This window comes from Chryseotalea sp. (assembly GCF_057350905.1).
On the sequence record NZ_JBMRCF010000019.1, the window covers coordinates 57,672 to 159,713 of the forward strand.

Annotated in this window: 106 protein-coding genes (1 of these 106 cut by a window edge); 70 read left to right on the plus strand and 36 right to left on the minus strand. The window is 41.1% G+C overall.

Annotated elements, in window-relative coordinates:
* A protein-coding gene (locus tag ACO1XM_RS18535) for an isopenicillin N synthase family dioxygenase (RefSeq protein ID WP_486231779.1) crosses the window boundary here: on the plus strand, positions 1-117 show its 3' end. Its footprint begins 858 nt before the window's first position; 117 of the gene's 975 nt are visible here — the last part of the coding sequence; its start codon lies beyond the left edge, outside the window; it ends in the stop codon at positions 115-117.
* Positions 118-127: 10 nt separating this feature from the next.
* Positions 128-1,309 (plus strand): chromate efflux transporter, encoded by a 1,182-nt coding sequence (gene chrA, locus ACO1XM_RS18540; protein WP_486231781.1) that lies wholly within the window; start codon positions 128-130, stop codon positions 1,307-1,309.
* Between the two features lie 529 nt (positions 1,310-1,838).
* Here the strand turns inward: chrA and ACO1XM_RS18545 are convergent.
* Positions 1,839-2,516, minus strand: a complete 678-nt coding sequence (locus tag ACO1XM_RS18545; protein ID WP_486231783.1) for an energy transducer TonB — start codon at positions 2,514-2,516, stop codon at positions 1,839-1,841.
* Positions 2,517-2,591: 75 nt separating this feature from the next.
* Complete coding sequence (locus ACO1XM_RS18550) at positions 2,592-3,308, minus strand: hypothetical protein (RefSeq protein ID WP_486231785.1); 717 nt, start codon at positions 3,306-3,308, stop codon at positions 2,592-2,594.
* Positions 3,309-3,370: 62 nt separating this feature from the next.
* Between ACO1XM_RS18550 and ACO1XM_RS18555 the strand changes: the two genes are divergently transcribed.
* Entirely contained in the window at positions 3,371-3,775 is a 405-nt protein-coding gene (locus ACO1XM_RS18555; RefSeq protein WP_486231787.1) for an OsmC family protein, read from the plus strand.
* On the opposite strand, the gene ytxJ is transcribed toward ACO1XM_RS18555, so the two are convergent.
* The 10 genes from ytxJ to ACO1XM_RS18605 all read right to left on the minus strand — a co-directional run bounded on the left by ytxJ (position 3,765) and on the right by ACO1XM_RS18605 (position 14,732).
* Complete coding sequence (gene ytxJ, locus ACO1XM_RS18560; RefSeq protein WP_486231789.1) at positions 3,765-4,106, minus strand: bacillithiol system redox-active protein YtxJ; 342 nt, start codon at positions 4,104-4,106, stop codon at positions 3,765-3,767. The genes ACO1XM_RS18555 and ytxJ overlap by 11 nt on opposite strands.
* Before the next feature lie 50 nt (positions 4,107-4,156).
* Positions 4,157-5,251, minus strand: coding sequence for a DUF4837 family protein (locus ACO1XM_RS18565; protein ID WP_486231790.1), 1,095 nt, complete (start codon positions 5,249-5,251; stop codon positions 4,157-4,159).
* Positions 5,252-5,323: 72 nt separating this feature from the next.
* Positions 5,324-6,769, minus strand: a complete 1,446-nt coding sequence (locus ACO1XM_RS18570; protein WP_486231792.1) for a lytic transglycosylase domain-containing protein — start codon at positions 6,767-6,769, stop codon at positions 5,324-5,326.
* Complete coding sequence (gene gatA, locus ACO1XM_RS18575) at positions 6,762-8,195, minus strand: Asp-tRNA(Asn)/Glu-tRNA(Gln) amidotransferase subunit GatA (protein ID WP_486231794.1); 1,434 nt, start codon at positions 8,193-8,195, stop codon at positions 6,762-6,764. The genes ACO1XM_RS18570 and gatA overlap by 8 nt, the downstream gene beginning before the upstream one ends.
* A gap of 19 nt (positions 8,196-8,214) precedes the next feature.
* The gene (locus tag ACO1XM_RS18580; protein WP_486231796.1) at positions 8,215-8,454 is read right to left on the minus strand and encodes a Sec-independent protein translocase subunit TatA/TatB; all 240 of its coding nucleotides are present in this window, start codon (positions 8,452-8,454) and stop codon (positions 8,215-8,217) included.
* 116 nt (positions 8,455-8,570) lie between these two features.
* Positions 8,571-9,788, minus strand: a complete 1,218-nt coding sequence (locus ACO1XM_RS18585) for a murein hydrolase activator EnvC family protein (protein ID WP_486231798.1) — start codon at positions 9,786-9,788, stop codon at positions 8,571-8,573.
* Entirely contained in the window at positions 9,775-10,527 is a 753-nt protein-coding gene (lolB1, locus tag ACO1XM_RS18590) for a lipoprotein insertase outer membrane protein LolB1 (protein WP_486231800.1), read from the minus strand. Before lolB1 ends, ACO1XM_RS18585 begins: the two co-directional genes overlap by 14 nt.
* Complete coding sequence (locus ACO1XM_RS18595) at positions 10,520-12,283, minus strand: tetratricopeptide repeat protein (RefSeq protein WP_486231802.1); 1,764 nt, start codon at positions 12,281-12,283, stop codon at positions 10,520-10,522. The genes lolB1 and ACO1XM_RS18595 overlap by 8 nt, the downstream gene beginning before the upstream one ends.
* A gap of 99 nt (positions 12,284-12,382) precedes the next feature.
* Entirely contained in the window at positions 12,383-13,822 is a 1,440-nt protein-coding gene (locus ACO1XM_RS18600; RefSeq protein ID WP_486231804.1) for a lipopolysaccharide biosynthesis protein, read from the minus strand.
* 136 nt (positions 13,823-13,958) lie between these two features.
* The gene (locus ACO1XM_RS18605) at positions 13,959-14,732 is read right to left on the minus strand and encodes an enoyl-CoA hydratase/isomerase family protein (RefSeq protein WP_486231806.1); all 774 of its coding nucleotides are present in this window, start codon (positions 14,730-14,732) and stop codon (positions 13,959-13,961) included.
* A gap of 39 nt (positions 14,733-14,771) precedes the next feature.
* On the opposite strand from ACO1XM_RS18605, the gene ACO1XM_RS18610 reads away from it, so the two are divergent.
* Positions 14,772-16,100 (plus strand): T9SS type A sorting domain-containing protein, encoded by a 1,329-nt coding sequence (locus tag ACO1XM_RS18610; RefSeq protein ID WP_486231808.1) that lies wholly within the window; start codon positions 14,772-14,774, stop codon positions 16,098-16,100.
* Positions 16,101-16,283: 183 nt separating this feature from the next.
* Positions 16,284-17,360 carry a T9SS type A sorting domain-containing protein gene (locus tag ACO1XM_RS18615; RefSeq protein WP_486231810.1) on the plus strand — a complete coding sequence of 359 codons (1,077 nt, stop codon included), beginning with the start codon at positions 16,284-16,286 and terminating at the stop codon, positions 17,358-17,360.
* A gap of 79 nt (positions 17,361-17,439) precedes the next feature.
* On the opposite strand, the gene ACO1XM_RS18620 is transcribed toward ACO1XM_RS18615, so the two are convergent.
* Positions 17,440-18,387 (minus strand): L-threonine 3-dehydrogenase, encoded by a 948-nt coding sequence (locus tag ACO1XM_RS18620; protein WP_486231812.1) that lies wholly within the window; start codon positions 18,385-18,387, stop codon positions 17,440-17,442.
* A 70-nt stretch (positions 18,388-18,457) separates the two neighbouring features.
* On the opposite strand from ACO1XM_RS18620, the gene ACO1XM_RS18625 reads away from it, so the two are divergent.
* Together ACO1XM_RS18625 and kbl are read left to right on the plus strand one after the other, a co-directional pair.
* Positions 18,458-18,730, plus strand: coding sequence for a hypothetical protein (locus ACO1XM_RS18625; protein WP_486231813.1), 273 nt, complete (start codon positions 18,458-18,460; stop codon positions 18,728-18,730).
* A 5-nt stretch (positions 18,731-18,735) separates the two neighbouring features.
* A complete protein-coding gene (gene kbl / locus ACO1XM_RS18630) occupies positions 18,736-19,932 on the plus strand; it encodes a glycine C-acetyltransferase (RefSeq protein ID WP_486231815.1) in 1,197 nt (398 codons plus the stop codon).
* A gap of 189 nt (positions 19,933-20,121) precedes the next feature.
* Here kbl and bshA read toward each other — a convergent pair whose 3' ends face one another.
* Both bshA and ACO1XM_RS18640 read right to left on the minus strand, forming a co-directional pair.
* A complete protein-coding gene (gene bshA, locus ACO1XM_RS18635) occupies positions 20,122-21,264 on the minus strand; it encodes an N-acetyl-alpha-D-glucosaminyl L-malate synthase BshA (RefSeq protein WP_486231972.1) in 1,143 nt (380 codons plus the stop codon).
* A gap of 52 nt (positions 21,265-21,316) precedes the next feature.
* Positions 21,317-24,190: a serine hydrolase gene (locus ACO1XM_RS18640; RefSeq protein WP_486231817.1), complete on the minus strand. Its 2,874-nt coding sequence runs from the start codon at positions 24,188-24,190 to the stop codon at positions 21,317-21,319.
* 90 nt (positions 24,191-24,280) lie between these two features.
* On the opposite strand from ACO1XM_RS18640, the gene ACO1XM_RS18645 reads away from it, so the two are divergent.
* The 4 genes from ACO1XM_RS18645 (at position 24,281) to ACO1XM_RS18660 (ending at position 28,263) form a co-directional block, all read left to right on the plus strand.
* Positions 24,281-24,661 (plus strand): hypothetical protein, encoded by a 381-nt coding sequence (locus ACO1XM_RS18645; protein WP_486231819.1) that lies wholly within the window; start codon positions 24,281-24,283, stop codon positions 24,659-24,661.
* Between the two features lie 21 nt (positions 24,662-24,682).
* The gene (gene mutL, locus ACO1XM_RS18650; protein ID WP_486231821.1) at positions 24,683-26,497 is read left to right on the plus strand and encodes a DNA mismatch repair endonuclease MutL; all 1,815 of its coding nucleotides are present in this window, start codon (positions 24,683-24,685) and stop codon (positions 26,495-26,497) included.
* 100 nt (positions 26,498-26,597) lie between these two features.
* The gene (locus tag ACO1XM_RS18655) at positions 26,598-27,197 is read left to right on the plus strand and encodes a rhomboid family intramembrane serine protease (RefSeq protein ID WP_486231823.1); all 600 of its coding nucleotides are present in this window, start codon (positions 26,598-26,600) and stop codon (positions 27,195-27,197) included.
* A 148-nt stretch (positions 27,198-27,345) separates the two neighbouring features.
* The gene (locus ACO1XM_RS18660) at positions 27,346-28,263 is read left to right on the plus strand and encodes a rhomboid family intramembrane serine protease (RefSeq protein WP_486231825.1); all 918 of its coding nucleotides are present in this window, start codon (positions 27,346-27,348) and stop codon (positions 28,261-28,263) included.
* Between the two features lie 79 nt (positions 28,264-28,342).
* Here the strand turns inward: ACO1XM_RS18660 and ACO1XM_RS18665 are convergent, their stop codons facing one another.
* From ACO1XM_RS18665 to ACO1XM_RS18675, 3 genes are all read right to left on the minus strand, one after another.
* On the minus strand, positions 28,343-29,005 hold the full coding sequence (locus ACO1XM_RS18665) for a carboxypeptidase-like regulatory domain-containing protein (protein ID WP_486231827.1): 663 nt from the start codon (positions 29,003-29,005) through the stop codon (positions 28,343-28,345).
* A gap of 102 nt (positions 29,006-29,107) precedes the next feature.
* Positions 29,108-30,148, minus strand: a complete 1,041-nt coding sequence (gene rlmN, locus ACO1XM_RS18670) for a dual-specificity RNA methyltransferase RlmN (protein WP_486231829.1) — start codon at positions 30,146-30,148, stop codon at positions 29,108-29,110.
* Between the two features lie 149 nt (positions 30,149-30,297).
* Entirely contained in the window at positions 30,298-30,726 is a 429-nt protein-coding gene (locus tag ACO1XM_RS18675) for a hypothetical protein (RefSeq protein ID WP_486231831.1), read from the minus strand.
* Between the two features lie 58 nt (positions 30,727-30,784).
* Between ACO1XM_RS18675 and ACO1XM_RS18680 the strand changes: the two genes are divergently transcribed.
* Genes ACO1XM_RS18680 through ACO1XM_RS18690 form a run of 3 tightly spaced genes read left to right on the plus strand, consistent with a single transcriptional unit; the run spans position 30,785 to position 34,230 of the window.
* Entirely contained in the window at positions 30,785-32,041 is a 1,257-nt protein-coding gene (locus ACO1XM_RS18680; protein ID WP_486231833.1) for a serine hydrolase, read from the plus strand.
* 21 nt (positions 32,042-32,062) lie between these two features.
* On the plus strand, positions 32,063-33,133 hold the full coding sequence (locus ACO1XM_RS18685) for an N-acetyltransferase DgcN family protein (RefSeq protein WP_486231835.1): 1,071 nt from the start codon (positions 32,063-32,065) through the stop codon (positions 33,131-33,133).
* A 23-nt stretch (positions 33,134-33,156) separates the two neighbouring features.
* Positions 33,157-34,230: a mandelate racemase/muconate lactonizing enzyme family protein gene (locus ACO1XM_RS18690; protein WP_486231837.1), complete on the plus strand. Its 1,074-nt coding sequence runs from the start codon at positions 33,157-33,159 to the stop codon at positions 34,228-34,230.
* 173 nt (positions 34,231-34,403) lie between these two features.
* Here the strand turns inward: ACO1XM_RS18690 and ACO1XM_RS18695 are convergent, their stop codons facing one another.
* Positions 34,404-35,747, minus strand: a complete 1,344-nt coding sequence (locus ACO1XM_RS18695; protein ID WP_486231839.1) for a hypothetical protein — start codon at positions 35,745-35,747, stop codon at positions 34,404-34,406.
* 303 nt (positions 35,748-36,050) lie between these two features.
* Complete coding sequence (locus ACO1XM_RS18700; RefSeq protein WP_486231841.1) at positions 36,051-37,562, minus strand: MFS transporter; 1,512 nt, start codon at positions 37,560-37,562, stop codon at positions 36,051-36,053.
* Positions 37,563-37,880: 318 nt separating this feature from the next.
* Here ACO1XM_RS18700 and ACO1XM_RS18705 point away from each other — a divergent pair, with 318 nt between their 5' ends.
* Complete coding sequence (locus ACO1XM_RS18705; RefSeq protein WP_486231843.1) at positions 37,881-38,636, plus strand: hypothetical protein; 756 nt, start codon at positions 37,881-37,883, stop codon at positions 38,634-38,636.
* Between the two features lie 91 nt (positions 38,637-38,727).
* On the opposite strand, the gene ACO1XM_RS18710 is transcribed toward ACO1XM_RS18705, so the two are convergent.
* Together ACO1XM_RS18710 and ACO1XM_RS18715 are read right to left on the minus strand one after the other, a co-directional pair.
* Entirely contained in the window at positions 38,728-39,687 is a 960-nt protein-coding gene (locus tag ACO1XM_RS18710; RefSeq protein ID WP_486231845.1) for an ABC transporter ATP-binding protein, read from the minus strand.
* On the minus strand, positions 39,680-40,699 hold the full coding sequence (locus ACO1XM_RS18715) for an iron chelate uptake ABC transporter family permease subunit (protein ID WP_486231847.1): 1,020 nt from the start codon (positions 40,697-40,699) through the stop codon (positions 39,680-39,682). The genes ACO1XM_RS18710 and ACO1XM_RS18715 overlap by 8 nt, the downstream gene beginning before the upstream one ends.
* A gap of 232 nt (positions 40,700-40,931) precedes the next feature.
* Here ACO1XM_RS18715 and rplC point away from each other — a divergent pair, with 232 nt between their 5' ends.
* The 33 genes from rplC to ACO1XM_RS18880 all read left to right on the plus strand — a co-directional run bounded on the left by rplC (position 40,932) and on the right by ACO1XM_RS18880 (position 60,162).
* Complete coding sequence (gene rplC, locus ACO1XM_RS18720; protein WP_486231849.1) at positions 40,932-41,564, plus strand: 50S ribosomal protein L3; 633 nt, start codon at positions 40,932-40,934, stop codon at positions 41,562-41,564.
* Positions 41,564-42,199 carry a 50S ribosomal protein L4 gene (rplD, locus tag ACO1XM_RS18725; RefSeq protein WP_486231851.1) on the plus strand — a complete coding sequence of 212 codons (636 nt, stop codon included), beginning with the start codon at positions 41,564-41,566 and terminating at the stop codon, positions 42,197-42,199. Before rplC ends, rplD begins: the two co-directional genes overlap by 1 nt.
* Positions 42,196-42,483 (plus strand): 50S ribosomal protein L23, encoded by a 288-nt coding sequence (rplW, locus tag ACO1XM_RS18730; protein ID WP_127124220.1) that lies wholly within the window; start codon positions 42,196-42,198, stop codon positions 42,481-42,483. The genes rplD and rplW overlap by 4 nt, the downstream gene beginning before the upstream one ends.
* A gap of 10 nt (positions 42,484-42,493) precedes the next feature.
* Positions 42,494-43,318 carry a 50S ribosomal protein L2 gene (gene rplB, locus ACO1XM_RS18735; protein WP_486231854.1) on the plus strand — a complete coding sequence of 275 codons (825 nt, stop codon included), beginning with the start codon at positions 42,494-42,496 and terminating at the stop codon, positions 43,316-43,318.
* On the plus strand, positions 43,318-43,587 hold the full coding sequence (gene rpsS, locus ACO1XM_RS18740; RefSeq protein WP_127124218.1) for a 30S ribosomal protein S19: 270 nt from the start codon (positions 43,318-43,320) through the stop codon (positions 43,585-43,587). Before rplB ends, rpsS begins: the two co-directional genes overlap by 1 nt.
* 6 nt (positions 43,588-43,593) lie before the next feature.
* Entirely contained in the window at positions 43,594-44,052 is a 459-nt protein-coding gene (gene rplV, locus ACO1XM_RS18745; protein ID WP_486231856.1) for a 50S ribosomal protein L22, read from the plus strand.
* A 2-nt stretch (positions 44,053-44,054) separates the two neighbouring features.
* On the plus strand, positions 44,055-44,885 hold the full coding sequence (gene rpsC, locus ACO1XM_RS18750) for a 30S ribosomal protein S3 (protein ID WP_486231858.1): 831 nt from the start codon (positions 44,055-44,057) through the stop codon (positions 44,883-44,885).
* A 25-nt stretch (positions 44,886-44,910) separates the two neighbouring features.
* A complete protein-coding gene (gene rplP, locus ACO1XM_RS18755; RefSeq protein ID WP_486231860.1) occupies positions 44,911-45,345 on the plus strand; it encodes a 50S ribosomal protein L16 in 435 nt (144 codons plus the stop codon).
* Positions 45,345-45,539, plus strand: a complete 195-nt coding sequence (rpmC, locus tag ACO1XM_RS18760; RefSeq protein ID WP_486231862.1) for a 50S ribosomal protein L29 — start codon at positions 45,345-45,347, stop codon at positions 45,537-45,539. Before rplP ends, rpmC begins: the two co-directional genes overlap by 1 nt.
* 5 nt (positions 45,540-45,544) lie before the next feature.
* Positions 45,545-45,808, plus strand: a complete 264-nt coding sequence (gene rpsQ, locus ACO1XM_RS18765) for a 30S ribosomal protein S17 (RefSeq protein ID WP_486231864.1) — start codon at positions 45,545-45,547, stop codon at positions 45,806-45,808.
* Positions 45,809-45,810: 2 nt separating this feature from the next.
* Positions 45,811-46,179: a 50S ribosomal protein L14 gene (gene rplN / locus ACO1XM_RS18770; protein ID WP_486231866.1), complete on the plus strand. Its 369-nt coding sequence runs from the start codon at positions 45,811-45,813 to the stop codon at positions 46,177-46,179.
* 3 nt (positions 46,180-46,182) lie between these two features.
* Positions 46,183-46,524, plus strand: coding sequence for a 50S ribosomal protein L24 (gene rplX, locus ACO1XM_RS18775; protein WP_486231868.1), 342 nt, complete (start codon positions 46,183-46,185; stop codon positions 46,522-46,524).
* A complete protein-coding gene (gene rplE, locus ACO1XM_RS18780) occupies positions 46,524-47,078 on the plus strand; it encodes a 50S ribosomal protein L5 (RefSeq protein WP_486231870.1) in 555 nt (184 codons plus the stop codon). Before rplX ends, rplE begins: the two co-directional genes overlap by 1 nt.
* Position 47,079: 1 nt before the next feature.
* Positions 47,080-47,349, plus strand: a complete 270-nt coding sequence (rpsN, locus tag ACO1XM_RS18785; RefSeq protein WP_127124209.1) for a 30S ribosomal protein S14 — start codon at positions 47,080-47,082, stop codon at positions 47,347-47,349.
* A 202-nt stretch (positions 47,350-47,551) separates the two neighbouring features.
* Positions 47,552-47,950, plus strand: a complete 399-nt coding sequence (rpsH, locus tag ACO1XM_RS18790; RefSeq protein WP_127124208.1) for a 30S ribosomal protein S8 — start codon at positions 47,552-47,554, stop codon at positions 47,948-47,950.
* Positions 47,951-47,962: 12 nt separating this feature from the next.
* Positions 47,963-48,514: a 50S ribosomal protein L6 gene (rplF, locus tag ACO1XM_RS18795; protein WP_486231873.1), complete on the plus strand. Its 552-nt coding sequence runs from the start codon at positions 47,963-47,965 to the stop codon at positions 48,512-48,514.
* 31 nt (positions 48,515-48,545) lie between these two features.
* Positions 48,546-48,893: a 50S ribosomal protein L18 gene (rplR, locus tag ACO1XM_RS18800; RefSeq protein ID WP_486231875.1), complete on the plus strand. Its 348-nt coding sequence runs from the start codon at positions 48,546-48,548 to the stop codon at positions 48,891-48,893.
* Between the two features lie 9 nt (positions 48,894-48,902).
* Positions 48,903-49,421: a 30S ribosomal protein S5 gene (gene rpsE / locus ACO1XM_RS18805; RefSeq protein ID WP_486231877.1), complete on the plus strand. Its 519-nt coding sequence runs from the start codon at positions 48,903-48,905 to the stop codon at positions 49,419-49,421.
* Between the two features lie 12 nt (positions 49,422-49,433).
* Positions 49,434-49,616 (plus strand): 50S ribosomal protein L30, encoded by a 183-nt coding sequence (gene rpmD / locus ACO1XM_RS18810; protein WP_127124204.1) that lies wholly within the window; start codon positions 49,434-49,436, stop codon positions 49,614-49,616.
* Positions 49,616-50,059, plus strand: a complete 444-nt coding sequence (rplO, locus tag ACO1XM_RS18815; protein WP_486231879.1) for a 50S ribosomal protein L15 — start codon at positions 49,616-49,618, stop codon at positions 50,057-50,059. Before rpmD ends, rplO begins: the two co-directional genes overlap by 1 nt.
* The gene (gene secY / locus ACO1XM_RS18820; RefSeq protein WP_486231881.1) at positions 50,059-51,375 is read left to right on the plus strand and encodes a preprotein translocase subunit SecY; all 1,317 of its coding nucleotides are present in this window, start codon (positions 50,059-50,061) and stop codon (positions 51,373-51,375) included. Before rplO ends, secY begins: the two co-directional genes overlap by 1 nt.
* A 7-nt stretch (positions 51,376-51,382) precedes the next feature.
* Positions 51,383-52,180, plus strand: coding sequence for a type I methionyl aminopeptidase (gene map / locus ACO1XM_RS18825; RefSeq protein ID WP_486231883.1), 798 nt, complete (start codon positions 51,383-51,385; stop codon positions 52,178-52,180).
* Complete coding sequence (gene infA, locus ACO1XM_RS18830) at positions 52,159-52,377, plus strand: translation initiation factor IF-1 (protein WP_127124200.1); 219 nt, start codon at positions 52,159-52,161, stop codon at positions 52,375-52,377. Before map ends, infA begins: the two co-directional genes overlap by 22 nt.
* A gap of 11 nt (positions 52,378-52,388) precedes the next feature.
* Positions 52,389-52,505, plus strand: coding sequence for a type B 50S ribosomal protein L36 (gene ykgO, locus ACO1XM_RS18835; RefSeq protein ID WP_073141609.1), 117 nt, complete (start codon positions 52,389-52,391; stop codon positions 52,503-52,505).
* 46 nt (positions 52,506-52,551) lie between these two features.
* On the plus strand, positions 52,552-52,932 hold the full coding sequence (gene rpsM / locus ACO1XM_RS18840) for a 30S ribosomal protein S13 (RefSeq protein WP_127124199.1): 381 nt from the start codon (positions 52,552-52,554) through the stop codon (positions 52,930-52,932).
* A gap of 22 nt (positions 52,933-52,954) precedes the next feature.
* Positions 52,955-53,353, plus strand: a complete 399-nt coding sequence (gene rpsK / locus ACO1XM_RS18845) for a 30S ribosomal protein S11 (protein WP_127124198.1) — start codon at positions 52,955-52,957, stop codon at positions 53,351-53,353.
* Between the two features lie 58 nt (positions 53,354-53,411).
* Entirely contained in the window at positions 53,412-54,017 is a 606-nt protein-coding gene (rpsD, locus tag ACO1XM_RS18850; RefSeq protein WP_486231886.1) for a 30S ribosomal protein S4, read from the plus strand.
* 24 nt (positions 54,018-54,041) lie between these two features.
* The gene (locus ACO1XM_RS18855) at positions 54,042-55,031 is read left to right on the plus strand and encodes a DNA-directed RNA polymerase subunit alpha (RefSeq protein WP_486231888.1); all 990 of its coding nucleotides are present in this window, start codon (positions 54,042-54,044) and stop codon (positions 55,029-55,031) included.
* Between the two features lie 15 nt (positions 55,032-55,046).
* Positions 55,047-55,559: a 50S ribosomal protein L17 gene (gene rplQ, locus ACO1XM_RS18860; protein WP_486231890.1), complete on the plus strand. Its 513-nt coding sequence runs from the start codon at positions 55,047-55,049 to the stop codon at positions 55,557-55,559.
* A gap of 197 nt (positions 55,560-55,756) precedes the next feature.
* Positions 55,757-56,866: a glutamine-hydrolyzing carbamoyl-phosphate synthase small subunit gene (gene carA / locus ACO1XM_RS18865; protein WP_486231892.1), complete on the plus strand. Its 1,110-nt coding sequence runs from the start codon at positions 55,757-55,759 to the stop codon at positions 56,864-56,866.
* A gap of 33 nt (positions 56,867-56,899) precedes the next feature.
* The gene (gene eno, locus ACO1XM_RS18870; RefSeq protein ID WP_486231894.1) at positions 56,900-58,177 is read left to right on the plus strand and encodes a phosphopyruvate hydratase; all 1,278 of its coding nucleotides are present in this window, start codon (positions 56,900-56,902) and stop codon (positions 58,175-58,177) included.
* Between the two features lie 240 nt (positions 58,178-58,417).
* Positions 58,418-58,747 (plus strand): hypothetical protein, encoded by a 330-nt coding sequence (locus tag ACO1XM_RS18875; protein ID WP_486231896.1) that lies wholly within the window; start codon positions 58,418-58,420, stop codon positions 58,745-58,747.
* A 71-nt stretch (positions 58,748-58,818) separates the two neighbouring features.
* The gene (locus tag ACO1XM_RS18880; RefSeq protein WP_486231898.1) at positions 58,819-60,162 is read left to right on the plus strand and encodes a sigma-54-dependent transcriptional regulator; all 1,344 of its coding nucleotides are present in this window, start codon (positions 58,819-58,821) and stop codon (positions 60,160-60,162) included.
* Between the two features lie 5 nt (positions 60,163-60,167).
* Here ACO1XM_RS18880 and ACO1XM_RS18885 read toward each other — a convergent pair whose 3' ends face one another.
* Both ACO1XM_RS18885 and ACO1XM_RS18890 read right to left on the minus strand, forming a co-directional pair.
* A complete protein-coding gene (locus ACO1XM_RS18885; RefSeq protein ID WP_486231900.1) occupies positions 60,168-62,651 on the minus strand; it encodes an ATP-binding protein in 2,484 nt (827 codons plus the stop codon).
* Between the two features lie 86 nt (positions 62,652-62,737).
* Entirely contained in the window at positions 62,738-63,475 is a 738-nt protein-coding gene (locus tag ACO1XM_RS18890; protein ID WP_486231902.1) for a hypothetical protein, read from the minus strand.
* 242 nt (positions 63,476-63,717) lie between these two features.
* Between ACO1XM_RS18890 and ACO1XM_RS18895 the strand changes: the two genes are divergently transcribed.
* Together ACO1XM_RS18895 and ACO1XM_RS18900 are read left to right on the plus strand one after the other, a co-directional pair.
* Positions 63,718-64,008: an FtsB family cell division protein gene (locus ACO1XM_RS18895; RefSeq protein ID WP_486231904.1), complete on the plus strand. Its 291-nt coding sequence runs from the start codon at positions 63,718-63,720 to the stop codon at positions 64,006-64,008.
* Positions 64,009-64,551: a hypothetical protein gene (locus tag ACO1XM_RS18900; RefSeq protein WP_486231906.1), complete on the plus strand. Its 543-nt coding sequence runs from the start codon at positions 64,009-64,011 to the stop codon at positions 64,549-64,551.
* Here the strand turns inward: ACO1XM_RS18900 and ACO1XM_RS18905 are convergent.
* Positions 64,548-65,627 (minus strand): Ldh family oxidoreductase, encoded by a 1,080-nt coding sequence (locus ACO1XM_RS18905; RefSeq protein ID WP_486231908.1) that lies wholly within the window; start codon positions 65,625-65,627, stop codon positions 64,548-64,550. The genes ACO1XM_RS18900 and ACO1XM_RS18905 overlap by 4 nt on opposite strands.
* 88 nt (positions 65,628-65,715) lie before the next feature.
* Here ACO1XM_RS18905 and ACO1XM_RS18910 point away from each other — a divergent pair, with 88 nt between their 5' ends.
* From ACO1XM_RS18910 to ACO1XM_RS18920, 3 genes are all read left to right on the plus strand, one after another.
* Positions 65,716-67,335 carry a DUF4139 domain-containing protein gene (locus tag ACO1XM_RS18910; protein ID WP_486231910.1) on the plus strand — a complete coding sequence of 540 codons (1,620 nt, stop codon included), beginning with the start codon at positions 65,716-65,718 and terminating at the stop codon, positions 67,333-67,335.
* 117 nt (positions 67,336-67,452) lie between these two features.
* Positions 67,453-69,420, plus strand: coding sequence for a TonB-dependent receptor plug domain-containing protein (locus ACO1XM_RS18915; RefSeq protein WP_486231912.1), 1,968 nt, complete (start codon positions 67,453-67,455; stop codon positions 69,418-69,420).
* Positions 69,410-69,922, plus strand: coding sequence for a YfiR family protein (locus ACO1XM_RS18920; protein ID WP_486231914.1), 513 nt, complete (start codon positions 69,410-69,412; stop codon positions 69,920-69,922). The genes ACO1XM_RS18915 and ACO1XM_RS18920 overlap by 11 nt, the downstream gene beginning before the upstream one ends.
* A 58-nt stretch (positions 69,923-69,980) precedes the next feature.
* On the opposite strand, the gene ACO1XM_RS18925 is transcribed toward ACO1XM_RS18920, so the two are convergent.
* Positions 69,981-70,901: a Ppx/GppA phosphatase family protein gene (locus ACO1XM_RS18925; RefSeq protein ID WP_486231916.1), complete on the minus strand. Its 921-nt coding sequence runs from the start codon at positions 70,899-70,901 to the stop codon at positions 69,981-69,983.
* A gap of 97 nt (positions 70,902-70,998) precedes the next feature.
* Between ACO1XM_RS18925 and ACO1XM_RS18930 the strand changes: the two genes are divergently transcribed.
* The 6 genes from ACO1XM_RS18930 to ACO1XM_RS18955 all read left to right on the plus strand — a co-directional run bounded on the left by ACO1XM_RS18930 (position 70,999) and on the right by ACO1XM_RS18955 (position 76,994).
* The gene (locus ACO1XM_RS18930) at positions 70,999-72,570 is read left to right on the plus strand and encodes an acyl-CoA carboxylase subunit beta (RefSeq protein ID WP_486231918.1); all 1,572 of its coding nucleotides are present in this window, start codon (positions 70,999-71,001) and stop codon (positions 72,568-72,570) included.
* A 36-nt stretch (positions 72,571-72,606) separates the two neighbouring features.
* Positions 72,607-73,677 carry a M42 family metallopeptidase gene (locus tag ACO1XM_RS18935; protein ID WP_486231920.1) on the plus strand — a complete coding sequence of 357 codons (1,071 nt, stop codon included), beginning with the start codon at positions 72,607-72,609 and terminating at the stop codon, positions 73,675-73,677.
* Between the two features lie 161 nt (positions 73,678-73,838).
* Entirely contained in the window at positions 73,839-74,354 is a 516-nt protein-coding gene (locus tag ACO1XM_RS18940) for a YfiR family protein (protein ID WP_486231922.1), read from the plus strand.
* Between the two features lie 101 nt (positions 74,355-74,455).
* A complete protein-coding gene (locus ACO1XM_RS18945) occupies positions 74,456-74,965 on the plus strand; it encodes a YfiR family protein (protein WP_486231924.1) in 510 nt (169 codons plus the stop codon).
* A gap of 36 nt (positions 74,966-75,001) precedes the next feature.
* A complete protein-coding gene (locus tag ACO1XM_RS18950) occupies positions 75,002-76,072 on the plus strand; it encodes a PAS domain-containing sensor histidine kinase (RefSeq protein ID WP_486231926.1) in 1,071 nt (356 codons plus the stop codon).
* A 139-nt stretch (positions 76,073-76,211) separates the two neighbouring features.
* Complete coding sequence (locus tag ACO1XM_RS18955) at positions 76,212-76,994, plus strand: ABC transporter substrate-binding protein (protein ID WP_486231928.1); 783 nt, start codon at positions 76,212-76,214, stop codon at positions 76,992-76,994.
* On the opposite strand, the gene ACO1XM_RS18960 is transcribed toward ACO1XM_RS18955, so the two are convergent.
* Positions 76,968-78,188: a 3-phosphoshikimate 1-carboxyvinyltransferase gene (locus tag ACO1XM_RS18960; RefSeq protein ID WP_486231930.1), complete on the minus strand. Its 1,221-nt coding sequence runs from the start codon at positions 78,186-78,188 to the stop codon at positions 76,968-76,970. The genes ACO1XM_RS18955 and ACO1XM_RS18960 overlap by 27 nt on opposite strands.
* Before the next feature lie 75 nt (positions 78,189-78,263).
* Between ACO1XM_RS18960 and ACO1XM_RS18965 the strand changes: the two genes are divergently transcribed.
* Positions 78,264-78,452, plus strand: coding sequence for a hypothetical protein (locus ACO1XM_RS18965; RefSeq protein ID WP_486231932.1), 189 nt, complete (start codon positions 78,264-78,266; stop codon positions 78,450-78,452).
* On the opposite strand, the gene aroB is transcribed toward ACO1XM_RS18965, so the two are convergent.
* Positions 78,449-79,486, minus strand: coding sequence for a 3-dehydroquinate synthase (gene aroB / locus ACO1XM_RS18970; RefSeq protein WP_486231934.1), 1,038 nt, complete (start codon positions 79,484-79,486; stop codon positions 78,449-78,451). The genes ACO1XM_RS18965 and aroB overlap by 4 nt on opposite strands.
* Positions 79,486-80,577 carry a chorismate mutase gene (locus tag ACO1XM_RS18975; RefSeq protein WP_486231936.1) on the minus strand — a complete coding sequence of 364 codons (1,092 nt, stop codon included), beginning with the start codon at positions 80,575-80,577 and terminating at the stop codon, positions 79,486-79,488. The genes aroB and ACO1XM_RS18975 overlap by 1 nt, the downstream gene beginning before the upstream one ends.
* A gap of 129 nt (positions 80,578-80,706) precedes the next feature.
* Between ACO1XM_RS18975 and ACO1XM_RS18980 the strand changes: the two genes are divergently transcribed.
* Complete coding sequence (locus tag ACO1XM_RS18980) at positions 80,707-81,900, plus strand: proline dehydrogenase family protein (protein WP_486231938.1); 1,194 nt, start codon at positions 80,707-80,709, stop codon at positions 81,898-81,900.
* A 133-nt stretch (positions 81,901-82,033) separates the two neighbouring features.
* Positions 82,034-83,767: a lysine--tRNA ligase gene (gene lysS / locus ACO1XM_RS18985; RefSeq protein WP_486231940.1), complete on the plus strand. Its 1,734-nt coding sequence runs from the start codon at positions 82,034-82,036 to the stop codon at positions 83,765-83,767.
* Between the two features lie 104 nt (positions 83,768-83,871).
* Here lysS and ACO1XM_RS18990 read toward each other — a convergent pair whose 3' ends face one another.
* Positions 83,872-86,589 carry a putative LPS assembly protein LptD gene (locus tag ACO1XM_RS18990; protein ID WP_486231942.1) on the minus strand — a complete coding sequence of 906 codons (2,718 nt, stop codon included), beginning with the start codon at positions 86,587-86,589 and terminating at the stop codon, positions 83,872-83,874.
* Between ACO1XM_RS18990 and ACO1XM_RS18995 the strand changes: the two genes are divergently transcribed.
* From ACO1XM_RS18995 to ACO1XM_RS19010, 4 genes are read left to right on the plus strand one after another with little or no spacing between them, the layout of a single operon-like run.
* Positions 86,582-87,379 (plus strand): N-acetylmuramoyl-L-alanine amidase family protein, encoded by a 798-nt coding sequence (locus ACO1XM_RS18995; protein WP_486231944.1) that lies wholly within the window; start codon positions 86,582-86,584, stop codon positions 87,377-87,379. The two genes, ACO1XM_RS18990 and ACO1XM_RS18995, sit on opposite strands and share 8 nt — an antisense overlap.
* A 35-nt stretch (positions 87,380-87,414) precedes the next feature.
* Positions 87,415-88,368 carry an MlaD family protein gene (locus tag ACO1XM_RS19000; protein WP_486231946.1) on the plus strand — a complete coding sequence of 318 codons (954 nt, stop codon included), beginning with the start codon at positions 87,415-87,417 and terminating at the stop codon, positions 88,366-88,368.
* A 15-nt stretch (positions 88,369-88,383) separates the two neighbouring features.
* Positions 88,384-90,012: an acyl-CoA carboxylase subunit beta gene (locus ACO1XM_RS19005; RefSeq protein ID WP_486231948.1), complete on the plus strand. Its 1,629-nt coding sequence runs from the start codon at positions 88,384-88,386 to the stop codon at positions 90,010-90,012.
* A 52-nt stretch (positions 90,013-90,064) separates the two neighbouring features.
* Positions 90,065-90,916, plus strand: coding sequence for a transglutaminase-like domain-containing protein (locus tag ACO1XM_RS19010; protein ID WP_486231950.1), 852 nt, complete (start codon positions 90,065-90,067; stop codon positions 90,914-90,916).
* A gap of 272 nt (positions 90,917-91,188) precedes the next feature.
* On the opposite strand, the gene pruA is transcribed toward ACO1XM_RS19010, so the two are convergent.
* The 3 genes from pruA to ACO1XM_RS19025 all read right to left on the minus strand — a co-directional run bounded on the left by pruA (position 91,189) and on the right by ACO1XM_RS19025 (position 94,022).
* Complete coding sequence (gene pruA / locus ACO1XM_RS19015) at positions 91,189-92,817, minus strand: L-glutamate gamma-semialdehyde dehydrogenase (RefSeq protein ID WP_486231952.1); 1,629 nt, start codon at positions 92,815-92,817, stop codon at positions 91,189-91,191.
* Positions 92,818-92,878: 61 nt separating this feature from the next.
* On the minus strand, positions 92,879-93,580 hold the full coding sequence (locus ACO1XM_RS19020) for a YjjG family noncanonical pyrimidine nucleotidase (protein ID WP_486231954.1): 702 nt from the start codon (positions 93,578-93,580) through the stop codon (positions 92,879-92,881).
* A gap of 52 nt (positions 93,581-93,632) precedes the next feature.
* Positions 93,633-94,022, minus strand: a complete 390-nt coding sequence (locus ACO1XM_RS19025; RefSeq protein WP_486231956.1) for an ArsR/SmtB family transcription factor — start codon at positions 94,020-94,022, stop codon at positions 93,633-93,635.
* Between the two features lie 88 nt (positions 94,023-94,110).
* On the opposite strand from ACO1XM_RS19025, the gene ACO1XM_RS19030 reads away from it, so the two are divergent.
* The 4 genes from ACO1XM_RS19030 to ACO1XM_RS19045 all read left to right on the plus strand — a co-directional run bounded on the left by ACO1XM_RS19030 (position 94,111) and on the right by ACO1XM_RS19045 (position 99,251).
* Positions 94,111-94,746: a carboxypeptidase-like regulatory domain-containing protein gene (locus ACO1XM_RS19030; protein ID WP_486231958.1), complete on the plus strand. Its 636-nt coding sequence runs from the start codon at positions 94,111-94,113 to the stop codon at positions 94,744-94,746.
* Positions 94,747-94,826: 80 nt separating this feature from the next.
* On the plus strand, positions 94,827-95,567 hold the full coding sequence (locus ACO1XM_RS19035) for a hypothetical protein (RefSeq protein ID WP_486231960.1): 741 nt from the start codon (positions 94,827-94,829) through the stop codon (positions 95,565-95,567).
* A 534-nt stretch (positions 95,568-96,101) separates the two neighbouring features.
* Entirely contained in the window at positions 96,102-96,827 is a 726-nt protein-coding gene (locus tag ACO1XM_RS19040) for a porin family protein (protein WP_486231962.1), read from the plus strand.
* 51 nt (positions 96,828-96,878) lie between these two features.
* Positions 96,879-99,251, plus strand: coding sequence for a hypothetical protein (locus ACO1XM_RS19045; RefSeq protein WP_486231964.1), 2,373 nt, complete (start codon positions 96,879-96,881; stop codon positions 99,249-99,251).
* A gap of 97 nt (positions 99,252-99,348) precedes the next feature.
* Here the strand turns inward: ACO1XM_RS19045 and creD are convergent, their stop codons facing one another.
* From creD to ACO1XM_RS19060, 3 genes are read right to left on the minus strand one after another with little or no spacing between them, the layout of a single operon-like run.
* The gene (gene creD, locus ACO1XM_RS19050) at positions 99,349-100,770 is read right to left on the minus strand and encodes a cell envelope integrity protein CreD (protein WP_486231966.1); all 1,422 of its coding nucleotides are present in this window, start codon (positions 100,768-100,770) and stop codon (positions 99,349-99,351) included.
* Positions 100,771-100,822: 52 nt separating this feature from the next.
* The gene (locus ACO1XM_RS19055) at positions 100,823-101,125 is read right to left on the minus strand and encodes a winged helix-turn-helix domain-containing protein (protein WP_486231968.1); all 303 of its coding nucleotides are present in this window, start codon (positions 101,123-101,125) and stop codon (positions 100,823-100,825) included.
* On the minus strand, positions 101,122-101,745 hold the full coding sequence (locus ACO1XM_RS19060; RefSeq protein WP_486231970.1) for a hypothetical protein: 624 nt from the start codon (positions 101,743-101,745) through the stop codon (positions 101,122-101,124). Before ACO1XM_RS19060 ends, ACO1XM_RS19055 begins: the two co-directional genes overlap by 4 nt.
* Between the last annotated feature and the right edge of the window lie 297 nt (positions 101,746-102,042).

A 102,042-nucleotide genomic window follows, 5' to 3' on the forward strand; every position in this document is an offset into this window, starting at 1 on the left:
AGTCTGGCTTCTTTACCAAGTTGTGTAGATGCACAACATCCAAAGTTATGGGAAGACATTACGGCAGGCGCCTTCCTGGATCAACGCCTTGCAGAAATTGGTTTGAAGAAGAAATAAACAATAGACCGTGATCAGGCGGGTTCGTTTCTTCATCTTTCTAAAAGATGTGTTCTGGTTGGCCCTCACTACTTTCGGGGGGCCACACGCCCATCTTGCGCACTTTCAACGAATCATGGTTGACAAACGCAAGTACATAGATGACCACGAACTGATGGAGCTTAATTCTCTTTGTCAGATTTTACCAGGCCCCGCATCTACGCAAACGCTAACTGCCATTGGATACAGGGTGGGAGGTCCTACCTTGGCTTATCTCACCCTCCTGGTTTGGATTTTGCCCTCTGTTACCATCATGACGGCCGCGGGTGTTCTACTCTCCAGCATTCAGGAGAAAAATCTATCCATGGAGTTTACCCGCTTCATACAACCCATGGCTGTTGGTTTTGTCAGCTATGCTGCTTATACCATTAGTCTGAAGACAGTGTACTCAAAAACAGGCGCTGTGTTAATGGTGAGTGCTGCCATTGCTTCCTATTTTTTCCAAACACCCTATGTTTTTCCTATTATACTCTTAGTAGCCGGAGCCATCACCGCATTAAAGTACAGGAATCAGCCCAAGCGTGAGAAGGACAAAGTAAAAATTGATTGGTCTAACTTTATCCTATGGGCAAGCGTATTGATTGTTGCTGCTATTGTTGGACGGATCACAGGATTATTGCCTATACGCTTGTTCGAAAACTTTTATCGAAACGGCAGTTTGATTTTTGGGGGAGGCCAGGTTTTAATTCCGATGATGTACACGGAGTTTGTTGAGTTTAAAAAATACCTCACCTCTAATGAATTTCTTTCAGGCTATGCTTTTGTACAATCTTTGCCAGGGCCTGTTTTTGGATTCAGTGCGTTCATAGGTACACTGAGTATGCGCGAATACGGTTTACTCGGTGAAATACTGGGAGGTTTTCTATGTGCGATTGCTATTTTTCTACCAGGCACATTTTTAATTTTCTTCGTTATACGCTTTTGGGATGCCTTAAAAAAGTACAGAGGTGTGAGAGCTTCTCTGGAAGGTATAACCGCAGCAAGTGCGGGGCTTGTGGCTTCAGCAGCCATCATACTTTTTCAGCCCCTTGATAATACGCCAATGAATTTCGGATTTACGATTGGTACTTTCTGTTTATTGGCATTCACCAAAATACCTTCACCCTTTATTATTCTGATTGGCTTGGGCTTAGGTTTTATTTTTAAAGTTTGATTTTCTAACTGTAAAGTTCCCGAAGGTTCATAGTGCTTGAGCTGTACTTCTCTTTGCGAACCTTTGCGCCCTCCGCGGTTTACTATTTTTATTAACCGCAAAGTTCGCGGAGGTTCGCAGAGCGAGAACTGCACTCTCTGCTGTTTACTGTTTTTTCTAACTGCAAAGTTCCCGAAGGTTCATAGTGCTTGAGCTGTACTTCTCTTTGCGAACCTTTGCGCCCTCCGCGGTTTACTATTTATATTAACCGCAAAGTTCACGGAGGTTCGCAGAACGAGAACTGCACTCTCTGCTGTTTACTGTTTTTTCTAACTGCAAAGTTCCTGAAGGTTCATAGTGCTTGAGCTGTACTTCTCTTTGCGAACCTTTGTGCCCTCCGCGGTTTACTATTTTTATTAACCGAAAAGCTCGCAGAGCAATAACGGCAAGAACCTTTGTGCTCTCTGCGGTTTCAGTGCCTGGAAACCGTAAAACAAAAAGCCCTGCTTCCGTTAAGAAAGCAGGGCTTTTAAATATTGGATGATAAATTTTAACCTAACTTGAAAGTAATAGGCAATACCATGCGTTGCTTCACAGCTTTACCACGTTGCTTACCTGGAGACCAGGCGGGTGATGCTTGGATGATACGAACTGCTTCTTCATCGCAACCTGCACCAATACCTTTGATGGCCACTACATCAGAAATGGAACCATCTTTATTAATAACGAACTGAACGAATACTTTTCCTTCAGTACCCATACGTCTTGCTTGTGCGGGATACTTAAGTTTTTTACCAACGTATTCATAGAAAGCTTGCATACCACCTTTAGGGGTAGCTGTTTCTTCTACCACAGTAAAGATTTCATCTACTTCTTCTTTCGGTTCTTCTACCGGAGCAATAGTAATTTCTTCAACTTTGGTGTCTTCTGTTACTTCTACGTCAAATTCCACCTTGATCTCTTCCTCAATTACTTCTTCATCAGGAACTTCGATGATTTGAGGTTGCTGAATTTTTGGTGGTGGTGGTGGTGGCTGATCGGTAGGGGGTACTTCAAGAATTTCCTCCATGTTCGAATTTTTAGGACCTAAGTCCTTTACACCCGTATCATCATATTTACGGTACTCAAATGCCATAACAGCAAGGAGTAAACTCGTAGTAAGACCGATGTTAAAGAAAAGCCAGGTTTTTTTGGTCAAATCGGCTTTTTCTGTCTTTTTAGCTTCCATAGGTTAGTATGTTTTGACAATAGAATGCCAAATATAGAAAAAGGTCACAACCCCAAACCAAAAAATTTTATGAATCTATCTTCTTCTTCCGTAAAAGAGTGTTAGGAAGAGCGTAGGGTAAGCAGCATATCTTTTGGCATCGGTCATCAGCTCAATTTTACGGCTGTAAACATCCAATAAAAAGCCTGCTTCAAATCCTGTTACCTGATCTTTAATAGTGCCTAACTCAAAATTAATTGCTGCTTTTGCATTGGCACCCAATACCAGGCTGGATTCACCAATGCCTTGAAAAAGTCGACCTGGCCCAAGAATGTCATCTACAGCAATGGACTTACTGTACTGTGCGTACTGAGAATAATTAAGATTTTCGGTCTGAAACTCTACATAATAAGGTGCTACAATACCCAAGGAAGGGCCTGCTGCAAAAACAGCTTTTATCTCTACGCCCTGCTGAGGTGCTTTTTTGAATAAAATGAGGTCACGTCCATACTGGGTACGGATGGCGTACAGGTAGTTGCGCTTTCCAAAAATGAATAGATTTCCAGAGAAAGTTGCGTTTTCACGTACTTCCTGGGGGTGTTTCACATTCATGAGCTCTACACCAAAAGTTTCAAGAATGCGGTCGTTACCCAGTTTACGTGCCTTTTTAAATACCAGACCACCAATTAGCCCACCTGAAGTGTTTTTATTAATGCCCCAGATAAATTCTGATTGGTATTCATAGCTGTCTTGCGTTTGTGAAACAGCAGTGAAGGATAAAATCAAAAGAGACAAGATTATTCCGTAGCGCATCCGTATTTTTGAATGATTAAATCTACACTCCTAAACGTTATTTTCAAACCGATAGTTTATTCATGACAACCGCAACTACAATTTATCAGGGCGCTTTGCGCACAGAAGCTACTCATACCCGATCAGGCCAGAAAATTATTACAGACGCACCCGTAGATAATAACGGTAAAGGCGAGGCTTTTAGCCCAACAGATATGGTTTCGGCAGCCTTAAGCAGTTGTATGATGACCTTAATGGGTATGCTGGCAGAACGCGAAGAAATTAACCTGATCGGTTTAAAAGCAGATGTTGTTAAGATCATGGCATCGAACCCAAGAAAAATAGCAGAGATACAGGTTACGTTTACGCATCCCAATCTTGTAGCTACGGATGTACAGAAAGAAAAATTAAGACGAGCAGCCCTTACTTGTCCGGTAGCCCTTAGTTTGGCTGATTCTGTTAAACAGACTATTACTTTTAATTTTTAGCAAAAGGTAAAAGCGATTTATAGTCGATGCCAAAGTGCGAATTATGGTATACGACCTTACCGTTTTTAATGACCAAAACCTGAGGGGATTCGTGCTCCACTTCAAAAGTATTGGCTATTTCATTAGAGATATTTCTGAAAGAGAGAAGGTCGAGATAATAGGGTTTCAGATTTTTCATGTCCTCATCCTTCCAGTTACGTTCTAGTCTGTCAAGTGTGGCACGACTTATAGAGCAAGTAGTGCTGTGCTTGAAAATAAGCACGGTCTGTTGAGCAGATTCTTCTTTTATTGTCTGTAATTGTTGAGGCTCGTGAAGTGTGTTCCAGTTCATTGTGTTTTTTGCCGTTAATAAGGTTTTGCAGGAGTAATTAGTTCCCCTTATTAATTTTTACTTGGTGCAATGTTCGAGGCGGCTTCAAAAGTAAAAGCAATGGCCTCCATTTCCCGAATCAGTTCGCGCTGAGGTTTGCCAGGACTGTAAACAAAACCTTCCAAGTAATAGATGTGTTTGTCAGCTTCATTCACAAATGAATAGCTGATAAAAGGACCTCCCATGGTTTTGTTATTCGTGCGCCACAATCCCCTTATCTCCATACCAAATGATCCTTTAAAATTCACCTGCTTTGCTTTAACAGGATTAAATGGAATGCTTCTTTCTGTAGTGATGAAACTCTGAGGCATATCAGGATCTTCGAAAATGTATTGCATGCAAATTTTCTCTCTCCATGCCAATAAGCTGTCAGGCAACAATTGGTACTCGCTTTCGTAAGGCTTACGTGCGATAAAGAAATTTTTATCTATTTCTGTTTCAGGCGAGCGAAACCAGATGAAATCTTTTTCTTTTTGGACTAACTGAAAGCCTGCAGGGAAATGCAAACTTATTTGATATTCCTTTTTTAAAAGAGCCGTATGATTTTTAGTGGAGGAGGTCTTATTGATACTGACCATCATTCTTTGCTTTTCAACATTGTTGAAAAATTCCTGAATGCGTTCGCCATCTCTTTTAAGGTGATGGATGAGTTCCGGTGTGGTGTTGCCAAACAAGTACATTACTTCTTGTCCGCGCGAGTATTCATTTTTTGTATTGACTAAATAAAAACTGCTGTCGGTTTTAATATTATTGATTGTTTCTTCTGAAAGATTTTCAGTGATTGATCTGGTGCCGGCACTAGCCTGATCAAGCGCGAAAACGTAGACTAAATTTCTTATCTGTGTAAGTAGTTTTATTTTATTGCTTGGATGAACCCAGATGACTTTAAACATCTGTTCGCTTCTGGGCAGGCCGGCAACCTCAGGACTGAATATATTTCTCACCGCATCCCCCAGCTCACTCTTCCATTGTGTCGAATCCATCAGAATCAGTACATCCCCTGATTTACCAGTGGCTGCAGGCAGGTTTTGAGCTCTTTGTTCTGGAGTACTGGTGCAGGCGTAAGTTAGCAGACCAACTATGATAATAACTATAAAACGAGACATAGATGCTTTTTTAGTCATAATAGGTGCTGGGCTAAATAGTCACTGAATTCATTCGAAAAATACACAATTGACTTAAATGCCAATGACTAATTTTTGACCTGGTTGAATTTTTGAGGTAGTGAGTTTATTTAATGATTTGATTTTTTCTATGGTAAGCCCCTGAAATTTTTGTGAGATGCTCCACAATGAATCTCCGGGTTGCACGGTATAGGTTTTAGAGTCAGGTAATGGTTGTACACTGACTTGTGTTTGTGCAACAGTGATATTCGTACTTGCAAAAGCACTTGGCTTTAACCAGATGTTAAGTCGTTGCCCCACACGAATGGTATTGCTGTTCAGGTTATTCCATTTTTTAAGGTCAGCTACTTTTACATTGTGTCGCATGGCAATACCACCCAGTACATCACCTGATTTTACTTTGTAAACGAGTTTGTCTCTTCCATAGGTACTTCCGGCAGCATTGCGGGCTAATAGTTCAAGATCTTTTTTGCCCACACTGGAGGCTGAGTCTAAAATGGCCAGGCGATTTTGGTTTAATGCCTGAAGTGTATACGTTGGCAGATGTAGTGTGTAGTGTTTGTTCAAGTCAGGTAATGCATTGTGTTGAATGGATGGATTGAGTTTAATGATGTCGTCCATACAGGTTTCTGTAAGTTTAGCGAGTGTGGGCAGGTGCAGGTATTTTTTTACACGCAGGGTATCGCTTAGCGGAAAAGCTTCCTGATCATTCATGATGAAGTTATGCTCGCTCAGATAATTCATGGTGTAGGTGATGGCCACAAATTGAGGAACATAAGACCTTGTTTCGCGCGGTACATAAGGATAGATGTCCCAGAAACTTTTTTTGTATCCAGCCTTGCGAATAGCACGCTTTACATTACCAGGGCCACTGTTATAGGCAGCTAGTGCCAGCTCCCAGTCGCCAAACATACCATACAGTTGCTTTAGATACTGACATGCCGCTTTGGTAGATTTTTCCGGGTCCATTCGTTCGTCAATGTACCAATCGATATGTAAACCAAAATAGCGGCCGGTAGCAGACATGAATTGCCAGAGCCCCACAGCGCGTGCACGTGAAATGGCCCTTGGGTTTAATCCGGACTCAATAATGGCCAGGTATTTTAACTCATCAGGGAGATTATATTGAGCCAGGTATTTTTCGAAAAGCGGGAAGTATAAATTCATCCGCTGAATAATCATACGCGTATATTCCCGATCCTTAACCGTAAAATAATTAATGAAGCCGTGAATTTTTTCGTTGTAACGAAGCGGTATTTTGTTTTCTATGCATGCTAAACGATCAGCAATAACAAGTGGGTCATCATCTCCAGGGATGTACTCCCAATTGGCAGGCAGGGAATAATAATTGATTTCTACGGAATCCTCTTTAAACAGCAAATCAGACTCCGCTTCTGCAATTTCCAGGGAATCAGCAACAATAACAGAGTCGGGTAATACCTGCGCTTTTGCAGCGCTCAGGGTTAAAAGAAAAATTAAACATCCAAAAATCTTACGCATCTCCCTTCAATTTCATTAAAAAATCTGCAAAGGCCAATAGTTTGCCTTCCTCAAAATCATCGGCCAATAACTGTAGGCCTATGGGTAATCCCTGATGATCCACACCGCAAGGTACGGATATCCCCGGAATGCCGGCTACGTTAGCATGAACGCTGTAAATGTCTGCCAAGTACATAGCCATCGGATCCTTTGTGTTTTTCCCTAAAGGAAAGGCTGTAGTGGGTGTTGTAGGCATTAACAGTACATCACATTTCTCAAACAAAGCCTTGGTTTGTTCACGGATAAGCCGCCTTACTTTTTGAGCCTTGGCATAGTACGTGTCGTAGTAATTGGCGCTAAGAATGTAAGTGCCCAGTAAAATTCTGCGTTTCACCTCTGTGCCGAAGCCTTCGGTGCGTGATTGTTTGTATAGCATGGTCAGATCACCTGCCTGTGCACTTTTGTGCCCGTAACGAATACCATCGTAACGCGACAAGTTTGCACTCGCTTCGGCTGTTGCCAGTATGTAGTACGTTGGCAAGCAATAATCCATTAAAGGAAAGTTAACAGGCTCAACCTGATGCCCTGCCGCCTTTAATTGCGAAAGTTCGTTCAGTATAGCATCTTTAATCTCAGGCTGAAGTGCCGGATTTTCTATGGTTTCAGGAATGTAGGCTACCCTGAATTTTTGAGTTTGTGTTAATTGGCTTGTATAGTCAGGTACTGTCTTTTGAGAAACTGTGCTGTCAAACGCATCAGCACCTGCGATGTGTTCCAAAACCAGCGCAACATCCTCTAAATGGTTTCCAAAAATGCCAATGCAGTCGAAAGATGACCCAAAAGCAACTAACCCATGCCTGGAGATTCTGGAATATGTAGGTTTCAGTCCTAATACCCCACAAAAAGCGGCTGGTTGGCGAACAGAGCCCCCTGTATCAGATCCAAGAGAGATGTGGCACATATTGGCCATGACAGCAACAGCCGAACCTCCGGATGATCCTCCAGGTACGCGACTGTTGTCGATGGCATTTAAAACAGGACCAAATGCTGAGTTTTCATTGGACGAACCCATCGCAAACTCATCGCAATTTTGCCGGCCAATAATAATCGCATCTTCATCTAATAAGCGTTGAACAGCCGTAGCATTAAATTGTGACTGAAAGCCCTCCAGCATTTTGCTGGCCGCTTGTAATGGATGATCCTTATAAGCGATCACATCTTTAATGCCGACTATGAGTCCTGCTAGTTTACCGGCTTTGCCAAGCTTAATTTTTTGATCGATAAGCGCGGCCTGTTCAAGCGCATTTTTATCGTACACACTTAAAAAGACATTAAGGTGTTGCTGTGTATGAATATTGGAGAGGAAGTATTGTACGATGTCCGTACAAGAAATCGCGCCATGCAGGAGATCTTCTTGCATGGCGCGAAAGCAAGCATACTTTTTCAATGCTGTAGTGTAATTGCGATTAGTCTTTCATATCGATACGACCAGCTTCGCGGGTAGAATCGATATTGCGTTTTGCATCCCTTCCGGCATCCTTAATGTCGTTCTCCACACCACCAACAGCATCTTTAAATTCGCGGATACCTTTACCAAGTCCTTTTGCAAATTCAGGGATTTTCTTTGCGCCAAACAGAAGCAGCACCACGCCAAAAATCAAAAGCGCCTCAGTACCACCAATTCCGAATAATAGGATAGCTTCCATGATTGATAATTTTAGATTACAAAGATAGGTAAAAACCAATAAAGCCAAGGGCTTATCTGTAAAGGGTTAAGATAAGTTGAAAGATTGGCAAAAGTGTGTTTAAATGGATTACTGCCTTAATTCCTAAGCCAGGCTTGGGGGTCGACAGGTGCGAAATTTTTGGTGATTTGAAACCTTAATTCTGGCACACCATCTTTATTGGTGCCAACAGTACCTATCTGTTGGTTGGTTTTTACATCTTCTCCAGCTTTAACCTTTACTTCATTTAAACCAGAGTAAACAGTAAAATAGCCCCCATGCTTTATAATAACGATGGTTCCTATACCCTGAATAAAGGCTACTCTACTTATTGTGCCATTAAAAATACATTTTACTATTTCGTCTTTCTTGGTTTGTATGTTAATGCCTTCATTCTTAACAACGATCCCTTTTAGAATAGGGTGCATGTGTGTGCCAAAAGGATCAGAGACAAAGCCTTCTGCAGGCCATGCGAATTTATTTTTATTTTCTTCAAATGAGGCAGATAAGGCTATAGAGGCATCTGGGGCAGCAACTGTTTTGTTTTTGGCCGCACGGGCTTTAGCCTCGCGTTCTTCCCTTGCTGCTTTTTCAATTTCTTCTCTGATGATATCAGCAATAAGTTTGTCGAGCTTGGCCACGGCATTTTTGGTTTCTGCCAAATCTGCTTTCAATTTCTTTTCCTGACGCTCAAGGTTTTTTACCAAGGTTTTTTGTCTTGTTTTTAGGTCAGTTAATTCTTTGTTTTCAGCAAGTTCTTCTGCCAGCAGTGTGTTCTTTTCGTTTCGCTTGGCCTCTGTAGTTTTTACTTGCGAAGCGAGTTGGTCTTGAGTCTTAATGATCTGATCGGCCTGAAGTTTTCTTAGCTGAGAATACTGTTTCATATAACGCATGCGCATCACTAACTGATCAAAAGAGGAGGCCGAAAATAAAAAGGTTAGTCTGGTGGCACTGTTGTTGGCTTTCTGAGCAGCAAAAAGCATAGCGGTGTATTCTTTACGCATGTGCTTCAGGTCTTCTTCAAGGGCCGCTATAATGCCATTGTCTTCGCCTATTTCTTTGTTAAGTAATTCTGTTTCACTTTTAATGGACTGAATCAGACTTTCTTGCGCACTAATGCGCTGATTCAATGCCGACAATTCACCTAGGGTGTTTTTCTTTTGGGTGTCGGTTTCAGAAAGTATTTTTTCTACCTCTTTAATCTTCTTCAGATTCTTTTGCTTTTCTGCCTGAAGCTGACTCTTTGATTTTTGAGCAGCAACAGAAAAGCTGAGCAGTAAAAGCAGTAAGATAAAGGTGTGCTTACCTGCGGTCATACTTTTTAGGGATGTTAAATGGAAACCTTAGCTCACGGTCACCAACCTCTGCTTTATTGTATTCAAAAATAATAGTGGTATTAAGTAAACCTGATACCGCCTTGTAGAATAAAGAGATGGTGCCATTGTATGGAAACAATTTATTACCAACAGGCTGGAAGTTGGAATAGTTAATATTTAGCGTGTTGTTAGAGTTTGATTCCTTTAATTCTATTTTTTCAATCTTGAGCGAAGCAGCATTTACAAAATTAACGACATCAACCGTGCCTGCTTTTTGCTTTAACAGATACATGGACGAAAGTTCCTCTACCTGATCCTCAGTTGTTGGTTTAATGATTGCATTCCCTAATAAACTTGCCTGAATAACATCATAATTGATTGGGAAATTGAATCTTCTTGATAATTCAGCATAATCAAAAACGTAATACTCTTTATCTACATTAGAAACAATGGTAATAGAATCTTTATTGATCAGCGCTTTACCTCCCTGCACACCAATAACAGAAAAAGTCATCCAGATTACACTATCCCTTCTAACACGAATGTTGGCTTTTACTTCACGTTCTTTATTGGCATCGCGCAACACCATGCGTGCTTTGCCATGAAAATACTCAAAATCTATGCTTTCAATGTTTAGTTCTTTCTTAACACCAGTGCTGACCGGGCTTAACGTTTTCTTGCTACAGGAGCTAGCAACGAGTACACTTGCAAGCAGGAGTACTGCATGTAGTTTATTCATAGATTTTACGGTTGGCAATTTTTTTATTAAGGACTTCGTTGTTCGCATTTAGACTTTTTGCTTTTTGCCACTGTTGCACAGCATTATCAACTTCACCCAGTTTAAAAAGTATGTCGCCATAATGCTCAAGATGTGTAGCATTGTTACCATTACTACTCAAGGCACGCTCAATTACCTTTTTTGCTTCTTTATATTTTTCTCTGCTGTAGAGTACCCACGCATAGGTATCAAGGTAGGTGGCTTCATCAGGATTTTTTTTAATTAATTGTTCAGCCATTTTTTCTGCCTTCTCCAGATTTTCTTTACGAATGGCCAGATAAAAACTGTAGTTGTTCAATACTGCATCATTGTTTGGGTTAAAGGCAAGCGCTTCTTCATAAGCTTTGTCAGACTTCACATAATCTTTTAGCGAATGGTAAGCATCGCCCAGTAAACTATTCAGGTCGTTTACAAAGGCAGGATTACTTTGTGATAATCGTTTGGCTTGTTCTAATGCTGTTACGGCTTCTTTAAATTGTCTTTTGCGAAATTTGGCATAGCCACTAAAATAATGAACCATACCCTGGTTAGGGTAAAATTCCAAGGCCTGTTCAGCATGATCAGCCAGTGCATCAAATTGCTCTTGTTGTGCTTCGATGTAAAGAAGATTTTGCCAGACCTCAATATTTACCTGATCCAGTGAAATGGCTTTCTGATAAGCTTCTTTTGCTTTCTGTTGATTGCCTGCAGTCAGGTATAAATCGCCACCAAGAATGTAGAGTTGAGACTCACCAGCATTGGTTTTGACTAACTTCTCATAAAGCGTAAAAGCCAGTGACTGGGTTTCTGTTGTATTTGTGCCTGTGCCTTTTGCCTGATTGATTTCTGCATTAAGGGTGGCAATAATGAGTGCTTTGCTGCCAAACTCAATTTCGTCATTATCAAAGAGAACAAGTAGTAATTTTTCCGCGGCTTCATAACGCTTTGTTTCCCGGTATAGTCCGGCCAACATCATTTGTGCCTGACCGGTTTCTTCCTGATTAACCTTGAGGAAATTTTCAAGGAAATTAATGGATTGATCTTTCAGTCCTTGTTGAGAGAAGAGTTCTGCAAGACTCATAGGATATCGCATCTCAGCGGGATCAAGCGTCAAAAGTTTTTCAGCTTCTTTTTGTGCATCGCTTACCTTGTTAAGCTCAAGATAGAGTCTTACTTTTTGTATGGATGACATTTCATTGACGCCCATGCTTGCCTCTGCACGATCATATACTTTTATGGCTTTGTCTATCTCGTTGGCAAATTGATATGTAGCACCCAGCTCAAATAAAAAATCTTCAGATCCCGGAACTTGTCTGATCAATTGCTCATAAGCTTCTGCTGCTTTATCGAAGCGCGATAGACCGTTGTAAATGTTGGCTGCAAGCAGGTAGAAGTACTTGTTTTTCTTTTCGAAACGCAGTGCTTGTTCAATGCTGGTAGCTGCGCGTTGAAGATCTTCTTCTTTAGTACCTCTGTTTAAAACGTCAGCAATCTTAAAATGAATGGTGGCATTTTCCGGTGCGAGGGCTACTGCTTTCTGGTAAAAAAGAAGTGCTTTGGCATAGTCTTCAAGAATAAAAAATTTCTGCCCTTCTGTAAAATAAAACTCAGCTTCTCTATCCTTCGCGCTGGCCTCCATGGCATCAATGTCTGCCTTCTTTCGCTTTTGAGCAAAACCCGGGTAACTGAGTATCAGGCTGATTAAAAGTAAAGGCAAATATTTTGAAAATGGAAGCATTAGTACTGTTTTATAGGTCTTGTGTGAATTAAACGAAATTCTACACAAAGTAATTTCAAAAATAATAAAAAATAGTGAATGACTTCTGACCAATTATAGCTAAACCCTTTGCATTAAATAGGCTCTTTCTTTCCGGTAAATAACAAAAACGTAAAGTGACAATACTGCTAAATGGAAGAGAGGGGCTAAAAGATCATGTTTAACGGGGATGGCGTTGACAATATACACCAAAGCGAATGAAATAGTGATATAGACGATTGCTGCCCTGATATTGTAAGGGATAGGATAGTGGCGCTGCCCCCAAATAAAACAAAAAATAGTCATGCCAAAATAGCATAGAAAGGCAGCAATACTGCTACCCATAAAACCGGCCAGTGGTATTAACAAATAATTCCCGGCAACGGTTATCACCACACCGATTAAGGTAATAATGGTTCCGTAATATGTTTTGTCGGTCAGTTTAAACCAGACACTCAAATTGTAGTAAACGCCCAGAAATAAATAGGCAAGCAACAACACAGGAACAATTTCAAGGCCTGTCCGAAATTCTTTCCCGATAAAGTATTTGAAAACATCCAGGTTAATGCTGATGCCAACAAGTACTATGCAACAAACGATAATGAAGAAGTGATTAATCTTGGCAAAAAGAGCCGGTGAGTTTTTATCGCTTGCATTAGAAAAGAAGAAAGGCTCTGCAGCGTAGCGAAACGCCTGGATACCCAAATTCATAAACACGGCAAACTTGTAGCATGCACCAAATACACCCATCGCATCTTCCCTCGTTTGTCCCTGATAGAAATCTTTAGGCAGCCACATGTCCAGCATCGTTCTGGAAAACATTTCGTTAACCATACCGGCAACACCCGTTAACATGACAGGGTACGCATAAGAAAACAGCTGAGGCGAAATTTGCTGGTCCCAGGCAGGTCGCCAGGCAGTCAGCGCTTTGATAAAGATAAGAATGAACAAGGCATTGGCCAGCAGGTTCGCTAAAATGACATATCCAACACCAATGGCAGGATCGTAAGCAATTTTTAAAAAGTAAAAATTAAGTGCAATGAGTAATAGTACATTGGCAATCTTGATAATGGCGAAGTGCAATCCTTTTTTCTCAAGGCGTAACCGGGCAAAAGGAATTGCAACCAAGGCATCAATGAGCATAAGCGAAGTGAGCCAGATAATATACTCGGGATGTTTCGGGATACCCAACGCAGTAGCAATGCTTTGAGCAAACATGATGAAAAGGACAGACAAAGATCCGCTGATGATGATAACCGTAGTTTGTGTGAGGTTAAAAATACGTTTTACATCTGCTTGTGCTTTTGTGGCAAAACGAAAGAAGGCAGTTTCCATCCCAAACATGTAAACGATATTGACAACAGCAACATAAGCGAAGAGTTTGGTGATCACCCCGTACTCAGCCTTGCTGAACATATTAATTGTATGAAGTGGCACTAATAAAAAGTTCAGTACCCTCGGCAGCATGCTACCGAGACCATAAAGAACTGTTTGGCCTGCAAGTTGTTTTAGTTTGCTCAATGGGTGGTTGTTCGTTGTTGTTTATTAGTTGTTGGTTATTTCGTTGTTCGTTGATCGTTGTTCGTTCCGTGATGGTTTAGGCGTTAAGCAAGTCTGCGATTAACGAATAACCAACAACGATCAACGACTTCAGCGACTACTCCCCTTTAAAATCGGCTGTACGTTTCTCCATGAATGCGCTTGTGCCTTCAATAAAATCTTTCGTAGTAAATAAATGACCAAAGCTATTTACTTCAGCTTCATAACCAGCTTTTTCAAAACTAAATCCGGCATTAACACTCTTGATCAATTCTGTAATAGCCAAAGGAGCTTTTTGAGCAACTTTGTTAAGCATTTTGATGGTGAGTTCCATGCCCTCTTGTTTGCTGGCAACCACATGGTTTACAAGTCCAAGCTCTTTGGCATCTTTAGCAACAAGCATATCACCCGTCATGGCTAGTTCCAGTGCTTTCGCCCGTCCTACCAATTGGGTAAGCCGTTGCGTGCCGCCATACCCAGGTATCAATCCCAGGTTGACTTCAGGTAGTCCAAATTTGGCATTTTCTGTAGCAATACGAATGTGGCAAGCCATGGCCAACTCACAACCACCGCCCAAGGCGAAACCATTGACAAGGGCCACTACAGGTTTTGGAAAATCTGCAATAAACTTGAATAATTGCTGTCCTTTCTGCGATAATTCGACAGCTTGTGCCTTTGTCAGGCTTGCCAGTTCCTTTATGTCTGCGCCAGCAACGAAGGCCTTTTCGCCCTCCCCAGTAATAACGACCCCCCTAGTGGAATGAAGTTTGCTTATAGAGGCAAGCGCATCCTTAAGTTCTGAAAGTACCTGTTGGTTCAGGGCATTCAAAGCGGAGGGTCTGTTGATGGTAATGGTGCTGATATTTCCTTCGTGACTAACGATTGTTAACATGTTGAAATGAGTTAAATTTGCTTTTTAATAATCTTTACAATGAGCCCAAATTTGAAGATTTTCTTGCGAAATGCGTCTTTACTTTTTGTTTTAATTCTTTCTGTTGAAGTTTCAGCGCAGAATTCCGCAGTAAATGGTAACTGGACAACCGGTTCAACCTGGTCAGGCGGGAATGTCCCTTCAGGTTGGACGACCATCAATGTAAACCACACTGTCACCAAAACCAGCGGGCATAATGTTGAAGGAACGCTCAATGTAAATTCGCCCAACGGAAAACTTACAATTAATGGAAATTTGGTAGTAACGGGAGGCTCTGTAGTAAATGTGTATGGCGAGCTGAACATCACTGGAAATCTTACACTGAATTCAAATTTTAACATATTCCCCGGAGGCAAGGTAATTGTTGACGGTTCAGTAACAATTGTCAGTGCTCAGTATCTGACAATAGGTACAGCTGCGGCACCTCCTGGTTATGCTGATATGGTTATCAAACAAAATTTAATATCACAGACCAGCGGAGATGTTACAATCAATCAAAATGGTCGTTTTGCAGTTTATGGAAATGTAACGAATGATACGGGGGGAGATACGGTGATAACAGTCAACCAGGGTGGCCAGGTTTATGTGCATGGAAGTATTAACTTAGTAGGAGGTGGCGATGACATTATTAACAACAACGCTACTGAACCTTTTGGCCTCTATGTAAATGGCAGTGTGAACTCATCAGGTGGAGGAAGTACCATTGATTCAAATGTAGGAGATCAGCAAGACTTGTTTGATACCAACCCAGATTTTGCTAATTGGATATCCACGCAATCCGGCAGTCCTCTACCTGTAGAATTAATATTCTTTAATGCGTTTCAACAGAATGGTTCCGTTGAGCTTACATGGGCGACAGCATCACAGCTTAACTTCGATTACTTTTCAGTAGAGCATTCTGCAGAGGGTTTACATTGGAATGAGGTAAAAAAGATTAAAGGAAAAGGCACTACTGAAAATAGAGATGAATACAATCTTAAAGCGATAAGATCATGGGTAGGCAATAATTATTATAGGCTTAAAATGGTGGATCTGGATGGTACTTTTGAATATTCGAAAGTATTAAAGGTTACCATAGAGGAGCCTATGCTTGTTTCCGTTTATCCCAACCCGATAAAACAATCTGATGTAGTTTCAGTTGAACTGAATTTTGTACCAAACGAAGGAGATCGTATTATCGTGTATAATGTTTACGGCACAGAACTCTTAAGTCTTCCGGTTTACATAACTAAAATTCAATTGCCGATTTCAGATTTTAAAAAGGGTGCATATGTCGTTAAATATAACGGTTTAAATTTTTCGAGATCATATAAAATACTTGTTCAGTAGACAGCTAGTTGTAATGATAAGTTCAATGATAATAAGTGACCCGAGGTTACTTATTTACCTGGAATCCGTATTAAACTTAACAAAATATAAGTTTCGACATTAAGTTCATAAAATCTTGTTTAAACTGGAGTAAAATTTGATTCACTTATATTCGGTATTTATTTATCAAGCCCCTAATCAAAAATGAAGCATTTTATCGCATTAACGGTGTGTCTATTGGCAGGTAAGGTTGCATTTTCTCAATTTACAGTAACCTCCTCTATTGGCGTCTCTCAGGAAAATTGGAATACAAGCGGTGCTTGGTCTTTTCCTGCAGGTTTTTCTGCTTTTGAAGGTTTCCCTAACAATGATTTTGATGAAGATGCATCAACTGCAGCATTTGCAGGGGATCATGGTCTTCATATCATAATAGATACTAACGATGATATAAAAATTCCCAATAACGTAGTAATCGATCTCAGCAATTCAGGAATTTCAACAATCACTTTACGGGCTGGCTCGGAACTGCACTTTGGTTCCAATGCACAGTTAATTTTACCTTCAGGGGCAAGGGTGATTTTTGAAACAGGGGCAGAGCTAATTGCCGACAATAACAGCTCGGGAACCTACCTAGAAGTTGGTGGCAACGGTGTTTGGGGCAGAGTGTGCGAACCTGTCTGCGATAATGGCACATTAACAGGCCCTGGAACAATTACTGAAAACTCAGATCCTGCGAATCCATTACCCGTTAAACTGACTTCATTTACTGTAGCATTGTTGGGTGATCATGTTACCCTGAACTGGTCTACAGCCACTCAGCTTAACTTCAGTCATTTTGAAGTAGAGCATTCAATAAATGCAGAAGCATGGTCAGCATTAGGATCTATACAAGGTGAGGGAACAACCAATGAGTTGAATGAATATACCTTTGACCACACTTATCCTCACAATGGTAAAAACTATTACAGATTGCGCATGGTAGATTTAGATGAGACATTCGAATATTCACCTATTGAATCTATAAACGTGAATGCTAAAAATGCCTTTACTGTGTCACCAAATCCGGCAAAAGGAGGCGTTATTAATTACGAAATGAACTTTGCACCAATGGAAGGCGATCAGTTGCTTGTGTATGACTTAATGGGTGGTTATGTTTTGTCAAGCACGGTGTCAATGTTTACTAAAGAGTTCACTTTGCCAAATTCATTGGCGAAAGGCACCTACCTAGTTCGTTATAAAGGACAAGCTGTTAATCAGGTAGTTCGTTTGATAATAGACTAATCGTTAAAAGACAAAGGCTTCGAATTTCGAAGCCTTTGTCTTTTAAGCACATGGCGTATGATTTGCAACACTTAACTTGTTATAAATAAGCAGGTAAATTCTTCAAAATATCTGCAGTCATTTTTTCTAAATCAAAAGCATGTTGCCAGCCCCAATCTTTACGGGCAGCGCTATCATCTAAAGATTTTGGCCATGAATCTGCAATGGCTTGTCTGAAGTCTGGATTATAAGTGATTGTAAAATCAGGGATATGTTTTTGAATAGCTTTCGCAATTTCAGCCGGACTGAAACTCATGGCAGAAACATTGTAGCTAGAACGGATTTTTACTTTTTCAGCAGGTGCTTCCATTAAATCAATCGTTGCTTTAACAGCATCATCCATATACATCATGGGTAAATAAGTGTTTTCACTTAAGAAGCACTCAAACTTTTTATCCGTAAGTGCTTTAATGAAAATATCTACAGCATAATCGGTTGTTCCTCCACCGGGTTTGGTTTTGTATCCGATTAAGCCAGGATAGCGCAAACTACGCACATCCACGCCTTGTTTTTGATGATACCATTCGCACCAGCGCTCTCCTGCCTGTTTAGTGATGCCGTAAATGGTAGTCGGATCCATAATGGTGTCCTGCGGTGTATTGTCTTTGGGTGTTGTAGGCCCGAAAGCAGCGATTGAGCTGGGCCAATAGACTTTGTCGAGTTTGTATTCCACAGCCGCATCTAACACATGAATGAGCCCGTCCATATTTAAATGCCAGGCGAATTTCGGATTCCGCTCGCCAGTAGCAGACAATACTGCTGCCAGGTGATAAACCTGGGTGATCTCATTTTTAGCGACAAAATCGAAAAGCTGCTTTTGCTTTAGTACATCCAGTATATCAAAATTGCCTTGTGTCAGTATACCACCTGGATCCTTAATGTCGGTGGCAATTACGTTTTCTTTTCCATAAATAGCCCATAGGCCTTGCGTAAGCTCTGAGCCCAGCTGGCCGCCAGCCCCTATAACCAGTATTTTATGTTTTTTCATGCTAAAGATTGTGGGCGCGAAATTACCAAAATTTATTAGTTGCCTACCATCTGTTAGCACTTACCTTTGTATGGTGACTTTCGAAGAATACTTAAGCGGTAAAAAGATAGATGCAAAGGCTTTTGAACAGGCCGAGAAGGAGCTTGTCAGTGACTGGCGTCAAGAGTTTGACCAGATGCATCCCAACAGTTTTACGGCTCAGAAACTTTTCCTGATTAACGGCATACGCAGACGCTTTCCCTTAAAAGTTGAGCTGGTAAATCAAGAAACGAATGATTCAAAACCAGTGGCAGCGCCAACACCTGCCAAGCCTAAACCCATCATGAGACCTAAAATTAATTAGAACCTATGTACGCTACGCTGAAACCTGTTTTAGAAAAAGAATTATCGGCCATACGCGAGGCCGGACTGTACAAAAAAGAAAGAATAATCACCTCTCCTCAAGGTGCCGACATAAAAACTGCAGATGGACGAGAAGTAATCAACTTTTGTGCAAATAATTACCTGGGCTTGTCATCTCACCCACGCATATTAGCTGCCGCAAAAAAGGCAATTGATACACATGGTTTTGGCATGTCGTCAGTTCGTTTTATCTGTGGCACGCAAGACATACACAAAGAGCTGGAAAAAAAGATAGCCGATTTTTTAGGCACTGAAGACACCATTTTATATGCTGCTGCTTTTGATGCCAACGGTGGCGTGTTTGAACCACTGCTGGGTGCAGAAGACGCGATTATTTCTGATGAATTGAACCATGCCTCTATTATTGATGGCGTTCGTTTATGCAAGGCCATGCGTTATCGCTACAAACATAATAACATGGAGGACCTTGAACAGCAATTGAAAGATGCACGCGCTGCAGGCGCCAAGCAAATATTAGTGGTAACAGATGGCGCTTTCTCCATGGATGGAACCATTGCACAATTAGATAAAATTTGTGATTTGGCAGATAAGTATCAAGCCTTGGTAATGACAGATGAGTGTCACTCATCTGGTTTTTTAGGTAAGACTGGTCGTGGTGTACCTGAACATTGTGGTGTAATGGGTAGGGTAGATATTATTACGGGCACACTGGGCAAAGCCTTAGGTGGTGCGTTAGGTGGTTTTACTTCTGGCCGTAAAGAAATTATTGAAATGCTACGCCAGCGCTCAAGACCTTATTTGTTTTCAAATACCCTGGCCCCCGCTATTGTAGGTGCATCTATTGAAGTGTTCAATATTTTATCAGAAACCACAGACCTTCGCGATAAACTGGAGCGAAATACAAAATACTTCCGCGAGGCAATGACCAAAGCTGGTTTTGACATTAAACCTGGTGTGCATCCGATTGTGCCCATTATGCTATATGAAGCACCGTTGGCACAAAAATTTGCTGAGCAATTATTAGAGAAAGGAATTTATGTAATTGGGTTCTTTTACCCGGTGGTTGCTAAAGGTCAGGCACGTATTCGCGTTCAGATTTCTGCAGCACATGACCAGCATCATTTAGATAAAGCTATTCAGGCATTTACGGAGGTTGGAAAAGAGTTAGGGGTAATTAAGTAAGGGTGGTAAAGAAAAAGGTGGTAAGTTTTAATTGACTGTGGACAATGGTCAATTGACAATTGAAGAATGTGTTTAAATGAAGTAGCTTGTCCAAAAGACTATATATTATTGAGCAACCTCATCAATTGATCATTGTCAACTTTCAACTAATAGCTAAATCTCGAACCTTTAGCTTCCACCCTCCAACTTCTAGCTTCGAACCTCGACCTTCGAATTCGCCAACACCTCTTCATAGTAAGCTTCGTACTGCGGAAGTATATTGGTGATATCAAACTCCTGTGCGCGTTTTAATGCGTTGGCTTTGAAAGTGGGTAGGTTGTTTTTATCTAAAATGATTAAAGCATTTTTAGTCATATCTTCCACATCACCAATATTGCTCATAAATCCTGTAACACCCTGCACATTTAATTCAGGTATACCTCCTGTATTGGTTGAGATAACGGGTACCTCGCAAGCCATGGCTTCCAGTGCAGCTAAACCGAAACTCTCTTTTTCAGAAGGCATTAAAAATAGATCAGCTACTGACAACACTTCTTCTACTGCTTCAAGTTTGCCCAAGAAACGCACATCATCGCAAATTTTTAACTCGCGGCATTTTTCTTCAGCTTCGTTTCGTTCAGGACCATCACCAATCATGAGGAGTTTGGATGGAACTACTTTGTGGATATTATAAAACACACTGATCACATCGGGAATACGCTTTACTTTTCTGAAGTTAGACGTGTGCACAATGAGCATTTCTCCGTTAGGGCAGATTGCTTTTTTGAAATGATCCTTCTTTTGCTTTTTGAATTTTTCCAAATCAATAAAATTTGGAATCACCCGGATGTCATTGGTAATGTCAAAGTGTTCGAGTGTTTCTTTTTTCAGATCTTCCGAAACAGCGGTAACACCCTCCGACTCATTAATACTAAACGTTACTACGGGCTCGTAGCTTGAGTCTTTACCCACCAGGGTTATATCTGTTCCGTGTAAGGTTGTAACTACTGGAATATAAATGCCTTGCTTACGAAGAATCTGCTTCGCCATATAAGCTGCAGAAGCGTGGGGGATTGCATAGTGCACATGTAGTAAATCTAATTTTTCATTTTTCACAACACTTACCATTTTACTGGCGAGTGCTAATTCATAAGGCGGATATTCAAACAGCGGATAGTTTCTGAAATTCACCTCGTGGTAAAAAAGGTTTTCGTTTAAGAAATCAAGGCGTTGCGGTTGAGAATATGTAATGAAATGAACTTCGTGACCTTCCTGTGCCAGTGCCTTACCTAATTCAGTGGCTACCACACCGCTACCCCCGAAAGTGGGATAACAAACAATACCTATTTTGATTTTTTTCACGGTTTCAGATTGGTTATGAGGGTTAAACCATTTTTATACCTGCTTAGTTTCGCTGAACAGAAAGATTTAAAGGCATTCCCTTGAAATTGAATATTGACTCGTAAACAACATCATGCATGCGTGTACGTATGTTCATATTCAAAAGTTTATTATTGGTCATATCTGGGTGTACACGGTTTGATAAGAATATGAAAACAAGATCATTATCCGGATCCACCCAAATGCAAGTACCGGTAAAACCTGTATGCCCAAAAGTACTGGCTGAAGCATATTTGGATGTGGGGCTGATGGCCTCATTTACAAAATCACGTTTGTCCCAACCTAAACCTCTTCTGCTATTGGCATACTGCTTCTTTGTAAATAAAGAGACGGTTTCAGGTTTGAAATAGTGTAAGCCAGCGTAAGTACCCCCATTAAGCCACAACTGCCCCAGTTTGGCAAGATCCATGGCTGTGCCAAATAAACCAGCATGACCGGCAACGCCACCGTGCATGGCAGCACCCTGATCATGGACATAACCTAACAACAAAGATTTGCGGAACAATCTATCTTTTTCTGTAGGTGCAATGCGTGATGGATCAAAATGAAGTCGTGGTAAATACCCTAAGGATGTTGCACCCAGGGGCTCATATAAATTTTGATGTAAAAAATCTTCCATCGGTTGGTTGAGTATGCGTTCTGCCAATCGCTGTAACATGTAAAAACCCATATCGCTATAACGATAGTCGTAAGGAGTACGCGCAGGTTTCTCTCTTATTTTAGATTTAATAATCCATTGCCAAAGACTATCCTTCATGGCTTGTGCAGCAAAAAGATTGTGCGTTACTTCAAAAGGAAAAAGCTCCGATCTTGTTGTCGCATAATAATCAGGCATGTGCAATGAATCCTTCATGGTTTGTGCCCAGAAGGGTAGAAAAGGCCAAAGCCCCGCCTGATGCGTGAGTATATCTTTGATGATAAAATCTTCTTTGTTGCTTCCTTTCAACTCTGGCAGATAAACGGATATTTTTTTATTGATGTCGATAAGTCCTTTTTCGTGTAGGAAGGCAGTTGTCTGCAAGGTAGCCGCAACTTTTGTTACGGAGGCCAGATCGTAGATGGTTTCTTCTGTTACTGGTATTTGGTTTTCATAAGTAAGCCAGCCAAAAGCTTTGTCATAAATTACCTTTCCTTTTCTGGCAACCAATACACGGCAACCAGGTGTAGCACCTGCATTGATGGCCTCATAAGCAATGTCTTTAATTTTTGATAAAGTGTTTTCATCAACACCAACCTCTTGCGGATTTGCATACCCTATTCGTCCAAGCGCTTGTGTGGTAATGCCATTTCCGGATGCATAAAATTCGGTAGTGATTGGTAAATGCCCAACAACAGGCAGGGCACCAAAAATTTGCTCTGCTGCAATTTCCTGCATGGCTTCACTTGCCTCGTAGGTGGCAAGCACAGCAGCAAAGTTTTCATCAGCAGGTATTAATTCGGGATTGCCCAGGTATACCAATATTACTTTTGTTTCAGGTTTAATTTTTTTAAGCTGATCGAGTGCCTGTGTTAACCACGATTCAGCAAAAGGAAAGATACCCGCAACAATGATGTCATAATCAGACAACTGTTGAAATACAATGCTGTCCTGCGGTAGTACTGCACAGTACTCATCTACATTTGTGTAACGAGCCAAATATTGATTGAAAGCATTATTGGCATTAATGCCAATGGAGATAGAAGCTATTTTTTTATTGTCGAGGATTTTAAGCGGAAGTAGTTTGTCTTTGTTGCTGATGAGCGCCACAGAAGCTTGTTGAATTTTATGTGTTAATATCCGGCCCTGTTCTTCTGAAAATGAATAAGTTTCAGCGGGATTGTTTTTGTCTATGACATCATACTTGGCACCTAAAATCTTTTTAACACTTTTATCCAATTGTAAAGCATAAACTTTTTCTTTGCGCACCAGCTTTTTAATTTTCCTTATGGCGAAGCCAATGTTTTCCGGATTGATCAGGATATCGTTTCCAGACTGAAAAGCAAATAACTCGGGTTCGCCCCAGCGAATTTTACCTTTAGAGAGTTTGATGTCAGGTACATTACTCATCAGCAAGCCTTCGTACGCAAATGATTTTTCTACTTGCGTATTGGTCAATAGATTGCTGATGGCACTGGGCACGAATTTCATTTTTTGCATGAGTGCTTTACGCTCAAAAGTAAGGGGAACGGTCTGCGATTTAGGCAACACGGCATCAGCACCTGAAGCCAACAGGTTTTTGTAAATTGTTTGTTGAGGATCATTGGCAGACTGCGCACTGTACTGTATGGGCCATTGCGAAGGAAAATCAGATAGGCCCGTGAGGATATTTTCTTCCCGTAAGGTCTTCATATAAAGTGCAAGACGTTTACTGATATGGTCAGCATCATTTCCCCAGAAATAGTATAAGGTGTCTTTTGCTCCTGACTTAGCTACTAATGCATTTGGCCCCATATTCAGGTTAATGCCAAGGTCTTTTAATTGATACGCAAGCCATTTTGTAGTAAGTATAAAGGCTGAATCAGGCAACGTACTTAAAATAAATGGCTTTGGAAATGAAAAAGTACTATCGAGTGTTTTTCCAGCGCCCCATTCTGCATCCAGTGCTACAAACAAGGGAATTTTACTTGCAGCCTGATATTGCTCAATGTTTTGTTTAACTACAGTAGAGGATCCTCGATGGATGATGATTCCGCCTAAATGGTGGTTCTTGAGCTCATTAAGAAAACGCTGCTGTACTTCCTCATTATACAAGTCGGCCTCCAGCATAAAAAGCTGGCCTATTTTTTCGTCTAAGCTAAGTTGTTGAAATACACTGTCTACCCACTGCTCCTTGCTTTGCCCCCAACCGGCAACGTAAATTGCAGAGAAGAGAATAAGGCCTAAAACTTTTTTTACCATCCGCCCGTTTTCGATTTGAATTGCCTTTTATTAACGTCAATTTTGTACAAGCTTGTATTTTAAGCCTGAAATCATAAATATACGATTAAGATGAAGTTTAGCGGACTATTTACGAAAACACCAGCGCATAAAAGGTTTAACTATACGCCACGACATTACGATCCGCGCGAAGAAGAGATGAAAGAGCGCCAGGAGCGTATCCGTAAGGAGTTGGAGGCAGGTTTACGCAAAGAAACCGAGGAGGATTTGCAGCTTCATCAATCGCGCATTAAAGGTTCCTTTCAGGCGGCCAGAAAAAGGTCTGTTCAAAAAACCGAACCTTCTGCAGCCGTATTGCGCACACTGATTACACTTTTCATTGTTATTGAATTGTGGGTGTACCTTCAGTATGGTAACATTGCATTGTACGGTGTGCTGATTATAATTCCCTTTTATCTTTTTTTAAAACTAAGAAACTTTAAACGATCCTGATTTTAAGCACCAGTTCTGACCATGCCGGATATTATACAGTTACTTCCTGATGCTATTGCCAACCAGATTGCTGCAGGTGAGGTGGTGCAGCGACCAGCATCTGCAGTGAAGGAGTTAATTGAAAATGCTATCGATGCAGAGGCTACCCACATTAAGCTGATTATTAAAGACGCAGGCAAAGCCTTGCTTCAAGTTATAGATAACGGAAAAGGCATGAGCGAAACGGATGCGCGCATGAGTTTGGAGCGACATGCCACCTCTAAAATCAGAAAAGCGGAAGATTTATTTACCCTGCACACCATGGGTTTCAGGGGTGAAGCGCTGGCTTCGATTGCCGCGGTATCTCAACTCGAAATAAAGACAAGACAAGCCACAGAAGAGTTAGGTACACTATTGGTAGTAGAAGCCTCTGAAGTAAAAAAGCAAGAGCCTGCAGCATGTGATAAAGGCACCAGTATCAGCGTAAAAAATCTCTTTTATAACATTCCAGCGCGTAGAAACTTCCTGAAATCTAATTCAGTAGAAGTAAAGCATATCGTTGACGAATTTCAACGTCTTGCCCTGGCATATCCTGATATTGCTTTTACGTATGTGAACAGTGATGATATTGAAATTGATGTAACAGCAGGAAAACTGAGTCAGCGCATCATTGCTTTGTTTGGCAAAAGCTACCAGCAGCAACTCGCACCTTGCGAAGAAGAAACAGATTACGTGAAAATTTCTGGTTATGTCGGCCGGCCAGAGTCTGCCAAGAAAACACGGGGCGAGCAATTTCTTTTTGTAAACAACCGTTTTATCAGAAGTAATTATTTGCACCATGCCGTAATGACGGCCTTCGAAGGTTTGCTGCCGGATAATAGTTTCCCTTTTTATGTTTTGTTTCTTACGCTCGACCCAAAGCATATCGATGTAAACGTACATCCCACCAAAACGGAAATTAAGTTTGATGATGAACGCTCAGTATACGGGGTGGTGCAAGCTGCGGTAAGGCAGGCATTGGGTGCACACAGCCTTAGACCCTCACTCGACTTTCAAAATGATCTGAATATTGTTGAAAAACTTTCTGCCCAGCACCTGGATAAGGATGTCTATTATAATGAAAGATTTCAGACACTTAACCAACGCACCAACCTTGAAAATTGGGAAAAACTTGTAGAAGGAGAATGGCTCAGTAAACAAAGTACACCTACCTACGAGCGGCCTGTTGATCAGCTGGCTATGTTGCAGCATGACCATACAACTCCAGAGCAGGGTGAGACCTTGCCAGAGGAGTCTGTTCTGTTTCAATGGCAAGGCAAATACATTGTAAGAACAGTAAAACCCGGTTTGATGTTTATTGACCAGCAAGCTGCGCACGAAAGAGTGCTTTTTGAGAAGTTTTTAAGCCAACTAAGAAATAAAACCGGGGAAAGTCAACAAAGTCTCTTTCCTCAAAATGTTCAGCTAAGTGCAGCAGATTTTGCCCTGATAATGGAAATGGAGCAAGAATTAAAGGCTTTGGGTTTTATGCTGGAGGTCTTTGGTAAGAACACCCTGTTGATTTCGGGCACACCTGCCCACCTGCCCACCGGTAGAGAAAAGCAACTCTTAGAAGGCTTGTTAGAGCAGTTTAAAATCAATCAGTCTGAGCTGTCAGTCCCTTTACAGGAAAATTTAGCCAGGGCTCTGGCAAAAAGAGCCTCTTTAAAAGCCGGACAAAAACTTATGATCGAGGAAATGCGTTCATTGGCTGATGCCTTGATGGTTTGTAAAACACCGAACTATACACCAGAAGGTTCACCAACATTCTTTATTTTTGAATCTGGTAAAATGGAAAGTTATTTTAAACGACAATAAGTTAAACTAAACATCACGGTTATGACGTGACCCGCTCTTGGATTAGAGCATGCCTGCAGCTTGATAAAACTGCCATGGCACTGTGAACCAATAAATACTTATGCTGAATCTGACACCGGTAGTCCGTAACATTATTATTCTGAATGTGATTGTATTTATCCTGCAAAACATGTTCAGGTCTTTACATGTAACCGAAATACTTTCTTTATGGAACGTGGGTACAGAAAATTTTCGACCCTACCAGCTGTTTTCGTACATGTTTGCACATGGTGGTTTTATGCACATCTTCTTTAATATGCTAAGTCTTGCCTTCACGGCACCTATCTTAGAAAATTACTGGGGAACCAAGCGCTTTTTACTGTTTTATCTGGTAACAGGTATTGGCGCTGGGGTATTTAACATTGCGATTGATTATTTCTTTCTGGACGGCAATTCCTTTGGCTACATGTTAGGAGCCTCTGGTGCTGTTTATGGTGTTTTAATGGGTTTTGGTATGATGTTCCCCAATATGGAAATCATGCTACTGATACCACCTATTCCAATTAAAGCCAAGTATCTTGTATTTGTACTGGGTGGAATGTCATTTTTACTGGACAGAAGTGGAGGAGTGGCGCACTTGGCACACTTAGGTGGTGTGGTATTTGCTTTTGCCATGATACAATACTGGCGAAGTCAGGGAGGAAGAGGAGGATATTTTTAGAAGCAGAGTTTTAGCAATTAGAAATACAATGTTGTTTAGTTAAGTTTCCGTACTCATCCTCTCCTTTGGAGATGACCGGAGGTGAGGCAATAAAAAAGACTTAACTAAACAACATTGAATTAGAAATAACAATTAGAGGAAACTTAAAGTGATTTTTAACGAATTTAAAAACGCCTTTCAGCGCAGTAATCATGCGCATGTCCAGTTGATCATCATTAACGTGGCGATCTTTCTTTTCATGGGTGTTATTTTTGTGTTTTCTCGTATAGCAGGTTTTGATGCTCTGTTTGAAGTGGTGTATGATCAGTTTACGATTCCGCCACAATTTGCGGAATTCTTAACCAGACCCTGGACGCTCTTCACTTACTCATTTGCGCATAGCCTCACCGATATTTTTCATATACTTTTTAATATGTTGGCTTTGTACTGGTTTGGCAGACTATTTATTGAGTATCTGGGTAGTGATAAACTGGTAGCATTATATGTTTTGGGTGGAATGGCGGGAGCTGTCTTTTACCTTGTCATGTTTAACACCATTCCGTATTTCATTGAAGCCTCTAACTTTAATGGAATGGTAGGTGCTTCAGCGGCAGTATATGCCATTATGGTAGCAGTGGCTACTTTGTTACCAGATTACACCTTCTTCCTTTTATTTCTGGGGCCGGTGAGAATAAAATACATTGTATTCTTTTACATAGTAATCTCTTTCATCGGATCTGTAGGTCCGAATGCTGGCGGTAATCTGGCCCACTTAGGCGGTGCCTTTATGGGCTTTGTGTACATGAAGCAATTACAAGCAGGTGTTAATTGGGGTTCGTGGATAACGGTAGTGATTGATTGGGTGCAGGATTTATTTCAACCCAGACCCAAAGTAAAAGTGAGCTATCGCAAAGAGGAGGCAGCCTTTACACAAAAGAAGAGCACCAAAACCACTAAAGCTGCTACCGAAAAGGGTAAGATATCTCAGGAAGAGATTGATGCAATCTTGGATAAGATATCCGATGGTGGCTACGAAAGCTTAACCAAAGAAGAAAAAGAAAAACTCTTCAACGCTTCAAAGAAGTAATGCTGTATTATTATGCTGGTACTTCATATTGTCCCAAGACATTCTTCTAAATTCTGCTTTCTGAATTCTATATTCTTCCCTATTTCATCGCCCCAAAATAAGCATGCAAAGCTTCCATAATATCTTCGGGATTCGTAGCATACTGTATAGTTCGGTAACGCTGATTAAATGAAGCCAGCAATTCGTAGTATTCTTCATCACTTAAATCATAATCCTTGGTAAATATTTCTTTTACTACCGGATCAGTAATTACCTGAATATAGGTTTGTGTTTTATTGCTTTCCTCCACATAGCGGTAAATCTTTCGCTTTTCTTTTTCTGTTTTCGAGAAATAGGTAAAAGGTGATTGCGCAGCCTGATAACCAGCCATTTTACGCGGAGCTGCTCGCGTACGATCAAGAATTTCGTTTGGATATAGGCGGGTTGCTTTAATGACTATTTCCTGAAGCATCTGCGTCTGTTCACGCATGCGGATGAATAGGGCATCCTCTTCCAGAAAAAGAGGCAACTCAATGGTTACATAACCCAGATAAGAAAAAACCAGCGTGTCAGCTGAGGTGGCTGTCAGTGTAAATAATCCGCTTTGATTGCTTACTGTGGCTTTAGCACTACCCTTTACGGCAACATAAACACCAGGCATACCAACCATCGTTACGGAATCCACAACAATACCCCTATAGCTTTGTTGGGCATTAAGGTTCAGACTTATAGTTATGAGTAGAAGGAAAAGTAAAAGTCTCACATTTAGTTTTTACGAAGATGCTTAGAGGCATCAAAAAGTTGTATCAATATAAATTGGTTTTAATCTTCTAGCCCCTAACCTCCAACTTATAGCCTCGAACCTCTATTTATTCGCCAACTGTCCGCAGGCTGCATCAATATCCTTACCCCTGCTAATGCGTATGCGGGTGGTAATGCCTTCAGCTTCCAGTATTTCCTGATACATGCGCAGCGACTCAGGTGTTGCCTGTTGAAACGCTGCATCATCAATAGAATTGTATTCGATCAGATTAACTTTACTCGGTATGATTTTGGCAAACTTTAATAGTGCCAAGGCATCTTCTTTTTTATCGTTGATGCCTCTCCACACTACATATTCGTAGGTCACCTTTCTTTTGGTTTTCTGGTACCAGTGTTTTAATGCATCGGCCAACTCTTCCAGTGGTGTGCTGTCGTTAATTGGCATAATGGACGATCGTGTTTCGTTGATGGCCGAATGCAGAGACACAGCAAGGTTAAACTTCACCTGATCGTCTGCTATCTTGCGTATCATTTTGGCTACACCTACAGTTGAAACCGTAATGCGTTTCCAGGCCATGCCTAATCCTTTCTGATCTGTAATTTTATGAATGGCATCCAATACATTATTGTAGTTGAGCAAAGGTTCCCCCATACCCATAAACACAATGTTGGTTAGCGGTCGGTTAAAAAATAATTCTGCTTGTTCTTTAATGGCTACCACCTGATCATAAATCTCATCAGGATTTAAATTACGCATGCGTTTTAAACGAGCGGTGGCACAAAATTTACAAGCTAAGCTGCAACCCACTTGCGATGAAACACAAGCTGTAATTCTTTTTTCTGTAGGGATTAATACCGATTCAACGATTAAACCATCGTGTAGCATAACAGCGTTTTTAATGGTGCCATCGGCACTGCGCTGCATTTTATCAACCTTGATGTGGTTGATAGAAAAATTTGTTTTTAACATTTCGCGCACAGGCAGCGAAAGGTTCGTCATCTGGTCAAAATCCTTGGCGGATTTATGCCATAGCCATTCGTATACCTGCTGGGCACGAAAAGCCTTTTCACCCTGTTCTGTAAAAAACTGCTTAAGCTCCTCTAGTTTTAGCTTCCGAATATCGCGCTTGCTTACCTCTACCATCCTGCAAAATTAGTAATTCGTAATCAATGTCGTTTAGTTAAGCTTCCCCTTTCATCCTCTCCCTCGGAGAGGATTGGAGGTGAGGCCATAAAACAGGCTTAACTAAACGATATTGAATTCGCGATCGAACATGCAACCCGCTGACTTTTTTAGCGAATTCTTTCAAAAACACGTACTTCACAAGGCCGGTTTACGTCACTAACGATAAGCTTGGCACTGGAAAGCTCTTCAACGTTATAACTGGCAATAATGGTTCTGGATTTTTTATCCAATAAATGCAAAGTGGTCCCATCATAGCGATATAAAAAGTTCTTTTCATTCACTTCTTTGCGCTTACCCAATAAGGTGGTGCTTTGTTCGCCCTTCATTTTGTCTTTAAACTCAATTACATCAGGGGTGCGCTTCTTCATGCTGTTAAAATCGCTCATGAGCTCATCCATATCTTCCGATTGCTCGGGATTGTCCAGCTTTTCGTCCATACAATTGCTTTGTTTCATCAATTGCCAGCGTCCTATGATGTTCTGTGCAGATAAACTAAAGCTGGCAAGGGTCAGGAATAGACATACAAGACTTTTCATAGCATTCAATTTTTATGAAGTTAGTCAAAATTCAGGCCAGCCTGTGTATCTTTTCGGCATGAAGCACTACTTTTTGGTTATTCTCCTGTTTGGTCTTTTAACAGCCTGTTCTAAAATCCCAAAAGAGGATGACAGGCTGCTCGAGAATTTGATGAAAAATCAGCCCGGCCAGTTTCAACACATCCTGGATAGTGCAGATTTTTACGAAGTTCAGATAATCTACACACAGGTAAACAGAGACCATGAAAATAAACCGGCTTTCAAAAGCTTTTATTTTAACTTGGACTCCAGCCAATACTTTTACCCCGCATCAACGGTTAAATTACCTGCCGTTTTACTGGCATTGGAAAAATTGAGATCACTCAACATTCAACACCTTGATAAATATACCCCCATGTTGCACGACAGTGTTTACAGCGGGCAAAGTACGGTACACACCGATACCACCTCGGCCAATAACATGGCTTCGGTAGCGCATTACGCAAAAAAGATTTTGGTCGTTAGTGATAACGATGCCTACAATCGCTTGTACGAATTTATTGGTCAGGAAAATTTTAACACTGAACTCCATAAAAAAGGATATGGCGATACAAGAATTTTACATCGACTCGAAAGGGCACTATCGCCCGATGAAAATGCACATACTGAAGCCATTCGTTTTTTCCAAAAACATGGTGTAGTGTATGAGCAAGCCATGTTGGTGAATGAAAATCCTTACGTATCCAGTACTCCCATCTTAAAGGGTAAGGGTTTTATCAAGAATGACACGCTTGTATCAGCACCTTTTGATTTTACCTATAAAAATTTCTTTCCCTTAGACGAACAACAGCGCATGTTGAAGTCAATTATCTTTCCGGAGTCAGTGTCATCAGCGAGTCGTTTTAATATTCCCGAAGAAGATCGCTTATTTGTCTTGCAGCACATGTCGCAATTACCAACGGAAACAACGTACCCACCTTACTATCAAGAGCCTGATTTGTATACCGATGCGTATTGTAAGTTTTTAATGTTTGGTGGAAAGGGTGTAGTGCCGAAAAACATCAGGGTGTTCAATAAGGTAGGCGATGCTTATGGTTATTTGATTGATAATGCCTACATCGTTGATTTTGAAAATAACATCGAATTTATGTTAAGTGCAGTCATCCATGTGAACAAAGACGGTATCTATAACGATGGCAAATACGAATACGAAAGTGTCGGCCAGCCCTTTTTAAAAAACCTGGGTAATCTTATTTATGATTATGAATTGTTGAGAAACAGAGAGCATCAGCCTGATGTAAGTGCCTTTAAATTTGAGTACGAAAGAAAGAGATAATTAAAAACAGTATTTAACCATATGCAAAAGACTAACGCCATTGTCATCACCGGAGGATATTTAGATACAAGTAATGCTAAAACTGCCCACGGGCTCATCAGGGGAACAGATCGTTTTAATATTGTAGGTATTATTGACCATAAGCATCCGGGTAAAGATGCAGGCGAGATCTTAGATAAAAAGAAAAGAAACATTCCGGTTTTTGCTACCATGGCCGATGCCCTGCATGCAAGCAAAGAACCTGTAAAGTATTGTGTGATTGGGGTAGCAACTAAGGGTGGTGTTATACCTGAAACATTGCGCGTCATGATCAAGGAAGCCTTGGAGCTTAACCTGAGCATTGTAAATGGTTTGCACGATTATGTATCGGAGCATGAAGAGTTGGCGACTCTTGCCAAACAAAGAGAGCTGGAAATCATTGACGTACGCAAGCCTAAAAAATTCAAAGACCTTCATTTCTGGTCAGGTAAAATTGTGGAAGCCAAATGTCCCAAGGTGGCAGTGCTGGGTACTGATTGTGCCATGGGTAAGCGCACCACCACACGCTTTTTAGTAGAGATGATGCGCAAGGCTGGTTACAAAGCAGAAATGATTTATACAGGGCAAACCGGGTGGATGCAAGGTGCCAAACATGGTTTCATTTTCGACTCTACACTTAACGATTTTATTTCGGGTGAAATGGAGCATGCTGTATGGTCTTGCTACCAGGAAGAAAAACCCGATATCATTTTTATTGAAGGTCAATCTTCCTTGCGTAATCCGAGTGGGCCTGCAGGTGCTGAGTGGATCGTATCGGCTGAAGCAAAGGCCGTTGTGCTACAACATAGCCCAATACGCAAACAATATAAAGACATGGAGTTTTATCCGGCTTATCTCCCTTCTTTAAAAGATGAAGTAAGCTTAATAAAAATGTATGGCGCAGATACCATCGCCATCACGATCAATACAGCCAAGATGACTACAGAGGAGGCAAGAAAATATGCTGTCTCTTACGAACAAGAATTAAATATTCCGGCCATTCTTCCTTTGGAAGATGGGCTGGAGGCATTGCTCCCTGCCTTTGAAAAATTAATAAAAGAATCAAAAAAGTAATTGAAACTTCAATCGCAAAAAGCATGAGTACTAAAATCAAGCATATCAAAGTATGGAGCGTAGACTTGGGTAACCAAAGACCGTATACAATTGCATTCAAAACTGTAGACGAAGTTAAAAACGCCTTTGTCGAAATTACACTGGCAAACGGTCTCACAGGTTTGGGCTCGGGCAATCCTAGCGAATATGTGGTGGGCGAAAACCTGAAGCAAACGCTGGAAGCCTTAAACGAAAATAATCTTGATTTTTTAATCGGACGCGATATCCGAGAACTTAATCAACTCACTTTTGAGGTATGGCAGCGTTTCCCTAAAAACCCAGGCGCCCGGGCAGCCCTTGATATTGCACTGCATGATGCCTTCACAAAATTCTTAGGTATTCCATTGGTTCAATATTTTGGACAAAAAATAAAGGCAATGCCAACCTCAAACACCATTGGCATTAAAAACGTGGAAGCTACCCTGGTAGAAGCCGAGGAGTTTGTCGGAAAAGGATTTAAAATATTAAAAGTAAAACTAGGTAAGGATCCGGCAGAAGACATTGAGCGCATGGTAAAACTGCGTGAACGTTTTGGTAATAACATCGTCATTCGCATTGATGCCAACCAGGGATACAATGTGCAACAGACCATAGACTTTTACCACAAAACAAAACATCTCAACATAGAATTGATAGAGCAACCTTTGCCGGCCAGGGCTATTGCTGAAATGAAGAGTTTGCCAGATGAGATAAAAGAAATCGTGGCTGCAGATGAATCATTGATCAGCCCTAAAGATGCTCTCGAATTGGTGAAACCACCCAGGGCAAGTGGTATATTCAATATTAAATTAATGAAGTGTGGTGGCCCAAGTCAGGGTTTAAAAATTGCTGACATTGCCCTGCAATCAGGTGTTGATTTATTCTGGGGTTGTAATGATGAAAGTGCAGTAAGTATAACTGCTGCTTTACATACAGCTTTTGCATGTTCAAACACAAAATACATCGACCTGGATGGAAGTCTCGATCTTGCGCAAGATATTGTAAAAGGAGGATTTATTTTGAAAGATGGTGTGATGTCTTGCACTGATAAACCGGGCTTAGGTGTTGAATTGATTTAGCATTATAAAAAGTTGATTTACCATAATTGACAATAGGCAAGAAACAATTGACAAAGCTCAGCGTAAGCAATAAAGGTGGATTGATGTTGTTAATGCTAATTAACATCTCTGCCATTGGTGTTGTATTAAACACCAATGGCAGAGAGAATTAATATCATATTTTATACTTCTTTTTAGTTATCCGACTTCAAGGCTTTTTCTACGCCAATGTTACTGAAAGCAAAAGAGAAATCGAGTCGTATTTCAGGATAGCTAACTGTTTTGTCATTAAACTTTTGCGAGTGAATGCTTCCATCCAGTTTAATAGCCACACTTGGTATAGGGCGGTAAACGACACCAAGGGACGGCTTCAGAAACTTTCCGTCATCAGCGAGTCCGGCTTCGTCATCGCCACCAAAATCTTTGTTTTGTATCACCTCCGGATGACTCATCCAGTCAAGAAATACATAAGGCACAAATTGACCAACATCCGTTTGTACATCATATCCTAAGCGTAAATACCAGGTTTGAACATTAAAAGATGTTGTGGTAACAACGTCAGCAGTAGTCAGTGAACCATTGGGTGTAGAAGCATTAGCTCCCAAAAAACGTTCACGTTGGTTTTGGTTGATGTCTGCGTTATTAACCAAAATCAAAACATTGTTTGGATCTCGCTCAGCATTATGCTTTGAGTTATAGAATTCAGCTTGTAATAAAAATTTTCCAAGTTGCTTCTCAACATACAAACCAACTATGGTAAAATTATCACCGGCCATCCAAGGAAGCACACCGCCCTGCGGTGATCCAGCGCCCAAGCCAACAGTGGAAATTGTTTTCTCTCCATTGATACTTGATGAATAACCAGAGGTGCCAACAATGATTGATTGCGTAAATGATTTATAGCGCAAGTCCCAACCCAAAGCGAATAACTTTTGAGCAGGACCTCCCTCTCCATTATCAGTCATCAGTGCATATGATATAGAACGTTTTCCATTATTGAAATTCCCATGAATCATAAAATTGGTGGTGCGTTCTAAGAAGAGGTGGTCTGTATCTAACATTTCGGGCGGTTCAATTCCGATAAACGTGGGCACTTGGTCAAGCCTTTCATTGTAAAGTCCAAACTTCCGGTACATTTTTCCAATTCTAATCTGAAAGGCATCCTTCACTAAAAAATTTCCCCAGGCATTTCGTACTTCAACTAAGCCATCGTTATGCGCCAGGTTGAATAGAAAAGCAATGTTCTTGGATAGATTACCCTGGCCATAAATATGAAAATTTCGTACAGGTGTCCATTCTGTAGGATCATTCCTTCTTATTGTTTCGATTCCGTTTAGCGAAGGATAACTAAATGTTTTTTGAAGATTAGAGTTGATGTATCCGTACAAGTAAAAATTTTTGTCGACCAAATCTAGGCTGAGGAGGTCTTCAAGACTCATGTCAAATAGATCGGTAGGGGTTGCAACCAAGGGTTCTTGCTGGGCGAATCCAAGGGTTGAGCAAAAAGCAAAAAGGGAGGCAATCAATAACTTTCTCATACATTTCGAGGGTTTAAAATGATTCGGTAAGTAAAGAATGAAATCACTGACTATACTATAAAACCAGTAGACAGCGGGTTGGGATATAAGAAAGTTAGCCGATTTTAATTACAAGTCAAGGCTCAAAAGACATGGGTACATTGAATTGGTTATACCTACGTAAGTATTTTTACTTAGAAAAAAATTTAATGTTTACTTGTTCTCCGGGTGCGTAATTCAGAAAATATTTGCTTTTTCATTTACAAATACGGTAAAGTCAATTAATCGCACCAGATGTACGTAATCATGTTACAATAATTTAATTTACTCAGTGGCGTTCACTTTTTTATTACTTAAAAAAATCATCCCTATTACAAGCGTAATGGCGGCAATACCAATCGGATACCACAAGCCTGCAAAAGGATCACCCGCTGGATTTGCATCAGTCTTACTCGCAATAAATAAACTGGTGGCGATAAAAGGAGTCAACCCACCAAATACACCATTGCCAATATGATAAGGCAGAGACATGGATGTGTAGCGAATACGGGTAGGAAAAAGTTCGACAAGGAATGCAGCAATCGGGCCGTACACCATGGTAACAAAAACAACTTGTACCCATACTAAAAATACCATTAACCAAAATTGATCATCCGACAACTGCCATGCTGATTTTGGTAACGCATCAGTACTTTCATTTATTTTTACTTCAAGTGTGCTGCCATCCGTATACTGCTGAATGGATGTAGTGACTTCTACCTGAATATCATCAAGTATTTCTGTTTTTTTTTTAATAGTTTTACTATCTGCAATTTCGGTTTTCAGTGAAACATCCGTGATCGCATACATTTGTTTGTAAATCGGTCTGTAAAAAATGATGGCCAGCAACATACCCAGCATCATAATCATCTTCCTGCCAATTTTATCAGAGAGCCATCCGAAATAAATAAACAAGGGTGTGCCGAGTAGTAGAGCAATAGCAATAATGTTGCGCGTTTGTACAAAGTCTACTTTACACGTAGTTTCAATAAAGGTCATGGCATAAAACTGCCCTGTATACCAAACCACCCCCTGGCCTGCAGTGGCTCCAAATAAAGCGATCAATACTAATTTCAGATTTTCCTTATTGGCGAAACTTTCTTTCAACGGATTCTTAGAAATCTTTCCCTCCGTTTTAATTTTTGTAAAGAGTGGGGACTCATCCATGCGCATGCGTATAAAAATGGAAACCACGACCAGCAAAGCAGATAATAGAAAAGGAATACGCCAGCCCCAGTCAGCAAAAGCCTCAATCCCCACATACTGACGTGTAGCCAGAATAACGCCAATCGAAACAAATAGCCCCAACGTTGCTGTTGTTTGAATAAAGCTCGTATAGAAGCCACGCTGTCCCAAAGGTGCGTGTTCTGCAACATAGGTTGCAGCACCACCGTATTCTCCACCCAGGGCAAGTCCCTGGATTAGCCGAAGAATTAAAACAAGTAAGGGTGCAAAAAGCCCGATAGAACTATAGGAAGGTACAAGACCAATGGCAAAGGTAGAACCACCCATTAGCACCAACGTCATCAGAAAAGTATACTTACGTCCAATTAAATCACCGAGCCTGCCAAACACCAAGGCACCGAAAGGGCGCACCACAAAACCTGCGGCAAAGAAAGCAAGCGTTGAGAGGATAGCCGTAGTAGGATTTGATTTAGGGAAAAACTGTTCCGATAATATGGTAGCCAGACTTCCGAAAATATAAAAGTCATACCATTCAATGAGGGTACCTACAGAGGAAGCAGTAATTACAAACCAAAGTCCTTTCTTAGATGCTGGGGCAGAAGATGTTGACATACGATAAAGTTGAAAGGAAATATAAAGAGAATAATTTACTATTCGCTGTCTTGGGATTACGTGCAAATGAGATTAATTGGAAAAATAGATTCTTGCATATTGGGCTTCCTGTTCTAGTTTTTGGTCGGATAACAACTTAATGTCAATAGCGGATTTACTTAATTCGAATGAGAAGAAAGTAAGTGCTAAAGTTGCCAAATAAATTTCAAACGAAATTTGAAATGGCGAAAAGTGATAAAACATTCTTTAGGACAGTTTGAAGTTATAGAAGCCATTAAACATTCACCTGGTTTTTTATCAGCCATATTCTGATAAATCATGTTAGACAGTAAACTATTAATTTTTGTACTTCTTCTAATGATATTTGAGTCATCAATTGCTCAAGTGACTGATGATTCAACAAAAAGAATGCCCTTAGTAAATCGAGTAAGTGTTGGTGCCGAATTCTTTACAGACAACACAAAAGTGATGGAGGCACTCAACAATCAATTTCAAATGGATAATGTTAACGACCTGTTTGTGTCGTTAACTTATTCTTTTGGTATTACCATACCTAATGAAGATCATACCTATGTAGGAATGCATCTTCTTCATTTAAGGTCTCAAACAGCAACAAAAAATATCAATCAAATTGAGCGAACGTTTTATATGTCTGGATATGGCTATGGTTTATACGTTGAAAATGAGATCATCAGGGATAAATTATTTAATCTGGTTTTTGGTGCCAGTTTTACCAGGAATTACTTATTCATGAATTTAACTGACAGAAATTTTGCATCCAGTCCATCAGTTGGTTTCTTAAACTCAAAAAATCTTGGCCTTGAACTTAGAAGCAATTCTGTACGGCCATACAGCATCTTGGGCTATTCTTTCCGAAAAAATGGTAGTTCCTGGTTACAAGTCGGTCTAGTAATAAGTGGTCAAATTATTCTACCCAAAGCAATATGGAAGCTATCAAGAGATGCTGTGTATGATGAGTGGGTTTATCGAGATAGTAACGTTAGGGTTGACTTTCTAGTCTTCGGTAGAAGTACAATTGCAGGCTCACTATTTCTTACAGTAAGACTTAACTAAAATTTTAGTGTTGTAATTAATTTGAAAGATACTCAAGCAGTTGATCTACACCTTCACAACTCACCGCGTTTGAAATTTGAAATCTTGATTTTCAATGCTGATTTTCCGAATTTGAATACATGCCCACCACCTTCAGCAGTTCATGTATACTCTCGCAATTAACACCATTTGAAATTTCAAATCTTGAATTTCGAATTTCGATTTTCAATCCCCCATGATCCGCCACCTCGTACCCACAACGCTCCAAAGCATTCTTCGTCCACAGATATTCATGGCCTTCTCCCACGAGATTTATTGTAACACCACGGTAGCTTTCATGAAACACCTTACCGGTCTTTAAATCAAAGCCTTTAAACTGAAATATGCGGTCAAGCGAACCGTCTAGTACTAAATCTTCTGGTATGCCCGTTAGCAGTTTTTGATTATCAGCCAACCATAAAAGATCTGCTGTTTGCAAAGCCAGATCCAGTTCATGTGTAGAAACCAATATGGCTTTGTTACTTTGTCGCGCCAGCTTGCGCAACATGTTCATTACTTCAACCCGGTTATTTAAATCGAGGTGGGCAGTGGGTTCGTCTAATAAGATGATCGGTGTGTCTTGTACAATGGCGCGTGCAATCATTACCATTTGCAACTGACCGTCACTCAATGTATTGATGTCCTTATCCGCAATGTCTTCCAGATGCAATAACTTCAAAGCATTGTCAATAGCAACTTCATCTGCTTCTTTTAACTGAGCGTTCCAATTTAAATAAGGGTAGCGTCCGTAACTCACTAGTTCGCGCACACGCATGTGCATGGCGTGCACACGATCGGTCAGCACAATCGCGATCTTTTTTGAATCTATGTTTGTTTTGGAGGAGGACAGGGGAGGTGTTAAACCAGCCATTGTCTTCAGCAAAGTAGATTTGCCGATCCCATTAGGCCCCATAAAGCAGACCAATTCACCAGGCTTTAAAGTAAGGTCTATCGCATCGAATAGAATTTTAGATGTCTTACCTTGTTGGTAGCCTACACTTAACTTACTAAAGGAGAGCGCTGACTCAAACATAAACTTTCCTTCCTCTTAAAATGATCCAAATCACCACAGGGGCGCCAATCAAAGCCGTTATCACATTAATGGGTAGAACAAAACGGGCACCGGGCAACTGTGCTATGCTATCGCAAAGCAAGAGCAGCGAGGCTCCGCCTAACACAACAGCAGGCACCAGTGTTCTGTGATCGGAAGTTTTGATCCACAACTTAATGAGATGAGGAACAGCCAAACCAACAAAAGCGATTGGTCCGCAAAAAGCAGTAACAGCACCCGCTAATAAGCTGGCTGTGATAATCATCAACAACCTGGCGCTTGCAGGTTTGATGCCGAGGCTCAACGCATAATCATCACCTAGCTGCCAGGCATTCAAAGCTTTTATATTTATTACAGACAAAATTAATCCAATCACTAAAGCTAAAGTTAAGATGCCAAGCTCCGTAACATCCAGGCCTCCAAGACTACCAAAAGTCCATATCAGAAAATATTGCTGGTCCTCTGCACGACTGGTAAATTGAAGCACACTTACTAAAGAAGCAGTGGCAGCGCCAATCATCAGACCTACTATTAATAAAGAAGTATTGTCTTTTACTTTAGAGGCTATTGCCAACACAATGAGTAGCACTACGCCTGAACCCAGGCAGGCAGCCACAGCAATACTCCACGAAGAGGGCAGGAGCGACAAACCTTTAGCGCCAGCCATAAATACAAATGAAACCGCTAAACTGGCACCGGCACTTAAACCCAGCACATCCGGTCCAGCCAATGGGTTGCGAAACAAGGTTTGCATTTGTAAACCACCTAAACCAAGTGCTGCACCGGCCAATAAAGCAGTCAATGCTTTGGTAAGTCTAAAGTCAAGAACAATATTTCTCCAGATTGGATGCTCAGTTTCAAGCCCAAACAGTGCTCGCAAAATTTCCTTTGGAGGAATATTAACACTCCCAATAGAGAGGTTTAAGACAAATAATGCCACTACTAAAAACAGCAGAAAAGTCCATTTATACTGTAAAAAAGCCTGTTTTCTCATCTAATAAGTGCTGGCAGCAATGTTAGTGCTTTTCCATCAGTCAGCACCCTTAAAAGTGCAAAAAGCGCGTGATTTCAGAAATTTTTGAGTGCGCTATTGGTTACAAGAGATTAGTTCCTATCTTTGCAGTCCTTTTTCCGCCCAGTGTGCCAAAAACGCACAGAAAGGGCATAAAAAGGGGAAGGTTGCGAACGTATCGTAGCCAGTAACTAACAAAAACAAGGAAAATATCATGCCTGGTATTATTGGAAGAAAAGTAGGTATGACCAGCATTTTCGGTGCGGAGGGTGAGAATATTGCCTGTACTGTTATCGAAGCCGGCCCTTGTATTGTCACTCAAGTGAAAAACGTTGAGACTGACGGATACAGAGCTGTGCAGCTTGCCTTTGGTGAAAAGAAAGAAAAAAACACCAGCAAGCCTCTGCTAGGACATTTCAAAAAAGCTAACACTACCCCTAAGAGGGATGTAGTGGAGTTTCGTGATTTCCGAAAAGAGTTTGACGGAATGGTCGAACTCGGTAAGGAAATTCGTGTACAAGATGTATTCGTTGAAGGCGACTTTTTGGACGCTGTAGGTACATCAAAAGGTAAAGGTTTCCAGGGTGTTGTAAAGCGCCATAATTTTGCCGGTGTGGGTGGTCAAACTCACGGTCAGCACAATCGCTTACGTGCACCTGGATCTATGGGTAACGCTTCATTTGCTTCACGTGTACCAAAAGGTAAGCGTTTAGCAGGTCGCATGGGTACTGACCGCGTTAAGGTTACAAACCTTAAAGTAGTAAAGATCATGCCTGAGCAAAACCTGATCGTTGTAAGTGGTTCCGTTCCCGGACATATTAATGCAACCGTAATTCTTCAGAAGTAATGGACATTTCAGTTGTAAAACATAGTGGAGAAAACACCGGTCGTAAAGTAGCTTTATCGACTGAAGTGTTTGGAATTGAGCCAAACGATCACGCAATTTACTTAGACGTAAAAAGCATCCTCGCTAATCAGCGTCAGGGTACTCACAAGGCTAAGCAGCGTAACGAAATCTCAGGTTCTTCTAAGAAATTAAAGAAACAAAAAGGTACAGGTGGAGCCCGTGCGGGTAACATCAAAAACCCTCAGTTCAAAGGTGGTGGACGTGTATTCGGCCCTCAACCCCGCGACTATTCTTTCAAGCTTAATAAGAAAGTTAAAGACCTCGCTCGTAAATCAGCGCTGTCTTATAAAGCAAAAGATAACGCTATTGCTATCATTGAAGACTTCAATTTTGCTGAAGCTAAAACCAAGCAATACGTAAAAATGCTTAGCGCACTTTCACTAGGAGATAAGAAGACGCTAGTCGTACTTCCTGAAGTAGTGAAAAACGTAGTGTTGGCAGGACGCAACATCCAGAAGACAAAAGTTACAACAGCTGATCAGATCAACACTTTTGATGTGATGAATGCCGATAACGTAATCTTCGTGGAAAGCTCCATCAACAAAGTTGTAACCTTATTAAATAAAGAATCATGAGCGTATTAAAGAAGCCATTGGTAACAGAGAAGGTTTCTGCCATGAATGAAAAAGGCAAGTACGGCTTTATTGTCGATACAAATGCCAATAAGGTAGAGATCAAGAAGGCTGTGGAAAAGCAGTACGGAGTAAACGTGAAAAGCGTTAACACCATGAAGGTAATGGGCAAATTCAAAGTTCGTTACACAAAAGCGGGTGTACTTGCCGGACGCAAGCCTAACTATAAGAAAGCCATCGTAACGTTGGCTGCAGGTGAAGTAATAGACTTTTACAGCAACGTATAATATATAGACTATGGCGTTGAAGAAATTAAGACCAGTTACACCGGGAACCCGTCACAGACTAGCTCCTTCTTTTGATGACATCACTGCATCAAAGCCTGAGAAGTCATTGTTGACCAGCCGCAAAAGAACTGGTGGAAGAAATAGCAAAGGTCAGATGACCATGCGCTATATCGGTGGTGGACACAAGCAGAAGCTTCGTATCATCGACACAAAGAGAAATAAGTTTGGCGTTCCTGCTACTGTAAAAGAGATCGAATACGATCCAGGACGTACAGCACGTATCGCCCTTTTGCATTATGCAGATGGTGAAAAAGCTTATGTTTTATCTCCTACAGGTTTAAAGGTTGGTCAGGTTGTAATGAACGGACCAGACGTAGCACCTGAAGTAGGTAATGCACTGCCACTTTCTAAGATTCCATTGGGTACCATCATTTTCAACGTAGAGTTGAAGCCTGGTAAAGGTGGAGCTGTAGCAAGAAGCGCAGGTTCTTTCGTACAATTGTTAGCACGCGAAAATGGTTATGCAGCATTGAAGATGCCTTCAGGCGAAATGCGTAACGTATTAGAAACTTGCATGGCAACTGTGGGTTCAGCTTCAAATGCTGATCACATGAACGAAAGTGTAGGTAAAGCAGGTCGTAACCGTTGGAGAGGCGTTCGCCCTCGTACACGTGCGGTTGCAATGAACCCTGTTGATCACCCGATGGGTGGTGGTGAAGGTCGCGCCTCAGGTGGTCACCCTCGTTCTCGCAACGGGTTGTACACTAAAGGTAAGAAGACTCGTCACCCTAAGAAGTATTCTGATCGTCTAATCATATCTAGAAGGAAAAAATAATGGGACGCTCGATTAAAAAAGGACCGTATTGCGATTTCCGCCTTGCTAAGAAAGTAGAGGCTGCGGAAAAGTCCGGTAAAAAGTCAGTGATCAAAACATGGTCAAGAAGATCAACCATTCTTCCTGATTTGATTGGTCACACATTCGCAGTTCACAACGGAAATAAATTCATTCCGGTTTATGTAACTGAAAACATGGTGGGTCATAAGTTGGGCGAATTTGCTCCTACCCGCACTTTCAAAGGACATTCCGGTAACCGTAAAGATTAGTGAGTCATGGAAGCGACAGAAACTAAAAAGATAAAGAAATCGGTATTGAAGCGCGAAAAGCGTGATGCTAAGAAGGAAGCTGCTAAAACAGGTCCGGTGGTAGCAAAACTTAAAAATGTGCCTTCATCACCCCGCAAGATGAGACTGGTAACTGACCTTATTAAAGGACAGCGCGTAAGCCAGGCTTTGAATATCCTGAAGTATCAACCACAAATCGGTGCTGAGAAGTTGGAGAAACTCCTTCTTTCTGCCATCGCTAACTGGGGAAATACACACGAAATGAAAATCGAAGACGCAGATCTTTTTGTAAAAGAGATTTGGGTGGACGGTGGTCGTCAGCTAAAGCGTATGAGACCTGCTCCGCAAGGAAGAGGTTATAGAATCCGCAAACGCTCTAACCACGTAACATTAGTGTTAGGAAGCTTAGCATCTGAAAACAAGGTTCAATCTGCTGAAACGAAATAAGAATGGGACAGAAAATTAACCCGGTAGGTTTTAGATTAGGTGTCGTTCGCGGTTGGGATTCCAGCTGGTTCGGAGGCAATACCTTGTCAGAAAAACTAGTAGAAGATCAGAAAATCAGAAAATACGTAGACGCTCGTATCCCTAAAGGCGGTATCGCTAAAGTGGTAATTGAGCGCACACTGAAGCGCATCACCTTAACTATTCACACGGCTCGCCCAGGTGTAGTTATTGGTAAAGGCGGTCAGGAAGTAGACAAGATTAAAGAAGAATTGAAGAAGCTTACCGGCAAAGATGTTCAAATAAACATCTATGAAATTAAGCGCCCTGAATTGGATGCTAAATTGGTAGGCGAATCAATAGCTCAGCAAATCGAAGCGCGTATTTCTTACAAGCGTGCTATGAAGCAAGCAATTGCATCAGCCATGCGTGTTGGTTCTGAAGGTATCAAAGTGAAAGTGTCTGGTCGTTTGGCCGGTTCTGACATGGCGCGTACTGAACAATACAAAGAAGGTAGAATTCCATTGCACACCCTGCGTGCTGATATCGATTATGCAATTTCTGAAGCACAAACCGTGTACGGAAAGATTGGTATCAAAGTATGGGTATTCAAAGGAGAAGTATACGGTAAGCGTGATCTTTCCCCTAACGTAGGCGCAGCTGCGAATGCAGCAGCAGGCCAGGGTGGTGGAGAAAATCGCGGTGGCGACAGAGGCGGACGCGGTGGTGATCGTGGCGGCAGAGGCCGTGGCGATAATCGTGGTGGCCGTGGTGGCGACAACAGAGGTGGCGGTCGTGGCGGTGATAACCGTGGCGCAAGAGGCCCTAAAAATTAATTAGAACAGGTAAAGCTTAGGAATAATGTTACAGCCTAAAAGAACCAAGTTTAGAAAAATGCAGAAAGGACGCGTAAAGGGTATTGCCACTCGTGGGCACTCTATCGCTTTCGGTTCTTTCGCCCTTAAGTCGCTCGAAGGCGGCTGGATCACAGCTCGTCAGCTTGAAGCTGCTCGTATCGCGGTTACACGCGCTATGAAACGTGAAGGACAAGTTTGGATCCGTATATTCCCAGACAAACCAATTACCAGAAAGCCAGCCGAAGTTCGTATGGGTAAGGGTAAAGGTGCGCCTGAATATTGGGTAGCAGTAGTGAAACCAGGTACTATTCTGTTCGAAGCAGGTGGTGTGGATATTGCCACTGCAAAAGAAGCTATGCGTCTTGCTGAAGGTAAACTTCCAATCAAGACAGCCTTCTCAGTAAGAAGAGATTACGTAGAAGTACAAACCGCTAAGTAATGAAAAACGCAGATATCAAAGCATTGAGTGTTGTTGAACTAAACGAGAAAATCGCAAGCGAAAAAGAAACACTTCGCAAGTTGCAGTTTGCTCACCAGGTGTCAGCTATAGAAAACCCAATGAAGTTGCGCGAAACCCGCCAACTCATTGCGCGCCTCAATACAGAATTAACCGCTAAACAGCGCAACGCATAATTCCTATGGAAACAGTAGAAAGGAATTTCAGAAAAGAAAAAGTAGGTAAGGTTGTAAGCAATAAAATGCAAAAGACCATTACTGTTACTGTAGACAGAAAGGTGAAGCACCCTATCTACGGTAAGTTTGTAAACAGAACAACGAAGTTCAAAGCTCATGACGAGAAAAACGAGGCGGGTATCGGAGATACAGTGCGCATCATGGAAACTCGTCCTTTGAGCAAGGACAAGCGTTGGAGATTAATTGAAATCTTAGAAAAAGCCAAGTAATCATGATAACCACAGAATCCAGATTAACCGTTGCCGATAACAGTGGCGCAAAAGAGGTTTTATGTTTTCACGTTCTTGGCGGAACTAAAAGACGTTCAGCTTCTGTAGGCGATAAGATTGTAGTAACTGTTAAGTCAGCTACCGCAACCAGCCAAATTAAGAAAGGTACTGTTTCAAAAGCAGTTATCGTTCGCACAAAGAAGGAGATCAGACGTAAAGATGGTTCTTACATCCGTTTCGAAGACAACGCAGCCGTGTTGTTGAACAATCAGGACGAGCCACGCGGAACGCGTATTTTCGGTCCTGTTGCACGTGAACTTCGTGAGAAGCAGTTTATGAAAATTATTTCATTGGCCCCTGAAGTGTTATAAGTCATGGAAAGAAAATTTAACAAACAACCTAAGTTGAACATCCGCAAAGGCGACACTGTACAAGTGATTGCCGGAGACGACAAAGGTAAAAGTGGTAAGGTGTTGGAAATCCAGGCTGTGAAAAACAGAGCTGTGGTGGAAGGTATCGCTATCATCACTAAGCATACAAAACCTTCTGCAGGCAAGCCTGAAGGAGGTATTAAGAAAACTGAAGGTACAATCAATATCAGTAACCTGATGTTAGTAGACCCTGCCAGCGGTAAACCTACACGTGTAGGCCGTAAAAAAGATGCAGAGGGTAACTTGCAACGTTTCGCTAAGAAAACCGGAGAAATCATTAAGTAATGGCAACGCCTAGATTAAAACAGAAGTATCAGCAGGAAATCATGACTGCACTGAAAGAGAAATTTCAGTATAAGTCAATCATGGAGGTTCCTAAAGTAGAAAAGATTTGCATCAACAAAGGTATGGGAGTAGCTGTTTCCGACAAGAAGTTGATCGATGTGGCCTTGGAAGAGATCACAACGATTGCTGGTCAGAAAGCCGTGTCAACCAAATCCAAAAAAGCGATCTCTAACTTTAAGTTACGTGAAGATCAACCAATTGGTGTACGTGTAACCCTTCGCGGTGACCGTATGTACGAATTCATGGATCGTCTGATGAACATCTCTCTACCACGTGTACGCGATTTCAAAGGCGTTAGCGCTAAAGGATTTGATGGTCGTGGTAACTACACCCTGGGTGTAAAAGAACAAATTATCTTCCCTGAAATTTCTATCGATAAGGTAACGAAAATCAGTGGTATGGATATTACGTTCGTTACCAGTGCAAAATCTGATGAAGAAAGCTTTGAACTACTAAAAGCATTCGGGATGCCGTTTGCAACTAAATCTAACTAGTATGGCGAAAACATCTGTAATCGCAAGACAAACAAAAAGAGAGCATTTAGTAGCAGTGTATGCTGCTAAGCGCAAAGCTCTTAAAGAAGCAGGCGACTATCTGGCACTAGATAAGTTACCGCGCAATGCCAGCCCGGTTCGTTTAAAGAACCGTTGCAAACTTACAGGTCGTCCGAAAGGATACATGGGTAAGTTCGGTATTTGCCGTAACCAGTTCCGCCAGATGGCATCTGATGGAAAAATCCCTGGCGTAACCAAGGCTTCTTGGTAAGCTAAAATTCAAGATCTCAGATTCGAGATTCCTTATTTCGAATCTAAAATCTTGAATTTTGAATCAAAAACACATATTGCTGCTGAGTATCCAGGTCGATTAAATTCGAAACCAGATAACAGTTTGAATTTTAAAAAAAGTTCAATATCTTTGCAGCCCGGTTTTAAACGGGCTTGCTTTTTTAGCGAAAAATTGGAGAAAAATGACGGACCCAATAGCAGATTATTTAACCCGGTTGCGTAACGCGATCAAAGCCAACCACAAAGTGTTGGAAATACCCGCAAGCAACCTTAAGAAGGAGATCACCAAGGTGTTGTTCGACAAGGGTTACATCCTTAACTATAAGTTTGAGGACGGGAAGAATGTACAAGGCATCATTAAGATCGCTTTGAAATACAATCCTGAAACAAAAGAGAGTGCCATTTCGCATTTGGAGCGGGTTTCAACTCCAGGTTTGCGCCAATATGCAGACGTAGCTTCAATGCCACGCGTGCTTAATGGTTTAGGTGTCGCCATCGTATCTACCTCTCGCGGGGTAATGACCGATAAGGAGGCACGCAAACAGAAAGTTGGTGGTGAAGTTTTGTGTTACGTTTATTAATCGATTACGAGCATGTCACGAATAGGTTTAAAACCAGTTTCAGTTCCTGCAGGCGTAACGATTACGATCGGCAAGGACAAAGTTAGCGTGAAGGGCCCTAAGGGTGAACTTCATCAGGCTATCGACCCTGACTTTCAGGTGAAGAATGAAAATAGCGAAATAACTGTAGTGCGCCCTACAGACCAGAAGAGACATAAAGCATTACACGGTTTATACCGTGCGCTTATTGCTAACATGGTAGAGGGTGTATCTAAAGGTTATAAGCAACAATTAGAATTGGTTGGTGTGGGTTACAAAGCCACTGCCCAGGCAAACGTATTGGAGCTTAGCCTTGGTTATTCTCATAATATCTTCTTAGCGGTTCCTTCAGAAATTAAGGTACAGGCTATGCAAGAGAAAGGTCAGAACCCTACCATTATTTTGGAAGGTATTGACAAGCAATTGATCGGACAGATCTCTGCGAAATTAAAGTCGTTGCGTAAGACTGAGCCTTACAAAGGTAAAGGTGTTCGCTTCACAGGTGAGTATGTACGCAGAAAGGCTGGTAAGGCTGCTGCTAAATAATAAAGCATCATAGCTAGTAAAAACTAAAACTATGGCAGGCAAATTAGGAAGAAGAGACAGGATCAAAATGGGAGTTCGCAAGAAGATCTCCGGTACAACTGAGCGTCCAAGACTATCAGTGTTCAGAAGCAATACAGCGGTATCTGCCCAATTGATCGATGATATAAAAGGTGTAACCTTGGTAGCTGTAACTACACGTGAGTTAGGCGAGAAGGCAACCAACAGTATGGAAAACTGTAAAGGTGCTGGCAAGAAGATCGCTGAAAAAGCAATCGCTGCTGGTGTTACCGAGATCGTATTTGATCGTAACGGTTACCTGTACCACGGAAAAATCAAAGCATTTGCAGAAGGAGCCCGCGAGGGTGGTTTAAAATTCTAAACAACGAATATGTCGGCAAGCAACATAAGCGCAGTAAAGGCAAGTGAAATCGATCTTAAAGAAAAGGTCGTAGCCATTCAGCGCGTAGCGAAAGTAGTAAAAGGTGGACGCAGATTCAGCTTCGCGGCTATCGTAGTAGTAGGTGATGGAAATGGTGTAGTAGGCTACGGTTTAGGAAAAGCAAATGAAGTTACAGATGCGATCTCTAAAGGTATCGATGATGCCAAGAAGCACCTGGTGAAGGTTCCTGTTATCAAAGGAACTGTTCCGCACGAGTCATTAGGCAAGTTCGGTGGTGGTTTTGTATTGTTGAAGCCAGCTTCTCCTGGTACAGGTGTTATTGCCGGTGGTGCGATGCGCGCTGTATTGGAAAGTGCCGGTGTACACAATGTATTGGCAAAGTCTAAAGGTTCTTCAAACCCACATAACGTGGTGAAGGCTACCTTCAAAGCTTTAACCAGCATGCGTGATCCATTCTCCATTGCGAGAAACAGAGGCGTTTCTTTATCAAAAGTTTTCAACGGCTAATCGAACACGGTTATGGCGAAAGTACAGATACAACAAACCCGCAGCATCATTAAGCGCCCTTACACGCAGCAGCTTACAATGCAAGCCTTAGGCTTGGGTAAAATGAACAAGACGGTAATTCACGAGAACACTCCGCAAATTGCCGGTATGATCAGAAAAGTAAATCATTTGATCACCGTTAAAGAAGTTAAGTAATGAAATTACATACACTAAAACCTGCCGAAGGATCAACCAAGACTAACAAGAGACTAGGCCGTGGCCAAGGCTCTGGCGGTAGCACTGCAGGTCGTGGTCATAAAGGTGCCAAATCTCGTTCAGGTTACTCACGTAAGCCTGGCTTTGAAGGTGGTCAGATGCCTTTGGTAAGACGCGTTCCTAAATTCGGTTTTACACCACTTAATAAAATTACTTTCAAAGCAGTGAACCTTGATGTATTAGAGGATCTGGCAGCGAAAGTGAAAACTGATTTGACTTTAGAAGTAATGATTAACAACGGTGTTGTTAACAAGAGAGATAAAGTTAAGGTGTTGGGTCGTGGCGAATTAAAATCTAAAGTGAATGTTCAAGCTCATGCTTTTTCAGATGGTGCTATTAAAGCAATCGAAAAAGTAGGTGGAACTGTTACAACTGTTAAGTAATGAAGCGCTTTTTTCAGACTATAAAGAACATTTTCTCCATTGAGGACCTGCGCGTGCGCATCCTTAACACAATGGGCTTTCTGATTATCTTCAGATTAGGATCTTTTATTGTGTTACCGGGCATTGACCCAGCAGCATTAACAGGTGCTCCTCAGGAAGGTATTTTAGCCCTGCTGAACACTTTCTTAGGTGGTTCTTTTAGTCGTGCATCAATTTTTGCATTGGGTATCATGCCTTACATTTCGGCATCTATCATTGTGCAGTTGTTGACTGTAGCGGTTCCTTACTTCCAAAAAATGCAGAAGGAAGGTGATTCAGGTCGTAAGCGTTTGAATCAAATCACACGTGTATTGACTATTTTCATCACAGGTTTCCAGTCTTATGGTTACATCAGAGGTACTATACCTGCTGAGGCTATCATTGATCCTGGTTTCTTCTTTTACTTCTCAGCGATAGCAATCCTGATTGGAGGAACAATGTTCTGCATGTGGTTAGGTGAAAGAATTACTGATAAAGGTATTGGTAACGGTATCTCTATGCTGATCATGATTGGTATAGTATCTCGTTTCCCTGGTTCTATCATTGATGAGGCGGTAAACAACCGTGGCTTGAGTGGTGGTATCATTTTCGTAATAGAATTACTAGCACTGTTTGCTGTAGTGATGGGTGTTATCCTGATTACACAGGCAACACGTAGAATCCCTATTCAATATGCCAAGCAGGTGGTAGGTAATAAATTATATGGCGGTAAGCGCGATTTCATTCCATTGAAATTGAATTCTGCAGGTGTAATGCCAATCATTTTCGCACAAGCATTAATGTTTATCCCAGCGCTAGTTGGTGGAATCTGGAGAGACAGCGAAGCAGGTGCTTACATTGGCTCCACCTTCTCTGACTTTACTTCATGGCAATACAACGTAGTGTTTGGTTCGTTAATCCTGTTGTTCACATTCTTTTACACAGCGATTACCATCAACTCTAACGACATCGCAGATAACTTAAAAAGAAATGGTGGTTTTGTACCAGGTGTTAAGCCAGGTAAACAAACCTCTGAATTTATAGATACTGTTTTATCACGCATCACATTACCAGGTGCAATATTCCTGGTGATTATAGCGGTTATGCCTGCATTTGCAGTAATAGCCGGTGTTGGACAAAATTTTGCCCAGTTCTTCGGAGGAACTTCGTTGCTGATTCTTGTAGGCGTAGTGCTTGACACGCTTCAGCAAATAGAAAGTTACTTGCTCATGCGTCATTATGAAGGCATGATGAAGTCTGGCAGAGTAAAAGGACGTTCTCAATTTGCTGCAGCTTAAGTGCTGAATGGTTCACTTAAAGACTGAAGAAGAGGTCGCGATCATCCGCGAAAGCGCCCAGATACTTGGGAAAGCGCACGGAGAAGTTGCTAAGCGAGTAAAAGCTGGTGTTAAAACCAGTGAGCTCGACAGAATTGCTGAAGAGTATATTCGTGACAATGGTGGTATTCCATCATTTAAGAATTACAACGGCAGTTTTCCGGCCTCTCTTTGTATCTCTGTAAACGAAGTTGTAGTACACGGTTTTCCGGGTAGCTACGAACTGAAAGACGGAGATGTAATATCAGTTGATTGTGGAGTTTATTTTAAAGGCTTCCACAGTGACTCCGCATACACTTATCCGCTGGAAGGTGCTTCTCAAGAGAAGTTACTTCTGTTGGAAAGAACACTTGAATCACTCTGGCTGGCTATTGCGCAAGCAAAGGCCGGAAACAGAATGGGAGATGTGGGGTATGCAATCCAGAGTTATGTAGAAAGCTTTGGATACGGAGTAGTAAGAGAACTGGTTGGTCATGGCGTTGGAAAACAACTGCATGAAGATCCTGAAGTACCGAACTACGGAAAACGTGGTAAGGGAGTGAAGTTGGTGCCAGGAATGGTCTTCGCAATTGAGCCAATGATTAACATGGGTACCCGTAATGTGGTACAGGAGAAAGATGGTTGGACAATTCGTACATCGGATAGAAAGCCCTCTGCGCACTTTGAGCACATGGTAGCGATTTGGGAAGGAAAAACGGATGTATTGACAACACACCAGTATATAGAAGAAAATTATAGCTATAAGTGGCGAAGCAAAAGTCAATAGAACAAGACGGTACCATTACAGAAGCGTTATCAAACGCTATGTTCAGGGTACAATTGGAAAACGGGCACGAAGTATTAGCCCACATTTCCGGAAAGATGCGCATGAATTACATACGTATTTTACCGGGTGATAAGGTAAGACTGGAAATGTCTCCTTACGACTTAACAAAAGGAAGAATTGTATTTAGATACAAGTAACTGTTATAGAGATGAAAGTAAAAGCATCCATTAAAAAGCGCAGCGCTGATTGCAAGATTATCAGACGCAAGGGTAAGTTGTATGTAATCAACAAGAAGAATCCTCGTTTCAAGCAGAGACAAGGTTAAACTGTGAACTAACAACGAAGAACGAACAACGAATTAATATAAAGACATGGCAAGGATACAAGGTGTCGATATTCCGGATAACAAGCGTGGCGAGATAGCCCTTACCTATATTTACGGTATAGGCAGAAGAAGAGCGCAAAGCATCCTAACACAAGCAGGTATTACCTACGACAAGAAGGCGAAGGATTGGAATGATGATGAAGCGAACGCAATTCGTGGTATTATCTCTGAGCAGTTCAAAGTAGAAGGTATGCTTCGTTCAGAAGTTCAGATGAGCATTAAGCGTTTGATGGACATCGGTTGCTACCGTGGTCTGCGTCATCGCAAGGGCTTACCTGTGCGTGGACAAACTACCAAGAACAACGCACGTACTCGTAAGGGTAAGCGTAAGACGGTAGCGAATAAGAAGAAAGCAACGAAAGGTTAATTGATATAAACACTTTTCAATAATGGCGACTGCTGATAAGAAAAAAGATAAATCGAAAAAGCGTGTAGTTAATGTAGAGGCTGTTGGTCAGGCTCACATCCGCGCTACGTTCAACAACATTATTGTAGCAATGACCAATTCTACAGGTCAGGTGATCACTTGGTCATCTGCCGGTAAGATGGGTTTCAAAGGCTCAAAGAAAAACACTCCTTATGCTGCTCAGATGGCAGCGCAGGATTGTGCAACGAAGGCTTTTGAATTAGGCTTGCGCAAGGTTGAAGTGTTTGTGAAAGGTCCTGGTGCAGGTCGCGAATCTGCGATCCGTACTATCCAAATCGCTGGTATTGAAATCACCACGATTAAGGACATGACACCACTACCGCACAACGGTTGCCGTCCTCCTAAGGCGCGTAGAGTGTAATCTACTCGTGAGTAGAGGAATTTTGAACTTGAAATATTGAATCTGAAATAATAAAAACATGGCAAGATATACCGGGCCAAAAGTACGAATATCAAGACGCTTCAATGAGCCTGTAATGGGCGAGAACAAAGCGTTGCAGAAGAAGAACTATGCTCCAGGCATGCATGGCAAAACCAAGAAGCGTAAAGTTTCTGAATACGCTACGCAGTTAGCTGAAAAGCAAAAAGCAAAATATATCTACGGTTTGTTAGAGCGTCAGTTTGCAAAGATGTTCGACAAAGCCTCTCGTAAGAAGGGTGTTACCGGTGAAGTATTGCTTCAGTTATTGGAAGCAAGACTTGATAACACTGTGTACCGTTTGGGTATTGCACCTACACGCAGAGCTGCACGTCAATTGGTTATTCACAAGCACATAACTGTAAACGGAGAGATCGTAAACATCCCTTCTTTCAGCCTAAAGTCTGGTGATGAGATCGGAGTACGCGAGCGCTCTAAGTCTTTAGAAACTATTTCGAACAGCTTGTCTGTTCAATCAGCTAAGAAGTACGCTTGGTTAGAGTGGAACAATTCTGAAATGATCGGAAAACTGTTGCACATTCCTTTGCGCTCTGATATACCTGAAAATATCAACGAGCAGTTGATCGTTGAATTGTACTCTAAGTAATTCTTAACGAAAAAGAACCTGACTATGTCAATACTTGCGTTTCAAATGCCGGAGAAGGTTGTAATGGAAAAGGCCGATGATTTTCACGGTACTTTTACCTTCAAGCCTCTGGAAAAAGGATATGGTGTTACAATGGGTAACGCGCTCAGAAGAATTTTACTTTCTTCGTTAGAGGGTTACGCCATAACAGGTGTTAAGATTCCTGGTGTATTACATGAGTTCTCAACCGTAGAGGGTGTAGTTGAAGATGTAGCTGAAATCATTTTGAACCTGAAAATGGTTCGTTTCCGCAAGATCAACGACAATAACGATACTAAGATTACAGTTAGCGCTAAGAAACAAAAGCAATTGAAGGCTGGCGATATCGCCAAGTTTACTTCAGCTTTTGAAGTATTAAACCCTGAGCACGTAATCTGCAACCTTGATGAGTCTGCCAATATTGAAATTGAGTTGACTGTTGAGAAGGGCAGAGGTTACTTGCCTGCAGAAGAAAACAAGCCTAACGAACAAGTTTTTGGATTCATTCCAATCGATGCAATTTTTACTCCGGTAAAAAATGTAAAATTCAGCGTAGAGAACACCCGCGTTGAGCAAAAGACTGACTACGAAAAACTGGTTATCGAAATACAAACAGATGGTTCAATCCATCCTGAAAAAGCATTAGAAGGAGCAGCTCATATTTTAATTCAGCACTTCCGTTTATTCTCTGATAAACCTATCGAGCAGGAAACCGGTAAGAATGCAGAAGAGGAAGTTGTTGATGAAGCCATGCTTCACATGCGCAAATTATTGAAGACTGGTTTACATGACCTTGATCTTTCAGTACGTGCATACAACTGCTTGAAAGCAGCTGATGTAAAAACATTAGGCGAACTTGTTCAATTAGAGATTTCAGACATGATGAAGTTCAGAAACTTCGGCAAGAAATCATTAGCTGAATTAGAGCAACTAGTAGCAGATAAAGGCCTGACCTTTGGTATGGACCTTTCCAAATATAAGTTGGACGAAGATTAAGAGAATTTTGCGATCATGAGACACGGTAAGAAAATAAACCACTTAGGAAGAAAGCATAGCCACCGCGCGGCATTATTGTCGAACATGGCATCTTCCCTGATTATTAATAAGCGCATCACTACCACTGTAGCGAAGGCCAAAGCTTTAAAGAAATATGTTGAGCCTTTGCTTACTAAAGCAAAGACTGACTCTACTCACTCACGCAGAACAGTGTTCTCTTACCTTGGCAACAAGGAGTCTGTGAAAGAATTGTTTGGTGAAGTAGCCTCAAAAATTGCTGACAGACCAGGTGGATACACACGTATTATCAAGTTGAGCGACACACGTATTGGTGACAATGCAGAAGTCTGCTTGATGGAGTTAGTTGACTTCAATACACTTTACACAAAAGAAGGTGGCGAGAAGAAAGCTAAAACCAGAAGAGGTCGTTCTAAGGCGAAGACAACAGCAGAAGGTACTGAAGTCACTGCGGTAGAAGAAAAGCCAAAGAAGGCTAAGAAGGCTGATAAAACTGAAGGCGAAGCGTAATAGTGGAGCACAAAGCACATATAAAAGGGATTGAGTCTGACTCAATCCCTTTTTTGTTTGTTGTGGTGTAGCCTCAGTAGCGTTTGGCAGATTGAGTTTGCCCCTTTGCTGGTCAGGTTCAAACGAATGCAGAAGTTTATTCCTTTTTAAAGGGCAGTATTAATATTAGAAACTTATTTTTGTTAAAGCGTAGTTAAATGAAGGCAGAAAAGAAAGCATATTTATTACTGGAGGACGGCTTCCTCATTGAGGGTGTTGCCGTTGGTAAATTGGGTACAAGTGGTGGTGAAATTTGTTTCAACACTGGAATGACCGGCTATCAGGAGATTTATACGGATCCATCGTACTTCGGACAGGTGGTAGTAACTACATCCGCGCACATCGGTAACTACGGAACTATAGATGAAGATCAGGAATCTAATCACACACAAGTTGCAGGAGTTGTGATTAATGATTTTTCAGAAGATCACAGCAGAAAGGGAGCTAATGATAGTCTGCAGGCCTACCTTGAAAAGAATAATGTTGTGGGTATTGCTGGTTTAGATACACGCATGTTGGTGCGTTATATCCGTAGTAAGGGTGCCATGAATGCTTTAATCTCATCAGAGCTTACGCCTGACGAAATGAAAGAGCGCATTAAACAAGTACCATCTATGGATGGCCTTGAATTATCGTCTGTAGTGTCTACCAAAGAGCCTTATTTCTTCGGTGATGAAAATGCGCCTGTTAAGGTGGCTGTGTTAGACCTTGGTATTAAACGCAATATTTTAAAAAATCTTTCCAAACGTGGTTGTTATTGCAAAGTGTTTCCTGCAAAAACTTCCTTCGCTGAAATGGGCAAATGGAACCCTGATGGATACTTTGTTTCCAATGGTCCTGGCGACCCTGCTGTAATGGACTACGCTATTACAACTGTTAAGGAAATACTGGCCGCCAACAAAAAGCTTTTCGGCATTTGTTTAGGGCATCAGATACTTGGTCTGGCTTCTGGACTTTCAACCTATAAAATGCACCATGGTCATCGTGGTTTAAACCATCCGGTGAAAAATTTATTTACCGGACTTGGTGAAATGACTTCACAGAATCATGGCTTTGCTATCAGTGAAAAAGGTATTGATAAGAACGAAAAAGTTGAGGTAACACATCTTCACCTGAATGACAATACCATCATGGGTATCAGAAGAAAAGATAAAGATGCATTCAGTGTGCAATATCACCCTGAGGCTTCTCCAGGACCACATGATTCAGCTTACTTGTTCGATCAGTTTATTGAAATGATCAGAGCTAAAGAATCAGTAACGAGATAATTTTAAATTTCAAATCTTAAATTTAACATTGACATGAGTTTAATCGAAAGTGTACATGCCCGCCAGATTTTAGATAGTCGCGGTAATCCAACAATTGAAGTGGAAGTAACTACTTCAGCCGGTGCGTTTGGTCGTGCCGCTGTGCCGTCTGGTGCTTCTACAGGAACGCACGAGGCTGTAGAGCTTCGCGATGGTGATAAGAAAAAGTACATGGGTAAAGGTGTACTGAAGGCTGTTAACAATGTAAATACTAAAATAGCAGAAGCCATTGTTGGTTTTCCTGCTTACGAACAAAACCTGATCGATAAGATCATGATTGAATTGGATGGTACACCTAACAAAGCAAAGTTGGGAGCCAATGCAATTCTGGGTGTTTCAATGGCAGTAGCTAAGGCTGCAGCGATGGAGTCTGGGTTGTCATTATATCGTTATATCGGTGGGGTAAGTGCGAATACACTGCCTGTACCCATGATGAATATTCTGAATGGTGGTAGCCATGCAGATAACTCAATCGATTTTCAGGAGTTTATGGTAATGCCTGTGAAGGCTGATACTTTCTCTGATGCATTACGCATGGGGACTGAGGTGTTTCATACTTTGAAGAAGGTATTGCACGATAAAGGGCTTTCAACTAACGTTGGCGATGAAGGTGGTTTTGCACCTAATATCAAATCAAATGAAGAGGCAATCGAAATTGTAATTAAGGCAATTGAGAAAGCAGGCTACAAGCCAGGTGTGGATATTTTCATTGCCATGGACGCAGCTGTATCTGAGTTCTACGATGCAAAATCAAAAACCTATACTTTCCACAAATCAGACGGCAAGAAATTGAAGTCTGATGAGATGGTGGAATACTGGGCTAAGTGGGCGAAGAAATATCCTATCATTTCAATTGAAGACGGCATGGCTGAAGATGATTGGGATGGCTGGAAGAAATTGACAGATAAAGTTGGAAGCAAAGTACAACTGGTAGGTGATGATTTATTTGTAACTAACGTGAAGCGTTTGCAACAAGGTATTGACACAGGTGTTGCTAACTCCATTCTTGTTAAAGTAAACCAGATTGGTTCTTTAAGTGAGACAATAGCTGCTGTAAACCTGGCTAAGAATAATTCATACAAGAGTGTAATGTCGCACCGTTCTGGTGAGACTGAAGATAATACCATTGCTGATTTAGCGGTTGCGTTAAACACGGGCCAGATTAAAACTGGTTCTGCTTCACGCTCAGATCGTATGGCTAAGTACAATCAATTAATTCGCATTGAAGAAGAATTGGGCGAGACAGCTTACTTCCCAGGTTTGAAATTCTAAGCATAATTTTTTTTAAGTGTCTTGGTATTAATCCGGATCAAAGTCCGGGTTGCATACCAAGACATTTTTATTTAAGGTCCTCCGTTACTGTAGCCGACTTCCGCAGGCTGTAGCATTGTGCTACACATTTTTAAACAGTGATTAGTTTAAAGTGCCCTAAAATCGTTTTAATCAAGGTTTGAAATGCTGGCACACCTTCTGAAAAGGAAGTGATATTGATAAACTTAAAATAACAATACCATGAAAAAATTATTCTTCACAATCGCATCATTAATGTTTGTAGCTGTTGTTTCTGTAAATGCACAAGATGCTGCTAAAACTGAAACTGAAAAGTCTGAAGTGACAACAACTGAAACATCAACAGTAGTAGCACAAGAAAAAACAAAAATTAAAGCGGAAGAATTGCCGCAAGCAGTTCAAACCACGTTGGCTGGCGACACCTATAAGGGTTGGGAGGTTGTTAATGCCTATGTATTGAAAGATAAAAATCAATATGAAGTGGAGTTGAAGAATGGCGCTGAGAATAAAACTTTCAAGTTTAGTGCAGACGGAAAAGTGGTGACTGAATAATTTGGGTTTTTCCAGGCCAATCATCAGAAAGCCGGATATTTTTCCGGCTTTCTTTGCTATTTTCACTGCGTATGAAAAGTATACTGTTAATTGAAGATGATTCAACTTTCTCACGCATGATCAGTATGTTTCTGACGAAACTGGGATATGCGCTTACGGTGGCTGCAGACGGAAAAGAGGGGCTAAGAAAATTAGAAAGTCAACCATTTCATCTGGTGCTGCTTGACTACAGATTACCAGATACCTTGGGTATAGATTTATTAAAAGAGATCAAGCTGGAAAAACCAGAGGTACCTGTTATTATCATGACCAGCTTTTCGGATTTGCGTACTGCCGTACGTTGTATGAAAGCAGGTGCTTATGAATACATTACCAAACCTGTAAACCCAGACGAATTACAGCTCTTAGTTCAGCAGGCTTTAAGTAAATCAAGTGATGTAGTTGCTCAAACTACCCCCATAATAAAAAATACTTTTTTTGAAGGCACTGGTGCTGCTTCGAAAGAACTGCTGGCATTAGTAAATGTGGTAGCGCCTACCGAGTTAAGTGTAATTATTGAAGGTGAGAGTGGCACTGGTAAAGAAAATGTAGCAAACACCATACATCGTTTAAGTAAACGTGCTGCTGGACCCTTTGTAGCTTTAGATTGCGGAGCTTTATCAAAAGACCTGGCAGCCAGTGAATTGTTTGGTCATGTGAAAGGATCTTTTACAGGTGCCTTAAATAATAAAGTAGGTCAATTTGAAATGGCCAATGGTGGTACTTTATTTTTAGATGAGGTGGGTAATCTTTCTTACGAAGTACAAGTAAAGTTATTAAGAGCTGTACAAGAACGAAAGATTCAGCCGATTGGCAGCAATAAAGAAATTAGTGTTGATGTAAGAATTATTACTGCAACCAATGAGAATTTGCTGAATGCCATTCGCGATGGAAATTTTAGAGAAGATCTGTTTCATCGTTTGAATGAATTTAAAATTAATGTGCCTTCATTGCAACAAAGAGGTAAGGATGTAATTGGGTTTGCTGACTTTTTCAGAGAACAAGCCAATCAGGAATTACAAAAAAATATTTCAGGCTTTAGTGATGAAGTACTGGACTTCTTTCAGTCTTATAGCTGGCCGGGTAACTTGCGCGAACTAAAAAATTGTGTACGAAGAGCAGTGTTATTGAGCACTACAGCCCAAATTCAAATGGCTAGTCTGCCACCAGAAATGATACAATCGTCAAAGCACGAGTCTGTTGACACGATGAGTGTAAATGAATTTGATCTGAAGGCAATTCAGGAGAAAAACGAACGTGAAAAGATTATTCAAATCCTGCAAGAAGTAAGGTACAACAAGTCTAAGGCTGCTAAGCTGCTGAATATCGACAGAAAAACCCTTTATGCAAAAATGGAAAAATATGGCATTAATTGAATCGCTTACCCTTGGTTCAATTGAGTGATTATTTTTTTTACAGATAATTCGGCAAGATTAATTTTTTGCTGAAGTAAGTGCAGTGCAGTGCCATTTTCTAAGGCCGTTTCAATCAGCTTTAGTTCACTACCCAAGCTTGTGGCACCTAGTTGGCTACAGCGGCCACTAAGTCTATGAATGACCTCCCGTACAGCACTTGCCTCTTGGGCAGCCATACCTTGTTGAAGCATAAGTAAGTCATTTTCTGTGTCACCAATGAATTGTTGAATAATTTCTTGTCTTGCTTCAGGATCTCCCATGGTAAGTCGATCTAAAAGACTAAAATCAAATGCTGCTTTGGTTATTTCCTTTTCAGTTACTGAAGTATCCATTGAAAATAACTGTAGCAAGTCTGCTTCTTTAAAGGGCTTGATTAATACTTTATCAAAGCCTGCTTCCAGTAATTGCTGCTTTTGCTCAGGCAGGGCATGGGCTGTAATGGCGATAAATTTTGTGGACTTTTGTGTTTTTTCTTTCAGTAAAACAATAAGCTCATCACCGCGCATACCGGGCATTCTGATGTCAATCAAAATATGTGAGTACGACATCAGGTCCTTTCTTTGAAGGGATTGTTGCGGGTGTTGAAAACTATTGCATTCAATAAGATGGGCCTTAAAAATACGTTCACAAAAACGTAAGATCAGAGCATCATCATCAATGATCAACACCTTTGCTTTTAAATTGTGTAAGGTATGAACAGTGTCTTCTACCGTCTTGCTACCTGCAGGTGCTTTATCGAATCCTAAAGTGACTGTAAAGAGTGCCCCTGCACCCGGTGTGGAGTCCACTTCGATTTTCCCATACTGTGCCAGTACAAGTGATTTTACAATAGCCAAACCAATACCTGAACCTGCTCTTGCGTATTGGTTAGTATTAATTATTTGTTCAAACTCCTCAAAAATCTTTGTGTGATTCTCAGGGTCTATTCCTATGCCAGAGTCGCTGATCAGGAAACGACAATTTTGCCGGTAAGCGGTATTTTCGATAATAGCTGTAAGTCTTACAAATCCTTCCTCCGTAAATTTGATGGCGTTCCCCAGCAGATTGAAAAGAATTTGTCTCAAGCGATAAGGATCCCCAAGTAATACGGTATCGATGGGGCCTTCGATTGTCGTTTCAAAGTGAAGCCCTTTTTGTGTCGCCTGAATTTGTATGCTTTTGCTTACATCTTCTAACACTTTGCTTAGTGTGAAGCGTGTGCGTTGTAAAACCAGTTTACCTGAATCTATTTTAGTGAAATCCAGAATTTCGTTAACCACGTGCAGTAGATGATCTGAAGCTTGTTGTATGGCTTTTATTTCTTCACTTGATGAATATTGCGTAGCTGCAAGTTCACTGAAACCAATGATGGATTGTAAAGGCGTCCTGATTTCGTGACTCATGTTTGAGAGGAACTGCTGTTTTAGTTTTCCCAGATTTTCAGCTTCCTCTTTTGCCTTGATAAGCTGCTGCCGGTAGTACCGTGTTTTAGTAATATCCAATAATATAAGAAAAAGCAGAATGACGGAGCTGGGCACAAAAATGAGTACAACGATAGCAATAAGTTTTGTGCTCCTGGATGCTAATGCTGAGGCTACTGAATAATTGAACTCTATCTTTTGAAGCTCTTCCTGCTCCACATCTCTTACAATACCGATTACCTGAGTAAGTAATTTTGTATTTTCATCAATAAAGTCAATTTCACGCTGAAGTACTATTTTGCTTTGAAGACGTTTATCGGCTTCGAGATTTTTAACAATTTGCCCTATTTCTTCAATGGCATTATTTTCACGATACACTGAAAGGGTGTCGGTAGTTGTACTTAACTCCTCTTCAATTTCAATGCGTGGAAGCGCTTCATCCTTTTTCTTTTTTTTGCTGAACAACCTGTTGAAGAAACCTTTTTCTTTTTCTTCATCCTCTATATTTTCATAACGCTTGGTTGTCACTTTTTTACTAGTAGTCCTCACACTAGTATCAGCACCGGCTGTGTAATTGATTAAATATTGAGAGAGTGAATCTAATTGGTATGAGGTACGAAAATTTAGCGAAGAGCTTAGTTTGGCTTGCAGGTAAGTCAGAAAAAGTTTGTTGCGTTTTTGCAAAATTCGCCTGATGTCAGCAAGTCGTTCGTATTGTGTGCTGTCGCTCCAGCTCAGGTTATCCAGGCTATCCAGTTGCGCCATCAGGGCTTTGGATTCTTGTAGAAAGGTAGTTGTGGCGAGACGTGGATTTTTGATTGCCTTTGCTCTCAGCTCCTGATCGAGACTGGTAATCTGCCTGAAAAAGTTGTTGAGTGATTCTATTTTGACATTAGGCTCAGCCAGCCGGTCTACTGTTTGTAATAATTCATTAAAGCTATAGTAGGTAATTAAACCGGCAAGACTGATAGCAAGGATAGCAATACAAAAAGCCGCAATGATTTTTTGTTTTGTTCCTTGAAGGAAGCTTACTTTTTCAGAATCAAACATGTATCCGGATATACAGATTATTCCCTAATATAAGAAAAGCATAAAGAGTGGAGAACCACTCTTTATGCTTTTCGATGGATGATCGTTTAGATGGTATCTTCCAATGATGCAATTCGACTCTGGGCTTCTGATTTTCCAAGTGCGTAAGACATCTTGTATAATTCTAAAGCTTCGCGTTTGGTATCTTTTTTCTTGCGTGGCGCCAGCTTGGTTCTTGCTGCAGCCAGTTCCATTGCTTCAGCTTGTGCAAACAGCAGGTCGGCTTCTTTCTGTTTAGCCTCTGTGCTGATGTTGATGATTTTACTATCCAGTGAAGCAATGTTCTCATCTTTTAACTTTAGCATGGTGTTTTGTTGCACTACTACTGAGTCTTTCTGAGTCAAGTTCATGGAAAGTAGCTGGTTCTCTTGCTTCATTTTATCAGCCTCTTCTTGCAAAGCGGCCACTTGTAACGAACTTGCTTCTAAATCGGCTTTTAACTTTTTAATAGTTAGGGCATAACCAGAAGATTGATTTTTGATTTTTTTCTCCAATGACTCCAACTTATCAGTGGTCTGGCGAATGTAATCATTGATGTTACTCAGCCTGTCCGTGTACTGTTTGTATGAAGTTCCCTCTACCATATTGGTGTGCAGCACTTGTCTGTTGATGTCAATAGAATCCAGCAGGGCGCCAACATTTTGCAGGGTTAATAAAAGTTCGTCCTGCTCCTGTACTTCAACATAGAGAGAGTCAACTTTTGCTTGTAACGCAATTTTTTCTTTGTTATCGCATCCCCAGAAAGCTACCACCAGAAATGCCAGTACTATCATGTTCGTTTTCATATTCATATTGTTTCCCCAGCTACTTACAAAAAGCGTGACACAGGTCTGTGCCAATAAGAAAATTAGCTGATTTTACACTTTGGTTGCTGTTTTTGGCGTTGAAGTGCAAATGACTTCAGCGATTGACTTCGGGGAATTGCCCCATTCCTCCACAGGTTGGGGATATTGTATTCGCTAAGCACATTTTGCTTAACTTTCGGAATTAACTGCTTTTGCTTATCTTAGCTATCATTTTTTAAACTATGTTGAAAAGAGTACACCCCATTTTTCGCAACTTTTATGTTGTTGGGACAGTCTTCTTTCTTGTATGGATGTCTTTTTTAGATCAAAACGACTTCCTGTCCAGATTCAGGCTAACCGCCAAACTCCGCTCTCTAAATGCAGAGAAGGAGTATTATCAGGAGAAGATTGAAGAGGTACAAAAGGATCATGACGATCTTTTTGGTGACCGCGAATCCGTTGAGAAATTCGCGCGTGAAAAATATTTAATGAAAAAAGAGAGCGAAGAAATCTTTTTAGTCGTTGAAGAATAAATGAAACACGCACTTACCCTGATCGTTGCGATTATTTCCATTAACCTTGCTTTTGCACAACGCGAAATAGGGGAGGATACCGGATGGGGTCTGAAGGACAGGATGTACGTGGGAGGTGGTCTGGGTATGGATGCCGGACGCGACTTTAATGGCAACCGCTATTTCTATGCACAAGTGTCACCAATACTTGGTTATATGCTGACCCCCAAACTTTCTACCGGGCTTGGCATTAATTACACCTATTTAAAATATACAGACCTGGATCTTTCAACTTCTCAATATGGGGGTAATCCCTTCTTGCGTTACAACGTAACCCCTGAGCTATTTGCACTTACTGAGTATAGTTTCATAAGTGTTGACCCCGATATATTAAACGATAATAATAAGCGGGAAGTCTTCGATCGTTTTCTATTGGGTGCCGGTTACATTCAAAGAATAGGCGCACGTGGCGCTATTAACTTTGTTGCCCTTTACGATCTTAAATTCTCAAATACAGGTCCCTTCGGCTCGCCTTGGGTTTTCAGGGTTTTCTTCTCCTTCTAAAAAGCTACACCCATTTTTTTTCCCAACTCGGTCAGGTCTTCCACCACTTTGGCATTAAGTGGTATGCCTTCGGTTAAACGTACTTTCTCCATCTCTCTTTCCGGATCGCCAGGAATCAACACACGATCTTTGCCTGCTACAGTTTTGGCACTTCTGAAACGCGTAATCCATTTGTCCATGTGTGCTTTAAATTCATCAGCAGGCCTGAAGGCATCTACACGCATGGCGCCAAAGAAATGTCCGATGCCCTGGCCTACAGGATCAGCCGGTGGCTGCAGAAAAGCAACAAAGGGAGGTACCCATGGGCCGTAGTTAGCACCCGAAAGTACGGCAGAAAATATATCGACAACAGAGCCTAAAGCATATCCTTTATGACTGCCGTGTTCATAATCGCTACCCAGTGGAATAAGTGCCCCGCCATCTTTTAACTCGTGTGGATTAGTTGAGGTGTTACCATCCTTGTCTTGTATCCAGCCCGTGGGTGCTATTTTATTTTTTCGCTGAAGAATTTCAAGCTTGCCGTTAGCCGCAGTTGTTGTAGCAAGGTCGGCTACAAAAGCTGGTTGTTCTTTTGCCGGTACAGCAACGGCAATAGGGTTTGTTCCCAATAGGCGTTCCGTTGAAAAAGTAGGCGCCACCAATGGACTTGCATTGGTCATGGCCATGCCAATCATATCATGTTGTAATGCCATCATCGCATGATAGCCTGCAATACCGAAGTGGTTTGAATTCTTGACAGAAACCCAGCCGGTGCCTGCAATCTTAGCTTTTTCTATAGCGATTTGCATGGCTTTGGGAGCAACGACCAAACCAAGCCCGGAATCACCATCCACTACGGCTGTACTTGGGGTCTCATACACTACCTTTACATGGGCTTGCGCGTTAATCCGTTTGGCCTCCCAAAGTCTCACATAACCGGATAAGCGGGCAAGTCCGTGAGAATCAATTCCGCGTAAATCAGCGCTAAGCAATACATTTGTTGCCAATGTTGCGTCTTCTGGGGAGCAACCAATTTTTGTAAAAACAGTTAGTGCAAAGGATCGAAGTTGCTCAAAAGGGAAGTGAACGTCTGTCATAACGCAAAGATAGAACGAAGCTTAAATATTTTTGAGTTCTGGTATGGAATTAGCCCTTTAACTGCATCTTCTTTGTAAATTTCTATATATGAGAAAACTTATGTTAGTAGCCTTGTTTGCTGTAATGCACTTACAAGGTCATACACAAACCGAACAACGCGTTGAAAGTAAAATTACCGATGTAACTGTGTTTTTAAATAAAGCCCAGGTTACAAGGCAAGTTAGCACCAGGGTAGGCGCGGGGCGCAGCACATTGGTGATCAGCGGTCTTACGGCAGTCCTGGATCAACAATCTGTACAAGTATCGGGTAAGGGTAAAGTGGTGATCGAAGGGATCTCACATCGTCAGAATTTTTTAAATGACTTTAATATGCCTGCCAGGTTAAAGTCACTAAAAGATTCTGTTGAGTTATTGCAAAGGCAAGTGCAATTGGAGCAAAGCCAGAAAGAAATACTGAACAAGGAAGAACAGATGTTGCTCAGCAATCAAAAAATTGGTGGCACGCAAAGTAACCTGACGGTGGCGGAGTTAAAAGGAATGTCTGACTTTTTCAGAGCAAGAATGACGGACATTGTAACTACGCGAATGAAGCATGATGATAAAATTAAAAAATCAAATGAGCGTATTGTGCGCTTACAACGCCAGATTGCAGAGCAGCATGACATGTATAGCCGCAATACAAGCGAGATAGTAGTGGCGCTTTCGGCAGAGGCTGCAACCGCTGTTGAGTTAGAAGTAAATTATGTGGTTAATAATGCCGGCTGGCAACCTGTGTATGACTTAAGGGCTACCAATACCAAAAGCCCGGTTCAACTTAACTACAAAGCAAATGTTTATCAGAGCACAGGCGAAGAATGGAACAATGTTAAGCTTACCCTGAGCACTGCAAATCCCAGTGAAGGCGGTTTAAAACCAGAACTCTATACATGGATGCTTGATTTCTACAATCCACAACCCATCTATGGCAGCAGAAGAATGGAAATGCAAAGTAAATCAGCTCCTCGTGGCATGGTTGCAGCGGAGGAAGTTTCTGTATTGGCTGACGATATGAAAGTGTCTGAAAGTACTGCTGCTTTTGTAAGTACAATCCAGACGTCACTCAATACGGAGTTTGCCATTAGCTTACCCTATACAGTTTCTTCTGCTAATAAACCAACGATGGTCGATATCAGAAGTTACGAGATGAAAGCTAGCTACGTATATTCAGTAGCACCTAAGCTTGATAAGGATGCATTCTTACTGGCGAAGGCCGTAGGCTGGGAAGACTTTAGTTTACTACCTGGTGAAGCAAACATCTTCTTTGAAGGCACTTTTGTAAGCACCTCATTTATCGATCCTAATTCTATCAAGGATACATTGGCTATTTCGTTGGGTCGCGATAAGCGTGTAGTGGTAAAACGTGAAAAACTAAAAGATTTCAGCAGCAGAAAAACCATAGGCAGCAATCAAAGGGATACCTATACGTTTGAGATATCTGTACGAAACACCAAATCAGAATCCATTCAGCTCGTTGTGGAAGATCAATTGCCTGTATCCATGAATAGCCAGATTGAGATAACCGCATTGGACAACGGTGGCGCCAGGTATAATAAAGAAACTGGTAAGCTTGTTTGGGACTTAACTTTACAACCCAATGAGACAAAGAAATTCCAGTTTAAATACGAAGTAAAATATCCCAAAGACAAGCAAATAAGCGGTCTGGAATAGAAAAGAGGCCCTCATAGGAGGGCCTTTTTTAATCATATAATTCAGGGCTGAAGGACAATTGTATTCTTGTTTCCTATTCGTACTTTTGAATTCCAATTAAGCCCCCTGTCTATAATTATGCTTAAACCTCTTTTAAGAGCGGTTTTACTAATCGCTTTTGCTTCGGGCCTTGCCAAGGCACAGGACCTGGACTCATTATTGAATGTAAGTGCTTTTACAGCAGAAAGTGATCTGCAAAAACAACTTAACCAATCTACCAAAGTAGGTTCCGGATTTTCGCTCACCACAAGGGAAACGCCAGGTATTGTAAGTGTCATCTCGCGTGAAGACCTGGAGAATTCAGGTGCACGCGATATCACCGATGTACTACGCCTCATTCCGGGCTTCGATATTTCGCAAGACCTGCAATTTGTACAAGGCGTAAGCTTACGCGGTAACTGGGCAAACGAGGGCAAGGTGCTCTTTTTGTTAGATGGCCAACCTATGAATGACCTGCTCTACCAGACGGTGGCCCTGGGTAATCGGTTTCTGATTGAGACGATAGAAAGAATTGAAATAATTCGTGGACCTGGTTCGGCTATTTATGGTGGCTCTGCAGAGTATGGCGTAATTAATATCATCACGAGAGCAGCGAATTCGTTAAACGGTGTGGCTGTATTTGCATCGGGTGGTTTACACGCATCATCGGTAGGACGCAGTAATGCAGGTGTAATGCTTTCGCAAAAAAATAAAGACTTTTCGTGGGATCTCACGGCCTATCAGGGTAAAGCAATAGCCAGCGATGGTGATTACCAGGATTATTTTGGAGAGTCGGAGCCTGTGAATCTGACAGATCTTGCTTCGTCAGATCCAACAAATATAAACCTTGGTGTAAAGTATAAAAACGCCTATGTGCGTGGTGTGTATGATAATTTTGAGGTGACGGATCCGACAACGGAAGTTTCTTACCAGAGTTATTTTCTTGAGGCTGGTTATGCATACGAAGCAAACGATAAACTTACGCTGTCGCCTAAGTTTCAAATGCAGAAACAAAATCCGTGGGATTACGATTATTTTGATACACCTGAAAACGATTTTGACACCGATGCAAGCAGAGTGCTCGGACAATTAGACGCCAACTATGATATAAGCAGAAGAGTAAATCTTAATATGGGGGCACTTTATTTTCAGGATAAAGGGGTTGATAAACTCAATGAAGAAACGCTCAAACTAAAGAACTATGCATTCTATACACAGGCTTTATTCAAACATCGTCTGGCAAATGCTACCCTCGGTTTCCGTTTTGAAAAAAATAATCGTTACGATGGTGCCTTTGTACCACGCATGGCCCTAACCAAAAAAATCGAAAATTTTCATTTTAAACTTTTATATAGCAGAGCTTTCCGCTCACCCTCAATACAGAACGTAAAGCTTGACACAACGGGTGCTCTTCCTGAAATTTCTGATGTTTTTGAATTAGAGATGGGCTATCAGTTTACGCCAGAAATGTTGCTCTCAGTCAATGCATTTTATCTGTCAACAAAAGATGTACTCATTTACGGGTTTGAAGAAACAGATATCGATTTTAATGAGTGGTATGAAAACTATGACAAGTCAGGAAGCCGCGGACTGGAATTGATTTATAGCTTGCGAAAAGCTTCATGGTATGTTAACGCAACCTATTCTTTTAGTGAAGCATTGACAGGGAATACAGTTGATAAATACAACGTAATACAAACAACTAAACAATATGCAGGTCAGTTGGCGCACAAGTTTACACTGCAGGCTAATGTGTATGCAACCAAAAAGTTATCGGTTAATGTTTCATTGGTAGCAGGTGGTAAACGTTATGCTTATTTAGCAGATCCTACAGGTAACGGCCCCATATCCGAAGAATTACCTTCCTATACACTGGCCAATCTTTTCTTAAACTACAGAGATTTACTTCCTGGCCTGAATATTGGAGCAGGTGTTTATGATTTATTAAATGAAAAACCAGCCATTGCCCAGGCGTATAATGGCGAATTTGCTCCTATACCGGGTAGAAGCAGAGAGTTCATAGTTAAGTTATCCTATCAATTAAACTTCAAGAAAAATGAGAAGTAAGTTTATTTTACTGTTGATATATGCAATGGCATTCAGCTTTGTTGCGAAGGGTCAAACTACCAATTATCAGGCGTATTCTGTTTTTGTGTATGGTATGACCAAGTATATGTCCTGGCCTTCATCAAATAAGACAGAGTTTGTGATTGTCGTATTTGGCAAATCAAAGGTGCATGATGAAATGATGAAGGGACTTTCCGGAAAAACAGTAAATGGTTTGCCAATAAAAATTGTTCAGGCAGAAGATATTTCGTCAGTAGGAGAGCCTCAGATACTTTATGTGTCAGAAGGTAAGAGCGGACAGTTGGATGAGATTAAGAAATTAACTTCTGGAAAAGCGGTATTGATTATCGGAGAACGCGAAGGCCTGCACAAGAAAGGGGCAGGTATGAGCTTTATTGCGATTGACAATAAATTGCGCATCGACATTAACAATGTTGAACTGACAGGCAGAAACATAAAGACCTCTACGCAAATGCAGGCACTCGCGCATGAAATTATTTAGTGCAGATTAGTAACGAGATTTTTTTCAAAAAGAGTCAGCAGTCATGCTGGCTCTTTTTTTATTTTAAGGACGCGAGTATGCCTTCCTTCAGTGCATAAGTAGATACCCTTATTTGCTTGAAGCTGTATTTATCCAGCAGAAAATTGATCATGCAACAGGCCACCACAATCATATCTACCCGCATTTCGATCATGCCGGGAATCAGCATGCGGTCTTGTCTGTTTTTCATGCGTAGTTCTTCGTAGATATCGTAGAATCCCTGAATGGTCAGCGGTGTTTCAATGTCTTCCTGGCGGATGTTTAAATCATGCTTGATACAATGAATATCACTCAGGGTGTCAAAAGTGCCCGAAGAGCCAATGAGTGATTGGGGTTTCCATTGATGGAGTGCTTCAAATAAGGCAGGTAATTGTGCAGCGAAATACTGGTTGAGTTGATTGATCTCCATCTGATCAATAGGATCAGTGCGATGAAACATTTCTAATAAACGCTGGGCGCCAATTTCAAAACTTTGCTTCCACACAATGTCAGTATCGTTGCCGATAATAAACTCCACACTGCCACCACCAATGTCCATCACCAAAGAATAATCCTTACCCAACGCAAGTCCTGAGCGCACACCCATAAAAATCAGTTCCGCCTCTCTTTCCCCTGAAATGATGTTAATATCAATACCTGCTTTTTCTTTAAAAACACGCACTGCATCAGATGCATTTTTTGCATTGCGAAGCGCACTTGTGCCAAAGGCAAAAATGGCTGTTGCATCATGTTGATCGATGGTAGTTTTGAAGCTGGATAAGGCGCGTGCAGCCCGGTCGATGGCATCAGACTGAATAATTCCCTCATTAATACCACCCTGGCCTAAACGCACCGCCAAACGTTCGCGATAGATAAAAGCGTAGTGTTCTTTAACCTTCTCTGCAATCAGCAGGTGAAAAGTATTGGTTCCAAGGTCAATAATGGCTATTCTTTCCTGCATATTTTTGGCCACGCAAAAATAGAAGGATTTACCAATTAGACTTCCTGTATAGCCTAAAGGGCGCTATATTTCGGACTGTTATTACTTACTATAGATCATGACAAAAAGGAGCATAAACGACCCGGTATTGCAAGCAAAATTTGATGAGTTAGATCGCAAGAACAACGAATCACTGCAGGGCGGGGGCGCCAAACGCATTGAACAACAGCATGCTAAGGGCAAGCTTACCGCCAGAGAGCGCATACATCTGTTAATGGACGAAGGTTCTTTTGAAGAGCTTGACAAATTTGTTATGCACAGATCCAAAGATTTTGGGTTAGATAAAGAATATTACCTGGGTGATGGAGTAGTTACCGGATATGGTACAGTAGGAGGGCGGTTGGTTTATGTTTTCTCCCAAGACTTCACCGTTTTTGGAGGTTCCCTTTCAGAAACCCATGCTGAGAAAATTGTCAAGATCATGGATATGGCCATGAAAAACGGAGCCCCTGTTATTGGCTTGAACGATTCTGGTGGAGCACGTATTCAGGAAGGCGTTGTGTCTTTGGGCGGATACGCAGATATTTTTTATCGCAATACGTTAGCGTCAGGCGTTATACCTCAGATATCGGCCATCATGGGCCCTTGTGCTGGTGGTGCTGTGTATTCACCTGCCATTACCGATTTTATCTTCATGGTAGAAAATACCTCCTTCATGTTTGTAACCGGACCTAACGTTGTGAAAACGGTAACACATGAAAACGTAACTGCAGAGGAGTTGGGTGGTGCTTCTACACATAGCACAAAAAGCGGTGTAACTCATTTCGCATCCGCCAATGAAGTTGAGTGTATTCAAAACATTAAACAGCTACTGAGTTATCTTCCCCAGAATTGTGAGGATACAGCGCCACGCAAACCATATACAGAAGTTAACGAATTGAGACCTGCGCTCAATACAATCATACCTGCTAACCCTAATCAGCCTTACGATATGCGTGAGGTAATCAGTGGCGTGGTGGATGAACAGTCATTTTTTGAAGTGCACAAAAATTTTGCAGAAAATATTGTTGTCGGCTTCGCCCGCTTAGGTGGCAGAAGTATCGGTATTGTAGGTAATCAGCCTGCGGTATTGGCCGGTGTTTTAGATATCGATGCCAGTGTAAAAGCAGCACGCTTTGTTCGCTTCTGCGATTGCTTCAATATTCCTTTGTTGGTGTTTGAAGATGTGCCAGGTTTTTTGCCGGGTACCGATCAGGAGTGGAATGCCATTATTACCAATGGTGCCAAATTGTTATTTGCATTTTCTGAAGCTACGGTGCCGCGCGTAACGGTTATTACACGCAAAGCCTATGGCGGTGCCTATGATGTAATGAACAGCAAGCACATTGGTGCAGACTTAAATTATGCATGGCCTACAGCTGAAATTGCAGTGATGGGTGCGAAAGGTGCAGCTGAAATTATTTTTAAGAAAGAAATTTCTGAAGCTTCAGATCCGAAAGCAAAGCTGGATGAGAAGGTAGATGAATACACGCGCAAGTTTGCCAACCCGTATCGTGCATCGCATCGCGGATTCATTGATGAAGTAATCTATCCTGATCAGACAAGAGAAAAGCTGATGAGAGCATTTAAGATGTTGGAAAACAAAGTGGATAAACTACCTAAGAAAAAACATGGAAATATCCCTTTGTAATTAACAATTTGAAATTTTGAATTTGAAATTTAGAATATGGATAAGAAGAGCAAAAAATTTCTATACGACTATTTAAACAACGCATCGCCTACAGGTTTCGAATCCTCTGGTCAGGAGATATGGCTTGATTATTTGAAGCCCTACATTGACGATTATATTGTTGATGTATATGGTACTGTTGTAGGTGTGGTCAATCCAAAGGCCGCTTACAAGGTTGTGATCGAAGCACATGCTGATGAAATTTCATGGTTTGTCAACTACATAACAGACGATGGCTACATTTATGTGCGAAAGAATGGCGGATCGGATCATCAGATTGCTCCGAGCAAACGTGTAAACATTCATACTGAGAAAGGAATTGTAAAAGGCATTTTCGGATGGCCCGCCATACATGTGCGTGATGCTGCCCGGGAAGAAACGCCTACATTAAAAAATATATTCATTGACGTGGGCGCAGAAAATAAGAAAGAGGTGGAGGCCATGGGCATACACGTTGGCTGCGTCATCACCTTTGAGGATGAACTTATGGAGTTGAATGGTGATTGGCTGGTTGGTCGCGCCCTGGATAACCGCATGGGAGGATTTATGATTGCAGAGGTTGCCAGGAGGTTAAAAGAAGATAAGAAAAAACTCCCCTTCGGACTTTACATTGTCAATTCAGTGCAGGAAGAAATAGGTCTTCGCGGTGCAGAAATGATTTCCCGAAGAATTAAGCCAGACCTGGCCATTTGTACAGATGTTACCCACGACACGCAGTCGCCCATGTACAATAAGAAGGAAAGTGGCAATTTAAAGGCAGGTTCAGGCCCTGTTTTATGCTATGGTCCAGCTGTTCAAAACAATGTTTTAAAGATGGTTTTACAGACTGCGGAGAAGCAAAAAATACCTTTTCAGCGCCAGGCTGTTTCGCGCTCAACAGGCACCGACACCGACTCATTTGCCTATTCTGCAGAGGGTGTAGCGTCTGCTTTAATCTCGCTACCACTCAAATACATGCACACAACTGTAGAGATGGTGCACAAAAAGGACGTAGAAAATGTAATTCAGTTAATTTATCAGTTCCTTCTGCAGCTCAAATCGGGCCACGACTTTAGGTATATTAAGTGATTTTGGGCCAAATAAGCCATTTTTTATATAAAATGGACTTTTTATAGGACTGCATTTGTAAAAACCTTACATCAGAAAGTTTGAGTTTTATATAGGCCTTCCCAGGTTGCTGGGGAGGCCTACTTTTGTATCAACAAATGACACAAAAACTCTCAAACAACATGAAAGCAATTCAAAAAGTAGTTTTAGCCCTCGCACTGCTTGTAAGCGCTAACACCTTCGCTCAAGAAAGACCCATCCACGAAGTATACTCCATGATGATGGTGAACTTTGTGAAGTATGTTCAGTGGCCTAACCAGGCTAGTGGCGGTGAGTTCGTAATCGGAGTTGTTGGAAACAACGAAATTTACAATACCCTGAATGCATGGCACGGTGGCAAAGAGCGCAGCGGTAAAACTTATGTGATTAAAAAATTCAATTCAGCAGCTGACTTGACTGAATGTGATGTGGTATACATTGACAGATCTAAAAGCAATGACTTTGACGCTATCAGCAATAAAGTAAAGGGTAAGAACACCTTGATTATTACAGATAAAGCAGGTCTTGGCGAAAAAGGTAGCGCGATTAACTTCCGCACCATCGATAATAAATTGAAGTTTGAGCTAAATCAAAAGGCAGTTGAGGCCTCAAACCTCAAGGTGTCTAGTGCACTCTCTTCAATGGCAATAGTGATTTAATGGGTTGTTTGGGAATTAGTCCCCGGCTTTGCGGTCGGGGCTTCTTCTTGTGGAATGAAAATTGTAGATTGCAATACCAATAATCTAAATCAAGGAGCCCCATGAAAAAGTTAATCCTCTCAAGCATTATGCTTTTCTCGCTTAGCCTGGCTTTCGGTCAGGATAAGCCCGTTCATGAAATACATTCAGCCATGTTGTACAACTTCATTAAGTATGTGCAATGGCCTAACGAGGCCGAAGGAGGCGATTTCGTTGTAGGCGTAATGGGCGATGAAGATGTATTTAACACATTAAAGCAGTGGTATGACGGCAAGCCGAAAGGCAGCAAGAAATACGTAATCAAGAAATTAGCTTCAGCAGAAGAGGCAGCCACCTGTGCTGTGGTCTATCTGGGCAAAGGTAAAAGCAATCAATTTGAAGCCATAAAAGGAAGCATAACAGGCAAACCTGTACTAACCATTACCAATGGTAACGGATTGGCTCAGAAAGGAAGCTGCATCAACTTTAAAGTAATTGATGGAAAACTGAAGTTTGAAATGAATCAAGGAACTTTTGGCAGTAATAACCTAAAAGTGTCCAGTCAGTTGAGCAGCATGGCAATTCTCATTTAAGAAAATTCCAGCAAGAAAGTTTAAGAGGGGTTGGGTATGGAAAAGTTGGACGTTCAAACAGAAATGTTCCGTGAGTTGGTAGAAAACTCATGCGACATTACGGTGGTTACCGATAAGGATTTTAAGATCCGCTATATATCGTCATCCGTAACAGATATTTTTGGTCAGGAGCCCATGGCTTTACTTGGCCGCCCGATCTTTGAATTTATTAATGACAAGAGTGCAGACGAGTGGAGAGATTCTGTTTCTTCATTAGCCGAGCATAAAACAGTTGACATCAGCATCAGAATACCTGTTGGTAAAGAGCAACGTTATTTCTCTGCTCAATTCAATAACCTGGTAGATGATAAACAGGTGAGAGGTATTATCGTAAAGCTTCATGACATAACGGATATCAAAAAGCGTGAACAGGCACTGATTGAATCGAATCAGCATCTGGATCAGGTTTTTTATAAAACCACACACGATCTTAAAGCACCTTTGCGATCTGTGCTGGGGCTTATCAGACTGGCAGAAAATGCACAAGATGAACAACGCCTGGAGTATATCGCACTTATTAAAAAAAGCTTACTAAAACTTGATGTTTACCTTGAGGAAATAAATGATTTTTTCAAAGGAGAAAGGCTTGAAATAAAGAGAGAAAAAATTGAGTTGAAGCGTTTGATTTCCGAAGAAATTGACAATCTTCGTGACTTTCATGAGACGGAGCGCATAGACATAGCGTTGGATGTTGATCAACAGTTTGATTTTTACTCTGATAATTTCCGGGTAAAAACAATTATCACCAACCTTATCTCTAACGCAATTAAGTATGCTGATTTTTCTAAAGCAGCACCCAGCATAAGAGTAGAAGTTGAAGTAAATGCACTCATGTGCATCATTCGCATACAAGACAATGGTATTGGTATTGAGTCGCAATACCAATCAAAAATATTTGATCGCTTCTTCAGAGCCACAGGTCAATCCTATGGAAATGGAATCGGTTTGTTTATCGTAAAAGATACCGTTCAACGACTTAATGGGTCGATTGATGTTTCTTCGATGAAAGATGTAGGTACTACCTTTGTAGTGGAAATACCGAATCAATCAGGTCGTACGATATTATAAGAAATTACGCGCGGGGTCGTTGAGTTTTTGTTGAGAGGGTCTTTTCTCTTCGTACCCTGTGCGTAACACATGCAAGTCCTGTGCAGCAATAGTTGTACAGGACTTTTGCTTTTTAGGCTGTTGGCTTAGCTTTGTTATTATGTCTCTGGTGTACGACCAACTTCAGCAACCTGTAAATGTTCCGGCACAAGTCCAACGCATAGTCTCATTAGTGCCCTCGCAGACAGAGTTACTCTACGACTTAGGCCTTGACCACGAGGTGGTAGGCATTACCAAGTTTTGTATTCACCCGGCTGACTGGCGAAAACGCAAAGCCATCATTGGCGGAACAAAACAATTTAACATAGAGGCCATCCATAAACTTAAGCCTGATCTGATTATCGGCAATAAGGAAGAAAATTATCAGGAGGGTATTGAAACACTGATGCGCGACTATCCAGTCTGGATGAGCGACATTTACCAACTGGATGATGCTTTTACCATGATTGAGCAAATAGGTATGCTCACACACAAGCAGGAAAGGGCAGGTCAGTTGGTTCAGGCAATTCAGCAACAATTCTCTACCATTAAAACATTCAACGGGCAGCGGGTATTGTATCTGATTTGGCGCAAGCCCTGGATGGCGGCCGGGCAAAATACCTTTATTAACAATATGCTTGTCAATAGCGGATTCATGAATTGTGTAGCGCTTGAGCGCTACCCTGAATTAACGGCATCAGGTATTGCGCAGCTAAAACCGGATTTTATATTTCTTTCGTCAGAGCCATATCCTTTCAAAGAAAAACACATGGATGAACTCCAACGTATTTTTCCAGATGCTAAGACTATACTGGTTGATGGTGAGATGTTCTCCTGGTATGGTAGTCGTTTATTAAAATTCCCTGCCTACTTGCTTTCACTGACTCACCACCTGAATACCTAAACGTTTTACATCATCCCAAAATTTCGGATAAGATTTACGCGTAACAGCCGGATCGTCAATTTCAATTTGCATAAACGCAGCCAGGGGCGCAAAGGCCATCGCCATGCGATGATCATGGTAGGTGTGAATTTTTACTTTGTCAGGTAATTTACCTGAAGGAATTAAGTGCCAGGTGTCACCTTCTTCAACCAGCTGTGCATTTATTTTGGCAAGTTCATTTTGCAGCGCAGTAATACGATCGGTTTCTTTAATGCGCAAACTTTCTAAGCCTGTAAAACTCCCCTCAATCCCCTTAGCAGCACAAACAACTGCAATGGTCTGTGCCAGGTCAGGACAATGTGTAAAATCCCAGGAGAGGGAAGGCATGTGATCTTTTTTGCGCAGGTGTAGTTTGTTGCCACGGGGCTCACAAGCCACCCCCAGATTCTCCATCATGTCAACTACAACACGGTCTCCTTGTAGTGAGCGTAAAGCCATGTTGGGCAATATTAAGTTGGCCTCTTTGCAAAGTGCAGCAAAACCAAACCAATAACTGGCCGCGGACCAGTCGCCTTCTACTGTATGCTCATTCACAGATAATGTCTGTTTTTCAATTTGTATCAGTCGGCCATCAAAATTTACCTTAGCACCAAAACCTTTCATGAGGCTGGCTGTCATGTCTATGTAAGGCTTGCTGCCCAGGTGTCCTGTTATTTCAATGTTTAATCCTTGTGGAAGGCTGGGGGCAATCATCATCAAGGCAGAAATAAACTGACTACTCACATCACCCCTTACCTGAAGTGTATTTGTCTTTTGATGTTGAAAGCCCTTGATACGAATAGGAGGATAACCATCTTTTTCAAGATATGTGATATCGGCCCCTAACAAACGTAAGGAATCAACCAGTATGCCAATAGGGCGTTCCTTCATACGCGCAGTGCCAGTTAACACTTTTGCTTTTCCACTCACTGCGAAGTAGGCGGTAAGAAAACGCATAACAGTGCCAGCATCCTCCACATTTATTATTTCATCGTTACTGAAAACCAGCCGCTGCATTAATTGCGTATCATTAGCATCGGATAAGTTGTAAAGCTTGCCTGTACTACCTGCCAGTGCATTAAGCACAAGCACACGGTTACTGATACTTTTAGAAGAGGGCAGGTGAATAACTTCGCCTTGGATGGAACTTTTAGGAAAGAGCGTGATCGAATTCATGCGGGCAAGTTAGAGAATGCAAAGTTTTTTAGCGAGTGATGAAACAATTTCAGCTTTAAATGAGTTATGAATGGTATGAGCGCAACAAAAAAAATAGCCATTGGATTGGGTGTAGCATCAGGTGCTCTTTTAGCGGCATGGTTACTGACTGGTGACCGTAAAAAGAGAACAAAGAACTTTATTGTGAAGAAGGCATCTTCTTTTAGAAATGACCTGAAGAGCAACAAAGGAGCTTTTGATGATTCTGAAGCACACTACGTTTAAGAAGCACGGTAAAATGTCAGAGCCCTTTTTACATCTTCTAAACTAATAGCAAAATCCCACCCAGGCGTCCCTATACTTTCTAAGAGGACGCATAATACTTCATTGCCTTTATTTTTCTTGTCCTGAAGCGTTAGTAGCGAGATGCCTTCAATCTCATTTTCCTGGAAATTCAGTTTTCCGTAAATCTTTGATATATATTGTTGAATTGCCTCAAGTTCCTGGCTCTTGATCATGTTTTTACTATGTGCCAGGTAAGCCTCGGCCACCAGGCCTGCAGCCACGGCTTCTCCATGCATTACTTTTTTTCCCTTAGCCAGTAAATAACTCTCCAAGGCATGACCGATGGTATGGCCAGCATTTAGAATTTTCCGTATGCCCTTTTCTGTAGGGTCTTGCTCAATGATGCTGTATTTGAATTCAGCTGAATGCAGTAAGAGCCTGTCCCAATCTTGCTGCTCCAGTGTTTTTGAAGAAATTTCCTTCCATAGTTGAGCATCTGAAATCAAAGCGTGTTTAATCACTTCCGCAAAACCGGAACGCAGCTCATCAGTGCTTAGCGTCTTTAAAAATTTGCTGCACAGCAGGGTAAGTACAGGTTGCTGAAACACACCGATATGGTTTTTAAAATGATTGAAATCAATCCCGAGTTTACCACCAATGCTGGCATCGGCCTGGGCAAGCAGGGTGGTGGGTATCAAAACAAAATCAATTCCTCTTTTGTAAGTAGCCGCACAGAAGCCCCCCATGTCGCCCAGCACACCACCGCCCAATACAATCAGCAGGGCATGCCGGTCTGCCTGTGCATCAGTCAATTGTTGCCATATCGATAAGCAACTCTCTATGTTTTTATGTTCTTCGCCTGCTTTGGTTTCAAAAAGGATGTGAGATGGTAGTTCAGCTTTAATCAGAGGATAGCAGTGTTCTTTGGTATTGTTGTCCGTCAGCACAACTACTTGACTATACTTTTTGCTTGCTATAAACCGGGCAAGCGCCAGGCCAGGTGCAGTGGTTATTTGAATATGTGCCGGAAGCATTAGCTTTTGGTTGGGGTTTCTTTGTTTACTATTTCGGATTGTATGCGAATGGATTCGTCATGAATGGTTTTGAAAAGTTCGGTAACAAAGTCGATAGCAAGTTGCTGTCGGCCTGCCCATTCAGGCCTGGTTTGGATAATCTCCTGCCAGCGTTCTAATTGAAAAACCGTAACATTATTTTCTTTTTTGTATTCACCAATTTGTTCCACCAGTTTCATACGGGTGGCGAGGGTATCAATTAATTCCTGATCAAGATTATCAATTTTTTCTCGAAGGCCTTCCAGTTTATTTACAAACAAGGCGTTGCTAGACGAGGGTTTACTAATGCGTAAGGCTGATAATAATTGGCCAAGACTTGCGGGCGTAATTTGTTGCTGCGCATCACTGAGCGCATGATCGGGGTCAGGATGGGTCTCAATCATTAAACCATCGTAGCCTAAGTCCATTGCCTTTTGCGAAACTTCTTGGATCAGGCTGCGAGTGCCGGCAATGTGGCTGGGGTCAGCGATAAGTGGAAGATCGGGAAACTGACTCTTTAAGGATAAGGGAATTTGCCAGTAAGGCTGATTGCGGTAACGGGACTTCTGGTAAGATGAAAAACCTCTGTGAATAGCGCCTACTTTTTCTATGCCTGCTTTATAGATTCTTTCAAGGGCACCAATCCATAGTGCCAGTTCAGGATTAATCGGATTTTTTACAAACACTGGAATTTTTACGCCCCGTAGCGCATCAGCAATCTCCTGAACCGTAAATGGGTTTACAGTGGTGCGCGCACCAATCCATAAAATATCAATGTTTGCCTTCAATGCTTGCTCCACATGATCTGCAGTAGCCACTTCAGTAGCAAAGCGAATGGCAGTGGCCTTCTTTACTTCTTCAATCCATTGAAAAGCAATAGTGCCATTCCCTTCAAAAGAATCTGGTCGTGTGCGGGGTTTCCAAACACCGGCCCGCATGGTATTGATGCCCAGTGTCTGAACCGCCCGGGCAATCGTCAGTAATTGCTCAGGACTTTCAGCACTGCAGGGGCCAGCAATGATGAATGGCTGTTTTGCTTGACTAAAATCTGCTAACCAGGGCTTAATTTCCATGTAAAATGCTTCTCCTAATATCGATTATAAAACAGCGCCAGCCAATGCTTGTTTTAGTTAATAGCCATGCCTGTTTTAGCGGGGCTAAATTACAATCAATACCTATATTTGCGCACCTTTTCTGTTACTATGGAAACACGACCGGAAATCTCATTTGATGACACCGCCACAGCTTTTTCTTATAAAAGCGATAAAGAAATACGTAAAGCCAACTTCGTGTTTACTGTGGTTAACCATCCCTGGGTATCAAGTTTTGCAACGGGAGTCGTGAAGTTCGGGCTTAAAATAGGTCTGCCTATTGAAGGGTTGATTCGAACGACTGTTTTTGAGCATTTTTGTGGAGGAGAAAGTATAGACAAGGCTGAACAGACTATACAAAAGTTGGGTAAATACCATGTAGGCGCTATTCTGGACTATTCTGTGGAGGGTGAACATAACGAGGCTGCATTTGACGCCACCCTGCAAGAAACCCTGAGAACTATTGAGAAAGCTGAAAATTCAGCGCATATTCCTTTCTCGGTTTTTAAAATGACGGGGCTGGCTTCGGCAGATTTACTGGAGCTTATTCAAAACAACAAGGCATTAACTATTGATCAGCAGCAGGCTTGGGAGCGAGTAAAAAAACGGGTAGATACCGTTTGTGCAAAAGCTTTTGAAGCCGGTGTGCCCGTGTTAATTGATGCGGAAGAAACCTGGATACAAAATCCTATCGATGCACTGGCCTATGAAATGATGGCTAAGTACAATAAACAAAAGGCTATTGTTTTTAATACCTACCAACTTTATAGAACCGAGTCATTAAAAAATTTGCGTGAAGCTTTTCATGTGGCTGCCATGCACAACTATTTTTTAGGGGCGAAGCTGGTACGTGGTGCCTACATGGAGAAAGAAAGAAAACGTGCTGCAGATAATAATTACGCTGATCCGATTCAACCTACTAAAGAGGCAACCGATGAGGCCTTTAATAAGGCACTTGAGTTTTGTATAGATAATAAGCAACGCATCACCTTCATGTGTGGTTCGCACAATGATTATAGCAACTATTATTTGACGATACTCATGAACAAGCACGGTATGAAACCGAACGATAACCGTGTTTGGTTTGCACAGTTATTTGGTATGAGCGACAATATTTCGTTTAACCTGGCGAAGGGAGGATTTAATGTAGCCAAATATTTGCCCTATGGTCCTGTTAAATCTGTAATGCCTTACTTGTTGAGAAGAGCAGAAGAAAATACTTCAGTGGCAGGACAAAGCAGCAGAGAGCTAACTTTAATAAGAAAAGAATTAAATAGAAGAAAGAGCAGGAGTTCAGCACAATAGTCACATCTTCCTAACAAGGAACGATTACAGACGTACGCAGCAAGTAAGTATTATTTTCTGTGTAATCAGTGGCGATAGGAATTCAAATAGGATATACGATAAGAGATTATTTATTTTTGTCAAAATTTAAAATATGCAACTAAGCGAACAGGAATTAATACGCAGGCAAAGCCTGGCCGAATTGATCAAATTAGGTATTGATCCTTATCCGGCCGAATTGTTTGAAGTAAACGCTTCTGCTCAGGAAATCCTGGAAAATTACGAGCGCCATAAGAGCGACTACCGTCAAATATCTATAGCTGGTAGAATTATGAGCCGCAGGGTAATGGGCAATGCTTCCTTTGCTGAGTTGCAGGACGAGACCGGTCGTATCCAGGTTTACTTCCGCAGAGATGATCTGTGCCCTGACGAAGACAAGACACTGTATAATACTGTATTCAAGAAGTTGACAGACATAGGGGATATCATTGGTGTAAAAGGTTACGGCTTTACTACGCAAACCGGTGAGATATCTATCCACGTTACTGAATTTAAAATACTTTCAAAATCACTCAAGCCACTGCCCATCGTTAAAGAAACAGTGGATGAACAGGGTGTTGTGCATAAGCACGATGCTTTTACAGATCCAGAGCAACGCTATAGAATGCGTTATGTGGATTTGATTGTGAACCCCGAGGTACGCGACACTTTTGTGAAGCGCAGCAAACTGGTAAACACCATGCGTTCTTACCTGAACGATAAAAACTACCTGGAAGTAGAAACACCTATACTGCAGCCGCTTTATGGTGGTGCGGCCGCGCGTCCTTTTAAAACACATCACAACACATTAGATATGACGCTCTATTTGCGCATAGCGAATGAGTTGTATTTGAAGAGATTGATTGTTGGCGGTTATCCTGGCGTATACGAATTCTCAAAAGATTTCCGTAACGAAGGCATGTCGCGTTTCCATAACCCTGAGTTTACCCAGATAGAACTTTATGTAGCCTACAAAGACTACTATTGGATGATGGAGCTGGTGGAGGAGATGATTGAGAAAGTAGCCCTTGAACTACATGGTAAAACAGAAGTGCAAGTAGGCGATAAAGTAATAGACTTTAAACGTCCATGGAAACGCTTCACCATGTTTGAAGCGATACAACACTTTACAGGTATCGACATTTCGACAATGGACGAAGCTGCGTTGATTGAAACGTGTAAAAAGCTACATGTGCCTTACGATGACACGATGGGTAAGGGTAAACTCATTGATCAGATTTTTGGTGAGAAGTGCGAAGGACAGTTAATACAACCAACCTTCATTACGGACTATCCTGTAGAGATGTCGCCCTTGGCCAAGAAGCACCGTACTAAACCAGGATTGGTTGAACGCTTTGAAGCGATTTGCAATGGAAAAGAAATCTGTAATGCCTTCAGCGAGTTAAATGATCCACTTGATCAGCGTGCTCGTTTTGAAGAACAGGTTGCCTTGGGTAAGCGTGGTGATGAAGAGGCCATGACCCTTGATGAAGACTTTTTAAGAGCACTTGAATATGGTATGCCGCCAACGGCAGGTTTAGGTATTGGCATTGATCGCCTAAGTATGATTATGACCAACTCACCGTCCATTCAGGATGTACTCTTCTTCCCGCAAATGAAACCTGAGAAAGCAGCACCTGTTTTTGATGAAGCTGCAATGGAGGCTTTGGGTATCAGAAAAGATTTAGTACCTGTTATTCAAAAGCTGAACATACAATCAATAGAGCAGTTAAAAGAAATGAAAGCTTCCAAACTGTTTAACGATGTCTGCGGTATGCGTAAGAAGATGAAACTCGAAAGCGTTCAGAATCCTACAATGGAGGAGGTTGAGGCCTGGCTGAAGAAGTAGACTTGATACGTAAGACATAAGTAGTAAGACATTAGACATAATTAGGAAGGCGTAAGATGCTACTCATATCTTGCTACTTATGTCTTACTACTAAAGTCTCTTCTCTAGAAGTTGTCAAAGAAAGGTTTTCTTCTTTCCATCTTCAGATCCTGCAATACACTGGCCTTTACATTTATTCTGAAATCGTATTGTGTAAAGTAACCAAAGGGTGTCCAGTTTAGTGACATAGTCCAGCAGTGGAGATCACGCAGTATAACAAGATTGGTTTGTGTCAGCTTCTTGGCTTCAAAGTCGAAGCCGGAATTGAATTGGATTTTCCATTGCTCGGATAAAGACAGATCACCACTGAATTGTAAATTTTGTTTAATGTCTCTCGGATTAAGTGGCGTATTATTATAGCTCAGATTATAATTGACTCGCAAATTCCAGGGTATGGTGAAGTCTACATAGTTGCCTGGATTATTAAGCATGTATTGTTTATCAGCCTCAGACATGTTCGACTTACCTATTTTTTCCTGCGTCTTTGCATCACTCTCTTGACCTTTGGGATTCAGGTTAGTGCCCATAGCAATATTGGCATTGGTAATGTAACCTAACCTGCCTGACTTAAGTGCATACACATCAATTCTTCTTCCATCCACATAAGTGTAAGGATCGAGTGTTGCACTAGCGTTGATGTTGAGTTTATTATTTAACACATTGGTGTTAGCACTTAAACCGATAGGTGCCAATTTAAAACTGTCGGCTAAAAAGTTATAACTCGACCCGAGTGATAGTTGATTGAGTATGGTAACCTTGCGAGCAACGGTATCGTCTTTAGCCTTTACCTTCATTTCCAGGTTGTTGTTAATCGAAAAACCCATCGATTGATTTTTCCCGATGGAAGCCCCACCATACATAAAGCCTTCATGCCTTGATTTATACTCAACTCTGTCTCTTTCAGTATCTTCAAACCTTTGGAAGTAGTCTTCATTCGTTGAAAAATCGGGGCGATAACTATACGAAACGCTTGGGTTAATCACATGACGTATTGCTTTGACTGAACCGCGTTTTAGAAAGACTGTTCCGTAGATGCGCGTATTCAAACTCATGCTACCGCTATAGGATGTTACACGGTTAAAAACTTTAGCAGTATCCGTTTTAACAATTACGCCATTTTCATCACGACCCCACTCGAGTCTTTCTCCATACCATACCTCTTCAAGCTGCACACTGGGGGCAAGTGTAAAATATTTAAAAACTTTTGCTGAAGTAGAAATGGGGATAGTGTGCCGCATACCGCGATTACCTTTATCCCAAAAGCTACTGAAGTTTGCGGGAGAAAATGCAGCAATACTATCTTCTTGTGCGTTAGAACCAATTCGTCCCAGATTGTTGGTTATTTTGTTTTGAGCCGCCATGGTGTAACGGAAATTCAAATTCTGCAAGGGTCCACTGGATCCACCACTGTTTTTTTGGAATGGATAAATGTTATTCATGTTTACAGTAAGGGAGGGAAGCAGCAGATCAACTTTGCGCGTTACTAAATCCTGACTGTGACTGGCATTCAATCCAAAACTAAAGGGAGTGCCTTTTAATGTTTTTCCATACGATACATTTGATTGCATCCTTCTTTGTGTATTGTTAAGTCCGCCAGAAGTGGGCGAAACATTATTACTAAACAGGTTATTATTCAGATTGTACGTTGATGTTGCAGCATTAACCGATGCCGAAAAGCGACCCGTTCCTCTTGACTGAGGTGAGTGCGACCAGTTTACAGAGTAGTCGTTGGCAAAAGACCTGTCTTCAATATCATTGCTTTGGGGTGTTTTTGAATAACTGAAATTGAAAGCACCGGTATAGGCATACCGCTTGTTATAGTTAATGTTTGTCCTTAGAGCATGGCCACCTTTTGAATAGAGATCGCCAACAATCATTAATTTCAGATACTCGCTGATATCAAAAAAGTACCCCCCCTGGCGTATGTTAAAGCCCCTTCTTCGCTCTTCACCATAGGATGGAAAAATGATACCTGATTTGCTTTCGCGTTCTGCAGGGAACATACCAAAAGCAAAACCTGCGGGGTAAATGGGTACATCGTTAAATTCAAGGTGAAAGGGCCCTGATACAATCTTGTCGTTAGGAATAGCTTTTACTTTTGTAGAGCGGATGGCAAAGTGCGGATGTTCAAGGTTACAGGTAGTATAAATATTCCCCTTTGTCAGTAGCTCATTTTTTTCGTTTTTATAAACAGTTTCTCCATGAATAATCCCTTCGCCTTGTTTAGTTACTACTTCTGATATTTTAGCCCGCTTGGTTTTGATGTTATAGACAATGTCTTTAGTCTCATAGATTTCGTTACCATTCTTAAATATCGGAAAGCCTATGCGTTTTCCTGTAGAGTCACGCCTTCCATTAGCAGTAACGGTATTATTTCCATAGTCAATTAAGATTTCATCGGCTTCCAGCTCAATAATACCATACGTAATTTTTGCGCTTCCATATAACCAGATGAGTTTACCGTTGATGCTGGAAACAATTGAATCATTGGCAGTATAATTGATGGTTGTTTCGATGTCACTTTTTCTTTGCTGTTTTAAGCTGTCGCTGTTCAGCTTGAGGGTATCAGCACCTGTTAAAGGGGCTTTATTTATAGAGTCATTTACGGGAGGTTGGGCAATAACAGGTGTTCTCACAGGACGTTCAACCTGAGCAAAACCAGAAGAATGGCCAATAACTAGGATAAATAGGACTAAACGTATGCGCACACCTTTCGGATTATATTCAGCTTTTTGCGATTTTTTCGCATTTTTGCGTAAAGTTATTGCAAATCTAGTGATCATTAGTAAGCCTTTTAAGAATCTTGGTATTTCAGCCGCACTTATAGCAATAACCCTGCTAAATTCTGCGAGCGCCTCACTCACCGACTTTAAAGTAGACGTGGTGGTGATTGATGCAGGCCATGGCGGCATAGATCCGGGCACCTCCGGACTTAAAGGCAAAGAAAAAGATGTGACCCTTAAAATAGCGCTTAAACTGGGTAAATACATAGAAGATAATTTACCAGACGTTAAAGTGATTTATACCCGAAAGGGTGACACCTTTCCCGCCCTGGAAGAGCGGCCTAAAATTGCTAACCGCAACAATGCCGACCTGTTTATTTCTATACATGCCAATGCTAATGCCAATACAAAAGCATTTGGAACAGAAACTTATATTATGGGTTTGGCCAAAGAACAAAAAAACTTTGAAGTGGCGAAGCGAGAAAACTCCGTGATACTATTAGATGAAAATTATAAAGAAAAGTATGAAGGCTTCGATCCGGAAAGCCCGGAATCCTACATCTTGTTTTCATTAACACAAAGCGCCTTTCAGGAAAACAGTTTAAGCTTTGCGCATAAAGTAGAAAGCCAATTTAAAACCAGGGTAGGTCGGCATAGCAGAGGCGTTAAACAAGGCCCTTTTTGGGTGCTATGGAGCACAGCCATGCCAAGTGTTTTAATTGAAACTGGTTTTTTGTCTAACGAAAAAGAAGAACAATATCTATTATCTGCTGAGGGTCAGGACTATATGGCTTCCGGTATTTACCGTGCTTTTAAGGAATACAAAGCAGAAGTAGAAGCAGTTAAATAATTTATTTTCTATCAATTCTCCTTACCTTCGACTCTATGAAATTTTCTAAAGAAATAAAGGTGGGCATTTTCATGGTCACAGCCCTCGTACTTCTCTACTTTGGTTTTAATTTTTTAAAAGGGATTGATTTTTTCTCGACACAAAACCGATATTATGCTGTGTATGATAATGTCGATAAGCTTACCCAATCCAATCAGATTTTTTTAAATGGTTTAGCGGTTGGCCGAGTTAGCGACATTCGCATTATCCAGGGTACAGTTAATAAGGTGCTGGTAGAACTAAAGATCGATTCCGATGTTAAACTCAACGACCAGACTGTTGCAATGTTAACAAGCGATTTTCTGGGCACTAAATCAATTTTACTTGATCTGGGTAAAGGGCAAAAAGTTTTACAACAAAACGACACCCTAAAAGCCCAATTAGATAAAGGTATGGCTGAATTATTAGAGCAGGCTGCACCAGTAGCCAGTAGTCTACAGTCAACATTGATTAAGGTTAACAATATTTTGAGCAACCTCGAAAAGAATACAGCACAAATGGATAAAATGTTTGCAGAATTAGCTGCGACGCCAAGGCTGATAAACGGAACGCTTACCATTACACAGCAAAAAATTGGAGAGCTTTCAGATCAGGCTAAAACAGTATCGCAAAACCTGAACGGTGCCCTAAGCGATCTTCGCCCTACCTTAAATAATTTCAAAACACTTTCTGATTCATTGAAAGACCTGCGCCTGAGCGGAACCCTGCAACGCACAGAAGAAGCCATGGTTAAACTCAATGAAACCCTGGGAAGATTTAATAGCGGAGATAACACAGTTAGTAAATTAATGACAGAAGATTCTCTTTATGTTAATTTAAACAGACTGGTATTAACCATGGATACCCTGGCGAATCATTTCAATACACATCCGAAACATTTTTTGGCGCCATTAGGAAAGAGCAGCAAGAAAATTGCGCGTGATCACGCCAAAGAAAGTAAATCGAACTAATTAAACGACAAGCACATGGAAAACCTGGAATTCAACAAAAATGAAGACCAGTATAAGCAGATTATTTATCAGCTAGATACAAAAGCAAAAAAAACAAAGTTGGGCGGAGGTGAGAAAAAAATTGATGAACAACATCAAAAAGGAAAACTAACTGCCCGTGAGCGTATAGAATACCTGACCGACAAAGGTTCTGAATTTCTGGAGATTGGTTTATTCGTTGGTGAGGGTATGTACAAAGAGCAAGGCGGTTGCCCATCGGGTGGTGTGGTAGCGGGGCTTGGTTATGTGCAGGGTCGTCTTTGCATGATTGTAGCGAATGATGCCACCGTTAAAGCAGGCGCCTGGTTTCCGATTACAGCCAAAAAGAATTTACGTGCACAGGAGATAGCGATGGAAAATCGCTTGCCTGTTATTTACCTTGTAGATAGCGCGGGTGTATTTCTGCCTATGCAGGATGAAATTTTTCCTGACAAAGAACACTTCGGCAGACAATTTCGCAACAACGCAAAAATGTCGGCCATGGGTATTGTTCAAATAGCAGCCATCATGGGCAGTTGCGTAGCAGGCGGGGCTTATTTGCCGATCATGAGCGATGAGGCCATGATTGTAGATAAAACAGGTTCAATATTTTTAGCAGGCTCTTATCTGGTAAAAGCGGCTATCGGTGAGGATATAGATAATGAAACATTGGGAGGTGCAACAACACATTGCGAAATTTCTGGTGTTACTGATAATAAGTTTCCTAACGACCAGGCCTGTCTGGATTATATCCGCTCGATTATAGGCAAGGTCGGAGCTTTTGAAAAAGCAGGCTTCGACCATGTTGAGCCTAAAGCACCGGCTTTTAACCCTAAAGAAATTTACGGTTTATTCCCCAGCGATCGGGTGAAGCCTTATGATACTGTTGATATCATTCATCGTATTGTTGATGAAGGTTCTTTTGATGAATACAAAGCCTTGTATGGAAAAACCATTGTTTGTGGTTTCGCACGTGTTAACGGTTGGGCTATTGGCATTGTAGCCAATCAGCGCAAAGTTGTGAAGAGTAAAAAGGGCGAAATGCAAATGGGGGGTGTTATCTACTCGGATTCAGCAGATAAGGCAGCCCGTTTTATTATGAACTGCAATCAACGTAAAATACCCTTGGTCTTTTTACAGGACGTAAGTGGATTTATGGTTGGTAGCAAATCTGAACATGGTGGTATTATTAAAGACGGTGCTAAAATGGTGAATGCCATGGCGAACAGCACCGTACCTAAGTTTACCATTATTATGGGTAATTCGTACGGTGCCGGTAATTATGCCATGTGTGGTAAGGCTTACGATCCTCGCTTGATCGCTGCGTGGCCTACAGCACAAATAGCGGTTATGAGTGGCGCCTCAGCAGCTAAAACTTTATTGCAAATCAGAGTGGCTTCTTTAAAAGCACAAGGCAAAACCATCAGTAAAGACGAGGAGGATAATTTATTAAAGGAAATTACAGATCGCTATAACGATCAGTTAAGTCCTTATTATGCGGCATCGCGTTTGTGGGTTGATGCTGTAATAGATCCTGCGGACACCAGAAAATGGATTTCTATGGGTATCGAGGCTGCCAATAATGCGCCCGTTGAAAAATTCAATGTGGGTGTTATTCAAACCTAGTCCGGGGAATAAATCAATTTTGTAACTTAGGTTTTATAAAAAGAATAAAATTTTGCAGGAATCAGAACTTAAGGCATTAGTTTCTTTATTGGATGATGAGGACGATCAAATCGTGGCACACATCGAAGAAAAGATACGCTCTCTTGGCAAAGAGATAATACCTTATTTGGAGCAAGAGTGGGAGAGTACCTTTAATCCAGGACTGCAAAGAAAAATTGAAGACCTGATACACACACTTCAGTTTCAGGTGCTGAAAGAACGACTGCAAAACTGGTACGAAGATCCCGAGCAGGATTTGCTTACAGGGCTCTGGTTAATCTCTACCTATCAATATCCGGACATTGAATTGACTAAACTGAAACAAGACTTAGAACAGATTTATTACGAGGCCTGGCTTGAGTTCAGACCAGATTTGCATCCATTCGATCAGGTGAAGGTAATTAACAGTGTGTTTTTTAATAAACTTAAGTTTGGCGCCAATACAAAAAACTTTCATTCCCCGGGCAACTCACTCATCAATATCGTTTTAGAAACCAGAAAAGGAAATCCCATTTCACTTTGTGTTATCTATATGCTGGTAGCACAAAAATTGAAGTTGCCCATTTATGGTGTTAACCTGCCTAATCTTTTTATCCTCACCTTTAAGGATGAGAAAGTTCAATTCTATATCAATGCATTTAACCGTGGCCTGATATTTTCCAAACAGGATATTGAGAACTACATACATGAATTGAGATTAACACCACAGGAATCTTTTTTTCAGCCTTGTTCAAATTTGGAAATAATTCGCAGAACGCTGCGCAACCTGGTAATGTCCTTCGATAAAATGGGCGAACACGCTAAAGCAGAAGAAGTAAAAGAATTGCTATTGATCGTTGCCGATGCGGCTGATCTGGGTGTATAACAATCCAAGTATTTTTTTACTGTGTATTCACCTGCGGTCGATGTTTTCACCGAACCGCATCTACGTTGCTCTGTCTTCAGATCATTACAAAATCTGGCAGTAAGGTCTGTGGTCTGTCCAAACACCCAATCACAAGTTAATCCAAACATTCTTACTGTGTGATGAAAGTCAAATGCAGAACTGCTTTGAATGAAAAAGCCACAGACATCAAAGATTTTCATTTGTGTATCTGTGAAAATCTATGTTATCTGTGGCTGTAAAATTATATCAGCTTATTCCTTATCTAAAAAAGGATATTTGTAATCAACAGGCGTTACAAAAGTTTCTTTAATCGTGCGCATACTTACCCAACGCAATAAATTCACTTTTGCACCAGCTTTATCATTAGTACCCGAACCTCTTGCGCCACCAAAAGGCTGCTGCCCTACAACTGCGCCCGTAGGCTTATCGTTGATATAGAAGTTACCAGCGGCATGTGTTAGCTTTTTAGTAGCCAGTTCAATCGCGTAGCGATCCTTAGCCATAATTGAACCTGTTAATGCATAAGGCGATGTACTGTCAACCAATTCTAAAGTCTGCTCAAAATTTTCGCTATGGTAAACGTAAACGGTTAACACCGGCCCGAAAATCTCTTCGCACATGGTTAAGGAAGAAGGATCTTTGGATTCGATAACAGTTGGTTCAATAAAATAACCTTTTGACTTATCGTATTTTCCTCCGGCAATGATCTCATTTAACGGATTCTGTCTTGCTTTTTCTATGTAACCAGTAATGGTGGTAAATGCTTTCTCATCAATAACGGCATTAATGAAGTTCCCGAAATCTTCAGTCGGTCCCATCTTCATGCTCTTCAAATCTTCAAGCAAATATTTCTTTACATCATCCCACAAATTAGATGGAATGTAAACACGTGATGCCGCTGAGCACTTTTGTCCCTGGTATTCAAAAGCCCCTCTTGAAATAGCGGTTGAAACTTGCTTGGCATCGGCACTCTTATGCACCATGATAAAATCTTTGCCACCTGTTTCACCAACAATTCGTGGATACGATTTATACTTATGAATGTTGTTGCCGATCGTCTTCCACATGTTTTGGAATACACCCGTACTTCCTGTAAAGTGTAGGCCCGCAAAGTCTTTGTGATTGAAAATTACTTCACCTGCATCTGGGCCACTCACATATACTAAGTTGATTACACCATCAGGTAAACCTGCTTCTTTCAACACTTGCATAATTACGTTAGCCGCATAAATCTGTGTGTTAGCTGGTTTCCAAACTACTGTATTACCCATCATGGCCATACTCGTAGGTAAGTTGCCTGCGATGGCTGTAAAGTTGAAAGGTGTTAGCGCAAAAGTAAAACCTTCCAGCGGTCGGTACTCCATTCTATTCCAGATACCTGGCCCTGAGTCCGGCTGATCACTGTAAATCTCACTCATGAAATGCACATTGTAGCGCAGGAAATCAATGAGCTCACAAGCAGAATCTATTTCAGCCTGATAGGCATTTTTAGATTGTCCTAGCATGGTTGCTGCATTAATTTTATTGCGGTATGGACCAGCCAATAATTCTGCTGCTTTTAAAAATATACTCGCGCGGTATTCCCAATCAAGATTTGCCCAAAGTTCTTTAGCACCTAACGCAGCATTAATGGCCTGTTCTACATGGCTCTTATCACCTTCGTGAAAATAAGCCAATACATGCTGATGATCATGTGGAGGGTGTAAGGATTTCTTCTTATCAGTTCTTACCTCTTCTCCACCAATGTACATGGGGATATCGAGGGTTTTCGCACGGGCTTCTGCCAATGCTTTTTGCAATAAGCTACGTTCTTTCGAACCTGGTGCATAGTTTAAAACCGGTTCGTTTTTTGGGGCGGGTACTTTAAAAAATCCGTTCATATGTATAATTCAAAATTCAAGATTAGCGAAATTCAAAATTAAGCAATTGAGACTAACAGAATTAAAGAATTAGCTGTAATTCGTTTAAGTTACTAATCTCATGATGTGGGTTTTGATCGTGATTTATTGCATTTGGATTATAAAAAACTGCATCTACGGAAGCATTTAGAGCACCCGCAATATCAGTCTCCAGGTTATCACCGATCATCACGGCTTCATCGGCCTGATTTGCATGAAGTCCGAGCGCATAATCAAAGATCTCGCGAGATGGCTTTTTATGACCTGCTTGCTGAGAAGTAACTACATGCTTAAAATAATGCGCTATTTTTCCGGAAGCAAGCTTCATGTGCTGCACTTCATCGAAGCCATTGGTAATCAGCGAAAGCGAATATTTTTTACTCAAATAATTTAGGGTATCAATCGCTCCGGGTAGTAAAATGCCTTTACGTGGACAGGTATATAAATAGTCATGAGAAAGTTTTGCGATCAGCGCCTCATCCGTAATCTCAAAGGGTAACAATATTCTTTTAAAACGTTCGGCACGAATTACATCGCCCTTAATTAAACCCTTATCGTACTGCGACCATAAATCGCTATTTACCTGAGCAAAAATTTCGTGAAAAGCGCTGAGTGATGTAACGCCTCTTTTCTGTAATTGATGGCTATCATAAAGCTCTTTCAACGTCTCACGAGAATTCGTTTCAAAATCCCAAAGTGTATGATCAAGATCGAAGAAAACGGTTTTGTATTTTTTAGTATTCACAGTTTATAAGTTACAGGCAGATTATTATCGAAAAATTGGTAAGAACCAGTCTTCAATTACTTTTCAGCCATTGTTGTACTTGTATTTTATTCACAGCTAACTCCCTATTGGTAAAAAGAGTTTGATAAACTTCCAGATCTTTTTGCAATTGCTGGTCTTTCTTCAAAAATTGAAAAATCTGGCCAATAATATCCTCTACTTCATCTTTTAACTGATAAAACACCCAGTGATTATAGCGTTTATGGGAGAGTATTCCAGCATTTTTAAGGTAAATCAAATGTCTGGAGGTTTTAGCCTGGGTAAAATCCAGAATTTTCTCCAAATCAGCGATGCACATTTCTCCATTTTCGAAGATCAGAAACAAGATTCGGAGGCGAGATTCATCGGCACAAGCCTTAAAAATTTGCGATCCTAGCGTGAGATTGAAATTTTTTAACCGCATGGCACGTTTTATGCCCAACAAAGGTATGGAAATTAGGCACTTATCCCTGCCCTCTCTATATTTGAGTTGCTCAAAAACATACGAATTTGTGAAGAATAAGGCTTTATTATTGTTTATTCTAATTTCTTCGGCATCGTTATTCTTTACCAATAGCCAGGCCCAGGGACAAAAACGCCTAATACAATTATCGGGTATAGTGTTAGGCCCCGATAGTACCCAAGGTGGTATACCGGGTGTAAATATATACGTGCCAAAAGCGGGTAGAGGTACACCCACTAATGCTATGGGCTTTTTTTCTATGCCGGTACAGGTGGGCGACAGTGTGGTGATCAGCGCTGTAGGATATGAGCGCCAGTACTACATTATTCCTAACCATAAGTCAGAATTTTTAACCCTCATTTTCGAATTGAGTGAAGACGTTACCTATTTACAGGAATTAACAGTTTTACCTTTTCCTACTGAAGAAGTTTTTAAAGAAGCAGTGTTGGCACTTAACCTGCCTTTGGATGATGCTGCCTATGATAAAAATAATTTAGATGCAGAACTGTTGGCACTGATATTAAAGACAACACCTATGGATAGTTATTCTAATCAACGCTATATGTTAGATCAGCTTAACTATACGCAAACTTCCAAGTATGTGCCCATCACTAATCCACTGCTTAATCCATTTAACTGGGCCAAGTTTATTCAATCGCTGAAGCAGAACAAAAAGAAGAAGTAATTTATTGATTATTAAAATAAACAACGAAGTTCATACATTTGGGGAACATTTAAATCATTTAAACCTAACCCCAAAAATCTATGAGGAACCTCGTTGGTAGAATCTCAGTAGCTTGCTTGTTGATATTTTTATGCAGCACAAGCCTTTTAGCTCAAACAAAAAAAGTAGCTTTAGTATCATTCTATAGTGATAAGAAAATTGGTGGCACCGGCCTGGGTACAGCAATGGAGTCTTTAATTAATGACCCTAGTTTTAACTTAAAGCCTTTGGTTGACAAATCGTATGAGCGCTTTGTTAATGAATTTGCAAAGGATTTTCCTTTTACATTGATAGACAATAACGAAATTATCAGCAATCAGGAATACAAGAGTTACAAATCTACTTTTCTGGTTGATACTGCAAAAACAGGTAATAAGTTGATGGGACTTCAATATGTTACAGCCAAAGATCTAATATTTGCTTATGGCGGAGTTTCACTCATGTCTGATGATAAAAAAGATCAGTGTAACCTTGCCAAAATATTCAGCCAGGCCGATGCAGTTTTATTTGTATCGATGGATTATGAGTTCGAATCAAGACTCATGGGTATGGCAGTTGGAATAACAGCGTATTTGAATATGTACATGTACGACAAGAAATGCGATAAAATTTTCAGAATCCGTGAATTTGGAAAGTCAAAAGAAAAGGTGGCTGCCGTTGCAGGCATTCCTGTAATGGATCCGAAAAAAATTCAGCCCCTGTGTGAAGATGCTACTGAGATATTGTTTACTGAACTAAAAGGTAAACTCGGAAAAATTGTTAAGAAATCAACTAAATTTTAAATCTGTTTAAGGAGATAATCAAAAGTTATCTTAGCATTGATTTTTATATTAAAGCTTACAAGCTAAAATTTTTTTTAATAAAGTAATGAGGGCTGACTGTAGAGTCAGCACCTTTTTTTGTGTCTATCCTAAATTTAATGATAGATCAGTTGTGTCGATAGTTCAGGATTGTAACCATTCTACTATGCGTAAGCAACTTTATTAACGCGCTTCAAATAAGTCCACGCGTAACACTTCACTTACTTTGCGTTTCTCTTTCTATGTTAACCTAATGCGCAAAATGCGAGTTTAGGAAAAGCACCAATTAGTATTGTCATAGGCTTATTTTGTCCAGAGCAAAATATAATCTGCCCTGTTTACTCTTCTGAAGTTTCTCAAACAACCAATTACTTATCCCACTTTTCAATCAATTGTTGTTGCATACAGCTCAAAACTTGGTGTTACGATCTTTCTCATATCACCTTTACGCGTGTGGCAAATCGAGAGGCTATACCAATAAAAATTACATCAATGCAAAACCGAATACCTATGAAGATGAAAAGAGTACTTATTGTTTTAATCCTTGTATGCCTGGGCGCACATGCGTCTTGGGCGCAAATAGCTGTTGGTGCCAAGGTTGGCGCTAACATCAATCAGTTTAATCAGCCAGGAACCCTGTTTGGTTTTACAGGTGGAGCCTTTGTTAAATATAAACCAGTTTCATTTTTAGACGTCAGGGCAGAAGTTTTGTACAATCAGCAAGGCGGTGCAAGACAAGATTATGAGAAAGATTATACCTCATTTGGTGGAAATGTATCGTACATCAATTATTATAATCGTTCTGTTGTTTTACACAATCTGGAAATTCCTCTTTTAGTCGAATTATCGCACCCCTCTTTTTCGGATGATATTGTTTCTCCGCGCCTTGTAATAGGTGCTGCTTATGGTATGAATTTGAGCGCCTATGAGCAGCATGATAAAATGTACTTTTTTACGAACAGTACAGTACCCTTTGCCAATACCTCAGATGAAATTGAAAATGTTGGATCAAACTATACACAAAATCAATGGGGTATGATAGCAGGCTTTGCTATTGATTTTACCAGTGGTGATCAAACCTGCACTTTTGAAGTCCGCTATCGTAAGGGCCTTAATCAACTCAATAATTTGAGTTATGTGGTTCCACCATTGGATGGTTTACCCGGCACTGTAGGACAAGAAGGTGACCTCTATACCTCCAGCCTGACCATCAGTTTTGCAATGACACTCTTTAAATTCTAATAATTCAAATTCTAATAATTCTTCAACAATTAAAACTAAAACCAATTAACTATGATCCTAAACAAACTAAAGCTTTTTAGCTTAATAGCTATTGTTGCCTCTGCAACAATTCTCGCCTGTAAAGATGACTTTACAGAAGAGGATTTCCTAAAACTCCAGAATGATCTGGCAAAAGAAAAAGAAAAGAGAGACTCTGCTTATCTGGCAGCCATGACTGAAGAACAAGCTGAATCCTACATTGCTGCCCAAAATGAATTAGGTGATTTAATGTCGGTAACAGTACTGGTACGCGAAGATAACACGCCAGTAGCTGGGGTTTCCGTTTCATTAGGCTCTGGTTCTGCTGCCATTGGATCAGGAAGAACGCAGGATATCGTCACTGTGGTAACTGACGCAGCCGGAAGAGCAGTTTTTGAACGTGCAACAATCGGAGATAATGTAATTTCTTTATCTAAGGCAAATTATGTTTCGGCCTCAGCCCGTGTAGATTTTGGTGCGCCTCCTAACCCAACACCTATTACTACTACTATTAATGGTACCACTGTTACTCGCTATATAGCACCACCAAAGCGATTTGAAAATTTTGCTTTACCGCTTTATTCAGAATCTGCTACTGAGGGTAAGACAGCAATTATTCAAGGTACATTCAACATACAGAATGATTTAACCAATGATCCTACTGCTGTTGATCCTATCCCTTCCGGATTAGTAGTTTCAGCTGATTTAAGTACGGCACTAATCAGCGAAGGTGATATTTCTGCATCCTGCAGCTGCGTATTGGATTACCAGTTTTCAGGTGCTGCCGGATCTTTGGGAGTGGCAGCAATTAATGCCACCACAGGTGCCTTTTCTATGCGTGTGCCTGCAACAGCTGATGGAATGACTATTAACTTAATTTACCCCACCATTACAGGTACGCAAAGAATTGCGGTAAGACGTCTCAATGGTGTGGACATTACACCAGAGTTTCGTCAGGTACCTGTACGTTGGGAGCCTGGAGTAACCGCCACTGCTGCCATTCCTGTTATACCTGGAGCGCGTGCAGTGTTCACTTATAATGGCGCCAGCACACCCGCACCTGCTGGCCGTGGTTTCACTATCAACAATTTTACACCAGTGGCACGTCCATTGGATGCGGGTCCTATTTCAGCCACAGGTAATACTACAATAGGTAATACAACATATAGAATCAATACACGCGGTCTTGGTTATTCAAGTTCTCCTGCTGTAGCGATTAGCGGTGGCGGAGGTAGCGGTGCCACTGCTGAAAGTTTTCTAAGAGTTCATATCAGTCAGGTTAATATTGCTGCAGGTGGAACTGGTTATTCAGCTAACCCACATCTCATTGAATTTACCATTACTGATAATAATGGAACAGTAGTTCCATACGCCCAAACCGCTCCATTCCTTACAGCCGGTGGGGCTTTGCCAGCGGGTTTAGTAACTTTGCCTAACGCATTAGGTTTTGGAAATAATGGTCCATCCATTACACCAACCCAAATTCAAGGTTTAGGTATTCGGGTAATCGATACGGGTACAGGTATAGCAGCAACTTCTGCAACACCTGCCACCATTACTGTAAGTCGCCAGACTGAATTGGGTGGCATAGTAATTACAAATCCTGGATCAGGTTTTAATGCTGCTCCAACCATCGTTCTTTCAGGAGGTGGATCACCAACAGCTACAGCAAGTGTAACGGTACCTGCCTTCAGAACACAATTTGACTTTAGTTTACCAACGAATGTGGCTACAACGCCCTACCGTGTATTACCAGACGACATCGGCTTTATTTATCCTGCCAATGCTGTAGATGGACAAACCATTGAGAATGGTGCCGTGATTGACCTTATCAATCCTATAGGCAACACAGAATTAGGAAGTCAGGATCTTATCGACCATGTGAGGACAGACGGTACTAACATTGTAGCGTTGAATGAGGGTTTTACTTTTAGAACAAATGCCGCGTGGACTGCACCACCTACTGTGTTTGTAGAGGACAGAACCATACAGGCAGCTGCCGTAAATCTTACCATTAGTGCAACCACAGGCGAGGTTACCTTACTTAATCCAGCAGCTGATGTTGCTGGTATAAACGACCTGATTCCTTTAGCTGCCAACACTGTTACTGGTCAAGGTTATGATGGTATTAGTGTTGCCATTGTACCAACCATTACAGGAGCCCCTGGTAGTGGCGCTCAATTTAATCTGAACACTACACATAATGTTAATACGGGAGTCTTTTCCTGGCTTGGTTTATCAACCAGGATAAGCCCAGGTTCAGGTTATTTGTCAAACCTGAACAGAACCACTGCTGCGCAAGATTATACAGGCACTGCTGCTTCAATCAACGCTCAAACTGGGAAAGTATATAACTTAACAATTAATGCCGGTACAGGTGTGCGTTTGGAGAATATCAACAACTAAGTGTATTAGTGGTTGGTTAAAAGTGTAAAGCGATAACAGGCTTTGATTGTCGTTAAGCTAATAAAAGACCCTCGCCCAAAAGGCGAGGGTCTTTCTTTTAGTTGAGTGCTGTAGATTTATACCAGGAAATTTTTCGTGAAAAAAACATAAGTACTGCGATAATGAAAAACAATCCGATACTACCTAAGAGCAAAGAGAAATCTTGTTGAAGAATGATGACAAAGATAAAGGTGTAGAATACAGTGAGCAGAGATGTTAACATGATAACAAGTTTTGCACTATTAAGAAAAGATGCTGCATATAAGCTTATTAAAATAACTGTAGCAAGGGAAGCAATGCTATAAGCGAGGTTGTACCCTACGTGCTCGGATAGACTAAGCAGTAGTGAGTAATAAATAATTAATGCTGCACCAATCAGTATATACTGAAAAGGATGGATCTTAATATGCTTTGTAATCTCCACAAGAAATAGTGCAATAAAAGTGAGTATGATAATCAACTGCCCGTATTTAGCTGTTCTTATACTTTTCTGGTATTGATCAACAGGTATTAAAAGATTTACACCAAAATCTGAACCATCCATAATTTGACTTTTTCCAGTCCACTGTTGAGAAAAGGGCCTGTTATAATTGAGAATTTTCCAATTGGCAGAAAATCCCTTATCATTAACATTTCTGTTTTCGGGAATAAATGCTCCATCAAAACTTGGGCTGCCCCACGTACCGTTTAAATCTACAAGGGTTGTTTTTCCGGTGGGTAAAAAGCGCAGACTTTTACTTCCTTTCAGACTAAGATTAACCAAAGTGTTTCCTTTAAAGTCTTCTTCATTTTGCCAGTTTAATTTGGCGATGATACCATTAGACGCGATGCTTACATTTTCGATAGTCGCACTTTCTCCATGTTGAGGCATATTTTTTCCTGATGGTTCAATCACCAGCCCCAGGTTACTGGATGGTTCAGTTTCCTTTGCAAGTGAGCCAACATGGAAGACAGGATTTTCACTGATGCCCCGCAGATCAGATACTGAAAAGATCATTTGTGCCTGATTCCACAAAATCATATCTTCAGCAATACCTAATTTTTGGAAATCAGGTTTACTAAATTCTGCACTTGCATTTAATGTTGAATTGTAAACAACAGCATCGAATATGCCGCGGTGAAGAATTTTTGGATCTACAATTCCTGTAATATCCAGTTTTTCAGGAAGAAAAAAATATTTCTCTATTCTTTCCTTGACCACTACCTCACCCTTTGCTTGTGTTAGTTTATCGCTAACCCTGTAAGGAATAACCAATATGGGACCAGACAAGGTTTGACTATGCGACCATTTATCTGCAACTTCTTCGATTACATGAGATGCTCTTCCTTCTCGCTCTTCCATTAAATCTGCAATCCAGGAAGAAGGGATAAGTAAGATGATGACCAGAAAGCCGATGGAGAAAAGTTTAACTGTGATAGATTCTTCAACCCATTGATTGAAGCGTTCAAAAATATTGAGTGGAGTCTGATTGGTTTCCATATAGTAAAAAATTTAAAAGTACTTTCAAATTCAAAGTAAATGGGTAAAAAAATTACTTCTTTTGTTGTTTAAGAATTTCTTCAAGTGCGTCCAGGTGTTTTCTGAAACTTGTCTTGCCTTTTTCGGTTGCCTTATATTTTGTAATAGGTTTGCGATCTACAAATGATTTGTTGACACTGATGTATTTTTCTTTCTCGAGTGCTTTCATGTGCGAAGCCAGATTTCCGTCTGTAATGCCAAGCATTTCCTTCAATGAATTGAAGTCAGCAAATTCATTGGCAATCAATACAGACATAATCTGAAGTCTTACCCTATGCTCCAGTGTTTTATCAAGATTGTCAAATGGATTTTTCACTTGTCGTAGCGGTAGTGCATTAAAATGCCATAAACAATATGTAAAACACCGAATCCGATGGCCCAAAAAATGAGCCCGAAGCCGGGGAAAAGACAGGAGCTAAGGCCTAAAATTATTTCAAGTATGCCCAGGTATTTAATTTCTTTAAAAGTTCTACCACTGGCATTAACAAGGGCTAATCCATAGAATAAAAGACATACCGATGCAATGATGACAAAGTATCCCTTTAATGCCAGTATTAGTATAAATACGCCACCTGTTGCCAGTGGGATCAAAAGATCCATTACCAATTGTTGACTTGTATTGTTCCAAACAGTTAAACCAAGCTTTTTGGCTTTTCGGGCACTCATTATATATCCTGTTAACAGCGAAGCACCTAAAACAACACCAGCGAGTGCAAAAAGTTGGATAAGTGTATCATGCTCATTGATATAGTAGAATCGAAAACCAAAGGGGGGATGTGGATAGTAAATGATGAAATATGCTACCAGTGCCCCCATCAGGGCATAGATGCCAGCCAAAACACCAGATAATCCACTGAGTGATACGAACTTTACTGAACGCTCCATGATTGAGCGGATGGAGGCAATGTCCTGCTGGTACTCGTTAATTTCCTTCATTTAAAAGTACTTTGTTTACCAAAGTTAGATAACGGACACGAATTCACAAGGTTTAATTTATTCAGAAAAAAAAATGATCTGAAATAATCGGTTTTTTGATGAAATTTTGTCTCGGTTGTTGGAAATATAATGTTCAAAGCCGTAATATTGCACTCCCAAATTTTAGGGAATAGTTCATTTTCTTCCTTAGCTCAGCTGGTTATCCCGAAACATCGGGATGACTGTTAATCAGTCCCGAAGAATCGGGATTGGTTCAAGCCCAAGAGGAAGAGATTTGAAATAGTGATAAAAGAGTAT

What these genes read in the sequence shown, in the direction of transcription:
- ACO1XM_RS18545 (WP_486231783.1), bottom strand. Translation starts at nt 2,516, where the DNA reads ATGGAAGCTAAAAAGACAGAAAAAGCCGATTTGACCAAAAAAACCTGG.
- ACO1XM_RS18550 (WP_486231785.1), bottom strand. Translation starts at nt 3,308, where the DNA reads ATGCGCTACGGAATAATCTTGTCTCTTTTGATTTTATCCTTCACTGCT.
- ACO1XM_RS18555 (WP_486231787.1), top strand. Translation starts at nt 3,371, where the DNA reads ATGACAACCGCAACTACAATTTATCAGGGCGCTTTGCGCACAGAAGCT.
- ytxJ (WP_486231789.1), bottom strand. Translation starts at nt 4,106, where the DNA reads ATGAACTGGAACACACTTCACGAGCCTCAACAATTACAGACAATAAAA.
- ACO1XM_RS18565 (WP_486231790.1), bottom strand. Translation starts at nt 5,251, where the DNA reads ATGTCTCGTTTTATAGTTATTATCATAGTTGGTCTGCTAACTTACGCC.
- ACO1XM_RS18570 (WP_486231792.1), bottom strand. Translation starts at nt 6,769, where the DNA reads ATGCGTAAGATTTTTGGATGTTTAATTTTTCTTTTAACCCTGAGCGCT.
- ACO1XM_RS18580 (WP_486231796.1), bottom strand. Translation starts at nt 8,454, where the DNA reads ATGGAAGCTATCCTATTATTCGGAATTGGTGGTACTGAGGCGCTTTTG.
- ACO1XM_RS18585 (WP_486231798.1), bottom strand. Translation starts at nt 9,788, where the DNA reads ATGACCGCAGGTAAGCACACCTTTATCTTACTGCTTTTACTGCTCAGC.
- lolB1 (WP_486231800.1), bottom strand. Translation starts at nt 10,527, where the DNA reads ATGAATAAACTACATGCAGTACTCCTGCTTGCAAGTGTACTCGTTGCT.
- ACO1XM_RS18595 (WP_486231802.1), bottom strand. Translation starts at nt 12,283, where the DNA reads ATGCTTCCATTTTCAAAATATTTGCCTTTACTTTTAATCAGCCTGATA.
- ACO1XM_RS18605 (WP_486231806.1), bottom strand. Translation starts at nt 14,732, where the DNA reads ATGTTAACAATCGTTAGTCACGAAGGAAATATCAGCACCATTACCATC.
- ACO1XM_RS18610 (WP_486231808.1), top strand. Translation starts at nt 14,772, where the DNA reads ATGAGCCCAAATTTGAAGATTTTCTTGCGAAATGCGTCTTTACTTTTT.
- ACO1XM_RS18615 (WP_486231810.1), top strand. Translation starts at nt 16,284, where the DNA reads ATGAAGCATTTTATCGCATTAACGGTGTGTCTATTGGCAGGTAAGGTT.
- ACO1XM_RS18620 (WP_486231812.1), bottom strand. Translation starts at nt 18,387, where the DNA reads ATGAAAAAACATAAAATACTGGTTATAGGGGCTGGCGGCCAGCTGGGC.
- ACO1XM_RS18625 (WP_486231813.1), top strand. Translation starts at nt 18,458, where the DNA reads ATGGTGACTTTCGAAGAATACTTAAGCGGTAAAAAGATAGATGCAAAG.
- kbl (WP_486231815.1), top strand. Translation starts at nt 18,736, where the DNA reads ATGTACGCTACGCTGAAACCTGTTTTAGAAAAAGAATTATCGGCCATA.
- ACO1XM_RS18640 (WP_486231817.1), bottom strand. Translation starts at nt 24,190, where the DNA reads ATGGTAAAAAAAGTTTTAGGCCTTATTCTCTTCTCTGCAATTTACGTT.
- ACO1XM_RS18645 (WP_486231819.1), top strand. Translation starts at nt 24,281, where the DNA reads ATGAAGTTTAGCGGACTATTTACGAAAACACCAGCGCATAAAAGGTTT.
- mutL (WP_486231821.1), top strand. Translation starts at nt 24,683, where the DNA reads ATGCCGGATATTATACAGTTACTTCCTGATGCTATTGCCAACCAGATT.
- ACO1XM_RS18655 (WP_486231823.1), top strand. Translation starts at nt 26,598, where the DNA reads ATGCTGAATCTGACACCGGTAGTCCGTAACATTATTATTCTGAATGTG.
- rlmN (WP_486231829.1), bottom strand. Translation starts at nt 30,148, where the DNA reads ATGGTAGAGGTAAGCAAGCGCGATATTCGGAAGCTAAAACTAGAGGAG.
- ACO1XM_RS18675 (WP_486231831.1), bottom strand. Translation starts at nt 30,726, where the DNA reads ATGAAAAGTCTTGTATGTCTATTCCTGACCCTTGCCAGCTTTAGTTTA.
- ACO1XM_RS18680 (WP_486231833.1), top strand. Translation starts at nt 30,785, where the DNA reads ATGAAGCACTACTTTTTGGTTATTCTCCTGTTTGGTCTTTTAACAGCC.
- ACO1XM_RS18685 (WP_486231835.1), top strand. Translation starts at nt 32,063, where the DNA reads ATGCAAAAGACTAACGCCATTGTCATCACCGGAGGATATTTAGATACA.
- ACO1XM_RS18690 (WP_486231837.1), top strand. Translation starts at nt 33,157, where the DNA reads ATGAGTACTAAAATCAAGCATATCAAAGTATGGAGCGTAGACTTGGGT.
- ACO1XM_RS18695 (WP_486231839.1), bottom strand. Translation starts at nt 35,747, where the DNA reads ATGAGAAAGTTATTGATTGCCTCCCTTTTTGCTTTTTGCTCAACCCTT.
- ACO1XM_RS18700 (WP_486231841.1), bottom strand. Translation starts at nt 37,562, where the DNA reads ATGTCAACATCTTCTGCCCCAGCATCTAAGAAAGGACTTTGGTTTGTA.
- ACO1XM_RS18705 (WP_486231843.1), top strand. Translation starts at nt 37,881, where the DNA reads ATGTTAGACAGTAAACTATTAATTTTTGTACTTCTTCTAATGATATTT.
- ACO1XM_RS18710 (WP_486231845.1), bottom strand. Translation starts at nt 39,687, where the DNA reads ATGTTTGAGTCAGCGCTCTCCTTTAGTAAGTTAAGTGTAGGCTACCAA.
- ACO1XM_RS18715 (WP_486231847.1), bottom strand. Translation starts at nt 40,699, where the DNA reads ATGAGAAAACAGGCTTTTTTACAGTATAAATGGACTTTTCTGCTGTTT.
- rplC (WP_486231849.1), top strand. Translation starts at nt 40,932, where the DNA reads ATGCCTGGTATTATTGGAAGAAAAGTAGGTATGACCAGCATTTTCGGT.
- rplD (WP_486231851.1), top strand. Translation starts at nt 41,564, where the DNA reads ATGGACATTTCAGTTGTAAAACATAGTGGAGAAAACACCGGTCGTAAA.
- rplW (WP_127124220.1), top strand. Translation starts at nt 42,196, where the DNA reads ATGAGCGTATTAAAGAAGCCATTGGTAACAGAGAAGGTTTCTGCCATG.
- rplB (WP_486231854.1), top strand. Translation starts at nt 42,494, where the DNA reads ATGGCGTTGAAGAAATTAAGACCAGTTACACCGGGAACCCGTCACAGA.
- rpsS (WP_127124218.1), top strand. Translation starts at nt 43,318, where the DNA reads ATGGGACGCTCGATTAAAAAAGGACCGTATTGCGATTTCCGCCTTGCT.
- rplV (WP_486231856.1), top strand. Translation starts at nt 43,594, where the DNA reads ATGGAAGCGACAGAAACTAAAAAGATAAAGAAATCGGTATTGAAGCGC.
- rpsC (WP_486231858.1), top strand. Translation starts at nt 44,055, where the DNA reads ATGGGACAGAAAATTAACCCGGTAGGTTTTAGATTAGGTGTCGTTCGC.
- rplP (WP_486231860.1), top strand. Translation starts at nt 44,911, where the DNA reads ATGTTACAGCCTAAAAGAACCAAGTTTAGAAAAATGCAGAAAGGACGC.
- rpmC (WP_486231862.1), top strand. Translation starts at nt 45,345, where the DNA reads ATGAAAAACGCAGATATCAAAGCATTGAGTGTTGTTGAACTAAACGAG.
- rpsQ (WP_486231864.1), top strand. Translation starts at nt 45,545, where the DNA reads ATGGAAACAGTAGAAAGGAATTTCAGAAAAGAAAAAGTAGGTAAGGTT.
- rplN (WP_486231866.1), top strand. Translation starts at nt 45,811, where the DNA reads ATGATAACCACAGAATCCAGATTAACCGTTGCCGATAACAGTGGCGCA.
- rplX (WP_486231868.1), top strand. Translation starts at nt 46,183, where the DNA reads ATGGAAAGAAAATTTAACAAACAACCTAAGTTGAACATCCGCAAAGGC.
- rplE (WP_486231870.1), top strand. Translation starts at nt 46,524, where the DNA reads ATGGCAACGCCTAGATTAAAACAGAAGTATCAGCAGGAAATCATGACT.
- rpsN (WP_127124209.1), top strand. Translation starts at nt 47,080, where the DNA reads ATGGCGAAAACATCTGTAATCGCAAGACAAACAAAAAGAGAGCATTTA.
- rpsH (WP_127124208.1), top strand. Translation starts at nt 47,552, where the DNA reads ATGACGGACCCAATAGCAGATTATTTAACCCGGTTGCGTAACGCGATC.
- rplF (WP_486231873.1), top strand. Translation starts at nt 47,963, where the DNA reads ATGTCACGAATAGGTTTAAAACCAGTTTCAGTTCCTGCAGGCGTAACG.
- rplR (WP_486231875.1), top strand. Translation starts at nt 48,546, where the DNA reads ATGGCAGGCAAATTAGGAAGAAGAGACAGGATCAAAATGGGAGTTCGC.
- rpsE (WP_486231877.1), top strand. Translation starts at nt 48,903, where the DNA reads ATGTCGGCAAGCAACATAAGCGCAGTAAAGGCAAGTGAAATCGATCTT.
- rpmD (WP_127124204.1), top strand. Translation starts at nt 49,434, where the DNA reads ATGGCGAAAGTACAGATACAACAAACCCGCAGCATCATTAAGCGCCCT.
- rplO (WP_486231879.1), top strand. Translation starts at nt 49,616, where the DNA reads ATGAAATTACATACACTAAAACCTGCCGAAGGATCAACCAAGACTAAC.
- secY (WP_486231881.1), top strand. Translation starts at nt 50,059, where the DNA reads ATGAAGCGCTTTTTTCAGACTATAAAGAACATTTTCTCCATTGAGGAC.
- map (WP_486231883.1), top strand. Translation starts at nt 51,383, where the DNA reads ATGGTTCACTTAAAGACTGAAGAAGAGGTCGCGATCATCCGCGAAAGC.
- ykgO (WP_073141609.1), top strand. Translation starts at nt 52,389, where the DNA reads ATGAAAGTAAAAGCATCCATTAAAAAGCGCAGCGCTGATTGCAAGATT.
- rpsM (WP_127124199.1), top strand. Translation starts at nt 52,552, where the DNA reads ATGGCAAGGATACAAGGTGTCGATATTCCGGATAACAAGCGTGGCGAG.
- rpsK (WP_127124198.1), top strand. Translation starts at nt 52,955, where the DNA reads ATGGCGACTGCTGATAAGAAAAAAGATAAATCGAAAAAGCGTGTAGTT.
- rpsD (WP_486231886.1), top strand. Translation starts at nt 53,412, where the DNA reads ATGGCAAGATATACCGGGCCAAAAGTACGAATATCAAGACGCTTCAAT.
- ACO1XM_RS18855 (WP_486231888.1), top strand. Translation starts at nt 54,042, where the DNA reads ATGTCAATACTTGCGTTTCAAATGCCGGAGAAGGTTGTAATGGAAAAG.
- rplQ (WP_486231890.1), top strand. Translation starts at nt 55,047, where the DNA reads ATGAGACACGGTAAGAAAATAAACCACTTAGGAAGAAAGCATAGCCAC.
- carA (WP_486231892.1), top strand. Translation starts at nt 55,757, where the DNA reads ATGAAGGCAGAAAAGAAAGCATATTTATTACTGGAGGACGGCTTCCTC.
- eno (WP_486231894.1), top strand. Translation starts at nt 56,900, where the DNA reads ATGAGTTTAATCGAAAGTGTACATGCCCGCCAGATTTTAGATAGTCGC.
- ACO1XM_RS18875 (WP_486231896.1), top strand. Translation starts at nt 58,418, where the DNA reads ATGAAAAAATTATTCTTCACAATCGCATCATTAATGTTTGTAGCTGTT.
- ACO1XM_RS18880 (WP_486231898.1), top strand. Translation starts at nt 58,819, where the DNA reads ATGAAAAGTATACTGTTAATTGAAGATGATTCAACTTTCTCACGCATG.
- ACO1XM_RS18885 (WP_486231900.1), bottom strand. Translation starts at nt 62,651, where the DNA reads ATGTTTGATTCTGAAAAAGTAAGCTTCCTTCAAGGAACAAAACAAAAA.
- ACO1XM_RS18890 (WP_486231902.1), bottom strand. Translation starts at nt 63,475, where the DNA reads ATGAAAACGAACATGATAGTACTGGCATTTCTGGTGGTAGCTTTCTGG.
- ACO1XM_RS18895 (WP_486231904.1), top strand. Translation starts at nt 63,718, where the DNA reads ATGTTGAAAAGAGTACACCCCATTTTTCGCAACTTTTATGTTGTTGGG.
- ACO1XM_RS18900 (WP_486231906.1), top strand. Translation starts at nt 64,009, where the DNA reads ATGAAACACGCACTTACCCTGATCGTTGCGATTATTTCCATTAACCTT.
- ACO1XM_RS18905 (WP_486231908.1), bottom strand. Translation starts at nt 65,627, where the DNA reads ATGACAGACGTTCACTTCCCTTTTGAGCAACTTCGATCCTTTGCACTA.
- ACO1XM_RS18910 (WP_486231910.1), top strand. Translation starts at nt 65,716, where the DNA reads ATGAGAAAACTTATGTTAGTAGCCTTGTTTGCTGTAATGCACTTACAA.
- ACO1XM_RS18915 (WP_486231912.1), top strand. Translation starts at nt 67,453, where the DNA reads ATGCTTAAACCTCTTTTAAGAGCGGTTTTACTAATCGCTTTTGCTTCG.
- ACO1XM_RS18920 (WP_486231914.1), top strand. Translation starts at nt 69,410, where the DNA reads ATGAGAAGTAAGTTTATTTTACTGTTGATATATGCAATGGCATTCAGC.
- ACO1XM_RS18925 (WP_486231916.1), bottom strand. Translation starts at nt 70,901, where the DNA reads ATGCAGGAAAGAATAGCCATTATTGACCTTGGAACCAATACTTTTCAC.
- ACO1XM_RS18930 (WP_486231918.1), top strand. Translation starts at nt 70,999, where the DNA reads ATGACAAAAAGGAGCATAAACGACCCGGTATTGCAAGCAAAATTTGAT.
- ACO1XM_RS18935 (WP_486231920.1), top strand. Translation starts at nt 72,607, where the DNA reads ATGGATAAGAAGAGCAAAAAATTTCTATACGACTATTTAAACAACGCA.
- ACO1XM_RS18940 (WP_486231922.1), top strand. Translation starts at nt 73,839, where the DNA reads ATGAAAGCAATTCAAAAAGTAGTTTTAGCCCTCGCACTGCTTGTAAGC.
- ACO1XM_RS18945 (WP_486231924.1), top strand. Translation starts at nt 74,456, where the DNA reads ATGAAAAAGTTAATCCTCTCAAGCATTATGCTTTTCTCGCTTAGCCTG.
- ACO1XM_RS18950 (WP_486231926.1), top strand. Translation starts at nt 75,002, where the DNA reads ATGGAAAAGTTGGACGTTCAAACAGAAATGTTCCGTGAGTTGGTAGAA.
- ACO1XM_RS18955 (WP_486231928.1), top strand. Translation starts at nt 76,212, where the DNA reads ATGTCTCTGGTGTACGACCAACTTCAGCAACCTGTAAATGTTCCGGCA.
- ACO1XM_RS18960 (WP_486231930.1), bottom strand. Translation starts at nt 78,188, where the DNA reads ATGAATTCGATCACGCTCTTTCCTAAAAGTTCCATCCAAGGCGAAGTT.
- ACO1XM_RS18965 (WP_486231932.1), top strand. Translation starts at nt 78,264, where the DNA reads ATGAGCGCAACAAAAAAAATAGCCATTGGATTGGGTGTAGCATCAGGT.
- aroB (WP_486231934.1), bottom strand. Translation starts at nt 79,486, where the DNA reads ATGCTTCCGGCACATATTCAAATAACCACTGCACCTGGCCTGGCGCTT.
- ACO1XM_RS18975 (WP_486231936.1), bottom strand. Translation starts at nt 80,577, where the DNA reads ATGGAAATTAAGCCCTGGTTAGCAGATTTTAGTCAAGCAAAACAGCCA.
- ACO1XM_RS18980 (WP_486231938.1), top strand. Translation starts at nt 80,707, where the DNA reads ATGGAAACACGACCGGAAATCTCATTTGATGACACCGCCACAGCTTTT.
- lysS (WP_486231940.1), top strand. Translation starts at nt 82,034, where the DNA reads ATGCAACTAAGCGAACAGGAATTAATACGCAGGCAAAGCCTGGCCGAA.
- ACO1XM_RS18990 (WP_486231942.1), bottom strand. Translation starts at nt 86,589, where the DNA reads ATGATCACTAGATTTGCAATAACTTTACGCAAAAATGCGAAAAAATCG.
- ACO1XM_RS19000 (WP_486231946.1), top strand. Translation starts at nt 87,415, where the DNA reads ATGAAATTTTCTAAAGAAATAAAGGTGGGCATTTTCATGGTCACAGCC.
- ACO1XM_RS19005 (WP_486231948.1), top strand. Translation starts at nt 88,384, where the DNA reads ATGGAAAACCTGGAATTCAACAAAAATGAAGACCAGTATAAGCAGATT.
- pruA (WP_486231952.1), bottom strand. Translation starts at nt 92,817, where the DNA reads ATGAACGGATTTTTTAAAGTACCCGCCCCAAAAAACGAACCGGTTTTA.
- ACO1XM_RS19025 (WP_486231956.1), bottom strand. Translation starts at nt 94,022, where the DNA reads ATGCGGTTAAAAAATTTCAATCTCACGCTAGGATCGCAAATTTTTAAG.
- ACO1XM_RS19035 (WP_486231960.1), top strand. Translation starts at nt 94,827, where the DNA reads ATGAGGAACCTCGTTGGTAGAATCTCAGTAGCTTGCTTGTTGATATTT.
- ACO1XM_RS19040 (WP_486231962.1), top strand. Translation starts at nt 96,102, where the DNA reads ATGAAAAGAGTACTTATTGTTTTAATCCTTGTATGCCTGGGCGCACAT.
- ACO1XM_RS19045 (WP_486231964.1), top strand. Translation starts at nt 96,879, where the DNA reads ATGATCCTAAACAAACTAAAGCTTTTTAGCTTAATAGCTATTGTTGCC.
- creD (WP_486231966.1), bottom strand. Translation starts at nt 100,770, where the DNA reads ATGGAAACCAATCAGACTCCACTCAATATTTTTGAACGCTTCAATCAA.
- ACO1XM_RS19060 (WP_486231970.1), bottom strand. Translation starts at nt 101,745, where the DNA reads ATGAAGGAAATTAACGAGTACCAGCAGGACATTGCCTCCATCCGCTCA.